Consider the following 108323-nt stretch of genomic DNA (forward strand, 5'->3'; position numbering starts at 1 on the left):
CCCCCCCCCCCCCCCCCCCCCCCCCCCCCCCCCCCCCCCCCCCCCCCCCGCCGGCCCGCGCGGCGCGCCCCCCCCCCCCCCCCCGCGACCGTTGCGCGCGCGGCCTGCCTGACCGAAACCGTACGACCGCACACGCATGAACGACCGCAATGCCCCGGATGCCGGGGATTCCACCGACGCACGCAACGAGCCCCACGCAGCCGGCGCGCAAGCCGATACACGGGCGGACACGCAGGCCGACCTGTTCGGCTTCGTCGCACCGGAGCCACAAGCGTTGCCCGCTGCGACCAGAGCGCCGCGGGCGAGAAGCGCCAGCGCCCCGGTCGACGCCGCCGCCGAATCCGCACCCGCGACAGGCGAGCTGGCCGGCTTCGAAGCCCCTCCTACGACCGAGGCGGCTCCGGCGGGCCCTGCGCCCGCTCCGAAGCGCCGCGCGCGCGGCGTGCTGCCGATGGTGGCCGACGAAGCCACGCTCGACCTCGGCGCCCGCCTGCCGCCGCAGGTGCGGCTCGGCACGTCGTCATGGTCGTTTCCGGGCTGGCGCGGCATTGTCTACGGCGACGACTACAGCAACGCCAGGCTCGCGCGCGACGGCCTTTCGGCCTACGGGGCCCATCCGCTGCTGCGATCGGTGAGCATCGACCGCTCCTTCTATGCGCCGCTCTCCATCGCCGATTACCTGCGCTACGCGCAGCAGGTGCCCGACCACTTCCGCTTCATCGTGAAGGCCCCCGCCTCGATCACCGACGCCAGCGTGCGCGGCGATCGCGGCGAGCCGATTGCGGCCAACCCCTGCTTCCTGAACGCGCAGTTGGCGGCAAGCGATTTCGTCGAACCCTGCCTCGCGGGCCTCGGCCCGAAGGCCGGCGCGCTGGTGTTCCAGTTTCCGCCACTGCCCGATCCACTGCTCGCCGACCCGGCGGCACTCGTCGAGCGGCTGTACGCGTTCCTGATGGCGCTGCCGCCGCTGCCGGCCACGCCCGACGGCCCTTGCTACGCCGTCGAGATCCGCGACGCAATCCTGCTCACGCCGCGCTTCGTGCGCATGCTGCGCGCGGCGGGTGTGCGTTACTGCGTGGGACTGCACGCGCGCATGCCCGACCCGCTGCGCCAGGCCACGGCGCTCGCGCTGATGGACGGCGAAACGCCCGCTGGACCGTTGATCGTGCGCTGGAGCCTGCATAGCGGTTTTCGCTACGAACAGGCGAAGGCGCGCTACGAACCGTTCGACAAGCTCGTCGACGAAGACCCGCACACCCGCGAGGCGCTCGCCGAACTGGCCGCGCGCTACGCGCTGGCCGGCCAGCCCGTGCTGATCACGACGAACAACAAGGCGGAGGGATCCGCGCCGCTCTCGTGCGCGAAGCTCGCGCGGGCGATCGCGGACGCATTCCTGCGGTTGAAGGGCGAGACGGCGCCGGAAGAGGGCGTCGAAGAAGGAGAGTCCGGAGAAGCTTGAGCGGCAACGGCGCGCGCGGCCTATGCGGACTGCGTGCGCGCTAAAAGATCACTGCGAAATCACCGCGAGGTCACTCTGCCTTGAGCCGGTGCGCGAACTTCTGCCGGAACTTCGCCACCTTCGGCGCGACGACGAACGCGCAATAGCCCTGATTCGGATGCTGCGCGAAGTAGTTCTGATGGTAAGCCTCGGCGGGATAGTAGTTGCCGTCGAGCGGTAGCACCTGGGTGACGATCTGGCCGTCGTAGACACCTTCGGCCGCCAGTTCCCGGATGGCTTGCAGCGCCGTTTCGCGTTGCGCCTCGGAGTGCGTGAAGATCACCGACCGGTACTGCGTGCCGACGTCGTTGCCCTGGCGGTTGAGCTGGGTCGGGTCGTGAATCGCGAAGAAGATGTCCAGAACCTCGCGATAGCCGATCTTCGCCGGGTCGAACGTCACGTTGACGACCTCGGCGTGCCCCGTGTCGCCGTCGCAAACCTGCTCGTAGCTCGGGTTCGCGACCTGGCCACCCGCATAGCCCGACTCGACCGACACCACACCATCCACACGCAGATACACCGCTTCGAGACACCAGAAACATCCGCCGCCCAAGGTGGCGACTTCGACTGTCTGACTCATGCTGCTCACTCCTTGAACTGGACCCGCAGCCCGCAACTTGTGGCCGCCAGCAACCTTGAAAGCAATAAGTGCAACCCGGACTGCCTCCCGGCGCATCCGTTAAAATTGTGACAATACGCCGGTTTTCCAGATGACACCGATCCCGACACTCACTTTCCTCGCGCCTCGCCGGCTCTTGCCGGGCGGGGCCTCCTGCCGATGACGCGCCGCGCCACCCCACCCAATTTCGACGACGCCGCCTTCCGCCAAGCCCTCGGCCAGTTCGCGACCGGCGTCACCGTCATCACGACGCGCGCGCCGGATGGCCAGCTGATCGGCATTACCGCCAGCTCGTTCAATTCCGTGTCGCTGAATCCGCCGCTCGTGCTGTGGAGCCTGGCTACGCGTTCGGCCTCGATGCCCGTGTTCCGCACGAACAGTCATTACGTCGTGAACGTGCTCGCGGCGTCGCAGCTCGACCTGTGCAAACGCTTCGCCACGGTGAAAGGCGACCGCTTCGAAGGCGTCTCGCACGCGGCCGGGAACACGGGCATGCCCGTGCTGGACGGTGCGATCGCCTGGTTCGAGTGCCACAACCGCAGCCGCTACGACGAAGGGGACCACGTCATCTTCGTCGGCGAAGTGGAACGCTGCGGCGTGCGCGAGGATGTGACCGGCGCGGCGCCGCTCGTCTTCCATGCCGGCGCCTTCCATCAGCTGCAATCGCTCTGAGGCTCCGAGGCACTGAGCAGCGCCGCCGTCAGGCCACGACGCTTCTGGCTTCCTTCTGCTGGATCAGATCGACGGGAACGCCCGCCTCGATCTTGAGCGTCGTGAGCACGATGTTCGAGCGGATGTCCATCACGCCCGGCGCCTTGTAGAGCTTGTTGAGCACGAAGTCCGAGTAGTGCTTGAGGTTGTGCGCGAGCACGCGCAGCAGATAATGCGTCTCGCCCGTCACGACGTACGCACCCACCACCTCCGGCCAGTCGCGCAGCGCCGCCACAAAACGCTCGTGCCAGCTTTCCTGGTCATTGCGCATCGACACCTGCACGAAGGCCTCCATCTCGAACCCCAGCAGTTCGCGATTCAGGCACGCGCGATAGCGATCCACCACCCCCTGCTCTTCCAGCAGCCGCAGCCGGCGCAGACACGCCGAAGGCGAGAGCGAAATGCGCTCCGCCAGATCGAGATTACTGATCCGCCCCTCGTTTTGCAGCACGGCGAGAATACGGCAATCGGTGGCGTCCAACGAGATTGCATTCATATTTGGTCTCCATTCCCGTCCTGTCGTAAATTATGTGCCAGGAACCCCGGTCCGCGGCGTTTTTTTCGCAAGCACATTTCACTCTAGCTTGCCTATCATTCGAAGCACAAGCAGCGAATGCGGATCAAAAACATGAACGACCTCTGGGACATCTCTCCCCCCATCCATCCCGGGACGCCCGTCTGGCCAGGCGACACGCCGGTTAGCGTCGAGCGCGTCTGGCGCATGGAGGCCGGCTCGCCCGTGAACGTGGCGCGCCTGACGCTCTCGCCGCACACGGGCGCGCACACCGACGCCCCGCTCCACTACGACGAGCACGGCGCGCCGATCGGCGCGGTGCCGCTCGACGCCTATCTCGGTACGTGCCGCGTGATTCACTGCATCGGCGCGGCGCCGCTCGTGCGGCCGGCGCACGTGGAGCATGCAATCGACGGGGTGCCGCAACGCGTCCTGCTGCGCACCTATGAACAGGCCCCCGTGGAGCGTTGGGACAGCACGTTCTGTGCCGTCGCGCCGGAAACGATCGATCTGTTCGCCGCACGTGGCGTGCGCCTGATCGGCATCGACACGCCCTCGCTCGACCCGCAGGAGTCGAAAACGATGGACGCGCATCACCGCATTCGCGCGCACCGCATGGCGATCCTCGAAGGCATCGTGCTCGACGCCGTCGCGCCCGGCGACTACGAACTGATCGCGCTGCCGCTCAAGTTCGCGACGCTCGACGCAAGCCCCGTGCGGGCCGTGCTGCGCGCGCTGCCGCGCACGGCCTGAGCGCCTGACCCGCGACCCGACCTCGCACGACACCGATTCAACCCGGATACCGAAGCCCCCACTCCCATGACCTCCATGAACCACCGTAACGACGCCCAGGCAGCCGACCGCGCCGACCCGCTCGCGGCGCTGCGCGACCAGTTCGCGCTCGCCCGCGACACCATTTACCTCGACGGCAACTCGCTCGGCGTGCCGCCGCGCGCCGCCGCTGCGCGCGCGCAGGCCGTGATCGGCGGCGAATGGGGCGACGGCCTGATCCGCAGCTGGAACACCGCGGGCTGGTTCGCGCTGCCGCGCCGCCTCGGCAACAAGCTCGCCCCGCTGATCGGCGCGGCCGAGGACGAGGTAGTCGTCACCGACACGATCTCGGTGAACCTGTTCAAGGCGCTTTCGGCCGCGCTGCGCTTGCAGAACGAACGCGATCCGAAGCGCCGCGTGATCGTCTCCGAGCGCTCGAACTTCCCCACCGACCTCTACATCGCACAGGGTCTGATCGAGCAGCTCGACCGCGGCTACGAGCTGCGTCTCGTGGACGACCCGGCCGAACTCCCCGCCGCCCTCACCGACGACGTGGCCATTGCGATGATCACGCACGTGAACTACCGCACGGGCTACATGCACGACATGCGAGCGCTCACGGAACTGATCCACGCGCGCGGCGCGCTCGCGCTGTGGGACCTCGCGCACTCGGCCGGCGCCGTGCCCGTGGACCTGAACGGCGTGAACGCCGACTACGCGGTGGGCTGCACGTACAAGTACCTCAACGGCGGCCCCGGCTCGCCCGCCTTCATCTGGGTGCCGAAGCATCATCAAAATGCGTTCTCGCAGCCGCTCTCGGGCTGGTGGGGCCACAAGAAGCCGTTCGAGATGAGCCCCGACTACCGCCCGGACGACGGCATCGGCCGCTTCCTGTGCGGCACGCAGCCGATCGTTTCGATGGCGCTCGTCGAAAACGGACTCGACGTGTTCCTGCAGACCGACATGCAGGCCATCCGCCGCAAGTCGCTCGCGCTCACCGACCTCTTCATCGAGCTCGTCGAAACGCGCTGCGCGGGCCTCGATCTCACGCTCGTCACGCCGCGCGAGCATGCGCAACGCGGCTCGCATGTGAGCTTCGAGCATCCGCATGGCTACGAGGTGATGCAGGCGCTGATCGCGCGCGGCGTGATCGGCGACTACCGCGAACCGCGCGTGCTGCGCTTCGGCTTCACGCCGCTCTACGTGCGTTACGTCGATGTGTGGGACGCCGTCGAGACGCTGCGCGACGTCCTCGCCGGCGAGCACTGGCGTGCGCCCGAATTTGCCGCACGCGGCGCGGTGACCTGAGGAGACGGAAATGACCGATCACATGCAGGTTCCCGGCATGCCCGAGACGGGCGTCACCCCCAGCGCGCCGCGCGGCGGCTGTCCTTTCGGCGGCACGGCGGCCGCTTCACAGTCCGCTTCACAGCCTGCGTCTCAGCCCGCTTCGGCGCCGGCTCCCGGTGGGGCGGCAGAATCCGGCGAAGGCTGGCACGACGCCCAGCTCGACTTCTCGAAGTCGATGAGCTACGGCGACTACCTGGCGCTCGACGCCGTGCTCAACGCGCAGCATCCGCTCTCGCCGGACCACAACGAGATGCTGTTCATCGTGCAGCATCAGACGAGCGAACTCTGGATGAAGCTCGCGCTCTACGAGCTGCGCGCGGCGCTCGCGAACGTGCATCGCGATGCACTGCCGCCCGCGTTCAAGCAGCTCGCGCGCGTGTCGCGGATCCTGGAGCAGCTCGTGCAGGCGTGGAGCGTTCTCTCGACGCTCACGCCCTCCGAGTACACGGCCATGCGTCCCTACCTCGGCAGTTCGTCGGGATTCCAGTCGTACCAGTATCGGCAGATCGAGTTCCTGCTCGGCAACAAGAACGTGCAGATGCTCAAGCCGCACGAGCACCGGCCCGAAATTCTCGCGCAAGTGAAGGCGACGCTCGAAGCGCCGTCGTTCTACGACGAAGTGATTCGCCTGCTCGCCCGGCGCGGGTTCGCGATCGCGCCCGAGCGGCTCGCACGCGACTGGACGCTGCAGACGGAACATGACGCCACCGTCGAAGCCGCCTGGCTCGAGGTCTATCGCAATCCTTCGCAGTACTGGGATCTGTACGAGATGGCCGAGGAGCTCGTGGATCTCGAAGACGCCTTCCGCCAGTGGCGCTTCCGGCACGTCACGACAGTCGAGCGCATCATCGGATTCAAGCAGGGCACCGGCGGAACCAACGGGGCGCCTTACCTGCGCAAGATGCTCGACGTCGTGCTGTTCCCCGAGCTCTGGCACGTGCGGACGGTGCTGTAACGCGATCTACGCACAAAGACAGCGCAAAGGAAAACGGCCAGCATCGCGCTGGCCGTATTTTTGTGGCGTTCCGCGAACGCCGTGGCGGCTCGCGCGAACGCAAGCCGCACGCGACCGGTCAGATCACGACCGTCTGCGCTTCCCCTGCCTTGCTCTCGCGCACGATGCCGATCTTCCAGACCTGCTCGCCCGCTGCCGACAGCAGCCCGACGGCCTGGTCGGCCTGGTCGGCCGACACGATCACGGCCATGCCGATGCCGCAGTTGAACACGCGGTGCATTTCCGAATCGGCCACGCCGCCATGCTTCTGCAGCCACGTGAACAACGGCGGCAGCGGCCAGGCGCGATGGTCGAGCTCGGCCGTGAGGCCCTCGCGCAGCACGCGCGGAATGTTCTCGACGAGGCCGCCGCCCGTGATGTGCGCCATACCCTTCACCTTGACCTGCTCCATCAGCGCGAGCAGCGGCTTCACGTAGATGCGCGTAGGTGCCATGAGCGCGTCGGCCAGCGTGCGGCCGTCGAAGTCGGCATTCAGGTCCGGCTGCGCGCGCTCGATGATCTTGCGCACGAGCGAGAAGCCGTTCGAGTGGATGCCGCTCGACGCGAGGCCCAGCACCACGTCGCCCGAGGCAATCGTGCTGCCGTCGATGATCCTGCTCTTCTCGACCGCGCCCACCGCGAAACCGGCGAGGTCGTATTCGCCGTCCGGGTACATGCCCGGCATTTCCGCCGTCTCGCCGCCGATCAGCGCGCAGCCCGACAGCTCGCAGCCGTAGGCGATGCCCTTCACGACCGTCGCCGCCGTATCGACGTCGAGCTTGCCGCACGCGAAGTAGTCGAGGAAGAAGAGCGGCTCGGCGCCCTGCACGAGGATGTCGTTCACGCTCATGGCGACGAGATCCTGGCCCACCGTGTCGTGCTTGTTCAGATGAAAGGCAAGGCGCAGCTTGGTGCCCACGCCGTCGGTGCCCGAAACGAGCACCGGCTCCTTATACTTCTTCGACACTTCGAAGAGCGCACCGAATCCGCCGATCCCGCCCAGCACGCCTTCGCGCAGCGTCTTCTTCGCAAAGGGCTTGATGCGGTCGATGAGCGCGTCGCCTGCGTCGATGTCCACGCCGGCGTCGCGGTACGAGAGGCCCTGGGCGCCTGCGCCCTGGTCGGATTTCGGTTGATTCATGGGGAAGTGCCAGAAGGTCGGTAAAATGCGATTTTAACCGATTGACGGCGCCCCACCGCCGTGGCCAGGTCGAGAAATCTGCCAACCAAGGTGACAACTGCGGTGGCAACCGCGGTGCCCAATACGGCACCCGGCACGGACCGCGGGCCGCCCAACGACCGGAAACCCTCGTTTGTCGCCGAGTTTTGTCACCGCGTTTTGTCGTCGGATACACCGACTTTCACGCTGTCTCCGCGCGCGGTCCCGGGTGGGAACGCGCCTGGGCTCCCGAGCCGGGCAAGGCCGCGCCAGTGAACTGAATTACGCCTGAAACCACCGTGCAGCGACAGTTAACGCTCGATCTCGGCACCCCGCCGCCTTCGACCTTCGACAACTTCCACACCGCCGCCAACGCGGAGCTGGTCGCGCGCCTGCGCGGGCTCGATGCCGCGCTCGCCGGCGGCCCGGTCGCGGATCGCACGTTCTATATCTGGGGCGAGCCCGGCAACGGGCGCAGCCATCTGCTGCACGCGCTCGTGCACGAAGCGCCGCCCGGCCACGCGCGCTATCTCGGGCCGCAAAGCGCGCTCGCGGCGTTCGGCTTCGACCCGCGCGTCGCGATCTACGCCGTGGACGACTGCGATGCGCTCTCGGGCGCCCAGCAGATCGCGCTCTTCAACCTCTTCAACGAGGTGCGCGCGCATCCCACCAGCGCGCTCGTGGCGACCGGCAACACGGCGCCGATGGGGCTCGCGGTGCGCGAGGACCTGCGCACGCGGCTCGGCTGGGGGCTCGTGTTCCACCTCGCGCCACTCTCCGACGAGGGCAAATCCGCCGTGCTCAAGCGCGCGGCGCGCGAGCGCGGCATTGCGCTCGCCGACGACGTGCCCGCCTACCTGCTCACGCACTTTCGCCGCGACATGCCGAGCCTGATGGCACTGCTCGACGCCCTCGACCGCTTCTCGCTCGAACAGAAGCGTGCGGTGACGCTGCCGCTCCTGCGCACGATGCTGGCCGCGGGCGTGCCGTCGCAGGAGGATGCGGCGGCGACGGCGGAGCTTGCGGGCGAACCCGTCGGCGGCGCGAGCGATGCCGGCGACGCATTCGACTTCGGCGACGGCGGCGAGCCCGGTGCGCCTGATCTGCCGGATCCGGCGCCGCCGGTCTCCGCCGACGACGCCGGCGAGCCGGCGCACGATGCGCCGTCTGCCGAAAACCCGGAGCAAGCCGCGGCCCCGTACGAACCGCCGCGCCCGCCCGCGGCGCACGCGCGCGCGCCGCAACCGGTTCCCTTCGTGACGCCCACCGACAACGTCGACGGCGAGTTGGGCGCTCCGTTTCGCGACGTCGTCGACCGAGAACTGGGCGGCGCCTTGACCGGCGAGGTCGAGGCCGACGTCAGCGGCGAGCTGAACGGCGAACTCAGCGGCGACCTCGAAGCCGCCGCGCCCGGTAGCGTGCCGGACGCCGGCGCCGCCGGTGCGCAGGCCCCCGGTATGACGCCCGATGGTGCGGCCGCCTCCTCCGACGCCGCCGCCACGAACACAGCGCCGCCACGCCCCGAGGCCGGGGACACCGCGCCCCCCGAAACCGCGAGCAGCCCCGCTCCGGCTCCTGAACCGCACCACCCGCCCTCCGAAGCCGGCACCGGCAACGGGTTGACCCGCTTCAAGTAAAATGAGCGCCCATGGCTAATCTTGCACTTTTCGATCTCGATCACACGCTGATCCCCACCGACAGCGACCACGAATGGGGCCGCTTCATGGTGAAACTCGGCATTGTCGACGCCGAGAGCTTCGCGAAGCAGAACGACCGCTTCTTCGCCGACTACAAGGCCGGCGTGCTGGACATCCACGCCTATCTCGTCGCCATGCTCACGCCGCTCGCGAAGTACCCGCGCGCGCAGCTCAAGGCATGGCACGACCAGTACATGCACGAAGTCATCCGGCCGGCGATCGTGCCGGCGGCCATGGAGCTCGTGCGCAAGCACCGGGACGCGGGCGACCTCTGCTGCATGGTCACGGCGACCAACGAGTTCATCACGGGCCCGATCGCCGAGGTGTTCGGCGTGGACAAGCTGATTGCCTGCGAGGTCGAAACAGTGGACGGCCACCCCGACTCCGCCTACACGGGCCGCCCGACGGGCACGCCCAGCTACCGCGAGGGCAAGATCGTGCGCACCGAAGCCTGGCTCGCCTCGCTCGGCAAAACCTGGTCGGACTTCGAGCACAGCTACTTCTACAGCGACTCGCACAACGACATTCCGTTGCTCGAAAAGGTCACCGACCCGATCGCGACGAACCCCGACGCCACCCTGCGCGCGCACGCGCAAACGGCTGGCTGGCCCATTCTCGATTTGTTCCAGGCCTCGTGATCAAGAAATTCATCCGCAAGCTGTTCGGCCAGGACAGCGCCCCCGAAACCGCCGCCGAAACGCCGGGCGTCGATACACCGGGCGCCGTGGCCGAAAATGCCGCCCCCGCCCGCGCTTCCACCCGAACGGCCCGCAAGCCGGCCGCCGGCACCGACGACAAGACGATTCGCGGGCCAAAGTCCCGCAGCGCGAAAGGCGCCGGCAAGGGCAGTTCCGGCCAGAGCGCCGATCCGGCCACGCCGGTCATCCTCTCGGCCGACATCCACGGCATCGATCCCTCGCTCATCTCGAAGAACGCGGTGCGCGTGACCGACGGTCTGCAGCAGGCGGGCTTCCGGGCGTTCATCGTGGGCGGCGCCGTGCGCGACCTGCTGCTGGGCATCGCGCCGAAGGACTTCGACGTCGCCACCGACGCCACGCCCGACCAGGTGCAGAAGCTGTTCCGCCGCGCGCGCATCATCGGCCGGCGCTTCCAGATCGTGCACGTGCAGTTCGGCCAGGAAATCATCGAAGTCTCGACGTTCCGCGCGCTGGTGGACGCCCCGCCGGCCGCCGAGCCCGCGCCGGACGGATTGGGCGCTCCGGGCGGCAGTCCGGGTAACAGGCGCCTGCGCCGCGACGAACTCGACCGCAAGACCCACGCGGTGGACGCGAGCGGCCGCGTGCTGCGCGACAACGTCTGGGGCGAGCAGCACGAAGACGCCACGCGCCGCGACTTCACGATCAACGCGATGTACTACGACCCGGCCACGCAGACCGTGCTCGACTATCACAACGGGATGGCCGACATGCGCGCGCGCCTGTTGCGGATGATCGGCGACCCGGCCACGCGGTTCCGCGAAGATCCGGTGCGCATGATGCGCGTGGTGCGCTTCGCCGCGAAGCTCGACTTCGAGATCGAGGAGCGGACGCGCGAGCCGATCAAGGAACTCGCCGACCTCATCAACAACGTCCCGGCCGCGCGTCTCTTCGACGAGATGCTCAAGCTGCTGCTCTCGGGCCACGCGCTCGAATGCCTCAAGTGGCTGCGCAAGGAAGGCCTGCATCACGGACTGTTGCCGCTCCTCGACGTGATTCTGGAAGAGCCGCAGGGCGAGCGCTTCATCTCGCTCGCGCTCTCGAGCACCGACGCGCGCGTGCGCGCCGGCAAGCCGGTTTCGCCGGGCTTCCTGTTCGCGACGCTCTTGTGGCACGACGTCCAGCAGCGCTGGCAGCAGTACACGGCCGCGGGCGAGTACCCGGTGCCGGCCATCCACCGCGCGATGGACGACGTGATCGACGTCCAGACGGAGAAGCTCGCGATCCATCGCCGCTACTCGTCGGACATGCGCGAGATCTGGGGGCTGCAGCAGCGCCTCGAAAAGCGCGGCCGCAGCGCGATCAAGCTGCTGGAACACCCGCGTTTCAGAGCGGGGTATGATTTCCTCCTGTTGCGCTGCGAGTCGGGCGAGCTCGACGAGGAAATCGGGCAATGGTGGACCGATTTCATCGACGGCGATTTCGCCGCGCGCGAAGCGCTCCTCTCCCAGGGCGGCAAGGAACGTGCGCCGCGCAAGCGCCGCCGCCGTGGCGGAGCGAAGAACCGCAAGACGGCCGAGGGCGCAGCAGGCGGTGAAGAAAGTGGCGAAGGCGCGGAAGCGCCGGCGCGCGCGGACCACGACGGTCCCTTCGAGGACTGACTGCGGGAGCGCCGCATGCCGCCGGACCATGGTGCAATGGACGAACCGGAAACGACAGTCGCAGGAAGTGAAGCCATGACGGTTGCCTGGCTGGGAATTGGCGCGAATCTGGGGGATGCGCGCCAGACCCTCAAAGACGCGGTGGTGTGTCTTGCACAGCAGCACACCCTCGCCGTGCTCGCGAAGTCGAATCTTTACCGCACCGCGCCCGTCGACGCGGGCGGCGACGACTATTTCAACTGCGTCGTGAAGCTCGAAACGCGCCTTGGCGTGCGCGAACTGCTGGCCCTGTGCCAGCGCATCGAACACCACTTCGGCCGCGAGCGCCCGTTTCGCAACGCGCCGCGCACGCTCGACATCGACATCCTGCTTTACGGCGACGCCGTAATCGACGAACCCGACCTGACCGTGCCGCACCCGCGCATGACGGGCCGTGCGTTCGTGCTCGTGCCGGCCGTCGAGATCGACCCGAACCTCGCGATTCCCGGCCACGGCCCCGCGAGCGCATGGCTCCCGGCCGTCGCCGACCAGCGCATCGAGAAAGTCAAACCACCGTGCCAGTGCATGGGCGCCGCACCGGCCGCCGCCCCCGCCGACATCGTGGCGGATACGTCGCCGAACGCCCCCGCGCCGGGCCGCACCTGCCCATGATGAACACGCCGCCACTCGCCCCGGTCACACGCGCGGCCCGCCCAGCGCTCGCGCACATCGCCATCGAAGGACCGATCGGCGCGGGCAAGACGGCGCTGGCCACGCGCCTCGCCGACCGCTGGTCGATGCAGACGCTCTTCGAATCGAACGCGAGCAACCCGTTTCTCGAGCGCTTCTACCGCGACCCGTCGCGGCACGGACTCGCCGCGCAACTGCATTTCGCGCTGCAGCGCGAGCGGCTCGCGCGCGACGTCGCAGCCCTGCGCGCCGCGGGCAAACCCTTCGTGACGAACTTCGTCGCGGGGCGCGACGACCTGTTCGCACGCCTCACGCTCGCCGAAGACGAGTTGCCGCTCTACCGCGCGCTCGCCGCGCGGCTCGTCGCGAACGCGCCGCCGCCGGACCTCGTGGTCTATCTGCAGGCGAGCCCCGAAGTGCTCTACGCGCGCATCCAGAAGCGAGCGAACCCCGCCGAGCTGCCGATCTCGGACGCCTTCCTGCGGGCCCTCTGCGACAGCTACAACGAATTTTTCTATCATTACGACCATGCGCCGGTGCTGACCGTCGGCGCCGAACACCTGAACCCGCTCGACTCCGATGCGGACCTTGCGCTTGTCGCCGAGAGGATCGAGACGATGCGCGGGCGCAAGGAGTCCTTCGTCAAGGGCATGCCGCGCTGACGTCGACGCAAGGTCGACTCTGCCAGGTCGACGCCAAAGCAGCGGCCCCTTCCCGTTTTCCTTTCCAGACGGATTCCCTCATGACTTACCTGCAGGAAACGAGCCGCAGCGCCGTGACCGTGCCCAAACTCCAGGCCATGCGCGACGCCGGCGAAAAGATCGCCATGCTCACGTGCTACGACGCGAGCTTCTCGTCGCTATGCGACCGCGCGGGCGTCGACGTGCTGCTGATCGGCGACTCGCTCGGCAACGTGCTGCAAGGCCAGACGACGACGCTGCCCGTCTCGCTGGACGAAATCGCCTATCACACGGCTTGCGTCGCGCGCGCGCAGCCGTCCGCGCTGATCGTCGCCGACCTGCCGTTCGGCACCTTCGGCACGCCCGAAGACGCGTTCGCCAGCTCGGTCAAGCTGATGCGCGCAGGCGCGCAGATGGTGAAGATCGAAGGCGGCGAATGGCTTGCACCCACGGTGAAGATGCTGGTCGAACGCGCCGTGCCCGTGTGCGCCCATATCGGCCTCACGCCGCAGTCGGTGCATGCCTTTGGCGGTTTCAAGGTGCAGGGCAAGACCGAGAGCGGCGCGGCGCAGATGGTGCGCGACGCGCAGGCGCTGGAGGCGGCGGGCGCGCAGCTCGTGGTGATCGAGGCCGTGCCTTCGGCGCTCGGCGCGACGGTCACGAAGCAGTTGCGCATTCCGACGATCGGCATCGGCGCCGGCGTGGACTGCTCGGGCCAGGTGCTCGTGCTGCACGACATGCTCGGCATCTTCCCCGGCAAGCGGCCGAAATTCGTGAAAGATTTCATGCAGGGCCAGCCGAGCATCGAAGCCGCCGTTGGCGCGTATGTGAAAGCGGTGAAAGACGGCTCGTTCCCGGGGCCCGAGCACGCGTTTCAGTAACAGCAGGCGACCCTGAAGACGAAGGGCGCGGGCCATGCGGCGCCGCGCCCTTCTTTCATGGTGACGCCTGCATCGGCGTCAGATCAGCCGCGCGGGAAGCGCGCCACGCAGCGCGTTCGTCAGCAGCAGCGCTTCGGCCCGCAGCACGTCTTCGCGGATCAATACGCGCTCTTTCGCACCGAACGTTTCGTCGTCGAGCAAAACGCCGCGCATCACGCCCGGCAATACGCCCGCGGAAAGCGGCGGCGTCCACCACGTTCCGTCCCGCTTCACGAACACGTTCGAGCGCCCGCCTTCGGTCAGCTCGCCACGCTCGTTGAAGAACAGCATGTCGAAGCCTCCCTGCGCCTCGGCCTCGCGCCACGCACGGTCGAACCCGGCGCGGCGCGTGGTCTTGCGCAGCAGAAACGCATCGGCGGAAGCCACCGGCGCGAAGCCGCGGTCGGGCGCGAGCATCACGCCCACGGGCCCTTCCGGCAGCGGCGCAAGCGGCGCGCCGGTCAGCTGCACCGCGCCGTCCTTGCCAAGGGCGGCGCGCAGGCGGTGCGCGACGCCATCGGGGAACGCGGCGCAGGTCTCGGCCAAGCGCGCGCGCAAGTCGTCGGTATCGCACGCGAAGCCTAGCCACGCAGCGCCCGCCGCCAGCCGGGCGAGATGACGCTCCAGATGGCGCACGCCCTCCGCACGCGTCGCGTACATCGTTTCGAACAGTTCGAGGCCGGGGTCGGCGCCGGTCAGGAAGCGGGCTTTCAAACGTGTCTCCTCGTATTCGTCGGCGGCGACGCTGTCGAGCACGATGCCCGCGCCCACGCCCATCTCGCCGCGCCGCAGCCCGGCCGGCACCGCGGGCGCATCGAGCGTCAAGGTGCGGATCACGACCGAAAGGCAGAAGTCGCCGCAGGCGTCGTCGCCCTTCGCTGCGTCAAGCCAGCCGATCGTCCCGGTATAGAGGCCGCGTGGACCATGCTCGATCGCGTCGATCAGCTCCATCGTACGGTGCTTGGGCGCGCCCGTGATCGAGCCGCAGGGAAAGAGCGCGCGCATGATCCCAGCAAACGACGTGCGCTCGCGCACCTTCGCCTCGACCGTCGAAGTCATCTGCCAGACCGACGCGTAAGACTCCACGCTGAAGAGCGCGGGCACGCGCACCGAACCGGTCTGCGCGACACGCGAGAGATCGTTGCGCAGCAGATCGACGATCATCACGTTTTCGGCGCGATTCTTGGGGTCGTTGGCGAGAAACTGCGCAGCGGCCAGGTCATCGACCGGATCCGGCGAGCGCGCCGCCGTGCCCTTCATGGGGCGCGCGCGCAGCGTATCGCCCCGTTTCTCGACGAACAATTCGGGCGAGCAGGACAACACCCAGCGGTCGCCCGGCAACGCGATCAATGCGCCGAACGGAACGCGCTGCCGCTCGCGCAGGCGCCGATAGAGCGCGACCGGCGGCCCGAATGCCTCGAATTGCAGCCGGTACGTGTAGTTGATCTGATAGGAATCGCCCGCACGCAGCGCCGCGTGCACGGCCTCGATGCCGCGTTCGAACTGGTCGCGGTCGACGCCGGGCACGACGCCCGCGATGCCGGCTGGCGCCGGGGTCTCGGCACCTTCGCGCGCCGCCAGCCAGGCACCGGCTTCGTCGCGCGAAAACCGCTCGCAACGCTCGAACAATAAAAAACGCAGCGCGGCCTGGCCGTGCTGCGTTCCCAAAGTATCGTCAGAGGCGCCGCTCGCCTGCTTCGCGAACTGCAGATCGCGCCCGAAATCGTAATCGCCGAGCACGACAGCATGCAGCCCCGCGCGCAGGTCGCCTTCCACCGTGCGGCATACCGCGTCGAGATCCTGCGCCCGGCTGCACACGCGCTCGCGCGCGAACCCCGTATAGAGGCGACTCGTGCGGCGCGCGGGCGTCGAATCGCCATCGTCGAGCAGCGCGAACACCGCGCCGCCGTCATTCACTGCCATAAACGCTACCTGCTGCAAGGCCGGCGGCGCGTACGTTACTTACCCGCCACCGGCGTATCACCCGCTCAGTCGAAGAAGCTCTTCACGCGGTCGAACCAGCTCTTGCTCTGCGGGCTGTGGCGCGAACCACCCTCCACGAGCGACTTCTCGAACTGCTGGAGCAGATCGCGCTGCTGGTCGGTGAGCTTGACCGGCGTTTCGACCTGCACGTGCACGTACAGATCGCCGGCGATGCTCGAACGCAGCCCCTTGATGCCCTTGCCGCGCAGGCGGAACGTCTTGCCCGACTGCGTGCCCTCGGGCACCGGGAAGGTCGCGCGGCCCGCGAGCGTCGGCACTTCGATCTCGCCGCCCAGCGCCGCCGTGGTGAACGGAATCGGCATCTGGCAGTGCAGGTCGTCGCCGTCGCGCTCGAACACCGGGTGCGACTTGATATGGATCTCGACGTAGAGATCGCCCGCCGGTCCGCCGTTGATACCCGGCTCGCCATTGCCGGCCGAGCGGATGCGCATGCCGTCGTCGATGCCCGCCGGGATCTTCACTTCGAGCGTCTTGGTTTCCTTCACCTTGCCCGCGCCGTGGCAGTTCGTGCAGGGCTCGGGAATGTACGACCCCGTGCCGTGGCACTTCGGGCAGGTCTGCTGAATGCTGAAGAAGCCCTGCGACATGCGCACCGAACCCGAGCCGTGGCAGGTCGGGCAGCTTTCCGCTTTGGTGCCGGGCTTCGCGCCCGAGCCGTGGCAGACCTCGCAACTGCTCCAGCCCGGCACGCGAATCTGCGTCTCGTAGCCGTGCGCGGCCTGCTCCAGCGTGATTTCCATGCTGTAGCGCAGATCCGCGCCGCGATACACCTGCGGGCCGCTGCGCGCGCCGCCGCGGGCGCCTGCCGTCTGGCCGAAGATGTCGCCGAAAATATCGCCGAATGCGTCCGCGAAACCGCCGAAGCCCTGCGCACCCGCGCCGCCCATGTTCGGATCGACGCCCGCGTGCCCGTACTGGTCGTAGGCCGCACGCTTTTGCGAGTCCGACAGCATTTCATAGGCTTCCTTCACCTCTTTGAAATGCTCTTCCGCATCCTTGTTGTCCGGATTGCGGTCGGGGTGGTACTTCATCGCCAGCTTGCGATACGCCTTCTTGATTTCGTCGTCGCTCGCGTTCTTCGCGACGCCCAGAACCTCGTAGTAATCCCGTTTCGCCATATCGGTTCAACGCCGGTCCCGCACGCGCTCGTGCGGCCGGCTCCTCATGAATGCTGGATCTCGTGACCCGTTTGCCGTCCCGTTCACCACCGGAAACGCCGTTGCACCCTGCTGCGACGCGTCCAGCGGCCCCTGTCGGGAACGGCCTCCATAAAACAAATGTGCCCGGAGAGCCAAAAAGGCTCGCCAGGCGTTAAGCAATGCTGCCCGCATCGTAACCGATGCGGCCATCCTGCGCCGAACATTCCCGCCGCGGCGCGGACCTCGTGCGAGGCCCCGGTTCGCCGCCGCGACCCGCCCGGCGCGGGTACGGACCGAACAACTTAGTCCTTCTTGACTTCCTTGAACTCGGCGTCGACCACGTCGTCGGCGCTGTTCTGCGCACTGGCCTGCTCCGCGCCTGCGCCCGCGGCGCCTGCTGCCGCGCCTGCCTGCTGCGCCTGCATGTCGGCGTACATCTTTTCGCCGAGTTTCTGCGAAGCGGTGGACAGCGCCTCGACCTTCGCCTCGATCGTCGCCTTGTCGGCCGACGAGCTCTTCAGCGTTTCTTCGAGGTCCTTCAGCGCGGCTTCGATCGCTTCCTTCTCGCTGGCTTCGATCTTGTCGCCGTATTCGGCCACGGCCTTCTTCGTGCTGTGAACGAGGGCATCGCCCTGGTTGCGCGCATCGGCCAGCTCACGCAGACGGTGATCTTCTTCCGCGTTCGCTTCGGCGTCCTTCACCATCTTCTCGATTTCGGCTTCCGAAAGACCCGAGTTCGCCTTGATGGTGATCTTGTTTTCCTTGCCGGTGGCCTTGTCCTTCGCGCCCACGTGCAGGATGCCGTTCGCGTCGATGTCGAAGGTCACTTCGATCTGCGGCACGCCGCGCGGTGCGGGCGGAATGCCTTCCAGGTTGAACTCGCCCAGCAGCTTGTTGCCCGCTGCCATTTCGCGCTCGCCCTGGAACACCTTGATCGTCACGGCCGACTGGCTGTCGTCCGCCGTCGAGTACACCTGAGCGTGCTTCGTCGGGATCGTGGTGTTCTTGTTGATCATCTTCGTCATCACGCCGCCGAGCGTCTCGATACCGAGCGAGAGCGGGGTGACGTCGAGCAGCAGCACGTCCTTGCGGTCGCCCGACAGAACCTGGCCTTGAATCGCGGCGCCAACGGCCACGGCTTCGTCCGGGTTCACGTCGCGGCGCGGGTCCTTGCCGAAGAACTCCTTCACCTTCTCCTGCACCTTCGGCATACGCGTCTGGCCGCCGACGAGAATCACGTCGTCGATGTCGCTGACCTTCACGCCCGCGTCCTTGATGGCCACGCGGCACGGCTCGATGGTGCGCTCGATCAGGTCTTCCACGAGCGCTTCCAGCTTGGCGCGCGTGATCTTCAGGTTCAAGTGCTTCGGACCCGAGGCGTCCGCCGTGATGTACGGCAGGTTGATTTCGGTCTGCTGGCCCGACGACAGTTCGATCTTGGCCTTTTCAGCGGCTTCCTTCAGGCGTTGCAGCGCGAGCACGTCCTTCGAAAGGTCGACGCCCTGCTCCTTCTTGAACTCGCCAATGATGTAGTCGATGATGCGTTGGTCGAAGTCTTCGCCGCCGAGGAACGTGTCGCCGTTCGTCGAGAGCACTTCGAACTGCATTTCGCCGTCAACGTCCGCGATTTCGATGATCGAGATGTCGAACGTGCCGCCGCCCAGGTCGAACACGGCGATCTTGCGGTCGCCCTTTTCGGCCTTGTCGAGGCCGAAAGCCAGTGCGGCTGCCGTCGGTTCGTTGATGATGCGCTTGACTTCCAGACCGGCGATGCGGCCGGCGTCCTTGGTGGCCTGACGCTGGCTGTCGTTGAAGTACGCGGGAACCGTGATCACGGCTTCGGTGACCGGCTCGCCGAGGTAGTCTTCAGCGGTCTTCTTCATCTTGCGCAGCACTTCGGCCGAAACCTGCGACGGCGCGAGCTTCGTGCCGTGGGCTTCGACCCACGCGTCGCCGTTGTCGTGCTTGACGATCTTGTAGGGCATCAGGCCGATGTCCTTCTGCACTTCCTTTTCTTCGAAGCGGCGGCCGATCAGGCGCTTGACGGCGTACAGCGTGTTCTTCGGGTTGGTGACCGACTGGCGCTTGGCCGGCGCGCCGACCAGCACTTCGTTGTCGTCCATGTAGGCGATGATCGACGGCGTCGTACGGGCGCCTTCCGAGTTTTCGATCACCTTGACCTGGTTGCCTTCCATCAGCGCCACGCACGAGTTCGTGGTGCCGAGGTCGATGCCGATGATTTTGCCCATTTAGCTAATCTCCAATAATTGGTCGCTGTGCGAACGGCGCCTGCGCTTTGCGCTGCCCGTTCGCTTTAATCCGGAACTGCTGCCCAAATAAGTGCCACTGAGGCGTTTTCAAGACCCTGGGCGCTATCCGGTTATTAATTTTTTTCAATCGCCACGCCGCAACCGGGACGGTTCGGCGTGAACACTTTCATCTCGCTTACTTCGGCTGGGAGACCGTGACGAGCGCCGGACGCAGCACGCGGTCGGCAATCACGTAGCCCTTCTGCAGCACGGCGACGACAGTGTTCGCCTCCTGCTCCGACGGCACCATCGAAATGGCCTGGTGGCGATGCGGGTCGAACTTCTCGCCCACCGGGTTGATAGCCAGCACCTTGCCTTTTTCGAGGGCGCCGGCGAGTTGCCGCAGCGTCAGTTCGACGCCCTCGCGCACCTTCGCGAGGTCGTCCGAGCTATGCGTGACGGCCGCTTCGAGGCTGTCCACGACCGGCAGCAGGTGCTCGGCGAAACTCTCGATGGCAAACTTGTGTGCCTTCTGGACATCTTCCTGGCCGCGACGGCGCACGTTCTCGGTTTCCGCCTTCGCGCGGACGAACGCATCCTGCAACTCGGCGATCTTCGCCTGCGCTTCGGCCAGCGCAGCGTCCACGCCGCCCTGCGCCGACTCTGCAGCAGCCGCTTCGGGCTGCGCCGGCGCGCCGGTTTGCGACGCCTCGTCCGCGGGCGTGGGATTCTGGCTCGTCGGGTTCTCTTGCGTGTTTTCCATGTCGCTGAACGTGGTTGGATAATCAAAAAAGGAGCAAAGCCCCGGGCACCCTGCCCGGTAGTTCGCACCATGTTGCTCCGGCACGACACCCGCTTTGCATGTTGCGACTGCACTTGGGTGCCGGATTGCCGATTTCAAGGGTTTTTTGCGGCTTTTTTACAATTTTTCAGACTTGGGAAACTGGCCGTTACAACCATTACTGCGGCGCCGCAAAAATGAAATTGAGTGCGCCGCTCGCCTGACCTACACTCAGGAACAGGTACTGCTCGGACCACGTTTACCCTGACCCTGCAAGTGCGTCTGAGACCCGTACCCAACACCGAGCTGGCCGTTTTCGCCGTGCATTTCTCCCGGGGGAGTACCGTGAAACTGACCTTTGCAATATCGGTGGTCGCGCTGGTACTCATTGCCGGAACCACCACCATCTGCATGTCGGGCGCCGTAACCGACAACACGACCGAATATGGCGGCGTTCATGCCGCCATGGAAGCGCTGTTCAACCCTCACGCCCAAGTTTGTCGATAGTGCGTCGGTCGCGCTTCGTCGGCCGTCCGTGCAGCACCGCCGCGGGCTCGCGAAAGAGCCGCCTGCGCTCCTGCTCCGCTGTGCGCCGCTCGCGCCCTGCCTGCGTTTCCGCGTAGAGGGTTTGCGCGACGCTAGCCGGGCCGCGCACGTCGCACAAACCCAGCACCTCGACCTCCCAGAGCACATGGTCGATCTCGATTTCGACGAGTTCGCCCACGCGCGCCTCTTTCGACGCCTTCACCACCGCGCCGCCGATGCGCACGTGCCCCTTGCCGACGGCGTCCGCCGCGAGCGAGCGGGTCTTGAAGAACCGGGCGGCCCATAGCCACTTGTCGATGCGCAGGCGCGCGGACGGGTCGGTCGAGATCTTGTAGTTCATACGATGAAGATGAAGAGCGTCCGAGCCGGATTCAGGCGAGCGCGCCGGCCGGGGACGCGGCCCGCACCGGCCAGCCCTGCAGGTTCTGGGCGACGATTTCGCCGAGAGCGGCGATCCACGCCGGCGACGAGTTCAGACAGGGAATGCGGTGAAACGCCTTGCCGCCCCCATGCAAAAATTCGTCGCGCACTTCCATGCCGATTTCCTCGATCGTTTCGAGGCAGTCTGCCGTAAAACCGGGACAGAACACGTCGGCGCGCCGCACGCCGCCCTGCCCGAGTTCGCGCAGCGTCGGCGCCGTGTAGGGCTGCAGCCACTGCGCCCGGCCAAAGCGCGACTGGAACGTGACGCGGCATTCCACCGGCGTCAGTTCGAGCGCGTGCATGAGGAGCGATGCCGTCTGCTGGCATTGGTCGTGATACGGATCGCCAAGGTCGAGCGTGCGGCTAGGCACACCGTGAAAGCTCAGCACGAGGCGGTCGCCCGCGGCGAAGTCGGGCCGGCCGTGCGCCTGCCAGTACTGCTGGACCTGCGCCGCGAGCGCCGCGATGTAGGCCGGATGGTCGTGATACGCGCGCACCGTGCGGATTTCCGGCTGGTTGCGCATGCGGCCGAGCGCGGCGAACGCGGCGTCGAATGCCGTAGCCGTGGTCGAGGCGGAGTACTGCGGATACATCGGCACGAGCAGAATGCGCTCTGCGCCCGACAGCTTGAGCTGCCGGAGCACCGAGAGCATGTCGGGCGTGCCGTAGCGCATGGCGTAATCGACGATGACCGCATAGTCGTTCGCATGCAGCAGGTGGCGCAGGCCGTCGGTCTGCTTTTGCGTGTGCACGCGCAGCGGCGAGCCTTCGGGCGTCCAGACCGCCGCATACTTCTTCGCCGACGAGCGTCCGCGCAGCGGCAGGATCAGCGTGCGCAGGATGACCTGCCAGACGGGCGCAGGAATCTCGACCACGCGCGGGTCGGAAAGAAACTGCGCCAGATAGCGACGCACCGCGCGCGGCGTGGGCGCGTCGGGCGTGCCCAGATTGATCAGCAGCACGGCGACGCGATGCGCGCCGGCGGACTGCAGCGGCCGCTCCAGATCGAAACGCATAGGCGAAGACTTGCGCCGCGCCTCAAGTCCATCGAGCGCAGCAACGGTTGCACAAGGGAACCATTATAGCGGCCGGGTCGTGCGCGCCCAGCCGGCCATTCGGCCAATGGCGCGCCGCGCGCGTTTGCTCCATGATGAAAACGTGAGCGGCTCAGTTCTGGCTGAGCGTGAGCGAAAGGAGGCGCGCGGTAATGTCGACGATGGGAATCACGCGGTTGTACGCCATGCGCGTCGGGCCGATCACGCCGAGCGTGCCCACGATCTTGCCGTTGACCTCGTACGGCGCGGTCACGACGCTCATTTCCTCGATCGGCACCAGATTCGACTCGCCGCCAATGAAGATCTGCACGCCCTGTGCGTGGCTCGATACGTCGAGCAGTTGCAGGAGGCTCGTCTTCTGGTCGAACACGTCGAAGAGCTTGCGCAGCCGCGCCATGTCCGACGAAAGGTCGGCCACTTCGAGCAAATTGCGCTCGCCCGAAATGAGCACGGTTTCACCGACGTCGGACTCGTCGGTGCTCGCCGTCACGGCGGCGTGCATCAGCGTGGTCATGTCGCCGCGCAGCGCGTCGATTTCGTCGCGCAGCCGCTGGCGCACCTCGTCGAACGAGAGGCCTGCGAAATGCGCGTTGATGTAATTGGAGGCTTCGATGAGCTCGGAGGGCGAGAAATCGCGCTGCGTCGCCATGATGCGATTCTGCACGTCGCCTTCGGGCGTCACGATGATGAGCAGGATTCGCCTGGCGGAAAGGCGCATGAACTCGATCTGCTTGAACACGTGGCTGCGGCGCGGCGTCAGCACCACCCCCGCGAACTGCGTGAGATTGGACAGCACGCTGGCGGCCGCGGCCACCACTTTCTGCGTCTCGCCGGGGCGCAGGGTGGTCTTGACCGCCTGCGTGACCGCTTCTTCGTCGGCGGCGGACTCGACGGTAAGCATCGTGTCCACGAAGAGGCGATAGCCGCGCGGGGTGGGCACGCGTCCCGCCGAGGTGTGCGGGCTGGATACGAGTCCCAGCTCCTCCAGATCCGACATGACGTTGCGGATCGTCGCCGGGCTCAGTTCCAGACCGGAATAGCGCGACAGCGTGCGCGAGCCGACCGGCTGGCCTTCGGCGATGTAGCGCTCGATCAGCGTCTTGAGGAGGGTTTGTGCGCGGGGATCTAGCATGACTGAAAATTCTAGCCTAATGGCCGCCGGGCCGCGAGTGCGCTCCGCTCGCGCGAAACGGAGCTCCGAGGCTTTTGCGGCATCCGCGCGCGGCGCGCGGCGTTGTCATCACCGCGTCACCGATTCTATCGGGAAATGCGCAAAGCACCGCCGTCCGGCCTTCCCGGGGACCGCCAGGTTCTTTTCACGATCTGACTATGGTGTAATGCCGGCATGCGAATCCAGAAGATCCAGAGCCAGTTCAAGACCGTCGCGCTAGTCGGCCGGAGCAACACGCAAGGTATCGGCGAGCCGCTGATGTCGCTCGCGCAGACCATCTCGAAGCTGGGCTTCGACGTGGTGTTCGAGGCTCAGACGGCCCACGAGATCGGCGCCGCCGGCTACCCCGCGCTCCAGGCCGCCGAGATCGGCGCGCGCGCGGACGTCGCGGTCGTGCTCGGCGGCGACGGCACGATGCTCGGCATCGGACGCCAGCTCGCACCCTACCGCACGCCGCTGATCGGCATCAACCACGGGCGGCTCGGGTTCATCACCGACATCCCGTTCTCGGACATGCAGGAGATCGTGCCGCAACTGCTCGCCGGCTCGTTCGAGCGCGAGGAGCGCACGCTGCTGGAATCGCGCATCACCCGCGACGGCGACCCGATCTATCACGCGCTCGCCTTCAACGACGTGGTCGTGAACCGCAGCGGCTTCTCCGGCATGGCCGAGCTGCGCGTGCACGTGGACGGCCGCTTCATGTACAACCAGCGCTCCGACGGGCTGATCGTCGCAACGCCCACGGGCTCGACCGCCTACGCGCTCTCCTCGCAGGGGCCGATCCTGCATCCGCAACTGCAGGGCCTCGTGCTCGTGCCGATCGCGCCGCACGCGCTCTCGAACCGCCCGATCGTGCTGCCCGACGATTGCAAGGTCAGCATTCAGATCGTGGCGGGCCGCGACGTCAACGTGAACTTCGACATGCAGTCGTTCACCTCGCTCGAACTCGGCGACGTGATCGAAGTGCGCCGCTCGCGCCATACCGTGCCCTTCCTGCATCCGGTCGGCTACAGCTATTACGCGACGCTGCGCAAGAAGCTGCACTGGAACGAGCATCCGTCGATCCCTCAGGACGATCCCGAAGGCTGACCGCGCCGCGCGCCCGCTCATCTTTCCGACCGCACGCCAACCGCAGGCAGCCAAACTCCATGCTCCGCCATCTCTCGATTCGCGACTTCGTGATCGTCGCGGCGCTCGACCTCGAATTCGACAACGGCTTTTCCGTTTTCTCCGGCGAGACCGGTGCGGGCAAGTCGATCCTGATCGACGCGCTCGCGCTGACGCTCGGCGCCCGCGCCGACGCAGGCGTCGTGCGCACCGGCGAGACCCGTGCCGACATCACCGCCGAATTCGATGTCCCGCCGCACGTCGCCTCATGGCTCGACGACCAGGCGCTCGCGAGCCCCGACGGCGAAAACACCGTGATGCTGCGCCGCGTGGTGGATGGCGGCGGCCGCTCGCGCGCGTTCATCAACGGCACGCCGGCCACGCTCACGCAGCTGCGCGAGGTTGGCGAGATGCTCGTGGACATCCACGGCCAGCACGCGCATCAGCTACTGATGCGTCCCGACGCCCAGCGCGAGCTCTTCGACACGCATGCGGGCCTGACCGAGCTCGCCGCCGCCGTCACCCGCGCGTGGCGCACGGTGCGCGACGCCCGCCAGGCCGTGGAAACCGCCCAGTCGCGCGACCGCGAACTGCAGCTCGAACGCGAGCGCCTCGCGTGGCAGCTCGCGGAGCTCGACAAGCTCGCGCCGCAGCCGGGCGAGTGGGAAGAGATCAACACGGAACACCGGCGCCTCACGCATTCGGCGAACCTGATCGACGGCGTGCAGGGCGCGCTTACCGCACTCTCCGAATCCGACGAGGCGATGCTTTCGCATCTGAACAGCATCGTCTCGAAGCTGCGCGACCTGGCGGAAATCGACCCGGCGCTAGGCGACGCGCTCGCCGCGCTCGAACCGGCGGCGATCCAGCTTCAGGAAGCGGCGTACTCGCTGTCGCACTACGCGCAGCGGCTCGAACTCGATCCCGACCGGCTCGCCCAGGTGGAAAAGCGTCTCGACGCGCTGCATTCGACGGCCCGCAAGTTCCGCCTGCAGCCCGGGACGATGCCCGAAGAACACGCGGCGCGGCGCGCGCAACTCGCCACGCTCGACGCCGCCGCGGACCTCGACAGCCTGCGCGCCGCCGCCGACCGCGCCTACGAGGCGTATCTCGCCGAAGCGAAGCAGCTTTCCAAGGCCCGCGCAAAAGCGGCGAAGGCGCTTGGGGTGGCGGTCACGCAGGGGATGCAGGAGCTTTCGATGGCGGGCGGCAGCTTCGAAGTCGCGCTCGTGCCGCTTGCGGAAGGTGGCGCGCACGGGCTGGAGCAGATCGAATTCCGCGTCGCGGGTCATGCGGGCGTGCCGTTGCGGCCGCTCGCGAAGATCGCTTCGGGCGGCGAGCTCGCGCGCATCAGCCTCGCGCTCGCCGTGATCGCGAGCGCCGCGAGCCCAACACCCACGCTGATCTTCGACGAAGTCGACACCGGCATAGGCGGCGGCGTGGCGGAAGTGGTGGGCCGGCTGCTGCATCAGCTCGGCGGCGAGCGCCAGGTGCTGTGCGTCACGCACCTGCCGCAGGTGGCGGCACGCGGCGATCATCACTTCCAGGTTTCGAAGGCGAGCGACGGCAACGGCGGCACGCTTTCGGCCGTCACCCCGCTGGACAAGCCCGGCCGCATCGAGGAAGTGGCCCGCATGCTGGGCGGGCTCGAAATCACGGCCACCACCCGCAGGCATGCGAAGGAGATGCTGGCGGCGTGAGCATGCCGCGACGCTAAACGGGTAGCCAGCACCACCTCGCCGCCAGCCTCACCCCCGCTCAAACACCCGCCGCCACAGCGCCAGCACCGCTTCGCGCTGCGCCGCCACCCGCTCGGGCGCCACGCGCGCCGTCTCCATCCCGTCCAGCCGCAACTGGTGCTGCAGCTTGCGATAGAGCCGGTACGCCGAGCCGATCGTATCGGCCTCCTCCTCGCTCATGAGGCCGAAGCGCGACACCTCGCGCAGGAGCGCGATGTTCCCTGTGTTGCGGATCAGTTCGGGGTCCTCGGCCGCATGCAGCAGCACCCAGTACTGCACGAGAAACTCGATATCGACCATGCCGCCGCGGTCGTGCTTGAGGTCGAAGAGTTCGGTCCGGTTGGGATGGCCGTCCTCCACGCGCTGGCGCATCTCGACGATCTCCTTCGCGAGCGGCGCAGCATCGCGCGGCGTAGTGAGCACCTGCACGCGGATCGCCTCGAAGGCGTTGCCGATCGCCGCATCGCCCGCCGAAAAGCGCGCGCGCGTGAGCGCCTGGTGCTCCCAGACCCACGCCGTGTTCGCCGCGTCGCCCTCGCGCAGCTGGTAGCGGCGGAACGAGTCGAGATCGGTGACTAGCAGCCCCGACTCGCCGTTCGGCCGCAGGCGCAGATCGACGTCGAACAGCGTGCCCGCGCCCGTGGCCGTCGTGAGCCACGTGATGAGGCGCCGCGCGAACGTCGCGTAGATCTCGGCGGCGCTTTCGTCCTCGTCGTCGTACAGAAAGATCAGGTCCAGGTCCGAGGCGTAGCCGAGTTCCTTGCCGCCCAGCTTGCCGTAGGCAATCGCCGCGAAGCGCGGCACCTCGCGGTGGCGCTTCGCGAATTGCTTCCAGACCGTTTCGATGGTCACGTCGAGCACGGCGTCCGCGAGCTCGGAGAGCCGGTCGCTCACATGTTCGACCGAGAGGCGGCCCGCCAGGTCGTTGAGCAGAATGCGGAACACTTCGGCCTGATGCGCGTGGCGCAGCAGGTCCATCTGCTGCTCCATATCGGCCGCGGCCGCCAGGCGCGCGCGCAACAGGCGCGAGAACTCGGGCCAGTCGAACGGCGTGGCGATGGCCTCGTCGTCGAGCAGTTCGTCGAGCAGTTGCGGATGGCGGATCAAATAGCCCGCCGCCCAGCGCGACGTGCCCAGCACCTTCAGCACGCGATCGAGCGCGTCCGGATACTCGCAGAGCAGCGCGAGATAGGCGCCGCGCCGGATCACCGCTTCGAGCAGGTCGAACATGCGCGCGAGCGTGTCGCCGCGGTGCGCGCGCGTCTCCAGCGTGCGCGCGGCCTCCAGCGCGCGCTGCGCCACGCTGTCGAAGCGCTGGCGGCTCTTTTCGGGCAACCCCGTATAGCGCGAGGACTGCCACAGCCCGCGCAGGCGCGCGAGCAGCGGCCCCGGGTCGTCGATGCCCAGGTCGTGCAGGCGCGCGAGCAGTTCGTCGTCGGCGCCCTCCTCCGCCAGCGCGGTGCTCCACACCCACGCAGCCGCGCCGTCTTCGCGCGCCGCACAACCGCCGTCGCCGTTGACCTTGTCGGCGAAGATCTGGTCGAACTGGCGCTCCACCTTGTCGCGGTGCGCGTCGAGCGTCTTCATCAGCGCGGCATAGTCGGCGAAACCCATCGCGCCCGCCAGCGCCACGCGCTCGGCCGGATCGACCGGCATCGCGTGGGTCTGCGCGTCGTCGCGATACTGCAGGCAATGCTCGAGTTCGCGCAGGAATTGATAGGCGCGCGTCAGGTCCGTGCAGACCTCCGGCGCGATCAGCCCGCGCGCCGCCGCATAGCCGAGCACCGAGAGCGTCGGCCGCACGCGAAAGCCCGCGTCCTGGCCGCCGCGAATCAACTGGAACACCTGCGCGCTGAATTCGATCTCGCGGATGCCGCCGCGCCCGAGCTTGATGTCGTCGGCCTTGTCGGGGCGCATGTGGGCGCGGCGCTGCGCTTCCTGGCGGATCTGCACGTGCAGCGAGCGGATCGCGGCGATCACGCCGAAGTCGAGATAGCGCCGGTAGACGAACGGCTTCACGAGCGCGTCGAGCTGCGAGGCAAGCCGCCGCGCGCTCTCGCTATCGGACTCCGAAACGAGCCGCCCCTTGATCCACGCATAGCGCTCCCATTCGCGGCCCTGCACGTAGAAATATTCTTCGAGCATGCCGAGGCTGCCCACGAGCGGCCCCGAGTCGCCGTTCGGGCGCAGCCGCATGTCCACGCGGAAGACGAAACCGTCGGCGGTCACGTCGCTCAAGGCGCCGATCAGCCGCTTGCCCACGCGCGTGAAGAAGTCCTGCGTCGCGATGGGCGAGCGCTGGCCGCCCGCGGTCTCGCCGTCGTCCTCGTAGACGAAGATCAGATCGATGTCCGATGAAACGTTGAGCTCGCGCCCCCCGAGCTTGCCCATGCCCACCACGCCGAGCGTGAGGCGTTCGCCGCTCGGGCCGCGCGGCTCGCCGAAGAGTGCTTCGAGGTCGGCCGTGACCACCGCCAGCGCGCGCTGGATCGCGACTTCGGCGAGATCGGTCATCGTGCCGGTGACTTCGGCCACGTCGGCCACGCGCGCAAGATCGCGCTCCATGACCGCGCAGATCACCTCCACGCGCAGCTGGCGCAACGCCTTCTTCAACTGATCGTCGGTAAGCGCCGCACCGCCCGCCTGGGCACAGAGCGCCTCCAGCCGGGCGGCGATACGCTCGCGCGTGACCGGTCCGGCGGCGAGCGCCTCGACCTGCGCCGGGAGGTCCGGGCGGGCCGCGTAAGCGCGCGCGGCATAACGAGAGTAGCGGGAACTGAGGAGGGGAATGTCGTCGATCATGAAGGCCTGGCTCGCTGGGGTGCAGCACCGGCGGCATGCATTTTGCGGGCCATCGAGGCTTCTCCGGATGGCCGATGCCGCGCCCCCATGTGATACATTTCGTGGTCAGAACGCAACGCTACCATACCCCACCCGCAGCAGCATGTCCGAGCGAAACGATCCCGCCGGCCCGCATCAAACCGGACATGCCAGCCGGGCGACCCCGGATGCGCCCGAGCACCACCACCCGGTGCTGCGCCACACGTTGCGCGTGCTCGCGGCCTTCGCGCTCGTCCTCTACTTCATCGTCGCCGCGCTCACCTTCGGGCTGCGCTACATCGTGCTGCCCTATGTCAACGACGTCCGGCCGCGCATCGAAGCCCTCGTCTCCAGCAAGATCCACGCGGAATTCCGCATCGGCAAGCTCACGCCGCACTGGCTAGGCTTCCAGCCCGGCATCGACGTCACCGATCTCACGATCCGCGACCGCCACGGCGCGATCGCGCTGAACGTGCCGCGTGCCACGGTGACCGTCTCCTGGCGCTCGCTCGTTTCCTTCGAGCTGCTGCTTTCGAGCGTCGAGGTCGAGCGCCCCGACGTCTCGATCGCCCGCGAAGACGACGGCACGCTCACCGTGGCCGGCGTGCCGGTGCCCACAGCCCATACGGGCAACGCCACGTTCACGACCTGGCTCATGCGCCAAGAGGCCATCGTGCTGCGCGGCGGCACGCTGCGCTGGCACGACGCCACGCGCAACGTGCCCGATCTCGCGCTGCACGATATCCGCCTTGCGATCCTCAACGACGGCTACGACCATCGCGTCGCGCTGCAGGCGCCAAGCGAGGGCACCGTATTGGACGGCCCGCTCGACTTCCGCGCGCACTTCCGCCACTCGCGCTTCTCCCAAGGGGGCAAACCCGTCGACTGGACCGGCAACGCCTATCTCTCCACCGGCCCCGTCGATCTGCCCACGCTCGCCCGCTACGTCAAGATCCCGATCGCCACTTATGCAGGCCGCATCGACAACACCATCTGGGCGCACTTCGCCGCGGGCCACCTGCTCTCGGCGAACGGTGTGGTCGACGGCACCGCCGTTTCGCTGCAGGTACGTCCCACCCAGCCGCGCCTCGACCTGCCCGTCGCGCACTTCCAGTGGCGCGTGGGCGTGCAGCCCGGCGACTACACGGTGCAGTTGCGCGACTTTCGCGCCGAGCTCGGCCAGCCGCCGCTCGACGACGGCACGCCGCTCGTGCGCACGCTCGATCTCACGATGCTCGACGCGCGCCTGAGACAGCAGTCGCTGCAGCACGGCCAGCTCTTCAGCGTGGCGGGCGACCGCATCGACCTCGGCATCCTCGGCGAGTTCATGCGCGCGCTGCCGCTGCCGGGCCGCGTGGAAAACGCCCTGATCCGTTTCAATCCGCAGGGGCTCGTCGCGAACTACGACCTCGCACTGGAGCGCGCCGCGCCGGAGTCGGGCGAGGCCGCCACCGAGCAACGCGGGACGAGCGCCGAGCCGATCATCCACTACCGGCTCAAGGCCGACCTGCAGGGCATCAGCGTGGACGCGCAGGAGCCGGGGCCGGGTCTCACGCCGCGCGGCCACCCGCGCGCGGGCCTGCCCGGCTTCGAGAACCTCTGGGGCCGCATCGACTCCGACGAGACGCACGGCACCATCCGCTTCGACACCACCAAGGCCGCCGTCACGCTGCCGGGCGTGTTCGACAACCCGCGCCTCACGTTCGACCGGCTTTACGGCGCGGGCAAGTGGACCGTGGCGCCGAAGCGCGAACCGGGCGACACGCACAAGGCCTTCGAGGTGGACGTCTCGGAACTGGGTGTCGCGAACGAGGATGCGCGCGCGAAGATGACCGCGCACTACACGAACCCCGGCCACGGACGCGGCGCGCTCGACCTGAAAGCGGACTTCGAGACGGCCCAGGTCAAGGCCATCCCGCGCTACCTGCCGACGAGCCTCTCCGAAAAGGTGCGCACCTACCTCGGCCACGGCCTGCAGGCCGGCGTCTCGAAGGGCGCCACGCTGGAGATCCACGGCGACCTCACGCTGTTCCCCTACTCGCGCGCGCCCGATGCCGGCCAGTTCCGCATCGTCGCGCCGTTCGCGGGCGGCCGCTTCGACCCGTCGCCGTTCCCGCCGAAGAAGCTCAGGAACGGCGCGCCCAACGTGTGGCCCGCGTTCGACGGCATCGACGGCGTGTTCACGCTTGCCGAGAACAAGCTGCGCTTCGACGTGGCGCGCGGCCACTATCGCGGCTTCGTCCTGCACGACGTGAGCGGCCGCATCGACGACCTCGGCACGAAGGGATCCGATCTTTTCATCAGCGGCGCCGGTCGCGGCCCGCTTGCCGATCTGCTCGACTACGCGGACAACAGCTCGATCGGCTACGTGTCGAAACACGCCACCGCGAAGGTGCGCGCGCAAGGACCGGCAACGCTTGCGCTCAAGCTCACGATCCCGCGCGTGCCCAAGCCCAAGGTCAAGCTGGCGGGCACGATAGGCTTTGAAAACGACCAGCTCACGGCCGACAACGTGCCGCCGGTTTCGAATCTCACGGGCAAGGTCCGCTTCAGCAACCACAGCGCGCAGGTCGAAGCGCTGAACGCGCGTTTCCTCGGCGGCGCCCTGCATGCCAACGGCGGGCTGAGCGAAGACGGCCGCTATGCGCTCGACGTATCGGGCAACGTCGCCGTCGATGCGGCGCGCGGCCTGAACCTGCGCGGCACGGCGGCCGCCGTGCTGGGCCGCCTGAGCGGGCAGGCGCCGTATGCGCTCAGCGTGAGCGGCACGAAGGGCCATCTGCCCGACGTGAAGGCCTCGTCGGACCTGACCGATCTTGCGCTCGATCTGCCCGCGCCATTCGGCAAGACCGCCGGAACGCCGATGCCGCTGCGCTTCGAACTGCAGCCGGGCGCGGGCGACGGCAGCGACGCCGGCAATCCCGCCGCGTTCCAGCATGCGGATGTGACGCTCGGGCCGTTCGCCGCGAAGTATGTGCTGCGGCGCGTGCCTGGCCACGTGCCCGACGTGGTGCGCGGCGCGATCTCGATGAACCGGCCCGTCGATCTGCCGACGGACGGCGTGACCGCCAACGTCGACATGCCCGCCTTCGATGCCGACGCGTGGCGCGGCGTCGTGCAGCAGATTCGCGGCACGGCGGCCGCGAGTGCGGCTGCCGCGACTCCGGCGAGCAGCACGCAGACGGTTGCGGCGAATGCCCCCGGTAGCGCGGCCAGTGGCGCTTCGGCCGCCGCCAGCGGCGCCAGCCCGGCGCAGGTCGCCTCTCCGCCAGCCACCGCCCCAGCGCAGACCGCCGCCTCTCCGGCCGCCCCCCCCCCGGCACAAGCCGCCTCGTCGCCGGCCGCCGCCCCGCCCATGCCCGGCGGCGCCTTCGCCCAGTTCCTGCCGTCGCGCTTCGCGGTACACGTCGGCACGCTCACGCTGCTCAAGCGCCACTGGGAGAACGTCGTGGTCGGCGCGACGCGCACCGGCCGTGACTGGCAGGCCAACCTCGCCTCGAACCAGGTTTCCGGGCATCTCTCCTGGAAGCCCGGCGCCGTCCCTGGCTCGCCGGGCACGCTCGAGGCGCGTCTCGCGCGCCTCGTCGTGCCCGCCGCGACCGAAAACGACCTGCTCGGCCAGGCCATTTCGCAGCCCGCCCAGAACATGCCCTCCATCGACCTGGTCGTGAACCAGTTGATCGTGCGAGGCCGCGATTTCGGCCGGCTGCAGGTCAACGCGCGCAATATCGACGAGAACGGCGTGCCGGTCTGGCAGCTCGACACGCTCGATCTCAACAACCCCGACGCGCATCTCGCCGCGACGGGCAACTGGCGCTCGATCGGCGACGTCGGCCCCGACCTCGAATCGGCGACGCCGCGCCGCACCGCGCTCGAATTCCGCCTCGACATCAAGGATGCCGGCGCCCTGCTCGCACGCGCGGGCAAGCCGCGCACGCTCAAGGCCGGCGAAGGCACGTTGTCCGGCAAGCTGGACTGGCGCGGCGGCCCGACGAAGATCGATTACCCGTCGCTCGAAGGCAGTGTTGCCGTCGATCTGCGCCACGGCCAGATCCTCAAGGTCGATCCGGGCGTGGCCAGACTGCTCGGCGTGCTGAGCCTGCAAAGCCTCGCGCGCTACGCGAGCACGGACTTCCGCGACGTGATCGGCGAGGGCCTGCCCTTCACGAGCGTCACGGGCACGGGCGTGATCGAAAACGGCGTCGGCCGCACGAACGATTTCAAGCTCATCACCGCACCGGCCCGCGCCCAGATGAGCGGCAGCGTCGACCTCGCCCACGAGACCCAGGACCTGCGCGTACACGTGGAGCCGACCGTCAGCCTGGGCGCCGGCGTGATCGCCGCGGCGGTCATCAATCCGCTCATCGGCCTTGGCGCGCTCGTCGCCGACTTCGCGCTCTCGCACACCGTCGAGTCGGCGTTCGCGATCGACTACGCAATCACGGGCTCCTGGGCCAAACCGCACGTCGAGCGGCTGCACGGCGATCAGGGTAAGATGAACGCGCAGTCGCCGGCCACGGCGCATTGAACATGCGCTCCTGCGCCGTGCGCGCCGTACCGGCCAGCCGCCCTGTTTGTCGCACCAGGTCACGCCGGGCGCCGCACCGGGCGGCGACCTTCATGAGCCACTTCGCGAGCCAATTCACACGCCGCCGATGAGCGATTCCCCCCCTACCCCGTTCCGCGTCGCCGCGCTGCAGATGATCAGCACGCCCGAGCGCGAACGCAATCTGGCCGACGCCGGGCGCCTGATCGCCGAAGCGGCCGCGGCCGGCGCGCGCCTCGTGTTACTGCCCGAATATTTCTGCTTCATGGGCCACAAGGACAGCGACAAGCTCGCGGTCCGCGAGCCCTACGGCGATGGGCCAATCCAGCGGTTTCTCGCCGAGGCCGCGCTGAAAAACAAGGTGTGGATCATCGGCGGCACGCTGCCCTTGCTCGTGCCCGACCCGGCGCCGGAGGAAAACCGCGTGCTGAACACGACGCTCGTGTTCGACACGCGCGGCGAGGAAGTCGCGCGCTACGACAAGATTCACCTGTTCAACTTCGAGAAAGACGCGGAGTCGTTCGACGAGGCCCGCACGATCCGGCCCGGCGCCGAGGTGCGCACCTTCGAGGCCCCGTTTGGCCGCGTCGGCCTGTCGGTCTGCTACGATCTGCGCTTTCCCGAGCTGTACCGCCGCATGGGCGACTGCGCGCTGATGGTCGTGCCGTCCGCCTTCACGTACACCACGGGACGCGCGCACTGGCAAACGCTGCTGCGCGCCCGCGCCATCGAAAACCAGTGCTACGTGCTGGCCGCCGCGCAAGGCGGGCAGCACGAGAACGGCCGCCGCACCTGGGGCCACAGCATGCTGATCGACCCATGGGGCGAAGTGCTGGACGTGCTCGACGAGGGTCCCGGCATCGTGGCCGGCGACATCGACCTCGAGCGCATCGCCGCCGTGCGTGCGAGTTTGCCCGCATGGCGGCATCGCGTCCTCGACTGCAACTGAGCGCAACCGGGCAGCGCAACGGCTTGATAAAACCGCTCGCCGCCCGAATTTACCGAAACAGATCCTCCCTATTGCACGCATGAACATCATCGAACCCGGCATCCGCAATCTGGCGACCGCGAAGGACGTGCTCCTCACGCCCTACGGCCTCGACGAGGCAGTGCTCACGCGCACGCTCGGCGAGATCTTCACCCACCGCGTCGATTACGCCGACCTCTACTTCCAGGCCACGCGCAGCGAAGCCTGGAGCCTCGAAGAAGGCATCGTCAAATCGGGCAGCTTCAGCATCGACCAGGGTGTCGGCGTGCGCGCCGTCTCCGGCGAGCGCACGGCGTTCGCGTACTCGGACGATCTCTCGCCCGAAGCGATCCGCCAGGCGGCCCTCGCCACGCGCTCGATCGCGAAGGCAGGCGGCGGCAAGCAGAAGATCAAGGTGGCCGGCGCTTTCAAGGGCATCGCAGGCCGCGACCTGTACCTGCCGTCCGATCCGCTGGGCTCGCTCGACGCCACCGAAAAGGTCAAGCTGCTCGAGCGCATCGAGCAGATGGCCAAGGGCCGCGACCCGCGCATTACCCAGGTGATGGCGGCGCTCGCCGGTGAATACGACGTCGTGCTCGTGGCGCGCAGCGACGGCGCCCTCGCGGCGGATATCCGCCCGCTCGTGCGCGTTTCCGTCACGGTGATCGCCGAGCAGAACGGCCGCCGCGAAATCGGCAACGGCGGCGGCGGCGGACGCTACGACTACGGCTACTTCACCGACGACATCCTCTCCAAGTACGTCGACGACGCCGTGCATAGCGCGCTCGTCAATCTGGAGGCGCGCCCGGCTCCGGCCGGCGCGATGACCGTGGTGCTCGGGCCGGGCTGGCCCGGCGTGCTGCTGCACGAAGCGATCGGCCATGGGCTGGAAGGCGACTTCAACCGCAAGGGTTCGTCGGCGTTCGCGGGGCGCATTGGCGAGCAGGTGGCCGCGAAGGGTGTCACGGTCGTGGACGACGGTACGCTGCCCAATCGCCGCGGGTCGCTCAACATCGACGACGAAGGCAACGCCACGCAGTGCACGACGCTGATCGAGGACGGCATTCTCAAGGGCTACATTCAGGACTCGCTCAACGCGCGCCTCATGAAGATGCCGGTAACCGGCAATGCGCGCCGCGAGTCCTATGCCGCCCTGCCGATGCCGCGCATGACCAACACCTACATGCTGAACGGCGACAAGGATCCGCGGGAGATCATCGCTTCGGTGAAGAACGGTCTCTACGCCGTCAACTTCGGCGGCGGCCAGGTCGACATCACGAACGGCAAGTTCGTGTTCTCGGCCTCCGAGGCCTACATGATCGAGAACGGCAAGATCACGTATCCGGTCAAGGGCGCCACGCTGATCGGCAGCGGCCCAGAGTCGCTCAAGTACGTGAACATGATCGGCAACGACATGAGGCTCGACTCCGGAGTGGGCGTATGCGGGAAAGAGGGGCAGAGCGTGCCGGTGGGCGTCGGCCAGCCTACGCTGCGCATCGACCGGATGACGGTGGGCGGCACGGTCTGATTTCACGCGCGCCGATGCGGAAATCCCGCACCGGCGCGCAGGATTTCTGCGCTTGATCGAGATATTGCGCGGATGTTGCGCATTTTTGCAGCGCAGCGCTTGCCAGCGCGAGCTTGCCCGGGTTATAAAGGCAATCACCCTTTTCGACGAACTTCACGTTCCAGAACGCATTTCACTGTCGCTTTCGCCATGACCGCCACGAAGTTTTACTTTTACTTCTTTTGGTATCTCAGACCGCTGGCGGATCGAGAGGGTTGACAGTACGCGCAGAACCCCGAATACACGAGAAACCGCCAGCAAGCCTGGCGGTTTTTTTTCGTCCTTTCGCCCCACACCCACGAGCCGCAATTTTCATCTAACCGCTTTTTGAGGCACCGTCCGCGCCGCCACCGTTGATCGACGCCGACACGCTACACACAGGATCAGGAGAAAACGACCATGCCCCCGCACAACACCGACGATGTCCGCATCCGGGAACTGAAAGAACTCACGCCGCCCGCACACCTGATCCGCGAATTCCCGTGCTCCGAGGCCGCCTCGACCCTGATCTACGAAACGCGCCAGTCGCTGCACCGCATCCTGCACGGCATGGACGACCGCCTGATCGTGATCATCGGCCCGTGCTCGATCCACGACACCAAGGCAGCCGTCGAGTACGCGCAGAAGCTCCAGCCGATGCGCCAACGCTTCGCCGGCGAACTCGAAATCGTGATGCGCGTGTACTTCGAAAAACCGCGCACGACAGTGGGCTGGAAGGGCCTCATCAACGACCCGTACCTCGACAACAGCTTCATGATCAACGACGGTCTGCGCACCGCGCGAGAACTGCTCGTCGCTATCAACGAACTGGGCCTGCCCGCGGGCAGCGAATACCTCGACATGATCAGCCCGCAGTACATCGCCGACCTGATCTCGTGGGGTGCGATCGGCGCGCGCACGACCGAGTCGCAGGTGCACCGCGAGCTGGCCTCGGGCCTCTCGTGCCCGGTGGGCTTCAAGAACGGCACGGACGGCAACGTCAAGATCGCCGTCGACGCGATCAAGGCCGCATCGCAGCCGCACCATTTCCTCTCGGTGACGAAGGGCGGCCATTCGGCCATCGTCTCGACGGCCGGCAATGAGGACTGCCACGTGATCCTGCGCGGCGGCAAGGTGCCGAACTACGACGCGGACAGCGTGAATGCAGCGTGCGCCGACATCGGCAAAGCAGGCCTCGCCGCGCGCCTCATGATCGACGCGAGCCATGCGAACAGCTCGAAGAAGCACGAGAACCAGATTCCCGTGTGCGCCGATATCGGCCGCCAGATCGCCGCGGGCGACGAGCGCATCATCGGCGTGATGGTCGAGTCGCATCTCGTGGCGGGCCGCCAGGACCTCAAGGAAGGTTGCGCGCTCACCTACGGGCAGAGCATCACCGATGCCTGTATCGGTTGGGACGAAAGCGTGGGCGTGCTCGAAGGGCTGGCGGAAAGCGTCAAGCAGCGGCGCGTCGCGCGCGGCAGCGGTAACTGAGCGACAACTGGGCCGCATCGTTCGCGAATGCGGCAACCCCGGCGTCGCGCCGGGGTCTTGCTCCAGCTCGCCCGGCCATTGCGGCCGGGCGTTTCTACGTGGCGCTCAGTCGAGCATGCCCGAACCGAAGATCTCCGTGCGGATACGCTGCGGATCGACACCGCGTGCGACGAGCGCCTCGCGCTGCGCGCGCATGAATCCCACGGGGCCGCACAGGTAGTAGTCGGCGTCAGTTGGCAGCGCGGCGTCTTCGATGCGTCCAAGGTCCATGCGTCCCGCGTAGTCGTAATCGACGCCCGCACGATCGCTCGCCCCGACCTCCTCATAGAACACGGCGCTGCGCACGTTCGCGTGATCGCGGGCGACATCGCGCAGCCAGTCGCGAAACGCATGCACGCGTCCATTGCGGCACGCATGCACGAACGTCACGGGACGCGCGCTGCCCTCGGCCACGAGGGTTGCGAGCATCGACGCCATCGGCGTGATGCCGACGCCGCCGCTCATGAGCACGACAGGCGCTGCCGCCTTGCGGTCGAGCGTGAATTCGCCCATCGGCGCGCTCACGTGGACGATCGCGCCTTCCTCGACACCGTCGTGCATCAGGTTCGACACGTGGCCCGGGTCCACCTGCTCGCGGCCCGCCTCGCGCTTGACCGAGATGCGCAGCCAGCGGCCATGGGGAGCGTCCGAGAGGCTGTACTGGCGCGGCTGATCGACGCCAAGGCGATCGACGAAGCGCGTCACGCTCACGTACTGGCCCGGTTCGAAACCGCCGGCGGAAGCGCCATCGGCGGGCGCGAGATAGAACGACGTGATCTCGTCGCTCTCGATCTGCTTGCGAACCACCTTGAACGGCCGGAAGCCGCTCCAGGATGCGCCTTCGTACAGCGTCGCCTCCGCGCCGATCATGATCTGCGCGAGCTGGCCATAGGCTGCGGTCCATGCGTCGAGCGTCGGCTGATCGACAGCATCGCCGAGCACGTCGACCACGGCGCCGAGCAGATGGCGCCCCACGATCGGATAGTGCTCCGGGCGAATGTTCAGGCTCGCATGCTTGTGGGCGATGTGCGTGACTGCGCCGCCGAGCGCGCCCAGATTGTCGATATTCGCCGCGTACGCATACACCGCGCGGGCCAGCGTTTCGGGCTGGCTGCCGCTTTGCTGGTGCGTCTGGTTGAAGAGATTCTTCAGTTCGGGATGCGCATGGAACATCCGCTTGTAGAAGTGCTTCGTGATGGTGGCGCCATGTTCGGCAAAGACGGGGGCCGTGGCCTTGACGAGGGCCATCTGGTCGGCGGTAAGCACAGTCATTCGGGTTCTCCGGCTTAAAGATGCATCTACAATACATGTTTAAGTTCGAGTATACCCTGGTCATTTTGCCGCATGGGAATTCGCCGGCCATCCGGCTACTGGCGGCGACTTCCGACCGCGCGCGGCGACGCCCCTCAATCCGCCGAACTACCCCGGTCGGGACGCCAGTAAACGTCGTCGCCGCCATGCGCGCGATTGAGTACGCGCGCCAGCACGAAAAGCAGGTCAGACAACCGGTTCACATAGCGGCGCGGTGTCTGGGCCAGCGTTTCGCCCGCCGGTAACGAGGTTCCGAGGGCGACCACGGTCCGTTCCGCGCGCCTGCAAACGGTGCGGCACACATGCGCGAGCGCCGCCGCGCGCGAGCCGCCGGGCAGGATGAACTCCTTGAGCGGCGGCAGCGCGGCGTTGTAGTGAGTGAGCCAGCCGTCGAGCCGTGCCAGATGCGCATCCGTCACGACCGTGTGTCCCGGCATGCAGAGCTCGCCGCCCAGGTCGAAGAGGTCATGCTGGATCTCCGTGAGCGCGGCGCGCACATCGTCGGGCAGCGTCTCGCAAAGCAGCACGCCGATTTGCGAGTTCAGTTCGTCGACGTCGCCGATGGCCGCAATCCGCAAGTCGTCCTTGCGTACGCGGCTGCCGTCGCCTAGCCCTGTCGTGCCGTCGTCGCCAGTGCGCGTGACGATTTTGCTGAGCCGATTGCCCATGATGTGTTCTCCGAAAGCGAGTCCGCGCGCACCGCACGCGCCTTGCCGGCATTATAGATTTGACGCGGCGCAGCAAACCCGGCATGCCGGCAGGGGCACCATCGTTCAGCGTAAAATGAACCGCAGAAGCAACGTACAGGCAAGACATGCCTCGATGAAGGAGACGCCATTGAATCACCCCGCGCCGCCGGCCACCGCACGCCGCCCGTTCCCCGCCGATCTCCTCGACCAGTTGCGCAGTGCGTTCGGCGACCGTGTTTCCACGTCCGAAGCCGTGCGCGCCCATCATGGCCGCGACGAGTCGCGCTTCGACCCGCAATTGCCTGACGCCGTCGTGTTCGCGCAAAGCACCGGGGAAGTCCAGGCCATCGTGAAGCTGTGCGCGCAATACGGCGTGCCGATCATTCCGTACGGCAATGGATCGTCGCTCGAAGGCCATCTGCTGGCCGTGCAGGGCGGCGTTTCGATCGACCTCTCGCAGATGAACCGCGTGCTGTCGATCAACGCGGAAGACCTCACCGTCACCGTCGAACCCGGCATCTCGCGCAAGGCGCTGAACGAGGCGCTGCGCGACACGGGCCTCTTCTTCCCGATCGATCCGGGCGCGGACGCGAGCATCGGCGGCATGTCGGCAACGCGCGCCTCCGGCACCAACGCCGTGCGCTACGGCACGATGCGCGAGAACGTGCTCGGGCTTACCGCCGTGCTGGCCGACGGACGCGTCATCAAGACCGGTACGCGCGCACGCAAGTCGTCGGCGGGCTACGACCTCACGCGCCTCTTCGTGGGGTCCGAAGGTACGCTCGGCGTCATTACCGGAATCACCTTGCGCCTCTATCCCCAGCCGGAAGCGGTATCGGCCGCGGTCTGCGCGTTTCCTTCGATGGTCGAGGCCGTGCGCACCGTGATCGAGACGATCCAGGTAGGTGTGCCGATCGCGCGCGTGGAGTTCATCGATTCGCTCGCCGTGCGCGCCATCAACCGCCATTCGAACCTCACGCTGCGCGAGGCGCCCACGCTCTTCTTCGAATTCCATGGCACGCCCGCGAGCGTCGAGGAACAGGCGCAGCTCGTGCAGGAACTCGCCGCGCAGAACGGCGGCGAAGGCTTCGAATGGGCAACGCGCCCCGAAGACCGCAGCCGTCTGTGGAACGCGCGTCACAGCGCGTACTTCGCCATGCTGCAACTGCGGCCTGGCTGCCGCGCGGTGACGACCGACGTCTGCGTGCCCATTTCGCGGCTTGCCGAGTGCGTGGTGGAAACGGAAACCGACCTGAAGGCGTCGCCGCTGCCCTGCCCGATCGTCGGCCACGTGGGCGACGGCAACTTCCACGTCGCGATGCTGATCGACGCGGACAATCCCGAGGAAATCGAAGAAGCGGAGCGCCTGAACCGCCGCATCGTCGAGCGCGCGCTCGCGATGGACGGCACCTGTACGGGCGAACACGGCGTGGGACTGCACAAAATGGGCTTCCTCGTGGACGAGCACGGCGCCGATACCGTCGACACGATGCGCGCGATCAAGCACGCGCTCGATCCGCACAACCTGATGAATCCGGGCAAAATCTTTTCGTGGGCGGCCTGAGCGCCCCGCGAACGCCACGCAGCGACAAGGCTTGCCCCTGAGAGGCGCCCCACGGCGCCAACGGAACAGCGCGAACCAACGGGAGGACACATGAATGCACCGGCCGAGGTGTCGCCGGAAGTGCTCGCGCAACGCCAGCGAGAAGTCGTGCAGGCCTTGATGGCGGTGCTGCCCGCGCATTGCCTGCTGCATCGGGAAGAAGACACCGTCGCCTATGAGTGCGACGGGCTTGCCGCCTACCGTCGCCTGCCGCTCGCGGTCGCGCTGCCGGAAACCGAGTCGCAGGTGCAGCGCATCGTGCAGATCTGCCGCCGCCTCGACGTGCCCATCGTGCCGCGCGGCGCGGGGACGGGCCTTTCCGGCGGCGCCATGCCGATCCGGCACGGCATCGTGCTTTCGCTTGCGCGGTTTCGCCGGATACTCGAAGTCGACCCCTACGCGCGCACGGCGACCGTTCAGCCCGGCGTGCGCAATCTCGCGGTCTCCGAAGCCGCCGCACCTTACGGCCTCTACTACGCCCCCGACCCCTCCTCGCAGATCGCCTGCACGATCGGCGGCAACGTTTCCGAGAACTCGGGCGGCGTGCATTGCCTCAAGTACGGCCTCACCGTGCATAACGTCCTGCGCGTGCGCGCGGTCACGATGGACGGCGAGATCGTCGAATTCGGCTCGCTCGCGCCCGATGCGCCGGGTCTGGACCTGCTCGCCGTCATGATCGGCAGCGAGGGCATGTTCGCGATCGTGACCGAGGTCACCGTCAAGCTGATCCCGCGGCCGCAGACCGCACAGGTCATCATGGCGAGCTTCGACGACGTCGTGAAGGGCGGCGACGCCGTAGCCGGCATCGTCGCGGCGGGCATCATTCCGGCCGGCCTCGAAATGATGGACAAGCCGGCCACGCGAGCCGTGGAAGAGTTCGTGAAAGCGGGCTACGACATCGACGCCGCCGCGATCCTGCTGTGCGAATCCGACGGCACACCCGAGGAAGTGGCCGACGAAATCGCACGCACCGTACTCGTGCTGCGCGAGCATGGCGCCACACGCATCCAGATCTCGCGCAGCGAGGAAGAGCGGCTTCGCTTCTGGTCCGGGCGCAAGAACGCGTTTCCGGCAGCGGGCCGTATCTCTCCCGACTACTACTGCATGGACGGCACCGTGCCGCGCCGCAGCATTGGCCCGCTGCTGGCGCGCATCCACGACATGGAAGCGCAGTACCGCTTGCGCTGCATTAACGTGTTCCACGCCGGAGACGGCAACATGCACCCGCTCATTCTCTTCAACGGCAACGACCTCGACGAGTGGCACCGCGCCGAGGCCTTCGGCGCCGACATTCTCGAAACCTGCGTCGAGTTGGGCGGCACCGTGACCGGAGAACACGGCGTAGGCATCGAGAAGATCAACTCGATGTGCGTGCAGTTCTCGCCGCAGGAGCGCGACGCGTTCCACGCGGTCAAGCGCGCGTTCGATCCGTCCGGCCTGCTCAACCCCGACAAGGGCATCCCCACCCGGGCCCGCTGTGCGGAGTACGGCAGGATGCACGTGCGCGGGAACCTGTTGCCGCATCCCGAGCTGCCGCGCTTCTAGGCCCGCTTCGAGGTCCACGCACGATGCGGGTCCGCTCCGGGTTGCCAGCACGGGACCGGCCGGTACAATCGAACGAACGACAACGACAATCACGCCATGGAAGAGGACGACATCGTCGCCGTCTGGTCGGACCGCGTACGCGCGGCGAGTGCCGATGGCCGCCCACTGCGCATACGCGGCGGCGGCACGAAGGACTGGTACGGACAGACACTCGAGGGAGCCATTCTCGATACCCGTGTGCACCGGGGCATCGTCGCCTATGACCCGGCCGAGCTCGTGATCACGGCGCGCGCCGGTACGCCGCTCACGGAAATCGAAGCGGCCCTCGCGGCGCACGACCAGATGCTGCCTTTCGAGCCGCCCCACTTCGGTACCCAGGCCACGCTCGGCGGGTGCATCGCGGCGGGCATCGCCGGACCGCGTCGGGCGTTCGCGGGCGCGGCGCGCGACTTCGTGCTGGGCGCGGTCATCATGAACGGGCATGGCGAAGTGCTGCACTTCGGCGGCCAGGTCGTGAAGAACGTGGCTGGCTATGACGTCTCGCGCCTGCTCGCGGGTTCGCTCGGCACGCTCGGGCTGATCCTCGAACTCTCGATCAAGGTCCTGCCGGCGCCGCAGTCCGAAACAACGCTCAAGTTCGACATGAACGGCACCGACGCCGTGCGCAAGCTCAACGAATGGGGCGGCCGTCCGCTCCCCATGACGGCGAGCGCGTGGCGCAACGGCACGCTCGCCGTGCGGCTCGCGGGCGCGGAAGCCGCCGTGAAAGCCGCGCGCGCGGCACTGGGCGGCGAAGTGGTCGACGCGGTGGAGGCCGAACGCTTCTGGGCCGGCCTGCGCGAGCAGACCGATCCGTTCTTCGCGGCCATCGCACCGGATGCCGCGCTCTGGCGCCTCGCCCTGCCCTCGATCGCCGAACCGCTGCAATTGCCCGGCGTGCAGTTGATGGAATGGGGCGGCTCCCAGCGCTGGTGGATCACCGAAACCGACGCGCAAACCGTGCGCATCACGGCCAAGCAGGCGGGCGGCCACGCAACAATGTTCCGCACGGGCCACGCGTACGACCGCAGCGCTGGCGTGTTCACGCCGTTGCCGGCGCCGCTCATGAAGATCCACCGCGGCCTGAAGGCCGCGTTCGACCCGGCCCGCATCTTCAATCGCGGCCGCCTGTACTCCGATTTTTGATATCACCGGCACGCGGCAATGCAGACGAATCTCGCGGATTTCATCCGGAACACGGCGGACGGCGACGAGGCCGACGCGATCCTGCGCAAATGCGTGCACTGCGGCTTCTGCACGGCGACCTGCCCAACCTACCAGTTGCTCGGCGACGAACTGGACGGCCCGCGCGGGCGCATCTATCTGATCAAGCAGATGGTGGAAGGCGCGGCCGTGACGAAGAGCACGCTCACGCATCTGGATCGCTGCCTTACCTGCCGCAGTTGCGAAACGACCTGCCCCTCGGGCGTACAGTACGGACGGCTCGTCGAGATCGGCCGCAAGCATGCCGAAGAGACGGTGCCGCGGCCGCTGCGCCAACGGATCGTGCGGCGCCTCCTCGCCAGCTTTCTGCCGCGGCGCGCGCTGTTTTCGCCGGCCATGCGCATTGGCCAGCAGATCCGCCCGCTTCTGCCGCGCCGCCTGCGCGACAAGGTGCCGGTACGCCAGCGCGTGCTCGCCTGGCCGACCGCGAAGCATGCGCGCAAGATGCTGATGCTCGCGGGCTGCGTGCAGCCTTCGATGATGCCGAACATCAACGTGGCCACGGCGCGCGTGCTCGACGCGCTCGGCATCGAAACCGTGGTCGCGCCGCAGGCCGGCTGCTGTGGCGCGATCCGTTTGCACATGGGCTACGTGGAAGAGGCGCTCGACGACGTGCGCGCCAACGTGGACGCCTGGTGGCCCTACGTCGAAGCGGGTGTGGAAGCGATCGTGATGAACGCCTCGGGATGCGGCGCGACGGTGAAAGAGTACGCGCACCTGCTGCGCAACGATCCCGCCTACGCCGACAAGGCGCGGCGCATCGCCGAGCTGACGCGCGACCTCTCTGAGATCCTGCCCGAGTTCGAAGAGGAACTCGTGGCAGCCGCGCGCCGGCGCGGCATCCAGACCGTGGCGTGGCATCCGCCCTGCACGCTCCAGCACGGCCAGCAACTGCGCGGCGGCGTGGAAAAGGTGCTGGGCGCGCTGGGCCTCGACGTGCGCGTGCCTGCGGACAGCCATCTGTGCTGCGGCTCGGCCGGCACGTATTCGATCACGCAGCCGCGCCTTTCCTACGCGCTGCGCAACCAGAAGGTCGACCGCCTGAAGGCGCTCGAACCGCAACTCATCGTCTCGGCGAACATCGGCTGCATTGCGCACCTGCAGAGCGGCACGACGATTCCGGTCACACACTGGATCGAGCTGGTGGAGCATATGCTGGCGGCGAACTGAGCGCAGGGAATCGAACACGGTCCGAGCGTAGCGCGTCGCGCAGCACGCAAAAAGCCGGCCGTTCGGCCTATATTTCGCGTCTGGCCCAGTCCGTATAATTGCCCACATTCATTGCCTGGTTCGCTCTGGTTCGTTTCAACGGCCGCCGCGCCAACAAGGTGGCCGCCCCAATCCGATGACCGATCTCACTCACAACCTCGAAGCCGTCCGCCAGCGTATCGCCGCCGCCGCCCGCAACGCCGGGCGCGAGCCGGATTCGGTCGAGCTGCTCGCAGTCTCGAAGACATTCCCCGCGGAAGACGTGCGAGCCGCGCATACGGCCGGCCAGCGTGCATTCGGCGAAAACTACGTGCAGGAAGCGGTGGACAAGATCGCGGCGCTGGCCGACCTGCGCGCCGGGCTCGAATGGCATTTCATCGGGCCTCTGCAATCGAACAAAACGCGCCTTGTGGCGGAACGCTTCGACTGGGTGCATTCGGTGGATCGCCTGAAGATCGCGCAGCGCCTCTCGGAGCAGCGGCCCGCTGGCATGGCGCCGCTCAACGTCTGCCTGCAGGTGAACGTGAGCAGCGAAGCCACCAAGAGCGGCGTCGCGCCACAAGAGGCAGCGCAGGTCGCTCACGCGATCGCCGCGCTGCCCAATCTGCGGCTGCGGGGCTTGATGTCGATCCCGGAACCCGAACCCACGCTTGAAGCGCAGCGCGCGCCGCACCGGCAACTACGCGAACTGTTCGATGCGCTGCGCGCCGACGGGCTTGCGCTGGACACCTTGTCGATGGGCATGTCGGCCGACCTGGAAGCCGCCGTGCTCGAAGGCGCGACCATCGTGCGGATCGGTACCGCGGTCTTCGGCGCGCGCGATTACTCTCACTGATCACTTTCCATCATCATGAAAATTGCCTTTATCGGCGGCGGCAACATGGCTGCCGCACTCATCGGCGGTCTGATCCGCAAGGGCGTGCCCGCCGCCAATCTGTACGCGATCGATCCGAACGAAGACGTCCGCAAGCGCAATACCGCGCAATTCGGCGTGCTCACCGGCGCGGCAGCCGACGCGACGCTCGCGCAGTACGACGCCGTGCTGCTCGCGGTCAAGCCGCAGATCGCCAAGACCGTGGCCGAGGGGCTCGCGCCGCATCTCGCGCCGCATCAGGTGGCGATCACCATCATGGCCGGGATCCGTATCGAAGACCTCTCGCGCTGGCTGGGCGGCCATGCGCGCATCGTCCGCACGATGCCCAACACGCCGGCGCTGATCGGCATGGGCGCAACCGGTCTCGTCGCGAGCGGCGGCGTCGACGCGGCAGGCCGCCAGCTCGCCTCCGACGTGCTCGGCGCGGTAGGGCAAACGGTGTGGTTCGACGACGAGTCGAAGATCGACGCGGTCACGGGCATCTCCGGCAGCGGCCCGGCCTACGTGTTCTATTTCATCGAGGCGCTGGAAGAGGCCGCGCGGCAGCTCGGCATGGACGAAAAGCAGGGGCGCGCGCTCGCCATCGCCACGTTCACCGGCGCGGCGCAGCTCGCGCTGCAATCGGAGGAACCGCCTTCGGTGCTGCGCGAGCGCGTGACCTCGAAGGGCGGCACGACGGCCGCCGCGCTGGCCTCGTTCGATGCGTCGGGGATCAAGGACGCGATCGTGCGCGGCGCGCTGGCCGCCGACGCACGTGCGAAGGAAATGGGCGAAGAATTCGGCAAGCAGTAAACAGGCCGACCCGGGCCGGCCGCGCGCCTCAAGTTCCCGCGAATGCGTAGTGCGCGGCAATCCCCGCGAACAGCACGCCGCCCAGCCAGTTGTTATGGCGAAACGCGGCGAAGCACGGCATCCGTTCGCGGCCCTTGATGAGGGTGTAGTGATAGACGGCGCAGCCCGCCGCCGCGGCCCAGCCGATCCAGTAGAGCAGCCCGAAGCCGAGCGCGATGCCGATCCAGACGTAGATGCCGAGCGTCACGGCGTAACAGAGCATGATGGCGAGCACGTCGAAGCGGCCGAACGTCAGGGCGGAGGTGCGAATGCCGATCTTGATGTCGTCGTCGCGGTCGACCATCGCGTACTCGGTGTCGTAGGCCACCGACCAGAACACGTTCGCCAGCAGCATGATCCAGCCGAGAGTCGGTACGTGATCCTGCACGGCGGCGAAAGCCATCGGAATACCGAAGCCGAACGCGATGCCCAGGTAGGCCTGGGGAATGGCGAAAAACCGCTTCGTGAACGGATACGACGCGGCCACGAACAGCGCCACGACCGAAAGCTGCTTTGTCAGCGTATTGAGCGGCAGGATGAGCAGGAACGAGACGAACGCGAGCCCGACTGCGATCACCACCGCTTCCCATGCGTGTATGCGGCCCGAAGTGATCGGCCGCTCCGCGGTGCGCTTCACGTAGCGGTCGAAATCGCGGTCCGCGTAGTCGTTCATCGCGCAGCCCGCCGAGCGCATCAGCACGGTGCCCACCGCGAAGATCAGGATCAGCGGAAGCGGCGGACGACCGTTCGAGGCAATCCAGAGCGCGTTGAGCGTGGGCCACAGCAGCAGCAGGCTGCCGATCGGCTTGTCCATGCGGACAAGCCGCAGATAGAGCGGGAGTCGGGCGAACATGATCGTGGCGGGAAAAACGATGCCGCTATTGTAGGTCAGCGCGGCCGCCCGCCGTCGCCTCGCGCACGAACCCGCGCCCGCGCGAATGCTGCCTGAGCCCTTAAGCCAGCATCGAGCGCAGCATCCACGCCGTCTTTTCGTGTGTCTGCATGCGCTGCGTGAGCAGGTCGGCGGTCGGCTCGTCGTGGGCCGCCTCGGTCGCCGGGAAAATGGCGCGCGCAGTACGCACCACGGCTTCCTGGCCTTCCACGAGCTGGCGGATCATCTCTTCGGCCGTCGGCACGCCGTCCGCTTCCGGGATCGACGAGAGCTTCGCGAACTCCTTGTAGCTACCCGGCGCGGCCACGCCCAGCGCGCGAATGCGCTCGGCGATCGCATCGACCGCGGTGGCCAGTTCGGTGTACTGCGTCTCGAACATCAGGTGGAGCGTGTTGAACATCGGCCCCGTGACGTTCCAGTGGAAATTGTGGGTCTTCAGGTAGAGCGTGTAAGTGTCCGCGAGCAGGCGCGACAGGCCTTCCGCGATCTTCTTGCGATCCTTGTCGCTGATACCGATATTCACGTGCTGCACGATTGCTTTCCTGGCCATGACGACTCCTTGTTGGTAGTGTGACGAACCTTGGGAACCCTTCCGGTCGCGCCTGCCCGGCGGCGACCCGCGTAGGGTCGAACGGACGTCGGTTTATCGTTGAATACAGCCAGATAGAGACACCCATCTGGCCCTCTCTGTCGGACAAGGGAACCGCAGCGCGCGTTCCCGCCAGATCAGCCGCCGTGCAGGCGTACGATCGCCTCCACGATCAGCACGGCCACACCGCCCGCAAAAATCGCGAGGCCGGCGCCCCGGCGCAGCATGAAGGTCGCGCGCTCCAACATCTCGCGGGCATCGTCCGCGCGGCCAAAACCGGCCGCGTGGAGCGTCATTGTCATCACTCGGGTCATGATCGTTTCTCCTGTTTTATGCAAGGCTGTCGCTGCGGGAAAGTTCGGCTGTCGTGCAAAGGTGGACGGCGGCTCAAGCCGTCACGCGCTCAATGCACGGTCGACGAGCAACGAGAACGCGACGGTGCGCAGGCCGGTAAAGACAGGGGACGCAGGGGTCGGCTGCGCGGCGGGAACTGAAACGCTGGGGACGTTGCTTTGCATGACTTCCTCCTGGTGGACACGATTGGGTATCGGTGAAGAGGAGTTTAGCAACGGCTATCTATTAACTTAATTTGATTTATTTTATAAATCAGATAGCCGCAGACTTTCGGGGCCAATTCCCGTTTGAGTGGTCCGGGCGCCAGCCACGCAGATCACGCGTCAGGCAACCTCGGCAGGCGCCTCAATCTTCTTCACGCCGGGCAGCTCGCATGCGTGAATGGCATCGACAATCGCCTCGATGGCCGGCATCCGCGTAAAGCTCTTGCGCCAGGCCAGCACCACACGCCGGTCCGGCACCGGCTCGTCGAACGGCACGTACGAGAGCAGCCCCGAATCGACGCCGCCCGCGTGCGGCCTCACTTCCGACACCGACATGCGCGGCAGCACGGTAATGCCGACACCGCTCGCCACCATGTGCCGGATCGTTTCCAGCGAGGAGCCTTCGAAGGTCTTCTGGATGCCGTCCGCGTTCTGCGAGAAGCGCATCAGCTCCGGGCACACGCCCAGCACGTGATCGCGGAAGCAGTGGCCGCTGCCCAGCAGCAGCATGGTTTCCTGCTTGAGGTCGTCCGGGTCGATCTTCTCGCGCTGTTCCCACGCGTGGCCGGAAGGCAGCGCGACGACGAACGGCTCGTCGTAGAGCGCTCGCAAGGTGAGGCCCGTCTCGGGGAACGGCAGCGCCATGATCGCCACGTCGATCTCGCCCTGCTTGAGCAGTTCGATCAGCTTGAGCGTGTAATTTTCCTGCAGCATCAGCGGCATCTGCGGGACGCGCTTGATCATCTGCTTGACGAGCGTGGGCAGCAGGTACGGCCCGATCGTGTAGATCACGCCCAGCCGCAGCGGACCGACGAGCGGATCCTTGCCCTGCTTGGCGATTTCCTTGATGGCCAGCGTCTGTTCGAGCACGCGCTGCGCCTGGGTGACGATTTGCTCGCCGATGGGCGTCACGCTCACTTCGCTCGTGCCGCGTTCGAAAATCTGTACGTTCAGTTCGTCTTCGAGCTTCTTGATCGCCACCGACAAGGTCGGCTGGCTGACGAAACAGGCTTCGGCGGCCCGTCCGAAGTGGCGCTCGCGAGCAACCGCGACAATGTATTTCAGTTCAGTGAGCGTCATTTCTTTGGGGACCAATCAGAAAAGGTGAATCAATAGCTTGTACTTATACACCTATGGCGGCGATTCGCCAATATTCAACGCCCATAGTCGGGCGGGAACAGCGAATTAGTCGGACGATTTGGAAGGCAGCAAGTTCCCGCGCGACCGTGGACCCGCGTCACGCCTTCAGATATTGCTCGCGCGCACCGAGCCAGCGGTTCAGGTGCTGCGTCACGACGAGCGGCCAGCCGTGCAACAGACGCTCTGCCGCGCCGCGCGCGGGCTCGATCAGCCAGCCGTCGGTTTCGAGATTCGCGAAGCGCAGCATCGCGGCGCCCGACTGGCGCGCGCCGAGGAATTCGCCGGGGCCGCGAATTTCGAGGTCGCGGCGCGCAATTTCGAAGCCGTCGGTGGTCTCGCGCATGGTCTGCAAGCGCGCCCGGCCGGTAAGCGAGAGCGGCCCGCTGTAGAGCAGCACGCAGACCGACGCCGCCGTGCCCCGCCCCACGCGTCCGCGCAGTTGATGCAGTTGTGCGAGGCCGAAGCGTTCGGCGTGCTCGATCACCATCAGCGAGGCGTTGGGCACGTCCACGCCCACTTCGATCACCGTCGTCGCGACCAGCAGCTGAACCTCGTTGCGCGAGAAGGCGTCCATCACCGCGGCCTTGTCCGTGGACGAAAGCCGGCCGTGCACGAGCCCCACGCTGAGCTCGGGCAGCGCCGCGACGAGCGTTTCGTACGTCTCGACGGCCGTCTGCAGCTGCAGCGTTTCGCTTTCCTCGATCAGCGGGCACACCCAGTACACCTGGCGCCCCGTGAGCGCGGCGGCGCGCACGCGCGCAATCACCTCTTCGCGACGCGCGTCGGAGACGAGCTTCGTGAGAATCGGCGTGCGCCCCGGCGGCAGTTCGTCGATCGTGGAGACGTCGAGGTCCGCGTAGTAGGTCATTGCGAGCGTGCGCGGAATCGGCGTCGCGGACATCATCAGCTGGTGCGGCTGGAACTCGCGCGCGCCGTCCTCGGCGGACTTCGCGTTCTGCGCCTTCGCGCGCAGTGCGAGCCGCTGCTCGACGCCGAAGCGATGCTGCTCGTCCACGATCACGAGGCCAAGCCGCGCGAACTCCACGGTGTCCTGAATGATTGCGTGCGTGCCGATCACGAGCTTCGCCGTGCCGAGCGCCGCGGCTTCGAGCGCCGCGCGCTTTTCTTTCGCCTTCAGGCTGCCTGCGAGCCACGCCACCTGGATGCCGAGCGGTTCGAGCCAGCCACGCAGCTTGCGTGCATGCTGCTCGGCGAGGATTTCGGTCGGCGCCATGAGCGCGGCCTGGTAGCCCGCATCGATAGCCTGCGCGGCCGCGAGCGCCGCCACCACGGTCTTGCCGCTGCCCACGTCGCCCTGCAACAGGCGCTGCATCGGATGCGGCTGCTCGAGATCGCGCGCGATCTCCGCCACCACGCGTTCCTGCGCGTTGGTGAGCTGAAACGGCAGCGAGGCGCGCAAGCGCGCCACCAGCGGGGCGGCGCCGGCGTCCGCAGCATCCGTGCCGTCCGCCCTGAAACACGGCATGGCCGGCGCGGCACGCGTGCGGCGCTCTTCGTGCGCGCGTTTGAGCGAAAGCTGTTGCGCGAGCAGCTCTTCGAACTTGATGCGGGTCCACGCGGGATGCGTGCCGTCGATGAGCTCGGCTTCGTCGGCGTCGACGGGAGGATGGTGCAGCGTCTTCACCGCCTCCATCAGCAGCGGCAACCCGAGCGGCTCCATGAATTCGCGCGCGACGGCTTCGGGCAGCAGTTCGGGCAACGAAGCACGCGAAAGCGCGTTGTCGATGGCCTTGCGCAGATACGCCTGGCTCACGCCGGCCGTGGACGGATAGACCGGCGTGAGGGCCTGCGGCAACGGCGTGTCGCCATCGACGACGCGCACGGCCGGATGCACGATCTCCATGCCGAAGAAGCCGCCGCGCACGTCGCCGCGCACGCGCAGGCGCTTGCCCACCGCCATTTGCGTGACCTGCGAGCCGTAGAAGTTCAGGAAGCGCAGGATCAGTTCGTCTCCGTGGTCGCCGCGCAGCTTAACGAGTAGCTGGCGGCGCGGGCGGTAGGCGATTTCGTTGTCGAAGACCACGCCTTCGGTCTGCGCAATGCCGCCCGGCAGCAGTTCGCCGATCGGCGTGAGCGTGGTCTCGTCCTCGTAGCGCATCGGCAGATGCAGCACGAGGTCGATGTCGCGCGTGAGGCCGAGCTTCGCGAGGCGGTCGGCGGTTTTCGTGACGGCGGGCTTGCCCGTCTTCTTGCCCTTGGGCGCACCTGCCGCGTCATCGCTCGCGTCCGCGGAAGACGGCTCGCCCGCTGGCCTTTCCTTCGCGCCTTTCGCTCCGCCCTTCGTCCCCCCGGCGCGGCCCGCCCGCTTGCGCGCCGCACCGCCGTCTCCTGCTTCGGGCACGTCGGCGCGCTCGCGCGAATCGCCCGGAGTTTCGGTTTCGGACATCAAACGACTGACGGATGGGGGCATAAGCAGCTTCGCAAGTACAATAACGGCTTTCCGGCGTGGCGCGGCATGCCTCGAAACCCGGCATGGCCGCAAGACCTGCAGGCGGAGCGCCCAGCGCTTGCCGTTCCGGCCGGGGCGGTCCCGCAATCATAGCGGTTGTCGATCCGGAGTTAGCGCCTCAACGCTGACTCCGGTCCCATGCAACCGGGTTGCGCAAGCGCGCCACCGGGCATTCCGGCCCGGGATCGGCCGCCAGCCGGCGCTCGGGGCCGAAGGCAAACGCCTCGGGCATCGAGCGCGCCGTCCGGGGCCGCCGCCCGCCCAACGCCAGACTTCCGTTGCATATCTGTTTCATCAGGCCGCATGTTCAAGCTTTCCGATTTCGATTTCGACCTCCCCGCCGAGCTGATCGCGCAGACGGCGCTGCCCGAACGCAGCGCGAGCCGTCTGCTGGAGGTCGACAACCGCGCGCCGCTACCACCGTCACCAGGTCGGCCCCCGCGCCTCACCGACCGGCACTTCGCCGAGCTGCCCGAATGCATCGCGCCGGGCGACCTGCTCGTATTCAACGATACCAAGGTGCTCAAGGCGCGCTTCTTCGGCCAGAAGGCCAGCGGCGGCAAGATCGAAGTGCTCGTCGAGCGCCTGACCGGCGCGCGCACGGCGCTCGCGCAGATCCGCGCGAGCAAAAGCCCCGGCCCCGGCACAACGCTGCGTCTGGCCGACGCTTTCGACGTGACGGTGGGCGAGCGCGTCGAACCGTTCTACACGCTGCACTTCCCCGACGACTGCCTCACGCTGATCGAAGCGCACGGCCGCCTGCCGCTGCCGCCCTACATCACGCACGACGCCGACTCGACCGACGAAACGCGCTACCAGACCGTGTTCGCGCAGAATCCGGGAGCGGTCGCGGCGCCCACGGCCGGTCTGCATTTCGACGAGGCGTTGCTGGCGAGACTCGACGCAATGGGCGTCGAACGCGCAACCCTCACGCTGCACGTCGGCGCGGGCACATTCCAGCCGGTGCGGGTGGAGAACATCGCCGAGCACCAGATGCATAGCGAGTGGTACCAGTTGCCGCTGTCGCTCGTGGACAAGATCGCGGCCACGCGCGCGCGCGGCGGCCGCGTGATTGCCGTGGGCACGACCTCGATGCGCGCGCTCGAAGCTGCCGCGCGCGACGCGGCGCACGAAGGCCGCGCGCTGGCTGCGACCTCGGCGGAAACCGATATCTTCATCACGCCGGGCTACCGGTTTCGCGTGGTGGACCGGCTCGTGACGAATTTCCACCTGCCGAAATCGACGCTGCTGATGCTCGTTTCCGCGTTCGCGGGCGTCGAGACGATCCGCGCGGCGTACCGTCACGCGATCGAGGAGCGCTACCGCTTCTTCAGCTACGGCGACGCCATGCTGCTGACCCGAACAGACGACGCGCTCAACAAGTAACACGCACCTTTCCCATGCAGTCGCGCGAGACAACGAGCGCGCGGCGGCGTTTCACCATCTGCGCCGGACTTGCGATCCGGAGTTGGCGCTTTAGCGCATACTCCGGTCCCATGCAAAGCATTTTCCGGTGGCACAGGAGTCAACGCATGACCGACGGTCATCAAACGAACGCGCGCGCCGAACACGGCGCGTACCTGGGCGAACGCCCCCAAAATGGCCTCAAATTCGAACTGCTCGGCACCGACGGCCTCGCGCGCCGCGGCCGCGTCACGCTGAACCACGGCGTCGTGGAAACGCCGATCTTCATGCCCGTGGGCACCTACGGAACCGTCAAGGCCACGCAGCCGCGCGAGCTCGAAGAGATGCACGCGCAGATCATCCTCGGCAACACCTTCCACCTCTGGCTGCGCCCGGGCCTGGAGACGATCGAGGCACACGGCGGCCTGCACCGCTTCATGGGCTGGAACCGGCCCATCCTCACCGATTCGGGCGGCTTCCAGGTGTTCTCGCTCGGCGACCTTCGCAAGATCTCGGAAGACGGCGTGCGCTTCGCCTCGCCCGTGAACGGCGACAAGCTGTTTCTCTCGCCCGAAGTGTCGATGCAGATCCAGAAGGTGCTGAATTCGGACATCGTCATGCAGTTCGACGAATGCACGCCCTATGCGACGAACGGCGTGCCGACCACGCACCAGGAAGCCGCCGACTCCATGCGCATGTCGATGCGCTGGGCCAGGCGCTCGATCGACGAATTCAACCGTCTTGGCAATCCGAACGCGCTGTTCGGCATCGTCCAGGGCGGCATGTTCGAGGACCTGCGCGACGAATCGCTCGCGGGCCTCTCGCAGATGCCGTTCCACGGCTACGCGATCGGCGGTCTTTCGGTGGGCGAGCCGAAGGAAGACATGATGCGCGTGCTCGAACACATCGCGCCGAAGCTGCCCGTCGACAAGCCGCACTACCTGATGGGCGTGGGCACGCCGGAGGACCTGGTGGCGGGCGTGGCCTCGGGCGTGGACATGTTCGACTGCGTGATGCCCACGCGCAACGCGCGCAACGGCTGGATCTTCACGCGCTTTGGCGACGTCAAGATCCGCAATGCCGTGCACCGCAATTCGCTGCGCCCGCTCGACGAGCAGTGCGGCTGCTACACCTGCCGCAACTTCACGCGCGGCTACCTGCACCACCTGCATCGCGTTGGCGAGATTCTCGGCGCGCAGCTCAACACGATCCACAATCTGCACTACTACCTCGAACTGATGGGCGAGATTCGCAAGGCGATCGAGACGAAGTCTTTTGCCGCGTTCCGCCAGCGCTTCCACGAGAACCGCGCGCGCGGGGTGGACTGACCGCGCGGCGCCCGCCCGAGCGGGCCGCGCAAGACGCGCCGTTTGGAAGTTGTCTGATGGCGGCGGCCGTCGGCGCAGGTTAAGCTCGGCCAGACTTTACAATCCACTTTCCGAAACGGCGGCCCGGAGCGTCGAATGGGGCCACAACGGGGCCACACCGGGGACCGCAACGGCCCCGAAGAACCATTCGAAATCCAGCGCGAAATGCCCGGGAAATGCGTGCAAGTTCCTTTCAAGTCTCATTAACAGCTTGATCGGAAAGCACATTTCGCGTCGCCGTCACGACTTGCGCCGGTGGTAGAATAACCGGCTCGATTTTTGATCGTACCGATCGTATAAACGGAGAGACCAACGTGTCGTTTATTTCCAATGCCTTCGCACAAGGCTCCGCAGCAGGTGGCGCGGAATCCAGCCTGATGAGCTTCCTGCCGCTGATCCTGATGTTCGCCGTGCTGTACTTCATCATGATCCGCCCGCAGATGAAGCGCCAGAAGGAACACCGCAACATGCTCGCGGCCATGGCCAAGGGCGACGAAGTCATCATCAGCGGCGGCATCGTCGGCAAGGTGACGAAGGTCGGCGAAGCGTATGTCGGCGTCGAAGTGTCGGACGGCACCGAAGTCACCGTGCAGAAGTCGTCGGTGTCGACGATCCTGCCGAAGGGCACGATCAAGTCGCTGTAAGCCCTCGCACGCGAACATGACCGGCCGCCGCACTCTGTCAGGCGGCCCCACGCGTCCGGCACCGCGCCGCAGAAGCGGCCCCGCCGGACGCGCCCGCATCGCGAAGGCCCTTCCCCTCCCCCGTTGGGTCAACCAATGAACCGTTATCCCCTCTGGAAATATGTCGTGATGGTCGTGGCGCTTGCCATCGGCCTCGTGTACACATTGCCCAATTTCTTCGGCGAAGCGCCCGCGGTCCAGGTGTCGAGCGGCAAGGCCACGGTCAAGCTCGACAGCGACACGCTCGCGCAGATCGAAGCCGCGCTCGCCGCGAACAACATCAAGGCCGACGACGTCACGTTCGACAACTCGACGATGAACGCGAACATCCGCGTGCGCGTCGCAAACGGAGACACGCAGCTGCGCCTGAAAGACGCGCTCACGAAGGCGCTCAATCCCGACCCGACCGATCCGCTTTACGTCGTCGCCCTGAACCTGCAGAGCGCCTCGCCGCACTGGCTGACGGCGCTGCACGCGCTGCCGATGTACCTCGGCCTCGATCTGCGCGGCGGCGTGCACTTCCTGCTCCAGGTCGACATGAACGGCGCGCTGAACAAGAAGCTCGACTCCGACGCTTCCGACGCCCGCACGCTCCTGCGCGACAAGTACATTCGCGACGGCGGCGTGAACCGCGTCGACCAGTCGGTCGTGATCGACTTCGCCGATCCGTCGGTGGCCGCCGACGCGCAGAAGGCACTCGCCACCGGCGTGAGCGAACTCCAGTGGGCCACGCAAAACGCGCCGGAAGGCGGCGTGCAGCTCGTGGGCACGTTCTCGCCGGCCATGAAGAAGGCGGTTCAGGACGCGGCCCTCAAGCAGAATATCCAGACGCTGCACAACCGCGTGAACGAACTCGGCGTGTCCGAGCCCGTGATCCAGCAGCAAGGCGACGACCGCATCGTGGTCGAACTGCCGGGCGTGCAGGACACCGCGAAGGCGAAGGACATCATCGGCCGCACGGCCACGCTCGAAGCGCGCCTCGCCGACCCGCTCGGCCTGCATCCGGACCCGGGTGCGCCGGTGCCGCCGGGCGACGAGCTGTTCACGCAGGGCAACCAGGCGCCCGTGTGGCTCAAGAAGCAGGTGATCTTCACCGGCGACCGCATCATCGACGCGTCGGCCGGCTTCGACGAGCATAACCGCCCGTCGGTCAACCTCCGCCTCGACTCGGCGGGCGGCCGCGCCGTGGCCAGCGTCTCGCGCGACAACATCGGCAAGCCGATGGCGATGGTGCTGTTCGAGAAGGGCAAGGGCGAGGTGCTGACGGTCGCGACGATCCAGTCGGAACTGGGCGACCGCTTCCAGATCACCGGTCAGCCCACGCCGCAGGCCGCCGCCGACCTCGCGCTGCTGCTGCGCGCAGGCTCGCTCGCCGCGCCGATGGACATCATCGAGGAACGCTCGGTCGGCCCGAGCCTGGGCGCCGAGAACATCCAGAAGGGCTTCGACTCGGTGCTCTACGGCTTCGCCGCGATCGCCGTGTTCATGATCGCCTACTACATGCTGTTCGGCCTGATTTCCATGATCGGCCTTTCGGTGAACCTGCTGCTGCTGATCGCCGTGCTCTCGATGCTGCAGGCCACGCTCACGCTGCCCGGCATCGCGGCTATCGCGCTCGCGCTCGGTATGGCGATCGACGCCAACGTGCTGATCAACGAGCGCGTGCGCGAGGAACTGCGCAACGGCGCGCCGCCGCAGCTTGCGATCCAGAACGGCTACGCGCACGCCTGGGCCACCATTCTCGACTCGAACGTGACCACGCTCATCGCCGGTCTCGCGCTGCTCGCGTTCGGTTCGGGCCCGGTCCGCGGCTTCGCGATGGTGCACTGTATCGGCATCCTCACCTCGATGTTCTCGGCCGTGTTCTTCTCGCGCGGCCTCGTGAACCTCTGGTACGGCGGCAAGAAGAAGCTCAAGTCGCTGGCCGTGGGCCAGGTGTGGCGTCCAGCGCCGGAAATGGCGGGCGCCCCGGCGCTCAGCCAGGGCGACATGGGCACCGACACGGGCCGCGCCATCACGGCGGCCAGCGGCACGGCGAGGCCGCGTGAAATGGAAAAAAGCGCGGCGAAGGCCAGCAAGGGCGCCGCGCGCGCCAAGCCGGTCGTGCGCCGCAGAAACGGATCGAGCGGACCGGGCAACCCCGGTTCGTCCCGCTGATACGGAGGACAGGAATCATGGAATTTTTCCGCATCCGCAAAGACATCCCGTTCATGAAGCGCGCGTTGATTTTCAACGCGATCTCGTTCATCACCTTCATCGCGGCCGTGTTCTTCCTCGTGCACCGCGGTCTGCATCTGTCGATCGAGTTCACGGGCGGCACGGTCATCGAAGTGCGGTATCCGCAGGCGCTCGACCTCCAGCCGGTGCGCGACTCGCTCGGGAAGATCGGCTACGGCGACGCCCAGGTGCAGAACTTCGGCACCTCGCGCGACGTGCTGATCCGCCTGCCGCTCAAGCAGGGGCTCTCCTCGGCCCAGCAGAGCGACCAGGTGATGGCCACGCTCAAGGCCGACAGCCCGCAAGTCCAGCTGCAGCGCGTCGAGTTCGTGGGCCCGCAGGTGGGCAAGGAACTCGCCACCGACGGGCTGCTTGCGCTCGCCTGCGTGGTGGTGGGCATCGTCATCTACCTGTCGTTCCGCTTCGAGTGGAAGTACGCCGTGGCCGGCGTGATCGCGAACCTGCATGACGTCGTGATCATTCTCGGCTTCTTCGCGTTCTTCCAGTGGGAGTTCTCGCTTTCCGTGCTCGCGGCGGTGCTCGCGGTGCTCGGCTATTCGGTGAACGAATCGGTCGTGATCTTCGACCGGATTCGCGAGACCTTCCGGCGCGAGCGCAAGATGACCGTGGTGGAGGTGATCAACCACGCCATCACGAGCACGATGTCGCGAACCATCATCACCCACGGCTGTACGGAAATGATGGTGCTGTCGATGTTCTTCCTCGGTGGTCCGACGCTGCACTACTTCGCGCTCGCGCTGACAGTGGGCATCCTGTTCGGCATCTACTCGTCGGTGTTCGTCGCGGCGGCGCTCGCCATGTGGCTCGGCGTGAAGCGCGAAGACCTCTTGAAGGACAAGAAGGAAAAGTACGATCCGAACGATCCGAACGCCGGGGCGCAGGTCTGAACCTGTTCCCCGCTTCCCGCGAAGGTTCGCAAGCGCAGCATGTGAAAAGCCGGTTCTCACGCGAACCGGCTTTTTTTTCGCCCCAGCCCCGGCGTCGCCTTCCGATGAGGACAGCGCCCGTTACTGCTTGATGCCCTCGGCCTGGATGTGCAGCTTCGTCGCCATCTTGAATCCGTATTGCTTGCCGAAGTCCACGCCATAATCGTCGCGGTTGAATTCGGCCTCGGCTTCCACGCCGCACACCTCGCGCTTGAGCATGGGATGCTGCATGCACTTGAACGACTCGATCTCGAGCTTGAGCGGCCGGGTCACGCCGTGCAGCGTGAACGTGCCGATCACCTCTTTCGGCGTGTCGCCGTCGAAAACGATCTGCGTGCCCTTGTAGGTCGCCGTGGGGTATTTCGCGGCATCGAGGAATTCCGGCCCGGCGACGTGCTTGTCCAGCTCCGGATTGCCGGTCTGCACCGAGGCCGGATCGATCGTGACGTCCACGGTACCGGTCTTCGCGGCGCGGTCCAGCGTGACCGTGCCCGTGGTCTTCGTGAACTTGCCGCGCCAGACCGAGAGTCCGCCGAAATGGTCGGCCTCGAAGCTCGGGTAGGTGTGGTTCGGATCGAGCTGATAGGTGTCGGCGGCCATGGCCGGGGCGGCCAGCGACACCGCGCATACGGCAACAGCCCCTACGGTCACGCGTAGCATCGTATTCACAAATGTCTCCTTGACGGCTGGGTAAAGATCAAGCGCTCCGCCGCGCCACCAGGAGCCTGGTCAGCGAGCGGCGCAAACTGGATGCAAGAAGGTCACAAGATACCGCAGCGCCGGCCCGCGTTTGGTAACATGGCGCACAGCCGTCGTGTTTCCCCGGTCGCACGCGGCAGCGTTGCCCGTCCCCGTTCACGTCGTTTTGCGTCATCTGCCCGTATGGCCCAGGACTCACTGATCGCGTGTCACGAATGCGACGCGCTCTACCGCAAGCCCCAACTGCTCGGCCGGCAAACCGCCCGCTGCTCGCGCTGTGGCGCGCTCCTCTACAACAGCGGGGCGGCGCAGCTCGACCGCATCTGCGCGATGACGCTCGCCGCGCTCATCACGTTCGTCATCGCCCAATCGTTTCCTATCATCGAGCTCGATGCGAACGGCATTGTGTCGGAATCGAGCCTGTTCGGCGCACTGATCGTCCTGTGGGGCGAGGACATGCAGATCATCGCGGTCATGGTGTTCTGCGCCACGATCCTTTTTCCGCTCACCGAACTCGTCGCCCTGCTCTACGTGCTGCTGCCTATCCGGCGCGGTTTCATTCCACCGGGGTTCAACCGGGTCCTGCGCGCGATCGAGTTCGTGCGCCCCTGGGGCATGCTCGAAGTATTCATGCTCGGAGTCCTGATTACGATCGTGAAGATGGTGAGTCTCGCGCGCGTGATTCCCGAAACGGCGCTTTTCGCGTTCGGTGCGCTGACGCTCATGTTCACCGTCGTCGTGACCTTCGACGCCCGAACGCTCTGGGACATCGCCGACGCGCTGCGCGAGCGGAGCCGGCACGCCGGCACACGGACCGGCAGGGGGCAGAAGGCGCGCGCGCCGGCGCCCGGCGACGGTGTGGGCCATGCGGCCGCGCCGCCCGGCCCAGGCCAGCTCGCCGATCCCGACATCCACGATCCGTCCGCGCCCAAGCCGCGCGCCAATCCGAAGCCTTCGGGCTCGTCTCCACACTAAGGGGTCCGCAATGAAATATGTGACCGCTACGGAGGCCGGCTTAGTCTCTTGCCACTCCTGCGGGCACGTGCAGCCGCACGTGCGTTCGGCCGCGCACCCGCGCTGCGCGCGCTGCAACGCACGGCTGCACGAGCGCCATCCGGACAGTCTCTCGCGCACCTGGGCGCTGCTCATCGCCGCGGCGGTGCTCTACATCCCGGCCAACCTGCTGCCGGTCATGCACACGGCCTCCCTCGTCGGCGACGAGGACGACACGATCATGAGCGGCATCGTGTACTTCTGGACCTCGGGCTCGTGGCCGCTCGCGGTGATCGTGTTCATCGCCAGCATACTCGTGCCGATGCTGAAGCTCTTCGTCCTCGCCCTGCTCGCCTTCACGGCAGGGCGCCGTTCGACCTGGCGCCCCGTCGAGCGCTCGAAGCTCTACCGGATCGTCGAGTTCATCGGCCGCTGGTCGATGCTGGACATCTTCGTGGTCACGCTGACGGTTGCGCTGGTACGCTTCCAGTCGCTGGCCGTGATCACGGCGCGCCCCGGTGCGATCGCATTCGGCTCGGTCGTGATCCTGACCATGCTGGCGTCGATGCAGTTCGACCCGCGTCTGATCTGGGACCCCGTGGACGACGATAAACAGAAGCCAACGCAATACTCTCAGGATCGCCCCCATGAATAACCCGAAAGGACCGAACCCGCCTTCCGCGGGCGGCCCGCTCCCGCCCGAGCTGCCCGAGCCCGAGATCGTCAAGCCGAAGCGCTGGCTGCCCTCGCTCGTCTGGATCGTGCCGCTCGTCGCCGCGCTGATCGGCGTCGCGCTCGTGGTGAAATCCGTGGCCACGCGCGGTCCCACCATTACGGTCAGCTTCGCGAGCGCCGAAGGCCTCGAGCCCGGCAAGACCAAGGTGAAGTACAAGGACGTCGACATCGGTTCCGTGCGCGCCGTCAAGCTCGCGCCGAACCTCTCGCACGTGCTGGCCACCATCGAGCTGACCAAGGACGCCGAAGCGTTCGCCGTGAAAGACAGCCGCTTCTGGGTGGTGCGCCCGCGCATTGGCGCAAGCGGCGTGTCGGGACTCTCCACGCTGCTTTCGGGCTCCTATATCGGCGCCGACGCGGGGCGCTCGAAGGAGACGGCCAGCGACTTCGTCGGGCTCGAAGCGCCGCCTGCCGTCACGATCGACGAGAAAGGCCACCGCTACACGCTGCACAGCGACACGCTCGGCTCGCTCGACATCGGTACGCCCATCTTCTTCCGGCGCATCCAGGTGGGCCAGGTGACGGGCTACTCGCTCGATCAGGACGGCACGGGCGTCACCGTGCAGGTGTTCGTCAGCGCGCCGTACGACCAGTACGTCGGCACCAACACGCGCTGGTGGCACGCGAGCGGCGTGAACGTGCAGCTCGATTCCAGCGGCATCAAGGTGGACACGCAGTCGCTCGCGACCATCGTGGTGGGCGGGCTGGCGTTCCAGGCGCCGCCGGGTAAGGCGATGGGCCCGCAAGCCCCCGAAAACGCCACCTTCACCCTCGCCGACAACGAATCCGATGCCATGCGCGAGCCCGACGGCACGCCGGTACGCGTCGTCATGTACTTCAACCAGTCGCTGCGCGGCCTTTCGGTGGGCGCGGCAGTGGACTTCCGCGGCATCGTGCTGGGCCAGGTCACCGATATCGGCATCGAATACGACCCGAAGGAGCACAATTTCGCGATGCCGGTCACGATCGACCTGTATCCGATGCGCCTCTCGCGTCGCATACATGGCGATAGCCCGGCGCCGCATACGCCCGAGGGCCGCGAGCTGCTCACGCGTCTCGTGCAGCGCGGACTGCGCGGCCAGTTGCGCACGGGCAATCTGCTCACGGGTCAGCTTTACGTGGCGCTCGACATCTTCCCGAAGGCCCCGCCCGCCACGGCGAATGTCGACCGCGACCCGATCGAGCTGCCCACCATCCCGAACTCGCTCGAAGAACTGCAGCTGCAGGTGGCCGACATTGCGAAGAAGCTCGACAAGATTCCGTTCGACCAGATCGGCACGAATCTGAACGACTCGCTCAAGAGCGCGAACCAGCTCTTTGCCCAGGTCAACAACGAGATCCTGCCGCAGATGCGCGGCACGCTCGACGAAGCCCAGAAGACCTTCGCCGCCGCCCAGTCGACCCTGCAGCAGGATTCGCCGCTGCAATCGGACGTGCATGAGGCGATGCAGCAGTTGACACGCACGCTGCAGTCGCTCAACGCGCTGTCCGATTATCTGGAACGCCACCCCGAATCGCTCTTGCGCGGCAAATCAGGAGATAACCCATGACGGTCGACCGGCTTCTCAAGCGCGCCGCCGCGGCTGGCGACCCCGCCGGCCAACCCGCCGGCCACCCCGCGCGCGCCGTGCCTGGCGCTCGCCGGGCCGCACTGGCGCTCGCCGCTACGGCAGCCATGCTGGCCGGCTGCGCGTCGCCTCCCAGCCAGTTCTACACGCTGAGCCCGACCGGCGATGCCGCGCGCACCACGCCAGCCGCCAATCCGGCCTGGCTGATCGAGCTCCCGCCGATCGACGTGCCGCCGCAAGTGGCCAAGGCACAGCTCGTCGTGCAGACGAGCGACAGTCAGGTCAAGGTGCTCGAAGAACGGCGCTGGTCGTCGATGCCCGGCGACGAGATCCGCCGTGCGCTGTCAGGCGACCTCACGCAGCAGCTCGGCACCATCGACGTGTACGGCTCGCCGTACCCCGCCGGCGCGCCCGTGTACCGCGTGAGCGTGAGGGTACAGCGCTTCGAGTCGTGGCCCGACTCGCATGCGCTCATCGACGCCGTCTGGAGCGTGCGCTCGCTCGCCACGCAAACGGTCATGACCTGCCGCAGCGTGTTCGACGAACCGGTTGGTACCGGCTACGACGCGCTCGTTGCCGGGCACCGGCGCGCGGTCGAGGCGCTTTCGACGGCGATTTCGAGCGGCGTGCGGGCGGTCGCGGCCGCGCCGCGGCCTGTCGCGTCAGCGGGCGGCGGCAAAAAGTCCGACTATCGTCCCACGCCGGCGACCGGCATTCCGTGCCCGTCCGCAGCAACGGACGCCGGCGCCGGCTGACCCTCTGCGCCAGGCCCCGCGCGGCGCCGCCCTGCGCCCGCCGTGCGGGGCCGGCGCACCAGTTCATCCTCCATGTTCCGCACGTTCAAGACCCTCTGGAAAAAATGGCGCGCCTCGCGCAGCGCCGGCCATCAACTCGACGCGCTGCTCGCGGTCGCCGACGCCGACGCCGACGCCCCCTACGCGGAGCGCAGCGACTGGCTGATCGAGCTCGCGCACTGGATCCACCGCGGCGGCAAGCTCGACGCCATGGCGAGCGCCGCGGACGCCGCCGACGCCGCGCCCGGCACGCCGCACCGCGCTCCGCCGGAGCACGCGCGCGTGCGCTACCTGCTGCACGTGCTCGACCGCAATCCGGCGTGGAAAGCGAACGTCGGCGCGATGGTGCGCGAGCTGCTGCGCGAGACCGACAGCATTTCGCTCCTGTGCGACGCCGGCATGCCGGTACATTCGGGTCTGGTCGGTTCGCTCCTGGAGCGCATCCAGGCGCAGCTGATTCCACCCGCGCCGAATCGCCGCGACCTCGCGGCGCTCGTCGCGCTGATGTTTCCGGCCGCGCACGATCCCGAATGGATCGCCACGCTGCCGCTCGATCTGCTGAGCCGCCTGCAGACGCTGATCGCCGAGCCGCAAGAGCAGGCTGCGGAAGAATCGCTCGCCGCCGCCGGCGAGACCCGTATCGCAGCGCCTGCGGACGGCGCGCCGGACTCGACTGCCAGCGCAGGATCAGACCTGCGCCCGAGCGATTTTTCCGTGGGTCTGCTAACGGCGCTCCATAACCTCACCTGTCAGATCAGCTCGACCGGACTTTCACCGACAGTGCGCAGCCGCCTGTCGGACGACGACGCCCGCGTAGCCGTCGAACGTCTGCCGTTCTTCCGCCTTACGCGCGCGATGCTCGCCGTCGAGAACGCGCGCGACGCGGGCGAGCCCGGCCGGCTGCTGCAGGAAGTGACGTGGCTGCGCGTTCTGCTGGATGGCTGCCGCGAGGCCACCGACGACGTCTTCGCCCACCTCTACCGCAACGGCGTGCGCGTCGATACGGTGTTCCAGGTCGAGCGCATGCGCATGCGGGTGCAGCGCGCGGAGCGGCTGCTCGATGCGTGGATGGCTTCCGACGATCTGCGCGTGCAGGCACGCCTCATCGCGGACCTCGTGAAGGCGAACCAGGCAAGCCAGAGCGTGGCGCACCTGCTGCGCAGCAACTTCGCGCTGCTCTCGCGCAAGGTAGTCGAGCTCTCCGCCGACACCGGCGAGCACTACATCGCCCGCGACCGTGCCGAATACCTGACGATGCTACGCATGGCCGCCGGCGGCGGGCTCGTGACGGCGGTGACGGTGTACGTGAAGTTCGGCATCACGGGCGCGCATCTGCCTTCGATGATCGAGGGCGTGTTCGCGGGGCTCAACTACGCGGTGAGCTTCCTCGTCATGCACTTCTGCCACTTCTCGCTCGCCACCAAGCAGCCCGCCATGACGGCCCCGACGCTCGCCCGCGAACTCGACGGCGCCGACGAGCCGGCCGGGCGGACGCGCTTCGTCTCGTCGGTGGTGGCGCTGATCCGCACCCAGGCGGCGGCCGTGCTCGGCAACGTGCTGCTCGTGTTCCCCGCCTGCCTCGCGATCCAGCTCGTGTGCGGGTGGCTGTTCCACGCCAACCTGATCTCCCCGGCAAAGGCGCACGCGACGCTCCAGTCGTTCTCGCTCGTCGGCCCGACACCGTTTTACGCGGCGCTGACCGGCGTGCTGCTGTGGGCGTCGAGCGTGTTCTCCGGCTGGGCCGACAACTGGTTCGTCCTGCATCGCGTGGAAGACGCGCTCGCCTGGAACCGGCGCCTGCGCATGACGCTCGGCACCACGGGTGCCGCGCGTTTCGCGCATTTTTGCCGCGTCAACGTGGCGGGCGTGTGGGGCAATGTCGTCCTCGGGCTCATGCTCGGGATTGTGCCGGCGGTCGTCTCGGCGATGGCGTTCCATTTCGAGGTGCGGCACGTGACGCTTTCGGCGGGGTCGATCGGCGTCGCGATGGGCGTGCTCGGCACCGCCACGCTCAAGTCCGGCGAGCTCTGGTGGGCCGTCGCGGGCGTGGCCAGCATGGCGGTGCTGAACGTGACAGTCAGCTTCGCATTTGCGCTGCAGATGGCGCTGCGTTCGCGCGACCTCGGACGCAAGGACGTGCGCCCGATCATGCGCGCGATCTGGCGGCGTATCACGCGACATCCGGCCGATCTGGTGTGGCCGATGCGCGCGTCGCAGAACACGGACGAAGCCGGGGGGCATTCAAGCAGGTAGTGAAGCGGCCACCGGGACGGGCCACCCTCGCAACCCGCGTACAATAGCGCCTTCCCCGCAGCGTCCCTTCCCCTCATGTCTTTCGAATTCTTTGCTCCCTGCCCGCGCGGCCTCGAAGCCGCGCTCGCCGCCGAACTGGCCGAAACCGCCACGCGGCGCCTGCCGCCCGGCGCGCTCACGGTGGGCGCCGAGGTGCCCGGCGGCGTGCATTTCCGCGGCAACTGGGCCGGCGGCATGGCCGCGAACCTGCACTCGCGCATCGCAAGCCGCGTGCTCCTGAAGATCGACCAGGGCCCGTACCGCAGCGAGCAGGATATCTACACGCTCGCCGCCGGACAGCGCTGGGAGCAGTGGTTCACGGCGAACGACACGCTGCGCGTCGACATCACGGCGATCAAGTCGCCGCTGCGCAGCCTCGAATTCGCGACGCTGCGCGTGAAGGACGCGATTTGCGACCGCATGCGCGCGAAGGCCGGCGCGCGTCCGAGCATCGACACCGCGTATCCCGACGTGCGCGTCTTCGCGTTCCTCACGGCCGGCGAGTGCACGCTCTATCTGGACACCTCGGGCGAGCCGCTCTTCAAGCGCGGCTGGCGCCTCGACAAGGGTGCGGCGCCGCTGCGCGAGAATCTCGCCGCCGGCATCCTGCGCCTGACCGGCTGGACGCCCGGCACGCCGCTCTATGACCCGATGTGCGGCAGCGGCACCTTCCTCGCCGAAGCGGCGCAGGTGGCGCTCGACATCGCGCCCGGACTCGAACGCAGCTTCGGCTTCGAGCGTCTCAAGCAGTTCGATTCGGCCGCCTGGCGCCACCTGAAGAGCGAGGCGAACACCGCACGCAACACGGCGCAAAGCCGCCCGCGCGAGCTGGAAATTTACGGCAGCGACATTTCGGACGTGATGCTGGAGAAAGCGCGCGCCAACTTCGCGCGCGCCGGGCTCGGCAGCGTGCCGCTCAAGCAGATCGACGCGCGCAACATGACGCCGCCCGCCGACGCGCCCGGCATTCTCGTGGCGAACCCGCCATACGGCGAGCGGATCGAAGTGCGCGGCCGCAACGCGCGGGGCGAGGCGCGGCCGACCGCGCGCTCGATGCGCGACGACCGGGACGACGACGGTGGCGAAGGTTTCCGCCGTGCCGAGACCGATGCGCCCGACAGCGAGTTCTTCCAGGCGCTGGGCGACGCGCTCAAGCAGCGCTTCACGGGCTGGCGCGCCTTCGTGCTGACTTCGGACCGCAAGCTGCCGGGGCAACTGCGACTGCGCGAATCCGCGAAGACGCCACTCTTCAACGGCGCGCTCGAATGCCGGCTGTTCCGCTTCGACCTGATCGCGGGCAGCGTGCGCCAGCGGCCCGCGAACGGCGGTGCGCAGACGAACGACAACGCCTGAGCGAACGGTAGCGCCCGCGTGCTATGAACGGGCCCCACGGGGTGCCCGGCGCAGCATGCGGAAAATTTTCGCACTCCAGAAATAACCCCTGCCTCCCGGATCGTCGCCGATCGCTGCTGACAGTACGTTGTCAGCAGCAGCCAGGCACACTTCCCTTACGCCATCCGGCGATTCCGCACTGCCCACCGTCAGTAGTCCGCATCCGAGGAGCGCATCATGTCGACCGAAGCATCCCGTGTCATCTCGTGGTTTGAAATTCCCGCGCACGATCTGGAGCGCGCCGCCCGCTTCTATGAAACGGCGCTCGATACGTCGCTGCAGCGCGAAGTGTTCGGCGGCGTGCCGGTGGCGCTGTTCGCGCACAACGAGGCCGAAACCGGCGGCTGCATCGTCTTCAATCCGCAGGACTTGAAGCCGGATTCGAAAGGCGTGCTCGTGTACCTGAACGCACAGCCTTCCGTGACGGCCGTGCTCGACCGCGTCGAGAAGGCCGGCGGCAAGAAGCAGGGCCCGGCGCTCGAGTTGCCGAACAACTATGGGTACATCGGCTTCTTCCTCGATACCGAAGGCAACCGCGTAGGGCTGCACGCGGCAAAGCTCGCCTGAGGCACGAGTCACGCGGGAGGCGCAGCCGGCTTGCGAACGAACGGCCTCGCTCCCGCCCGCCTTTGCGGGCATTGCCCACGGCCGCCGGCCCTCACGCGAGCAGCGCTATCATCGCGGCAGCGGCCGCTCCCAGCCAGACGGCCGCCCTCTCGCCGATACTTCGTTGCCCCCCAACGCGCTTTTGCCTATGTCACGTCGCGCAGACCGCCTCTTTCGCATTGCCGAGCTGTTGCGCGGCCGGCGCCTCACCACGGCACAGCAGCTTGCCGAATGGCTGGAGGTGTCGCCGCGCACGGTCTATCGGGATGTGCGCGACCTGCAACTGTCTGGCGTGCCGATCGAGGGTGAGGCGGGTATCGGCTACCGGCTCGCGCGCAGTGCGAGCCTGCCCCCGCTCTCCTTCACCGCCGACGAGCTCACGGCGCTCGCGGTGGGCGCCCGTATGGCCGAATCGTGGGGCGGTGCCGCGCTCGCGGGCGGGGCGCGCAGTTCGCTCGCCAAGATCGCGGCCGCCATGCCCGCGGACAAGCGGGTGGTTCTGGAGCGCCTCGCCGTGTTCGTGCCGTCGTTTCACGTCGACCGGGCGTTCTCCGAGAAAGTGGACGCGCTGCATCGCGCCGTCGATACGCGGCTCGTCGTGCGCTTCGCCTACTGCGACCGGCTCGGCGCCCATACGGAGCGGCGCGTGTGGCCGCTCGGGCTCGTCTATTGGGGCGCGCGCTGGACGGTGGGTGCGTGGTGTGAACTGCGCGAAGACTTCCGCAACTTCGACATCGCGCGCATGGACAAGGTCGAGGTGCTCGAATCGTTCCCCGATGTCAGCGGCCGCCGGCTCGCCGACTATATGCGCCGTGTGAAGGCGCCCTCACGCTAGTCGCGGCACACGGCGGCTCGCTCATCGATACGCCTCGCTCAGCGCAAAAAAAGCGCGCATCGCTGCGCGCCTTGCATGGCTTGTCCAGATGGACACGCGGCCGTCACTCCACCGCTTTCACCATATCCTCGATCACCTTCTTCGCGTCGCCGAACACCATCATCGTCTTGTCCATGTAGAAGAGTTCGTTGTCGAGCCCCGCGTACCCCGCCGCCATCGACCGCTTGTTCACGATGACTGTGCGCGCCTTGTACGCCTCGATGATCGGCATGCCCGCAATCGGCGACTTCGGATCGTTCTTCGCCGCCGGATTCACCACGTCGTTCGCGCCCAGCACCAGCACCACGTCGGTCTGGCCGAACTCGTTGTTGATGTCCTCCATCTCGAACACCATGTCGTAGGGCACCTCGGCTTCCGCCAGCAACACGTTCATGTGGCCCGGCATGCGGCCCGCCACCGGGTGGATCGCGTAACGCACGTCCACGCCTTTTTCGACGAGCTTGTCCGTGAGTTCCTTGAGCGCATGCTGCGCGCGCGCCACCGCGAGGCCATAGCCCGGCACGATCACGACGCTCTCCGCATTGCCGAGCATGAACGACGCATCCTCGGCCGAGCCCGACTTCACCGGGCGCTGCTCCTGCGCGCCGCCCGCCGCCGCCCCGCCCGCTTCGGCGCCGAAACCGCCCAGCAGCACGTTGAAGAACGAGCGGTTCATCGCGTGGCACATGATGTACGAGAGAATCGCCCCCGACGAGCCCACGAGCGACCCGGCAATGATCAGCATCGCGTTGTTCAGCGAGAAGCCGATGCCGGCCGCGGCCCACCCCGAGTACGAGTTCAGCATCGAGACCACGACGGGCATGTCCGCGCCGCCGATCGGAATGATGATGAGCACCCCGAGCGCGAACGCGATCAACGTCATGATGATGAACGGCAGCCACGATTGCGTCAGGAAGAACAGGATCCCGAAGCCGATCATGCCCAGCGCGAGCATCAGGTTGATGAGATGCTGGCCCGCGTAGACCACCGGCGCGCCCTGGAACAGGCGGAACTTGTACTTCCCCGAGAGTTTGCCGAATGCGATCACCGACCCGCTGAACGTAATCGCGCCCACGAACGTGCCGATGAAGAGCTCGATGCGGTTGCCGTACGGCAGGAAGCCCGCATAAGGCGCATCCTCGGCCACGAGCCCGAACGCGGCCGGTTCGGAGACCACCGCATAGGCGATGCACACGGCCGCGAGACCGATCAGCGAGTGCATGGCCGCGACGAGCTCTGGCATCTTCGTCATCTCGACGCGCGCGGCGACATAGGCGCCCACCCCGCCGCCGACCACGAGCGCGGCAAAGAGCAGCGCGAGACCCAGGCTCAGATTCGAGCCGAATTGCGCGGACTCCTTCACGATCATCGCGATCGTGGTGAGAATCGCGATGGCCATGCCGGTCATGCCGAACACATTGCCGGCGCGCGCGCTCTTCGGGTTCGAGAGCCCCTTGAGCGCCTGGATGAAGCAGACCGACGCCACCAGATAAAGCAGCGTAACGACGTTCATGCTCACGAAGTTCAGCCCCATCATGCGCCCTCCTTGCTGCCGGAGGCCGGGAGCTTCTTCGGCTCTTTTTTGCGGAACATCTCGAGCATGCGCCTTGTCACGAGGAAGCCCCCGAACACGTTGACGGACGCAAGCAGCACGGCAAACGTGCCGAAGAACTTGCCCGCGCCGCCCACGGTCAGGCCCGTGGCCAGCATCGCGCCGACGATCACGATCGCCGAAATCGCATTGGTCACGGCCATGAGCGGCGTATGCAGCGCGGGCGTGACGTTCCAGACCACGTGATAGCCCACGTACACGGCCAGCACGAAGATGATCAGGTTGATGACGGTATGATTGATGACTTCCATTGATTCGTTCTCCTTCTCGTCATGCCTTCTTCGTCACGGCCCCGTCGCGGGCCAGCAGCGTGGCCGCGACGATGTCGTCCGCGAGGTCGATGTTGAGCGTGCCTTCCTTCGTGAGAATCAGCTTCAGGAAGTCGAGCAGGTTGCGCGCGTAGAGCGACGAAGCGTCGGCGGCGACCATCGAAGCGAGGTTCGTGTAGCCGCAGATCTGCACGCCGTGCTGCGCGACCACCTGGTCGGCGACGGTGAGCGGGCAGTTGCCGCCGCGCCGCCCGCTCGCCGGATCGGCCACCGGGCCGCGCCCTGCCGCGAGATCGATCACCACCGAGCCCGGTTTCATCGCCTGCACGGTTTCGGCGGGCAAGAGCGTGGGCGCATCGCGGCCCGGGATCAGCGCGGTGGAGATCACGATGTCGGCCTGCTTCGCGCGTTCGTGGACCAGCGCCGACTGGCGCGCGAGCCACGACGGCGGCATGGGCCGCGCATAGCCGCCCACCCCCTGCGCCGCTTCGCGCTCCTCATCGGTTTCGTAGGGCACGTCGAGAAACTTCGCGCCCAGCGACTCGATCTGCTCCTTGACCGCGGGCCGCACGTCCGAGGCCTCGATCACGGCCCCCAGGCGCCGCGCCGTGGCAATCGCCTGCAGGCCCGCCACGCCCGCGCCGAGAATCAGCACGCGCGCGGCCTTCACGGTGCCGGCGGCGGTCATGAGCATGGGCATGAAACGCGGATAGAGGTTCGACGCCACCAGCACCGCCTTGTAGCCGGCGATGTTGGCTTGCGACGACAGCACGTCGAGACTCTGCGCGCGCGTGGTACGTGGCGCAGCTTCGAGCGCGAACGCAGTCAGTCCCGCCTCGGCAAGCTTTTGTGCGTTTTCCGCATTAAAGGGATCGAGCATGCCGACGAGCACGGCGCCGCGTTTCATGAACGGCAGCTCGCTGACGGTGGGTGATTGAACCTTGAGCACGAGGTCGGCGCCGAACGCGGCGGCGGCATCGGCGATCTGCGCGCCAACCCCGCTGTAGGCTTCGTCGGGAAAGCTTGCGCCGGCGCCCGCTCCGCTCTGCACGGTGACGGTGTGGCCCTGGGCGACGTACTTCTTGATTGTCTCCGGCGTCGCGGCCACGCGGCTTTCGTTTGCCCGCGTCTCTGCGGGTACTCCGATATGCATCGTTGAATCCTCCTCGACCTTCCAGCTATGTAAAGATTCGGGGGGCCGACGAGGTGCGCCGGCAAGTATTCTTTTTTCATGCAACGGCATAAGGACGCACCACTTTAACCGAAAGCCGGGGGCGGATCGATCCCAGAAAACCGGGGGTTGTGCGCCATCGCGAGCTGTGGCGAGCCCCCGCGGATAAACCGACCGGACGGTAATCCCGCCTGCCCGGCCACGCCCGCCGCCAGCAGCGCGAGGCGTGTCCCGGTAAAATGGCGGACCATGAACGAGGACACCTGGGCCCCGCACGTCACCGTGGCGGCCATCATCGAGCGTGACGGGCGCTTCCTGCTCGTCGAGGAGCGCACGCCGGCCGGCCTGCGCCTGAACCAGCCCGCAGGACATCTGGAGGCGGGCGAAACGCTCGCCGAAGCCGTGATGCGCGAAACGCTGGAAGAAAGCGCGTATGCGTTCACGCCCGAAGCGCTGGTCGGCGTCTACATGACGCATTTCGGCAAGCCGGGCGAAAGCGGCGCGACCTATCTGCGCTTCACGTATTGCGGCACGGTCGGCGTTGCGCCCGAAGACCGCGCGCTCGATCCCGATATCGTCCGCACGGTATGGATGAGCGCCGAGGAACTGCGCGCCGTGCCCGAGCGTCACCGCACGCCGCTCGTGATGCAGTGTGTCGACGATTACCTCGCGGGCGTGCGCGTACCGGTCGATTTCGTGCACGTGCATGCGGTGGGCCCCAAAACGGGACCCAAAACGGGACCCAAAGCAGACCCCAAGCCCGGTCCTCAAGGTTGAAGGCAGCAAGAGAGATGAGCAAACGCAAGATCGTGGTAGGCATGTCGGGCGGCGTCGATTCGTCGGTCACCGCATGGCTGCTCAAGGAGCAGGGGTTCGACGTCGTCGGTCTCTTCATGAAGAACTGGGAAGACGACGACGACGGCGAGTACTGCTCGACGCGCCAGGACTGGATCGACGTGGTGTCGGTGGCGGACCTGATCGGCATCGACGTCGAAGCCGTGAACTTCGCCGCCGAGTACAAGGATCGCGTGTTCGCCGAATTCCTGCGCGAATACTCGGCCGGCCGCACGCCGAACCCCGACGTGCTCTGCAACGCCGAGATCAAGTTCAAGGCGTTCCTTGACCACGCCATGTCGCTCGGCGCGGAAACGATCGCCACGGGCCACTATGCGCGCGTGCGCCAGAACGAAAGCAATGGGCGTTTCGAACTGCTGAAGGCCTTCGACCACACGAAAGATCAGTCGTACTTCCTGCATCGCCTGAACCAGGCCCAGCTCTCGAAGACGATGTTCCCGCTCGGCGAGATCCCGAAGACGAAGGTGCGTGAGATCGCCGAACAGATCGGACTGCCGAACGCGAAAAAGAAGGACTCCACCGGCATCTGTTTCATCGGCGAACGGCCGTTCCGCGACTTCCTGAACCGTTACCTACCCACGCAGCCGGGCCCGATGATGACGCCCGACGGCAAGGTGGCGGGCGAGCATATCGGCCTCGCGTTCTACACGTTCGGGCAGCGCAAAGGCATAGGCCTTGGCGGCAGCAAGGACGGCAGCGGCGATCCGTGGTTCGTGGCGGGCAAGGACATGGCGTCGAACACGCTGTACGTCGTGCAGGGCCACGATCATCCGTGGCTGCTCGCGCACGATCTGCGCGCCGGCAACGTGAGCTGGGTGGCGGGAGAACCGCCGGCCCCAGGCCATGCGTGCGGCGCGAAAACGCGCTACCGCCAGGCCGACGCGCGCTGCACCTTCGGTGGAGCCGGCGAAGGCCTGTTCTCGCTGCACTTCCCCGACGCGCAGTGGGCCGTGACGCCCGGCCAGTCGGCCGTGCTTTACGATGGCGACGTGTGCCTGGGCGGCGGGATCATTGAAGCGGTCGAGACGCTCGAGCCCCACGTCCCGGCCGTACCGCCGCCCGCGCCGGTGCGGGCGAAGCGAACCCGGCGCGCCCAGTCGCATACGCAAGGCACACCGGGCAAGCAACCCGCGCCGCTCGACGCCGCGGCAAGCAAGGCGTAAGCCTCTTCCCGGCACCGCACATTTTCCTGCCGGCTTCACGGCCAGTTTCACAAACTTGCGGCATCATTTGCGCCATCCGCGCCGACAGACGGCGCGGGAGCGGCGCATCGCCCGTCCACGCGGGCAAGACGCGCGCATCAGGTCAAGACACTGGAGCCCCTCATGTTTTCCCGACGTTATCTCGCGATGTGGATCGCCGTGCTCGTGGCGGTAGTCTGCGTCGCCGCTGCGGCGCTGCATCATCTGTCCTGGCTGTGCGCCATCGTACCCGTGCTGTTCGTCCTGCTCGGCCTCTACGACCTGACGCAAGAGCGCCACGCCATCCTGCGCAACTATCCGATCTGGGGCCATCTGCGCTTCTTCTTCGAGTTCGTGCGGCCCGAGATCCGCCAGTACTTCGTGGAAGACGACACCGACGAAAAGCCGTTCTCGCTCGCGCAACGCAGCCTCGTGTACCAGCGCGCCAAGAACGCCGTCGACAGCCGCCCCTACGGCACCGAACTCGACGTGAAGGCCGTTGGCCACGAGTGGATCAGCCACTCGCTCGCGCCGACGAAGATCCCGAACTGCGACTTCCGCGTGCTCGTGGGCGCGAGCCGCGCGCAGCCCTACTCGATATCGATCTTCAACGTCTCGGCGATGAGCTTCGGCTCGCTCTCCGCGAACGCGATCCGCGCGCTGAACCTCGGCGCGAAGAAAGGCGGCTTCGCGCACGACACGGGCGAAGGCTCGCTTTCGAAGTATCACCGCGAGAACGGCGGCGACATCATCTGGGAAATCGCCTCGGGCTACTTCGGCTGCCGCAACGACGACGGCACCTTCAGCGCCGAAAAATTCCAGCGCCTCGCGGGCGAACCGCAGGTGAAGATGATCGAGGTGAAGCTCTCGCAGGGCGCGAAGCCCGGTCACGGCGGCATGCTGCTGGCCGCGAAGGTCACGCCCGAGATCGCCGAAACGCGCGGCATTCCGATCGGCCAGGACTGCATCTCGCCGGCCCGCCATTCGGAGTTCTCGACGCCGCGCGGCCTGCTCGAATTCGTCGAGCGCCTGCGCACGCTCTCGGGCGGCAAGCCCACGGGCTTCAAGCTGTGCATCGGGCATCCGTGGGAATTCTTCGGCATCGCCAAGGCGATGCTCGAAACGGGCATCCTGCCGGACTTCATCGTGGTGGACGGCGCCGAGGGCGGCACGGGCGCGGCGCCCCTCGAATTCACCGACCATATCGGCACGCCGCTGCAGGAAGGGCTGCTGCTCGTGCACAACACGCTCGTCGGCATTGGCCTGCGCGACAAGATCAGGATCGGCGCGAGCGGCAAGATCATCACGGCGTTCGATATCGCGAAGACGCTCGCGATCGGCGCGGACTGGGTCAACTCGGCGCGCGGCTTCATGTTCGCGGTGGGCTGCATCCAGGCGCAGAAGTGCCACTCGGACCGCTGCCCGACCGGCGTGGCGACCCAGGACCCGGTGCGCCAGAAGGCGTTGAACGTGCCCGACAAGGGCGAGCGCGTGTTCAACTTCCACCACAACACGCTGCACGCGCTGCAGGAAATCCTTCAGGCGGCCGGTCTCGAGGGTCCGCAGGACCTGCGCGCGCACCATATCGTGCGACGCATTTCCTCATACGAGGTCAAGCTGATGTCGGACCTGCTCAAGTACCTGAAGCCGGGCGATCTGCTCGAAGGCCGCTACCGTTATCAGTTGTACGAGAAGTGGTGGCCGGTCGCGCAAAGCGACTCGTTCGCGCCGGAGGCGGAAAAGATCGTCTGACCGGCTCGCACGCGCGATGCTCGATGGGCGGCGGCAGACTGGCGCGCCGCAGCACATCGCACGGCGTCGCAGCGAAAGACAGTGCAGAACGGCGGCCCGGTGCCGCCGTTTTTGTTCCGGGCGTCAGCCCTGCGGAAAGGTATCCACGAACGACGGCCGCTGCGAGAGCTTCTCGAAATGGCGCGCGAGGTTCGGATGCGGATCGCGCCAGTTCAGATCGGGCGAGCGGAAGTCGAGATAGCCGAGCGCACAGCCCACCGCAATATCGGCCAGCGTGTAGCGGTTGCCCGCGCACCAGGTGTTGCCCGCAAGGCCCTTGGCCAGCGCGTTCAGGCCCGCGTCGACCTTGCGCCGCTGACGCTCGATCCAGGCTTCGCTGCGCTGCTCGGGCGTGCGCAGCGTGCCTTCGAGGCGGATCGCCACGAGGGCGTCGAGAACGCCGTCGGCAAGCGCCTCCCAGCAGCGCACCTCCACGCGTTCGCGCCCCGACGGCGGAATCAGCTTGCCCACCGGCGACAACGTATCGACGTATTCGCAGATCACGCGCGAGTCGAACACCGCCTCGCCGTCGTCCATCACGAGACACGGCACCTTGCCGAGCGGGGTGTAGTCGTGGATCGCGGTTTCCTCGCCCCACACGTTTTCGAGCACCAGCTTGTAGTCGATTTTCTTCTCGGCGAGCACGATCCGCGCCTTGCGGACATACGGGCTGCCAAGCGAACCGATAAGTTTCATCGCACCTGCCTTTTCTGGAATCCGGCCGAAGTATACGTTGGATTGACGCTGTTCTGACGGCGTCCCCGGCGACCGACCGGTTTTACGCGATAACGGTTGTGGGACGGATGCAACATCGGCCCTCGTTGCGCAGCGAGCGCGCATCGCCGGCACGGACGCCCAAGCGGCATTGCCTGGGGGAGCGCTACAATCGCACGATGGACACGACCCTCACGCATGCTTCGGCGACCCCGGCGGCCAGCCCGCTCCCCGACCCCTCTGCCGCCGACGCGCCGCGCGGCCCCGACGGCGGCGCCGCGCTCTACCGGGCGCGCCGCGAACGCGTGCTCGCCGCAATGCGCGCGCGCGGCGGCGGCATTGCGATCGTGCCCACGGCGCCCGAAGCGCTGCGCAACCGCGACGCCGACTACCCGTATCGCCACGACAGCTACTTTTATTACCTGACCGGCTTCACGGAGCCGGAAGCGCTGCTCGTGCTCGACGCAAGTGCGAACGACAACCAGCCTTCGTCCATCCTGTTCTGTCGCGCAAAGAATGCCGAGCGCGAGACGTGGGAAGGCTTCCGCTTCGGTCCGGAAGCGGCGCGCGAGGCCTTTGGCCTGGACGCCGCGTTCGCCTGCGACGAACTCGATACCCGCATACCGCAGCTCATCGCCAACCGGCCGGCGCTGCATTACGCGCTGGCCGCCTCGGAGCGCTTCGACGCGCAGGTGCGAGGCTGGACCGACACCGTGCGCGCGCTGGGACGCAGCGGCATCACGGCGCCGGCCGCGGCGTACGACTTGCTGCCGCTGCTCGACGATATGCGCGTGATCAAGGACGCCCACGAACTCGACACGATGCGCCGGGCGGCGAAAATCTCGGCGCTCGCGCATCGTCGCGCGATGGCCGCGTGCCGCCCCGGCATACGCGAGTACGAACTCGAAGCCGAGCTGCTCTATACGTTCCGCAAGCACGGCGCGCAAGGGCCGGCCTACGGCTCGATCGTCGCGGCCGGCGCCAACGCGTGCGTGCTGCACTACCCGGCCGGCAACGCGGTGGCGCGCGAAGGCGACCTGATCCTGATCGATGCGGCGTGCGAACTGAACGGCTATGCCTCCGACATCACGCGCACGTTCCCGGCCAGCGGCCGCTACACGAGCGCGCAGCGCGAACTGTACGACATCGTGCTCGCGGCGCAGCAGGCGGCCATCGACGCAACGCGCCCGGGCGTGCACTTCGAGGCGCCGCACGATGCGGCCGTGCGCGTGCTGGCGCAAGGGCTTCTCGACACCGGCATCGTGGACCGCCAGAAGTTCGCAAGCGTGGACGACGTGATCGCCGGGCGCGCCTATGCGCGCTTCTACATGCACCGCACGGGCCACTGGCTCGGCATGGACGTGCACGATGCGGGCGATTACCGCGAGCGCGGCCCGCAGAACGGCGCGCACATGGCGCCGGCCGGCGACGCCGCGCCGCCGTGGCGTACGCTGCACCCCGGCATGACGCTCACGGTCGAACCGGGCCTGTACGTGCGCGCGGCCGAAGACGTGCCCGAGCGCTACTGGGACATCGGCATCCGCATCGAGGACGACGCGATCGTGACCGGGACGGGCTGCGAACTGATCACGCGCGACGTGCCGGTCGAGGCCGCCGAAATCGAGGCGTTGATGCAACAAGCGCAGGAAGCGCGCGGGCACGCCTGACCTCCCGGCGCCCGACGAGCAAGAACGAACCCGAAGAATCACCATGAACGCAGCTTCCGAGACCTTCGCGGCCACGCCGGCGGACACCGCCGTCCCGCCGTTCGACTATGACGTGACCATCGTCGGCGCCGGGCCTGTAGGCATGGCGCTCGCCGGCTGGCTCGCGCGGCGCAGCGCAACCGCCGCGCTGTCGATCGCGCTGATCGACGCGCGCGAGCCCGAGGACAGCAGCGGCGACCCGCGCGCCATCGCCGTCTCGCAGGGCAGCCGCACGCTGCTCGAAGCGCTCGCCTGGCCGCACGACGCCACCGCCATCGAACGCATTCACGTCTCGCAGCGCGGCCACTTCGGCCGCACGCTGATCGACCGCCGCGACTACCACTTGCCCGCACTCGGCTATGTCGCGCGCTACGGCTCGATCGTGCAGTCGCTCGCACAAGGCGTGCGCCGCACCCCCGTGCATTGGCTGCATCGGACTCACGCGCTCGATCCCGTCGTCGAGCACGACGGCGTGACGCTGCCTGTCGTCAGCGCGGGCGCCGAGCGCCGGCTGCGCACGCGCATCCTCGTGAATGCAGAGGGAGGACTCTACCGTCCGCCTTCGGACCGGGCCGCGCACGGCGATCCCGACGCCGGCGCGAACGCCGCGAAGGAAGCCGCCGCACGCGCCAACGGCGAAACGAAGCACACGCGCGACTACGGCCAGACAGCGCTGGTCGGCGTGGTGACGGTGTCGGCACCGCAGCCGCACGTCGCCTGGGAACGCTTCACGAACGAAGGCCCGATTGCACTCCTGCCGATGGGCGGCGTGCGCGGGGCGGACTACGCGCTCGTCTGGTGCTGCTCGCCCGACGAAGGCACGCGGCGCGCGCAGCTTTCCGACGCCGACTTCCTCGCGGAACTCGACGTCGCCTTCGGCTCGCGCATGGGCCGCTTCACGCAGATCCACGGACGCGCGGCGTTCCCGCTCGGCCTTTCGGCGCTCGATGCGCTCGTGATCGGCCACGGCCGCATCGCGGCGGTGGGCAACGCCGCGCAGACGCTGCATCCGGTGGCGGGCCAGGGGCTCAACCTGGGCCTGCGCGACGCGCATGCGCTCGCCGACTCGCTCGCCCAGCACGGCGCGACGCCGCTCGCGCTCGGCGACTTCGCGGGCCGCCGGGCCTTCGACCGGCGCATGACGATAGGTGCGACGGACACGCTCGCCCGGCTCTTCACCGTAGACGTCGCGCCGCTCGCCACGCTGCGCGGGCTCGCGCTCACGGCGCTCGAATTCGTGCCGCCCGTCAAGAAGGCGCTCGCCCGGCAGATGATGTTCGGGCAGCGGACCTGAAACGCGCCTGCGCAGTCCGTGTTCACGCACAAACGCCTCGCGTTACAGGGTCGAATCGCTTTTCAATAAATTCGCGGCGATGTCGTTATAAGAGCGGTGCAACGGCGCTTCGCGGCAAGGTTTCAGCACCGCGCAGCGCGACCGCGCATCTCGCTTACGCTAAAATACGCGTTTCCCCTTTTTCCAGCCATCGCTGCGCCGGCGTTTCCGAGATTTTCGGGACGCATCGCGGCGGCGGTGTTTTCCGGGCGTCATGCTTACCATCGGCCGTCACATCCTGCGCAACAACCTGTTCGTCGCCCCCATGGCGGGCGTCACGGACCGGCCGTTCCGCCAGCTGTGCAAACGGCTCGGCGCGGGCTATGCGGTTTCGGAAATGGTGGCGTCGAACGCCCAGCTCTGGAAGAGCGAAAAGACCCAGCGCCGCGCGAATCACGCGGGCGAGGTCGAACCGATCGCCGTGCAGATCGCCGGCGCCGATCCGGCGATGATGGCCGAAGCCGCGCGCTACAACGTCGCGAACGGCGCCCAGATCATCGACATCAACATGGGCTGCCCGGCCAAGAAGGTGTGCAATGTGGCGGCGGGTTCTGCGCTGCTGCAGAACGAGCCGCTCGTCGCGCGCATCGTCAAGGCCGTGGTGGATGCCGTGGGCACGGGGCCCGACGCGGTGCCCGTCACGCTCAAGATCCGCACGGGCTGGGACCGCCAGAATCGCAACGCTCTGACGGTCGCGCGCATCGCAGAGGACTGCGGCATATCGATGCTGACCGTGCACGGCCGCACGCGCGCGGATCTCTATCACGGCGAAGCGGAGTACGAAACGATTGCCGCGGTGAAAGCCGCCGCGCGCATTCCGGTGGTCGCCAACGGCGACATCGCCACGCCGCAGAAGGCACGCGACGTGCTCGCCTGCACCGGTGCCGACGCCATCATGATCGGCCGCGCGGCGCAGGGCCGGCCGTGGCTCTTTCGGGAGATCGAACATTTCATCGCTACCGGCGAGCTGCTGCCGCCGCCGCGCGTCGATGAAATCCAGTCGATCATGAACGAGCACCTCGAAGACCACTACGCGTTTTATGGCGAATTTACGGGTGTGCGTACTGCGCGCAAGCATATCGGCTGGTACACTCGCGGCCTTTGCGGCGCCAATACGTTCCGGCACCGCATGAATACGCTGGACACCACACGCGAACAGCTCCTCGCCGTCAACCAGTTCTTCGACGAACAAAAAGCGCGCTCGGAACGCCTCCTCTACGAGGACGAAGGCAACCAGAGCGGCCAGGACGGCGCAGGCGAAACAACCGATCGACTGGCAGCATGAGCAAGCACAACATCGAACAATGCGTCCGCGAGAGTCTGGGCATCTACTTCCAGGATCTCGACGGCTCCAACCCGCACGACGTTTATGAAATGGTGATTTCGATCGTCGAAAAACCGATGCTCGAGGTGGTACTCGAGCAGGCCGGCGGCAACCAGTCGCTGGCCGCCGAGTATCTCGGCATCAACCGCAACACGCTGCGCAAGAAGCTTCAGCAGCACGGCCTGCTGTAGGGCCGGCTTTCAAGCCTCTGGCGCGGCCTCCTCGATCTCTTCGGCTCCCTTCCCCATCATGATCCAGCAAGCGCTCATCTCCGTTTCCGACAAGTCGGGCATCGTCGACTTCGCGAAATCGCTCTCCTCGCTCGGCGTCAAGCTCCTCTCGACCGGCGGCACCGCGAAACTGCTCGCGGACGCGGGCCTTCCCGTCACCGAAGTGGCCGACTACACCGGCTTTCCGGAAATGCTCGATGGGCGCGTGAAAACGCTGCATCCGAAGGTGCACGGCGGCATTCTCGCGCGCCGCGACCTGCCCGAGCACATGGCCGCGCTCGAGAAGCACGACATCCCCACCATCGACCTGCTGGTGGTGAACCTGTACCCGTTCGTGCAGACCGTCGCGAAGGACGAGTGCACGCTGGAAGACGCGATCGAGAACATCGACATCGGCGGCCCGACCATGCTGCGCTCGGCGGCGAAGAACCATCGCGACGTGACCGTGATCGTCGACCCGGCCGACTACGCGACCGTGCTCGAAGAAATGCGCGCGAACGGCAACAGCGTGAGCTACGGCACGAACTTCCGCCTCGCGACCAAGGTGTTTGCGCATACGGCGCAGTACGACGGTGCGATCACAAACTACCTCACGAGCCTCACCGGCGAGCTCGAACACAAGTCGCGCAACACCTACCCGGCCGTGCTGAACCTCGCCTTCGACAAGGTACAGGACCTGCGCTACGGCGAGAACCCGCATCAAACCGCCGCGTTCTACCGCGACCTGGCTACGCCCGCCGGCGCGCTGGCGAACTACACGCAACTGCAGGGCAAGGAACTCTCGTACAACAACATCGCCGACTCGGACGCGGCGTGGGAATGCGTGAAGACCTTCGACGCGCCCGCCTGCGTGATCATCAAGCACGCGAATCCGTGCGGCGTGGCCGTGGGCAAGGACGCGCACGAGGCCTACTCGAAGGCGTTCCAGACCGACCCGACCTCGGCGTTCGGCGGCATCATCGCGTTCAACCGCGAAGTGGACGAAGCCGCGGCGCAGGCCGTGTCGAAGCAGTTCGTCGAAGTGTTGATCGCGCCGTCGTTCTCGGCGGCCGCGAAGGGCGTGTTCTCCGCCAAGCAGAACGTGCGTCTGCTAGAGATCGCTCTGGGCGAAGGCCATAACGCCTTCGATCTGAAGCGCGTGGGCGGCGGCCTGCTCGTGCAATCGCTCGATTCGAAGAACGTGCAGCCGCACGAACTGCGCGTGGTGACGAAGCGCCACCCCACTCCGAAGGAAATGGACGACCTGCTGTTCGCCTGGCGCGTCGCGAAGTTCGTGAAGTCCAACGCCATTGTGTTCTGCGCGAACGGCATGACGATGGGCGTGGGCGCGGGCCAGATGAGCCGCGTGGACTCGGCGCGCATCGCCAGCATCAAGGCCGAAAACGCGGGCCTCAAGCTCGCCGGCACGGCCGTGGCGTCGGACGCGTTCTTCCCGTTCCGCGACGGCCTCGACGTGGTGGTGAACGCGGGCGCGACCTGCGTGATCCAGCCGGGCGGCTCGATGCGCGACGACGAAGTGATCGCCGCCGCCGACGAGCACAACATCGCCATGGTGGTGACGGGCATCCGCCACTTCCGTCACTAAACGCTCGCGCACCGCGCGCCGCCTTCCGGTGGCGTGCAGGATGCTCGCCAAGGCCCGCCGGAGTGCATCCCGCGGGCCTTTTTGCTTGCCTCGCCCGCTCGCGGGCGGCGGCCCGTTCGTTGTAACATCGCAGGCATATCTGCTTTTCCGGCCTTTCATGAGAATCATCGGCATCGACCCAGGCTTGCGCGTGACCGGCTTCGGCGTGATCGAACGGCATGGCCATCAGCTCACGTACGTCGCGAGCGGCGTGATCCGCACCGGCGACGCCGACCTGCCCACGCGCCTCGGCACGATCTACGAAGGGGTCTCCACGCTGATCCGCCAGCACGCGCCCGACCAGGCCGCAATCGAAAAGGTGTTCGTCAACGTCAATCCGCAATCGACGCTGCTGCTCGGGCAGGCGCGCGGCGCGGCTATCTGCGGGCTCGTCTCGGGCGGGGTGCCGGTGGCCGAATACACGGCGCTGCAACTGAAGCAGGCGGTGGTGGGCTATGGCCGCGCCACCAAGGAGCAGATGCAGCAGATGGTGGTGCGCCTCTTGAGCCTCACGGGCATGCCCGGCACCGATGCCGCCGACGCGCTCGGCATGGCCATCTGTCACGCCCACGGCGGCGACACCCTCGCGGCGCTCGGCGGGCTCGCGCCCACGCTCGCGAAAAAGGGCATGCGGGTGCGGCGCGGGCGGCTGATCGGGTAATGCCCCTGGCCTTACGGCCAACGTCCGCCCTCGTCCGCTTTAGCCGCGCCGGCGGGCCCCGCGCTCCGCTACACTCACGCTTTACCTCCTCACTGAATCCGCCATGATCGGTCGCATCGCCGGCGTCCTGCTGGAAAAGAATCCGCCGCACCTGCTCGTCGACTGCAACGGTGTCGGTTACGAAATCGACGTGCCCATGAGCACGTTCTACAACCTGCCTGGCACCGGCGAGAAAGTCGTGCTGCTCACGCAGACGATCGTGCGCGAGGACGCCCATCTGCTCTACGGCTTCGGCACGCAGCAGGAGCGCGCAACGTTCCGCGAACTGCTCAAGATCAGCGGCATCGGCGCGCGCATGGCGCTCGCCGTGCTGTCGGGCATGAGCGTGCACGAGCTGTCCCAGGCTGTCACGCTGCAGGACGCCGCGCGTCTTACTCGCGTACCGGGCATCGGCAAGAAAACCGCCGAGCGCTTGCTGCTCGAACTCAAGGGCAAGCTTGGCGCCGATCTGGGCGCGATGGCCGCGGCCGCCTCGCCGTCCGACCACGCCAACGACATCCTCAACGCGCTGCTCGCGCTCGGCTATTCCGAGAAGGAAGCGCTCGCCGCCATCAAGAACGTGCCGGCCGGCACCGGCGTCTCCGAGGGCATCAAACTCTCGCTGAAGGTGCTGTCGAAGGCCTGACGCAGGCGCGTTCGAAGGCAAGCTCTGGCGGTTAGTTGCACTTGCAGCGTGCGGGCTGAAGCCGCCCCGCTCGCGCAAGCCTTGCGCGGTACAATCGCTGCATGATCGAAACCGACAAACTCGCCGCTAACCGCGCCAGCGCGGAACGCGTGATCGCCGCCACGCCGGCCTCGCCCAACGAGGAGGTGTTCGAGCGCGCGCTGCGTCCGCGCCAGCTCGACGAATACGTGGGCCAGGAGAAGGTGCGCGGCCAGCTCGAGATTTTCATCGAAGCCGCGAAGCGCCGCTCGGAGCCGCTCGATCACGTGCTGTTGTTCGGGCCACCGGGCCTCGGCAAGACCACGCTCGCGCACATCATCGCGCGCGAAATGGGGGTCAATCTGCGGCAGACCTCGGGACCGGTGCTGGAGCGTGCGGGCGATCTTGCGGCGCTGCTCACGAACCTCGAACCCAACGACGTGCTGTTCATCGACGAGATTCACCGGCTTTCGCCCGTCGTCGAGGAAATCCTGTATCCGGCGCTAGAGGATTACCAGATCGACATCATGATCGGCGAAGGTCCGGCCGCGCGCAGCGTGAAGCTCGATCTGCAGCCGTTCACGCTCGTGGGCGCAACCACGCGCGCAGGCATGCTCACGAACCCGCTGCGCGACCGCTTCGGCATTGTCTCGCGGCTCGAGTTCTACAACGCACAGGAACTCTCGCGCATCGTGCAGCGCTCGGCCTCGCTGCTCGGCGCGCACATTCATCCCGACGGCGCGCTCGAAATCGCGCGGCGCTCGCGCGGCACGCCGCGTATCGCCAACCGCTTGCTGCGACGCGTGCGCGACTACGCCGAAGTGAAGGCCGACGGCGCGATCACCGCCCCCGTCGCCGACGCCGCGCTCAAGATGCTCGACGTCGATCCCGTGGGCTTCGACCTCATGGACCGCAAGCTGCTCGAAGCGATCCTGCACAAGTTCGACGGCGGTCCGGTCGGTGTCGACAACCTCGCCGCCGCGATCGGCGAGGAACGCGACACGATCGAAGACGTGCTGGAGCCGTACCTGATCCAGCAGGGCTACCTGCAGCGCACGCCGCGCGGCCGCGTGGCGACGATGCTGACCTACCGGCATTTCGGGCTTGCCGCGCCGGACTCGGCGGCTTCAGGCGGCCTCTGGGACCCAAACGCGTCCTGATATCCCGATAAGCGCCGGGCCGCTACGCGAGCACACACGATGTCCGAGCAACACGCAGGCCGCCGCCACGACGCCCCCGAGCCAACCGGGCTCGCCGCGCTACTCAAGCAACGCGTGCGCATGGCGCTGGCCGACAGCGTCACGCATCTGACCACGGGCAGCGGCCCGAAGCTCGATTACTCTTCGCCGCCCGGCGACCCCGGTCTCTTCGGCCCCGAAGCCGTTTGCTGGACCGTGCATGCCGACTTCGCCTCGATGATGGCGGGCGGCATCAGCGCGCTGCTGCTGCAGGCGCTGCACCCCCTGGCGCTGGCGGGCGTATGGGATCACTCGACGTTTCGCAGCGATATCCTCGGGCGCCTGCGCCGCACGGCGACCTTCATCGCGGGCACGACCTACGGCAGCCGCGCCGACGCGCTCGCGCTGATCGAGCGGGTGAAAACGATTCACGAGGGCGTGACCGGCACTGCGCCCGACGGGCGCCCTTATCGCGCGAGCGATCCGGCGCTGCTCACGTGGGTCCATGTCGCGGAGGTTTCGAGCTTTCTCGCGGCACATCTGCGTTATGTGAACCCCTCGCTGCCCGGCGCCGCCCAGGACCAGTACTACGCGGAGACCTCGACCATCGCGCGGCTCCTGGGCGCGACCGACGTGCCGGCTTCGCGCGCCGAGGTCGAGGCTTACCTGCAGTCCATGCAAGCGGAACTCGTTGCGAGCGAACGCACGCGCGAGGTCGTGCGCGTGCTGATGAACGTGCCCGCTCCGCGCCCAGCCATGCGCCCCGCAGGTGCGCTGATGCGTCACGCCGGCATCGACCTGCTGCCGCCGTTCGCGCTGCGGCTGCTCGGCTTCGACAGCTTCGCGCGCGTGCGCCGCGCGATCGTGCAGCCGGGCATGCGCACGGTCGCGCCCGTGCTGCGCTGGGCGCTCGTCAACGGTGTATCGAAACGCGCGCGGCGGCGCGCGGCGGCGCAGCCGCGCTGACACAGCGGATACGCAACCGGCAAAAAAAACGGCCAGCCCGCGAATGCCGGCTGGCCGCTGCTTCGTGCACGCCCCCAACGGTGAGGAGCGCGCAGCGCGCATTACGTCTTACATCTTCACCACGTCGAGCAGCGTCTTCTTGCCCGCCTTGTAGTCGTACAGCGAGATCACGCCGTGCTTGAGGTCGCCCTTCGAATCGAAGGTCGTCTCGCCGATCACGCCCTTGTAGTCGGTGGTCGGGATTTCGGCCAGGATCTTCGCCGGATCGGTCGAGTTCGCACGCTTCATCGCGTCGACGACGATATACACGGCGTCATACGTGAACGGCGCATCGAATTCGATCGGATGGCCAAAGCGCTTCTCGTACTTCGCCGCGAATGCCGCGCCGCCGTTCATGCGCTCCACCGCCATGCCGGCCTGCGAGCACACGATGTTGTCGGCGGCCGGACCCGCGAGCTGCGCGAGGCTTTCCGTGCAGACTCCGTCGCCTGCGAGAATCTTCGCGCGCAGGCCGAGCTGCTTCGCCTGCTTCGCGAACGGTCCGCCGGTGGCGTCCATGCCGCCGTACATGATCGCGTCGGGATTCTCGCCCTTGATCTTCGTGAGAATCGCGCGGAAATCGACGGCCTTGTCATTGGTAGCGTCGTGCGACAACACCTTCAGGCCGAGCGACTTCGCGGTCTTCTCGAACTCGTTCGCGAGACCCTGACCGTAAGCCGTCGAATCGTCGACGACCGCGACGCTCTTCACGTTCAGCGTCTTCGCCGCGTAGTTCGCGAGCGCCGGGCCCTGCTGGGCGTCGGTCGCGACAACGCGATAGGTCGTCTTGAAACCCTGCTGCGTGTAAGCGGGGTTCGTGGAAGACGGCGAGATCTGCACGATGCCCGCGTCGCTGTAGATCTTCGACGCCGGGATCGACGCGCCCGAGTTCAGATGGCCGATCACGGCCACGACCTTGTCGTCCACCAGCTTCTGCGCGACCTGGGTTGCCTGGCGCGGGTCGGCCGCGTCGTCCTGGCCGTCGAGCTGCAGCGTGATCTTCTGGCCGCCGATCACGAGGCCCTTCGCGTTGATTTCCTCGATGGCGAGGCGCGCGCCGTTCTCGTTGTCCTTGCCGAGGTGAGCCGAGCCACCCGTGAGCGGACCGACGTGGCCGATCTTGACGATTTCGTCGGCCGAGGCGTTGGCGGACATCGCTGCGAACGCAACGACTGCAGCGCTGACCGCCAGCATGTGAAGCTTGAACGTCATTCGAATCTCCTGCTTGTTTTCCGGGAATTACCTTTCGTCTACGGCCTTGGCCCACGCAGGCGCGACACGCGCGCGTCCTCTTCAACGCGCGGCCGGTCTCGAGCGCCGCGGAAATACCGCGCGCCGCCCCAATGGCCGGCGCGGCGCAAAGGTCAGAGGAATGGTAACAGCCAGCCCGCTATCCGGGATAGCAATGAGAAAGGGAGCGTAAGAAGCAAGTAAGAGGGGTTGACGGCGCGGCGAAAATCGGTCCCGCGCGCCGTCATCGGCAATGCGTGTCAGCGGCCGGGTTCGGCCGTGCGCTTGAAACCGTCGTCGGCGCTCACACCGCCCAGATGCGTGACGTCGCCCCACTCCACGACACGGGCCTGCGTGACGTAGCCGTCGCTCTCGAAATCGACGAGGTTCATGCTCGTATTGAGGAGCGGCCAGTTGCGCGGCTCATCGAGCGCGAGGCCCTTGGCGAAGCGGTAAACGCAGTCGAGCACGCCGCCGTGCGTGACCACGGCGATACGGCCGTCGGGATGCATCGTGATCAGCGGCTCCAGCGCATGCAGTACGCGGTGATAGAACGCGCGCTGCGATTCCCCCTCGGGCGGCGTAAAGCCGGGATCGCGTGTTTGCCAATGGGCATATTCGTCCGGAAAACGCTCGGCGATCTCGTCGCTGTCATGTCCCTGGAACGCACCGTAATGGCGCTCGCGCAGGCCCGGCGCAAGCTGCACCGGCACATGCAGGGCCTCGGCCGCCGGTCGCGCCGTCTGTTGCGCGCGCAACAGGTCGCTGGACCAGATCGCATCGAGACGCGAACCTGCCTGCGCCGCCGCGGCGAGACGGCGCCCGAGTTGTTGCGCCTGCTCCATGCCACTTTCGGCCAGCGGAATGTCGATATGGCCCTGGATGCGCTTGATGCGGTTCCAGGCGGTTTCGCCGTGGCGGATGAAGAGGATTTGCGTAGTCATGGGGCGGCGCGAAGTCTCACGAGAAATCAGTTGCGCACCTGCAGCCAGAACGTGACCGGCCCGTCATTGACGAGCGACACCTGCATGTCTGCGCCAAACTCGCCGGTCTCGACGAGAGGGTGCTTCGCGCGCGCCGCCGTGACGAAGTAATCGAAGAGCCGGCGGCCCTCGTCGGGCGGCGCAGCGGGCGTGAAACTCGGGCGCAGGCCACTGTTGGTGTCGGCGGCCAGCGTGAACTGCGAAACGAGCAGGAGGCCGCCCGCCGCGCCGCTGCCATCGATATTCTGCACGGGCAGGTTCATCTTTCCCGCCGCGTCGCTGAACACGCGATAGCCCAGCAGTTTCGCGAGCAGCTTGTCCGCGTTGGCGTCGGTATCGCCGCGCTCGGCGCAAACGAGCGCGAGCAGCCCCTGGCCAATCGCGCCGGTCACCCGATCGTCCACGCGCACTTCGGCGCGACGCACGCGCTGAATCAGGGCGATCATCGTGCGCGCTCCCTTTGCGGCGGGAGCTGCGAAAAGCAGCAGCGCGCACTGCCGACCCAACGAGCGTGCGACGCCATCACGCCGTGAGCGTCACACGCGCGAAGCGGCGCTTGCCGACCTGCACGACAAAGTCGCCGGCCTCGATTTTCAGGCCCTTGTCGGACACGGTCGCGCCGTCGATCTTCACGCCACCCTGCTCGATGTTGCGCAGCGCCTCGCTCGTGGACGGCACGAGACCGGCCTGCTTGAGCAACTGGCCGATCGCGAGCGGCGCGCCGGTGAGCGTGACCGCGGGAATGTCTTCCGGCACACCGCCTTTGGCGCGGTGATTGAAGTCTTCGAGCGCGTGCTCGGCGTCCACCTGCGAATGAAAGCGTGCGACGATTTCCTGGGCGAGCAGCACCTTGAAGTCGCGCGGATTGCGTCCTGCCTCGGCTTCCTTCCGGAAGCCCTCGATTTCGGCCATCGGACGGAACGACAGGAGCTCGAAGTAACGCCACATCAGCACGTCGGAGATGCTCATCAGCTTGCCGAACATGTCGTTGGGCTTCTCGCTGATGCCGATGTAGTTGTTCTTCGACTTCGACATCTTCTCGACGCCGTCGAGACCTTCCAGCAGTGGCATCGTGAGTATGCACTGCTGCTCCTGGCCATACTGCTTCTGCAGCTCGCGGCCGACGAGCAGGTTGAACTTCTGGTCCGTGCCGCCGAGCTCGAGGTCCGCGTTCAGCGCGACCGAGTCGTAGCCCTGCATCAGCGGGTAGAGGAATTCGTGAATCGAGATCGGCACGCCGCCCTGGAAGCGCCTGGTGAAGTCCTCGCGCTCAAGAATACGCGCGACCGTATAGCGCGACGCGAGCTTGATCATGCCGTCTGCGCCGAGCGGCATCGACCATTCGCTGTTGTAGCGGATCTCGGTCTTCTCGCGGTCGAGCACGAGCGCGGCCTGCTCGAAGTACGTCCTGGCGTTCGATTCGATCTGCTCGCGCGTGAGCGGCGGGCGCGTGGCGTTACGGCCCGACGGGTCGCCGATCAACGACGTGAAGTCGCCGATCAGGAAGATCACGGTGTGGCCGAGATCCTGAAGCTGGCGCATCTTGTTGAGCACGACCGTGTGGCCGATGTGGATGTCGGGCGCGGTGGGGTCGAGGCCGAGCTTGATACGCAGGGGCTTGCCCGTTGCGGCGCTCTTCGCGAGCTTCTGCTGGAATTCTTCTTCGATCAGCAGTTCGTCCACGCCACGCTTCGTGACGGCGAGCGCGTGACGAACTTCGTCGGTGACCGGGAAGGCGCTGGGTGCGCTGCTGGATTGGGTGGGCTCGGTGCTCATGCTTCGATCATAAAGTTCGGTTTAGTCCGCGATTTTACGTGATTCGACCCGCCGCACCGAAGTTTGCCGACCCGCGACGGCGCAAACCGGCTTGCTCACGAACGGGCCACGGCGCGTTCTACCCGCGGCGCACCGCGCGAGCGCGCCTGCCAGAGGTCGTACGCCGCCTGCTGGGCGAGCCACAAATCGGCTCGGCCGCCGTTTTCCTCGCCAAGCCACGCTTCGAGCCTCAGCGCCATTTCGGGAGAAATGCCGGCGCGGCCATTCAGCACGCGCGAGAGCGCGGCGCGCGTGACGCCAAGCTGGACGGCGGCCTCGGTCACGGTGAGACCCAGTTCGGGAAGAATGTCGTCCCGCAACGTTTCTCCGGGATGGGGCGGGTTGTGCATGCGTATCATGTCGCTCATCTTCGAGGTGCCTCAGTGATAGTCATGGTAGTCGACCAGTACGGCATCGCTCCCTTCGAAAGCGAAGATGAGCCGCCAGTTGCCGTTCACCCTGACCGCGTAATGGGTGGCAAGCACGCCGTCGAGCCGGTGGCAGCGCCAGCCCGGCACGTTCATGTCCTGCGGCGATTCGGCGGCGTCGAGCCGGGCCAGTTGGCGTGCGAGACGCGGCACGTGATCGGGCCGGATGCCTGCCTTGTTGCCGGTGAAGAAGAACGCCTTCAGCCCTTTGTGTTTCCACGACTTGATCATGTTTCCCCAAACGAAGCCAATCCAGCATGGGTTGCTCTTCGCCGAGGTCGATGTCCTTCTTCGCCTGCATGTATAGCGTATAGTATCACTATACGATCAGTGCGGGCTACAGTCAATCGGGCTTACGGCCCTGGTTTGACCTGACTCAACCCTCAGCGTCGCGCGCGGATGCGCGCTGAAAAGCAGGGTCACACAGGCTCCGAGGGGCGCCAATTAGCCGTTCGGCTTACGGATTGACGTCATTGCACCGATAATCTGCGGCAGGACAAATCGTTCGCACTCACGGGAGGGGCACGACGTGGCACCACGCGACGCACAAACGGATAGCGGCACCGCTGCCGACGGTGTGTATTTCGGCCTGATGTCGGGTACGAGCATGGACGGCGTGGATGGCATCGCCGTGCGCTTCGGGAAAGGGCAACGGCCGGTCGTGCTGGCCGAGGCGTTCGTCGGTTTCGCGCAGGGTCTGCGGGAGGCGCTCTTCGCCTTGCAGCAGCCCGGCGAAAACGAGATCGAACGCGCAGCGCTGGCGGGGAATGCGCTCGCGGCACGCTACGCGGTGTGCTGTCACGAACTGCTACGCGCGGGCAATCTTTCGCCGGAAGAGGTCCGTGCGATCGGTGCTCACGGACAAACGGTCCGGCATCGGCCCGAAATGGGCTACACGGTGCAGATCCAGAATCCGGCGCTGCTGGCCGAACTCGCGCACATCGACGTGATCGCCGACTTCCGCAGTCGCGACGTTGCCTCGGGCGGCCAGGGCGCGCCGCTCGTGCCCGCATTTCATGCAATGGTGTTCGGCTCGAAGGACGAAACGCGTGTCGTCTGCAATCTGGGGGGCATCAGCAACATCACGATCCTGTGGAACACGGGCGCCGTGCGCGGCTTCGACTGCGGGCCCGCGAACGCGCTGCTCGACCTCTGGGCCGAGCGGCATCTCGGCAAGCCCTACGATGAAAACGGCCAGTTCGCAGCGAGCGGCACGCCACATCAGCCACTCCTGAACGCCCTCCTCGACGAGCCGTTTTTCGAGCAGCCGCCGCCCAAGAGCACAGGACGCGATCTTTTCAACGCCAAATGGCTCGATGAAAAGCTCAAAGGCTTCGAATCGCTCTCCCCGGCCGACGTTCAGGCGACGCTAGTCGGCCTGACTGCCGTGAGCGTGGCCCGCGAGATCGAGCGCCACGCCTCGGACTGCCGCGCCGTCTATGTGTGCGGCGGCGGCGCGCGCAACCCCGTGTTGATGGCGGCGCTGCAAAAAGCGCTCGAAACGGGAGGCGTAAGCGGGGTGCCGGTCACCACGACCGACGCACTGGGCGTGCCGCCGCATCAGGTGGAACCGCTGGCTTTCGCGTGGCTCGCCATGCGCTGCGCGGCGCGCGAACCGGGCAATCTCCCCGCGGTGACCGGCGCCGCGGGTGACCGCGTACTGGGCGCGATCTATCCGCGCTGAGGCTACCAAATGCATTCAACGCAGATCGACACGAATGCCGGACTTGCCGAGAGCCGTGATGATTTGCTGCGCGTGAACGGTATCCTTGTACACACAGACCGTTTTCCCGGTGCGCTCGGCATTTTCCTGATCGTTGCATCGGTATAACGCCTTGAAATCCGGCATGATCTCAAGAAAGGAATACGGAGGATCCGTGGTTTCATACCTCCTGATGTACACGTCGGGTATGCCGAATGTGTTGTGGAGGTACGCGGATAACGCCGCGGGGTAGTTCGGTTTCGTCTTGTTTTGCGCGACGAATATGTCATTGAGGCCAATCGGGTCGAAAAACTTCTGCTGCGAGGCAGCAGCAAGCTTGCCTGCCTCGGGCGACGCAATGATAAGCCCATCAATGCCCCGTAGGTCATACCCGATCTTCGCGTAATCCGAATGATCGGATGCCAGAAACCGGGCTTCCTTCCTGCTGTCCGGAAAAATCGCGACATTGCCCAGCAGGATCAATATCACGACCATGCCGGTCACTATGGTGACATGCCGGTCCGACTTCGAAAACTTGCAGGCAAATTCGTAAAATTGCGGAACCGCGAACGAGAGGCCGATCAGCAGGGGCAATTGAAAGCGGTCCGCGATATCCATGATGGGCAGCACGGAGAAGAGATAAACGTAGTACGCCGCGCTCGCGATGTACATCGGGAAATATTTCCGGGAGCTGGAAATATCGAGGAACGCCGTGGCAATGAGGGCAAGAAGCACGAGCGGCAGGACATCACCCAAAAACGCGAGTTGCTGGTCCGCGATGTACTTATATTCGGATAGCGGCAAGCGAAACAGCAAAATATCCCCGATAGCGACCTTCAACGTGGCGGAGAGCGGGAGTGCTGTTCCGGTCAGTATTTTCGCGAGCGCCAGCGATGCCCCTGCGGCGGCCAGCGTTCCGAGCAGCAGACATAGCACTGCCTTGCCTTTTTGAGGCAGCGCGCCCGGAGAAAGGACGAACGCGCTGCAGAATAGTGCGACCGGGAAAAGGGGGAGATCCGGTCTGACCAGAAACGTGAATCCGGAGAACAGTCCCAGGCATAACGAACTGCCGCGCGCGCCATTGCAGAATCTCAGAAGATAAATGGAGAGCGCGGTAAAAAAGACCGTAATTGAGGTCTCAAGTCCGTTGGTGGAGCCCCGAATGAAGAGTGGGCTGGTTGCGATCGGGAGCAGTTGGAGGACGGCGACCCGCGGATTCCGTAACTTGAGATCGCCGCTTGCAGCGAGGTAAACAGCAAGGAGCGCGAGAATCGCAAAACCCAAACCGGCATAGGAGTCGATAGCGCCGACGCTGAATCGCGTCAGCCGTGCGAGTTCGCTGATAAGCGTAAGCCAGGCAATTCCGGTCGTCCCCTGCACCGTGCCGAAGTGCCGATTCCATTCGAACAGGTAGCCATCCACGCCATTCTGGACATAGCGTTGCATGATGTAGCTGTCTTCGAAGTCGGCCGGAAATGGCATAAAGAAACGGGTGATAACCACATAGGCCGCCAGAACGAGGAGAACGTACCTGTAGTGAGCTGTCTTCATGGCGCCTTCCCCCTCTGCTGTACCTGCGGAAATCCCGAGGCCACCGGGTCCCTGCTGATACCAGGACACCCGTGTGCGATGACGGCGAGTCTAGCGAGGCGTTCCTGGCAACTCTGTGCGTTGGGGCACGCGATATTGTTTTGGTGTGGCCGGATGGCACACCGGAAAGCGGAGTAGCCTGCCACTCCGTGGGTTGCGCAACGCGCGGTCACGCGGGGCGCCTGAAATCGCAGTTTGCTGCGCCCGTCAAAGCCCCTGGGCCATTCGTGGGCCAAGGAGAGCAGATCAAGAAACGGCCTTCCAACGAAAACGGCCCGAGCGCTCTTGCGCCCGGGCCGCCAAATCTAAAATCTTTTCGCTACGCCGTTCGATAGCGGGTACGGAGCCTTCACCGAACGGATCCAGGGCATCAAGCCCCGTTTCTTATGCCATGAGGCTGTCGCTCAGACCGAGAACGACGAGCCGCAACCGCAGGTCGTGGTGGCGTTCGGGTTCTTGATGACGAACTGCGCGCCGTTCAGATCGTCCTTGTAGTCGATCTCGGCGCCGACGAGGTACTGATAGCTCATCGAATCGATCAGCAACTGGACGCCGTTCTTGTTCATCACGGTGTCGTCTTCGTTGATCGTCTCGTCGAACGTGAATCCGTACTGGAAGCCCGAGCAGCCGCCGCCCTGCACGAACACGCGCAGCTTCAGCTCCGGATTGCCTTCCTCGTCGATCAGTTGCTTGACCTTGTCAGCCGCTGCTTCGGTGAAAACGAAGGGACCGGGCATTTCAGTCACGGGGGTCTCGGTGACAGCGTTCATGCGAACTCTCCAAATAAGCTTCTAGCCGCTATTGTAGGGCCGTTCCGAAGATCGTGCTTAAGCCCACAAAATCAAGGGTTTCTCGCCGATGTTCTGATCCAGATACAGCTAAAACGAAAAAACCGCCCGACGCATTCCTGCGCGAGGCGGTTTTTTGCAGCAGCCATGCACTTCCGCGAGGAGCGCACGGCCACGAAGCGCAAATACGCGATTAACGCTTCGAGAACTGCTTGCGGCGACGTGCCTTGTGGAAACCGACCTTCTTACGTTCCACTTCACGTGCGTCACGCGTAACGAAGCCAGCGTGCGACAGTGCCGGCTTGAGCGTTGCGTCGTAGTCCATCAGCGCGCGCGTGATGCCGTGGCGAACTGCGCCGGCCTGGCCGGTTTCGCCGCCGCCCGTCACGTTCACCTTGATGTCGAACGTCGTGCCGTGGTTCGTGAGTTCCAGCGGTTGACGCACGATCATCAGCGACGTTTCGCGCGAGAAGTAGTCGGCGATGGGCTTGCCGTTGACGATGATCTCGCCCTTGCCCGACTTGATGAAGACACGAGCGACGGCGCTCTTGCGGCGGCCCGTACCGTAATTCCAGTTACCGATCATGTGGGCTCCCCTTAGATCTCGAGCGCCTTCGGCTGTTGCGCCGAGTGCGGGTGCGTTGCGTCTGCGTAGACCTTCAGCTTCTTGATCATCGCGTAGCCGAGCGGGCCCTTCGGCAGCATGCCCTTCACGGCCTTCTCGAGCGCGCGGCCCGGGAAGCGTTCCTGCATCTTGCCGAACGTCGTTTCGTAGATACCGCCCGGGTAGCCCGAGTGACGGTAGTACTTCTTGTCGGTCGTCTTGTTGCCCGTGACCTTCAGCTTGCCGGCGTTGATGATGATGATGAAATCACCCGTGTCGACGTGCGGGGTGAACTCAGGCTTGTGCTTGCCGCGAAGACGGCGTGCCACTTCGCTGGCGACACGGCCGAGAACCTTATCCGTCGCGTCAATCACGTACCATTCGCGCTGCACTTCATGTGCCTTGGCGGAAAAAGTCTTCATGATCGATCCAAAAAATATGCTGTGCCCAGTTTCGGTCCTGCTTGTATGGTGACGCTCGTTGGCGCCGGCGCAGGCTCTCCCTGTTTCGGGTTTCCCCTTTCGGGTCTTCCCGTTTCCCTGCGGGCATGAATGCAGGAAACCTAGGATTATAAAGGGAAAATTGCAGCCGCGTCAAAATTTGATACGCGGCGCGCGGAAGACGAGGCTAAGGGAAGGGCGAAAAAAAGCCCGAACGCGTGGGTTCGGGCTTAATCCACCTTTTGGAGGAGGGTGGAGGAGACATGCTGAGGTGTCGTCGAGGACGACCACCAACGAGACAAATTATACGGATCGAGCTTGTGCGACGCAAGGAAAACTGCATTGCGAAATACAACACCATAATATGAAATCATGATGCACCTCAGCCCGGCCTTGCATTTCCTTTAAAATCAAAGAACTACAGAACGTCCAGCAGCCAGCCGAGCGGCATTGCTAGAGCAAAACCCCTATTTTGGTCAGGGATAACGACCTTGCCGTTCCGATGGCGCATCGCAACATTCAAGCAAGGCGCATAAGTTCGACCCGGTACGTCGCCCCCGGACATACCAGTAGAGGCGGGCTACAATGCGGGCTGAATCGAAGAACCCGTGGCAAAGGCACAGACATGGAATGCAAAGTTAGCTGGATGGGACAGGACGGCATGGCGTTCGCGGCCGAAACGGGCAGCGGTCACCTCGTCAACATGGACGGCGCGCCGGAAGGTGGCGGGCGCAATCTCGCGCCGCGTCCGATGGAAATGGTGCTGCTCGGCACGGGCGGCTGCACCGCCTACGATGTGGTCCTGATCCTGAAGAAAAGCCGTCAGGAAATCAGCGGCTGCAACGTGACGCTGAAGGCCGAGCGCGCCAGCGAAGACCCGAAGGTTTTCACGAAGATCCACTTCCATTTCACGGTGACGGGCAAGAACCTGAACCCGGCTACCGTCGAGCGCGCAATCAACCTGTCGCACGACAAGTACTGCTCGGCGTCGATCATGATCGGCAAGACGGCCGAGATCACGCACTCGTTCGAGATCGTCGCGGCCTGAGTTCGCCGGCGATCCGGCGCCCGCGCTTGCGGCGTTCGCGAGGAAAAAAACGAAAAAAGCCGGCGCGGTCACAAGGCCCACGCCGGCTTTTTTGCATCATGAGGTTGGCAAAGCAGGCCGATAAGCCGGATTCTGTGCACGCGGGACGCCTTGCGGCGCCCTGCGCGTGGCAGCCATTCCTCTAGGCGCGCCATTGCTGACGCGCTCAAGCTTCCTACCCGCTGACGTGACGGGGGCCCCGTCCTGCATCTCGAAGATGCTAGCCAGCCTACTTGGAATTGCTCCGGGTGGAGGTTGCCGTGCCGTCTACGTCACCGCAGACGCGGTGCGCTCTTACCGCACCGTTTCACCCTTACCTGATCCCGACCGAAATCGGGCCATCGGCGGTCTGTTCTCTGTTGCCCTGTTCCGCGTGTCGCCACGGATGGCCGTTAGCCATCACCCTGCCCTGTGGAGTCCGGACTTTCCTCGCCCCCGACGGCCGAAACCGCCGAAGCCGCGACTGCCTGGCCTGCTTTGCTGACCGCGATTTTACCATCCGCCGCGGGACGCGCCCGCCGCCCGGCGCGAAACACCGACGAATCGTCGTAAAACGAGGGGGTTCCGTTTTCGGGCCACCAGCCGGGTATTCCGAGCACGGGCAGCGGCGCGAACATCCGGCCGTTGAATTCGCTGTCTTCGAGGAGCGCACGGCTCACCGTTGCGTCGAGAAACGCGTCGCGGGCGGCGCGCGTGCACGAGAAGTAGTCGGCGGGCACGTCGACGATCCACGCATGCGCGGTGCACGCCTTGTACGGCGTGACGAGCTTTTCCAGCAGCGCGTGCCCGAAGCAGCGGACCTCGCAGCATTCGCCCCATGCGGCCCGGCTGTCGATAAAGAGCGCCTTCCAGTCGAACGATCGCAGTGCGGCGCCGAGCGCGGCATCGGCGCAGGCGAACAGCACGGCATTCTCGTCGAACACGGTCAGCGCGTCACGCGTGCCGCCGCGCGTGGGCCCAACGCCCAGCGCATCGACCAGCGCCGAGCCGCGTGCGCTCAACGCGGCCTTGATGCGCGGAAACTGAAACCAGCTGAGCGCATTGAAGAAGTCATGCAGATTGTGGCGCGTCGGCACCCGGCCGGTGGCCGCGATATGGGCCTCGTAAGCCGTATCGGGCGGAAGTTCGTCCTGCGGGATAAAGGCGAGGCGCTGCCCGCGCCCTGTCGTGACTTCGGCGGATGCGGCGGCGGCGTCCAACTCGCCCACCGGGCCGCCCGCGCGGCGCCGCGCGGCCTGCTGCCAGCGCACGCCGCGTTCTGCGACCTGCGCGAACCAGGGCCTCGTCCAGTCGATATCGGCAAAACCCGGCGCGGCGCGCTTCACCGCGCCGCCCGGCAAGTCCACTTCACATAACAAAGGCAACGAGCGCGACATCCCAACCGCGCATACTCAGACGAAGCGCCAGCCGATCGTTTCGCCGCCGCGCAGCGGCACGACCGGCACGTCGCCCGCCGCCACCTCGGCCGGCAGCGTCCACTCTTCGCGACGCAGCGTCACTTTTTCGGCACTGCGCGGCAGGCCGTAGAAGTCGGCACCGTGGAAACTCGCGAAACCTTCGAGCTTGTCGAGCGCGCCCGCGTTGTCGAACGCCTCGGCGTAGAGTTCGAGCGCATGCAGCGCCGTGTAGCAGCCCGCGCAACCGCACGCATGCTCCTTCAGCCCCTTCGGATGCGGCGCGCTGTCCGTGCCGAGGAAAAAGCGCGCGTCGCCCGAGGTCGCCGCCTCGACGAGCGCCACGCGATGCGTCTCGCGCTTGAGCACCGGCAGGCAGTAGTAGTGCGGACGAATGCCGCCCTGGAAGATCGCGTTGCGGTTGTAGAGCAGGTGATGCGGCGTGATCGTCGCACCCAGCAGGCCCGGGGCGGCACGATCGGCGCGGATGTAGTCGACCGCGTCCTTCGTCGTGATGTGCTCGAACACCACCTTCAGCGCCGGAAAGTCGCGGCGCAGCGGCGTCATCACGCGGTCGATGAACACCTTCTCGCGGTCGAACAAATCGATGTCGGCATTCGTCACCTCGCCGTGCACGAGAAGCGGCATACCCACTTCCTGCATGGCCTCCAGCGTCTTCGCGCACTTGCGGATATCGGTCACGCCGGCGTCCGAGTTGGTCGTCGCGCCTGCCGGATACAGCTTCACGCCATGCACGAAGCCGCTTTCGCGCGCGCGGCGAATCTCGTCGGGCGGCGTGTTGTCGGTCAGATAAAGCGTCATCAGCGGCTCGAAGCGCGCGCCCTCAGGCAGCGCCGCCAGAATGCGGTCGCGGTACGCGGCGGCCTGTTCGGTCGTCGTGACCGGCGGCTTCAGGTTCGGCATGATGATCGCGCGGCCGAACTGGCGCGCGGTATGCGGCAGCACCGCCGCGAGCATGGCGCCGTCGCGCACGTGCAGGTGCCAGTCGTCGGGGCGGGTGAGCGTGAGAATGGTCTGGGAAGAGGCGTTCATGGGTTTCGATGCACGGAGATCGTCGCGCGGGCGCGACAACCAGGCTCTTTCACGCTCGGCGTGGAAAGCATCCGACAAAATTCGTATTGGCGGCGCGCAGCCCGGTGATATGCTTGGAAAATCATCATTGTACCGGTTCACCGGATCGCTCCGCCCGCCGCATCACGCTTTAGCCATGTGCCAACTTCTTGGAATGAACTGCGCCGCGCCGACGGACGTCACGTTCTCCTTCACCGGATTCGCGGCGCGCGGCGGCGTCACCGATCACCACGCCGACGGCTGGGGCATCGCGTTCTTCGAAGACAAGGCCTGCCGGCTCTTCATCGACCATCAGGCCTCCGCGCACTCGCCGATTGCCGAGATGGTCAAGCGCTACCCGATCAAGTCGCGCAACACCATCGCGCATATCCGCAAGGCTACGCAGGGCCACATCCAGCTCGAAAACTGCCACCCGTTCATGCGCGAGCTGTGGGGCCGCCACTGGATCTTCGCGCACAACGGCGACCTGCACGACTTCAATCCGGCCATGTCGGGCGTGTATCAGCCGGTCGGTACGACCGATAGCGAGCTGGCGTTCTGCTCGCTGCTGCAGGGTTTGCGCAAGGCGTTCCCGGGCTCCCAGCCGCCGCTTCCCGAGCTCTTTGCGGAACTGGCGTCGCTCACGCGCGAGATCACGCAGTCCGGCGTGTTCAATTTCCTGATGTCGAACGGCCAGGCGCTCTTCGCGCACTGCTCGACACATCTCTACTATCTCGTGCGCCGCTGGCCGTTCTCGACGGCGCATCTGGTCGATGCCGACGTTTCGATCGACTTCGCGAAATACACGACGCCCGAAGATCGCGTGGCGGTGATCGCCACTGCGCCGCTCACCGACAACGAAATCTGGACGCGCTTTGCGCCCGGCGATCTGCTGATGTTCCAGAACGGCGACGTGATCGCGCAGGCGAGCGTGCCGGTGCCGCAGAAGGTGCTCGACAAGCTGAAGAACCCGGCAACCGATGCCTCGGCGAGCGCGCCCTGCCCGCCGCGGGTCGTCACACCCGCGGTCGAGACCGTGGACGCCGAAGCCGCCTTCGCGCTGCAGACCTGGGGCGAGTAGCGCGCGGCGCCTGTCTGTGCCCGCCCGCCTAGTGCAGGATCTTCGCGAGAAACTCCTTCGCGCGATCCGACTTCGGGTTCGCGAAGAAGTCTTCCTTGCGATCGTCCTCGACGATGAGGCCGCGGTCCATGAAGATCACGCGGTGCGCGACCTTCTTTGCGAAGCCCATCTCGTGCGTCACGCACATCATCGTCATGCCCTCCTGCGCGAGTTCGACCATGACGTCGAGCACTTCGTTGATCATTTCGGGGTCGAGCGCCGAGGTCGGCTCGTCGAACAGCATGGCGATCGGGTCCATCGAAAGCGCGCGCGCAATCGCCACGCGCTGCTGCTGCCCGCCCGAGAGCTGACCCGGAAACTTGTCCGCCTGCGAGCGCAGGCCCACGCGGTCGAGGAGCTTGAGACCCTTGTCGGTCGCCTCGTCCTTGCTGCGGCCCAGTACCTTGATCTGCGCGAGCGTGAGGTTCTCGGTAATCGAAAGATGCGGGAATAGTTCGAAGTGCTGGAACACCATGCCGACTTTCGAGCGCAGCTTCGACAGATTGGTCTTCTTGTCGCCCACCGACTGTCCGTTCACGAGAATCTCACCCTGCTGGAACGGTTCGAGCCCATTGACGGTCTTGATGAGCGTGGACTTGCCCGAGCCCGATGGCCCGCAGACCACCACCACCTCGCCCTTCTTCACTTCTGTCGTGCAGTCGGCCAGCACCTGGAACTGGCCGTACCACTTCGACACGTTCTTGATTGAAATCATCTTGCGACCTTTTCTGAAGACCTCTCACGAGGCTCGACGCGCCCCTGCAAACGACGAAACAGCCGGCGCGGATAGTTTCCGAATCATACCCGGCCTCGAAGGGCGCGAACGCAACCCTCGCCGAGGCAAAGCGGAGTCGATACCCGGCCTCAGTTGATCGCCTTGTCGTTCGGATTCTTGAACAACGTCTTCATGTCGTCGCTTTCCGGGAAGTTCAGATTCAGGCCCTTCGGCGGAATCGGCGACTCGAACCACTTCGTGTAGATCGCCTCTCCCTCGCCGGAGGTCTCGACCTTCGCGATGGCCTCGTCCACGACCTTCTTGAACCCGGGATCGTCCTTGCGCATCATGCAGCCGTACACCTCATGCGACTGCGGCCTGCCTGCGATCACGAAGTCTCCCGGACTGTTCGACTTCGCGCGCTCGCCCGCGAGCAGCGCGTCGTCCATCACGAACGCCGCCGCACGACCCGTCGAAAGCGTCAGGAACGACTCGCCGTGGTCCTTCGCGCTGATGATGTTCATGCCCATGTTCTTGTCCTGGTTCATCTTGCGCAGAAGGCGCTCGGACGTCGTGCCCGCCGTCGTCACGACGGTCCTGCCCTTGAGGTCGGCGAAGTCCTTGATTCCCGAGTCCTTCCTCGTCATGAGTCGCGTGCCGATCACGAAGATCGTGTTCGAGAAGGCCACCTGCTGCTGACGCTCGACGTTGTTCGTGGTCGAACCGCACTCGAAGTCCACCGTGCCGTTCTGCACGAGCGGGATGCGGTTCTGCGAGGTGACCGGCACGAGTTTGACCTTCAGGTTCGGCATGTTCAGCGTCGTTTTCACGGCAGCCACGATCTTCAGCGCAAAATCCTGCGAGTAGCCAATCACATTCTGCTTGTCGTCGTAATAGGAAAACGGGATCGACGATTCGCGATGGCCGAGCGAGATGACGCCGGTGTCCTTGATCTTCCTGAGCGTGCCGGAATCCTGCGCGTGCGCGCTTGCAGCGAAGAAACCGAGGGTAGCGAGAACAAGCACGGCCTTTTTGATTTTCATCGGTGCGGTCTCCCGGGCCAAAACCGGCGCCAGTGTAGCAAAGTAATAAATCTGAAAGGCTGTTGAAGTCCCCGGAATACAAAAAGCGCAAAAAAGCGGACGGCCCCGCCAAGGTCCCGTCCGCTTCCCGATACTGCGCTGTAGCGAGCGCTATCACGCCCGCGTTGTCACGATCGTCGTGTCGATCAGAGGCGCATCAAGGGTACAGGCCGCGCATTTCGCGCGCCATCAGAATGCGCTTGCACGCCACGATGAACGCCGCCGTACGCACCGACACCTTGTTTTCGCTCGCCACCTGCCAGACCGCCGCGAACGCTTCGCGCATCACGCGCTCCAGGCGCTCGTTGATTTCGCCTTCCGTCCAGAAGAAGCTCGAGAAGTCCTGCACCCACTCGAAGTACGAAACGGTCACACCGCCCGCGTTCGCCACCACGTCGGGAATCACGAGGACGCCCTTGTCGTGGAGAATGTCGTCGGCCGCCGTCGTGGTCGGGCCGTTCGCGCCTTCCACGATGATCTTCGTGCGGATCTTCGGTGCGTTCTTCTCGGTGATCTGGTTTTCCAGCGCGGCCGGGATCAGGATGTCGGTCTCGACGGTCCAGAATTCGTCGTTCGCGAGCACGTCGGCGCCGGCGAAACCTGCCACGCCGCCCGTCTTCGCGACGTGCTCCAGCAGCGCCGCCGCATCCATGCCGTTCGCGTTATGGAGCGAGCCGGTGTGATCCTGCACGGCGACGACCTTCGCGCCCGCTTCCTGGAACAGGCGCGCGGCGATCCCGCCCACGTTGCCGAAGCCCTGCACGGCAATGCGTGCGCCTTCGACCGAGAGACCCGTGCGGCGCGCGGCTTCGCAACCGACCACGAACACGCCGCGGCCCGTTGCCTCGCGGCGGCCGAGCGAGCCGCCGAGCGTGATGGGCTTGCCCGTCACGACGCCCGTGGCCGTCTGGCCCTGGTTCATCGAGTAGGTGTCCATCATCCACGCCATGATCTGCTCGTTCGTATTGACGTCCGGAGCGGGAATGTCGGTGTTCGGCCCGATGATGATGCCGATTTCGCTGGTGTAGCGGCGCGTCACGCGTTCGAGTTCGCCGCGCGAGAGCGTGCGCGGATCGACGCGGATACCGCCCTTGGCACCGCCGTACGGCACGTTCACGGCCGCGTTCTTCACCGACATCCACGCGGACAGCGCCATCACTTCGGAGAGCGTAACGTCCTGGTGGTAACGCACGCCGCCCTTGCCGGGACCGCGCGAAACGTTGTGCTGTACGCGATAGCCTTCGAAATGCGCGACGGTGCCGTTATCGAGCTCGATGGGCACGTCCACGATCAGGATGCGCTTCGGACGCTTGAGCGTTTCGAGCCAGCGCGAGAGCGAGCCGAGATACGGCGCCACGCGGTCGACCTGACGAAGATAGTTGCCCCAGGGGCCGAGGTTGTCGGCGTGGAGATACGAAGGAACCGACTGCATTTGGGAAGACATGAACGCTCCGGCGATCGAATGAATGGTGCAATTGTGAGAAAACGCCCACGTGAAATCCAATGCCGTTTGATCATCCCGTTATGCTTTTCATGCATAACGTTCCCGAAGTCGAAAAAACGTGTCGCGGGCCCGGGCCCAGGTTACCGCTTCGTCAGTTTGCCCGTCGGTCAGGCGCCGCCAGTTCGGCGAGTTCCGCACTCACGGCGTCCCATAGCTCGCGCACGAGCGCCTGGCGCGCATCGTCGCCCTGCGCGGCGAGCTTGTCGCGATAGAGGCGGATCTCCATGTCGAGCGTGAACTGCCCCTCCGGCGCGCCGCGCGTGCCGCGGTCGAGCCGGATCAGCCGGCCCTGCGCCACGGCATCCTCCACCGCGCTATGCGGCAGAAACGCGATGCCATGTCCCGCCAGCGCCATCGCCTTGAGCCCTTCGGCCATATCGGTTTCGTAGACGCGGTCGAGGTACAGCCGTGCCGGTGCGTTGGCAATGATCACCTCGGTCATGCGGCCTAGATAGGCGTTCGGCGTATAGGAGAGGTAAGGCGCGGGCGCGTCCGCCGTGCCGGGCAGCGTGTAACGGGGGCGCCCGGCGCGCTGCACGGCGGAATACGGACTGATGGGTTCGATGCCGAGCGTGAGCGTGTCGTAGCGCGCGGGATCGAGGGTCACCGGATGGCTGGGATGGTGATAACCCATCACGAGATCGCAGCCGCCCTCGACGAGCGAGAGCACCGCGTCGTGCACGTTGAGCGCACGCAGACGCGTATGAATGCGGCCCAGCTTCGCCTCGATGCGCTGCAGCCAGCGCGGGAAATAGGTCAGCGAAATCGTATGCGGCACGGCGAACTCGATGGTCGCCGCTGGTGTTGCCGTGTGGCCGCGCAGCAGCGTGCGCGCCTCGTGGAACTGCGAAAGCATGGCGAGCGCCTGCTCGTAGAACACCTGCCCCGCGGCAGTCAGGCGTGTCGGATAAACCGAACGATCGATCAGTTCCGTGCCGAGCCAGGATTCGAGTGCCTGGATGCGACGCGAGAACGCCGGCTGCGTAACGTGGCGCAGCTCGGCGGAACGGCTGAAACTATGCGTTTCCGCGAGCGAAACGAAGTCTTCGAGCCATTTGAGTTCCATGCGGGTCGGCGGTCAGTGACGTGAAGTCGGCATTTTAGCCAGAGCGCCACGCGCCGGCGCGGCGGCGCGCCAAAAGAGCCGTCCGCGCGGCACCGCGAGCCCGCATGACACGGCCTGTTGCGCCGGCGGCCGCCTGTCAGCAAGGTGATAAAATGTGCGGTTCCCGCCGTCTCCAGGCCGACTGCTTTCGAGTCTAACCCCAGCGAGCGTAACTTCCCGCGTTACGTCCCTAATCATGTCCGATACCCGTCCCGATACCCTCTTCGCGCTCAACGCGCTCTCCCCGCTCGACGGCCGCTACGCCTCGAAGACCGAAGCCCTGCGCGACTGGCTCTCGGAAGCCGCGTTCATGCGCAACCGCGTGACCGTGGAAATCCACTGGCTGATCGCGCTGTCGCAGGCCGGCTTCGCGGAAGTGCCGCGTTTCTCGGAAGCGTCGGAGCAGTTCCTGCTCAAGCTCGCCGAAAACTTCACGGCGCACGACGCCGCGCGCATCAAGGACATCGAGCGCGTGACGAACCACGACGTCAAGGCGGTCGAGTACTGGCTCAAGGAATCGGTGAAGGGCCAGCCGGAACTGGAGCGCGCAAGCGAATTCATCCACTTCGCCTGCACTTCGGAAGACATCAACAATACCTCGCACGGCCTCATGCTCGCGGGCGCGCGCGAACACGTGATCCTGCCGGCGCTGCGCTCGGTGTATGAGCGCCTCGTGAAGCTCGCCCACGCCCACGCCGACCAGCCGATGCTCTCGCGCACGCACGGCCAGCCCGCCAGCCCGACCACGCTCGGCAAGGAAATCGCCAACGTCGCGGCGCGTCTCGCGCGCGCAATCTCGCGCATCGAGAAGGTCGAACTGCTCGGCAAGATGAACGGCGCGGTGGGCAACTTCAATGCGCACCTCTCGGCCTACCCGGAATTCGACTGGGAAGCGTTCTCGAAGGAAGTCGTCGAGCAGCGCCTGAAGCTCACCTTCAACCCGTACACGATCCAGATCGAGCCGCACGACTACATGGCGGAACTCTTCGACGCGATCGCGCGCGCGAACACGATCCTGCTCGACCTCGATCGCGACGTGTGGGGCTACATCTCGCTCGGCTACTTCAAGCAGAGGACCAAGGCCGGCGAAATCGGCTCGTCGACGATGCCGCACAAGGTCAATCCGATCGACTTCGAGAACTCGGAAGGCAACCTCGGCCTCGCCAACGCCACGCTGCGCCACCTCGCCGACAAGCTGCCGGTTTCGCGCTGGCAGCGCGACCTCACGGACTCGACGGTGCTGCGCAATATCGGCGTGGCCTTCGGCTACTCGCTGCTCGCGTACGACGCGCTGATCCGCGGTCTCGACAAGCTCGAAGTGAACCCGCAGCGTCTGAACGACGACCTCGACGCCACCTGGGAAGTGCTGGCCGAGCCCGTGCAGACCGTGATGCGCCGCTATGGCATCGAGAATCCCTATGAGCAGCTGAAGGAGCTCACGCGCGGCAAGGGCATCACGCGCGAAGCGCTGCAGACCTTCGTGTCGGGTCTCGCGATTCCTGAAGATGCCAGGCGGCGTCTGCTCGACATGACGCCGGCGTCGTACGTCGGCAAGGCCGCGGAGCTGGCGAAGCGCATCTCGTAAGCGCGGCGCACGACGCGCGACGATAGAAAAGGCGCTCGACCTCGCGGTCGAGCGCCTTTTTCACTTATTGCGGAACCGCTCGCGTCGCCTCAGTCCAGCGTCGACTTTGCCGTTTCGCCCACGGCAACATCGCCGGCAGGCTCATCGCCGATTTCGATACGCTTCACTTCGCCCAGCAGGAACGTATAAGCCAGCGCGCCCATCACGGCGAACACGCTGATGAGCCCGAGCGCCCAGCCGAACGAACCGGTCTCGCGCAGGATGAAGCCGATCGCAATCGGCGTAACGATACCGGAGAGGTTGCCCGCGAAGTTCACGGCGCCGCCGGTGATGCCGATCATGCTCTTCGGCGCAATGTCGCCGATCAGCGACCAGGAAGCGGACGCCACCCCCTGCGCGAAGAACGCGAACGACATGATCGCAATGACGACCGCGTTGCTGTCGGTAAGAAGCGACAGCGTCATGGTGGGCACGAGCAGGAGGCCCGTGATGATCGGGGTCTTGCGCGCGGCCCCCACACTCGCGCCACGCCGCAGCAGGAAATCGGACAGCGCACCGCCCGCCACCACGCCTATCGACGCCGCAATGAACGGCACGGCGGCCGCTCCACCGGCTTTCAGCACGGCCATGTGGCGCTCGCTGATCAGATAGCTCGGAAACCACGTCAAAAAGAAGTACAGCGACGAGAGGGATGCGAACTTGCCCATGCAGATCGCAACGATCTGGCGATTGCGGAACACGATGGCCAGCTTGCGCCACGGGAACTTCGAACTCTTTGCCCCTCCGGCCGCGACCCCTTTGCCGCTGGTGTGGTTCGAACCGACCAGCGCCCCGCCGCTGCGGATGTGCTGCAGTTCGGCCTCTCCAACCCACGAGCAATCTTCGGGATCGCGATAAAGCAGATACCAGACGCCCGCCCAGACGACGCCGACCGCGCCCGTCGCGTAGAAGATCGTGCGCCAGCCAAAGGCGTGCGCGATCCAGAACAGCGCCGGCGTAAGCGCCGCCATGCCGATGTACTGGCCCACGAGATAGACGCTCGTCGCGGTGCCGCGCTCGCGTTGCGTAAACCAGATCGACACCACGCGGTTGTTGACCGGAAACGTCGGCGCTTCTGCCACGCCGACGCCCAGCCGCAGTCCGAAGATCGTCGCGTAACGCCCGGCGCAGCCCTGGGCGACCGTGAACGCGGACCAGACCAGCACCGCGAGCGCATACATGACGCGCGAGCCGAAGCGGTCGACGACCCAGCCGCCGGGAATATTGGCGATCACGTACGTCCACGCATAAGCGGAAAACAGCAGGCCGATCTCGACCGGACCGAGGCCGAATTCGTGCTTGAGCAGCGGCGCGGCCACGGAAAGGTTGGCGCGGTCCACATAATTAATGACGGTTCCCGCGAACACGAGGAACAGCATCAGGAAACGGACGTGGCCGATTCGGGTGGTAGGCAAGGCGTCTCCTCCGCATCGGGGAAGGTGTCTGGATAGTCGCGCAATCCGCTGATCCCGGGCAGCACGGTTCCATATATTAACAAATTGTCCACCTATGGATAAACCAGACCAACCTGTGCCGCCGCAACAGATCCTGGCGCATACCTAAAAGGCCAGTTCAAAATGGCCGCTCAGCTCGGCTGAAGATGTTCCAGCAGACG

Annotated in this window: 91 protein-coding genes, 1 other RNA gene and 3 pseudogenes; 53 read left to right on the forward strand and 42 right to left on the reverse strand. The window is 66.4% G+C overall.

Annotation, left to right across the window (positions count from 1 at the left end):
• Positions 1-1459, forward strand: a pseudogene (locus tag V8683_RS16120) (DUF72 domain-containing protein); the annotation flags it as partial.
• 70 nt (positions 1460-1529) lie between these two features.
• On the opposite strand, the gene msrA reads toward V8683_RS16120, so the two are convergent.
• The gene (msrA, locus tag V8683_RS16125; protein WP_411186932.1) at positions 1530-2078 is read right to left on the reverse strand and encodes a peptide-methionine (S)-S-oxide reductase MsrA; all 549 of its coding nucleotides are present in this window, start codon (positions 2076-2078) and stop codon (positions 1530-1532) included.
• 198 nt (positions 2079-2276) lie between these two features.
• Here msrA and V8683_RS16130 point away from each other — a divergent pair, with 198 nt between their 5' ends.
• Positions 2277-2789 (forward strand): flavin reductase family protein, encoded by a 513-nt coding sequence (locus V8683_RS16130; protein ID WP_411186934.1) that lies wholly within the window; start codon positions 2277-2279, stop codon positions 2787-2789.
• Between the two features lie 28 nt (positions 2790-2817).
• Here the strand turns inward: V8683_RS16130 and V8683_RS16135 are convergent, their stop codons facing one another.
• Positions 2818-3324: an Lrp/AsnC family transcriptional regulator gene (locus V8683_RS16135; RefSeq protein ID WP_411186936.1), complete on the reverse strand. Its 507-nt coding sequence runs from the start codon at positions 3322-3324 to the stop codon at positions 2818-2820.
• 132 nt (positions 3325-3456) lie between these two features.
• Between V8683_RS16135 and kynB the strand changes: the two genes are divergently transcribed.
• From kynB to kynA, 3 genes are all read left to right on the forward strand, one after another.
• Positions 3457-4095, forward strand: coding sequence for an arylformamidase (gene kynB, locus V8683_RS16140; protein WP_411186938.1), 639 nt, complete (start codon positions 3457-3459; stop codon positions 4093-4095).
• 75 nt (positions 4096-4170) lie between these two features.
• The gene (gene kynU, locus V8683_RS16145) at positions 4171-5421 is read left to right on the forward strand and encodes a kynureninase (protein ID WP_411190437.1); all 1251 of its coding nucleotides are present in this window, start codon (positions 4171-4173) and stop codon (positions 5419-5421) included.
• A 10-nt stretch (positions 5422-5431) separates the two neighbouring features.
• Positions 5432-6418, forward strand: coding sequence for a tryptophan 2,3-dioxygenase (gene kynA, locus V8683_RS16150; RefSeq protein WP_411186940.1), 987 nt, complete (start codon positions 5432-5434; stop codon positions 6416-6418).
• 118 nt (positions 6419-6536) lie between these two features.
• On the opposite strand, the gene purM is transcribed toward kynA, so the two are convergent.
• A complete protein-coding gene (gene purM / locus V8683_RS16155) occupies positions 6537-7598 on the reverse strand; it encodes a phosphoribosylformylglycinamidine cyclo-ligase (protein ID WP_411186942.1) in 1062 nt (353 codons plus the stop codon).
• A 317-nt stretch (positions 7599-7915) separates the two neighbouring features.
• Here purM and hda point away from each other — a divergent pair.
• The 6 genes and pseudogenes from hda to panB form a co-directional block, all read left to right on the forward strand.
• Positions 7916-8623, forward strand: a pseudogene (hda, locus tag V8683_RS16160) (DnaA regulatory inactivator Hda); the annotation flags it as partial.
• 641 nt (positions 8624-9264) lie between these two features.
• Positions 9265-9951: a histidinol-phosphatase gene (locus V8683_RS16165; RefSeq protein WP_411186944.1), complete on the forward strand. Its 687-nt coding sequence runs from the start codon at positions 9265-9267 to the stop codon at positions 9949-9951.
• On the forward strand, positions 9948-11630 hold the full coding sequence (gene pcnB, locus V8683_RS16170) for a polynucleotide adenylyltransferase PcnB (protein WP_411186946.1): 1683 nt from the start codon (positions 9948-9950) through the stop codon (positions 11628-11630). Before V8683_RS16165 ends, pcnB begins: the two co-directional genes overlap by 4 nt.
• 75 nt (positions 11631-11705) lie before the next feature.
• A complete protein-coding gene (folK, locus tag V8683_RS16175) occupies positions 11706-12281 on the forward strand; it encodes a 2-amino-4-hydroxy-6-hydroxymethyldihydropteridine diphosphokinase (RefSeq protein WP_411190438.1) in 576 nt (191 codons plus the stop codon).
• The gene (locus tag V8683_RS16180) at positions 12281-12961 is read left to right on the forward strand and encodes a deoxynucleoside kinase (protein ID WP_411190439.1); all 681 of its coding nucleotides are present in this window, start codon (positions 12281-12283) and stop codon (positions 12959-12961) included. The genes folK and V8683_RS16180 overlap by 1 nt, the downstream gene beginning before the upstream one ends.
• Before the next feature lie 80 nt (positions 12962-13041).
• Positions 13042-13860 (forward strand): 3-methyl-2-oxobutanoate hydroxymethyltransferase, encoded by an 819-nt coding sequence (gene panB, locus V8683_RS16185; protein WP_411186948.1) that lies wholly within the window; start codon positions 13042-13044, stop codon positions 13858-13860.
• Positions 13861-13938: 78 nt separating this feature from the next.
• Here the strand turns inward: panB and pabB are convergent, their stop codons facing one another.
• The 4 genes from pabB to grpE form a co-directional block, all read right to left on the reverse strand.
• On the reverse strand, positions 13939-15822 hold the full coding sequence (pabB, locus tag V8683_RS16190) for an aminodeoxychorismate synthase component I (RefSeq protein ID WP_411186950.1): 1884 nt from the start codon (positions 15820-15822) through the stop codon (positions 13939-13941).
• A gap of 65 nt (positions 15823-15887) precedes the next feature.
• Complete coding sequence (gene dnaJ, locus V8683_RS16195; RefSeq protein ID WP_411186952.1) at positions 15888-17021, reverse strand: molecular chaperone DnaJ; 1134 nt, start codon at positions 17019-17021, stop codon at positions 15888-15890.
• Between the two features lie 323 nt (positions 17022-17344).
• Positions 17345-19291: a molecular chaperone DnaK gene (dnaK, locus tag V8683_RS16200; protein ID WP_411186954.1), complete on the reverse strand. Its 1947-nt coding sequence runs from the start codon at positions 19289-19291 to the stop codon at positions 17345-17347.
• A gap of 196 nt (positions 19292-19487) precedes the next feature.
• Positions 19488-20054 (reverse strand): nucleotide exchange factor GrpE, encoded by a 567-nt coding sequence (gene grpE, locus V8683_RS16205; RefSeq protein WP_411186956.1) that lies wholly within the window; start codon positions 20052-20054, stop codon positions 19488-19490.
• A 363-nt stretch (positions 20055-20417) separates the two neighbouring features.
• Between grpE and V8683_RS16210 the strand changes: the two genes are divergently transcribed.
• Positions 20418-20579, forward strand: coding sequence for a hypothetical protein (locus V8683_RS16210; RefSeq protein WP_169740126.1), 162 nt, complete (start codon positions 20418-20420; stop codon positions 20577-20579).
• Here V8683_RS16210 and V8683_RS16215 read toward each other — a convergent pair.
• From V8683_RS16215 to hrcA, 3 genes are all read right to left on the reverse strand, one after another.
• Complete coding sequence (locus V8683_RS16215) at positions 20551-20958, reverse strand: RNA-binding S4 domain-containing protein (protein WP_411186958.1); 408 nt, start codon at positions 20956-20958, stop codon at positions 20551-20553. The genes V8683_RS16210 and V8683_RS16215 overlap by 29 nt on opposite strands.
• Positions 20959-20989: 31 nt before the next feature.
• On the reverse strand, positions 20990-22057 hold the full coding sequence (hemH, locus tag V8683_RS16220; RefSeq protein WP_411186960.1) for a ferrochelatase: 1068 nt from the start codon (positions 22055-22057) through the stop codon (positions 20990-20992).
• 151 nt (positions 22058-22208) lie between these two features.
• Positions 22209-23228: a heat-inducible transcriptional repressor HrcA gene (hrcA, locus tag V8683_RS16225; RefSeq protein WP_411186962.1), complete on the reverse strand. Its 1020-nt coding sequence runs from the start codon at positions 23226-23228 to the stop codon at positions 22209-22211.
• Between the two features lie 213 nt (positions 23229-23441).
• Between hrcA and V8683_RS16230 the strand changes: the two genes are divergently transcribed.
• Entirely contained in the window at positions 23442-24356 is a 915-nt protein-coding gene (locus V8683_RS16230) for an NAD kinase (RefSeq protein ID WP_411186964.1), read from the forward strand.
• A gap of 59 nt (positions 24357-24415) precedes the next feature.
• A complete protein-coding gene (recN, locus tag V8683_RS16235) occupies positions 24416-26074 on the forward strand; it encodes a DNA repair protein RecN (protein ID WP_411186966.1) in 1659 nt (552 codons plus the stop codon).
• Between the two features lie 48 nt (positions 26075-26122).
• Here recN and glnE read toward each other — a convergent pair whose 3' ends face one another.
• On the reverse strand, positions 26123-28915 hold the full coding sequence (gene glnE, locus V8683_RS16240; protein WP_411186968.1) for a bifunctional [glutamate--ammonia ligase]-adenylyl-L-tyrosine phosphorylase/[glutamate--ammonia-ligase] adenylyltransferase: 2793 nt from the start codon (positions 28913-28915) through the stop codon (positions 26123-26125).
• A gap of 142 nt (positions 28916-29057) precedes the next feature.
• Here glnE and V8683_RS16245 point away from each other — a divergent pair, with 142 nt between their 5' ends.
• From V8683_RS16245 to aroG, 4 genes are all read left to right on the forward strand, one after another.
• The gene (locus V8683_RS16245; RefSeq protein ID WP_411186970.1) at positions 29058-33461 is read left to right on the forward strand and encodes a YhdP family phospholipid transporter; all 4404 of its coding nucleotides are present in this window, start codon (positions 29058-29060) and stop codon (positions 33459-33461) included.
• Positions 33462-33588: 127 nt separating this feature from the next.
• On the forward strand, positions 33589-34428 hold the full coding sequence (locus V8683_RS16250; RefSeq protein WP_411186972.1) for a carbon-nitrogen hydrolase family protein: 840 nt from the start codon (positions 33589-33591) through the stop codon (positions 34426-34428).
• Positions 34429-34507: 79 nt separating this feature from the next.
• Entirely contained in the window at positions 34508-35974 is a 1467-nt protein-coding gene (tldD, locus tag V8683_RS16255) for a metalloprotease TldD (protein ID WP_411186974.1), read from the forward strand.
• A 438-nt stretch (positions 35975-36412) separates the two neighbouring features.
• Entirely contained in the window at positions 36413-37486 is a 1074-nt protein-coding gene (aroG, locus tag V8683_RS16260; RefSeq protein ID WP_411186976.1) for a 3-deoxy-7-phosphoheptulonate synthase AroG, read from the forward strand.
• Positions 37487-37591: 105 nt separating this feature from the next.
• On the opposite strand, the gene hmpA is transcribed toward aroG, so the two are convergent.
• Positions 37592-38830, reverse strand: a complete 1239-nt coding sequence (gene hmpA, locus V8683_RS16265; RefSeq protein ID WP_411190440.1) for an NO-inducible flavohemoprotein — start codon at positions 38828-38830, stop codon at positions 37592-37594.
• 101 nt (positions 38831-38931) lie between these two features.
• Positions 38932-39504 carry a cob(I)yrinic acid a,c-diamide adenosyltransferase gene (locus V8683_RS16270; RefSeq protein WP_411186978.1) on the reverse strand — a complete coding sequence of 191 codons (573 nt, stop codon included), beginning with the start codon at positions 39502-39504 and terminating at the stop codon, positions 38932-38934.
• A 169-nt stretch (positions 39505-39673) separates the two neighbouring features.
• On the opposite strand from V8683_RS16270, the gene V8683_RS16275 reads away from it, so the two are divergent.
• The 6 genes from V8683_RS16275 to proC all read left to right on the forward strand — a co-directional run bounded on the left by V8683_RS16275 (position 39674) and on the right by proC (position 46811).
• The gene (locus V8683_RS16275; RefSeq protein WP_411186980.1) at positions 39674-41089 is read left to right on the forward strand and encodes an FAD-binding oxidoreductase; all 1416 of its coding nucleotides are present in this window, start codon (positions 39674-39676) and stop codon (positions 41087-41089) included.
• Between the two features lie 90 nt (positions 41090-41179).
• Positions 41180-42673 (forward strand): FAD-linked oxidase C-terminal domain-containing protein, encoded by a 1494-nt coding sequence (locus tag V8683_RS16280; RefSeq protein WP_411186982.1) that lies wholly within the window; start codon positions 41180-41182, stop codon positions 42671-42673.
• A gap of 96 nt (positions 42674-42769) precedes the next feature.
• Positions 42770-43858, forward strand: a complete 1089-nt coding sequence (gene glcE / locus V8683_RS16285; protein ID WP_411186984.1) for a glycolate oxidase subunit GlcE — start codon at positions 42770-42772, stop codon at positions 43856-43858.
• Positions 43859-43876: 18 nt separating this feature from the next.
• On the forward strand, positions 43877-45106 hold the full coding sequence (glcF, locus tag V8683_RS16290; protein ID WP_411186986.1) for a glycolate oxidase subunit GlcF: 1230 nt from the start codon (positions 43877-43879) through the stop codon (positions 45104-45106).
• A 175-nt stretch (positions 45107-45281) separates the two neighbouring features.
• Positions 45282-45980: a YggS family pyridoxal phosphate-dependent enzyme gene (locus V8683_RS16295; RefSeq protein WP_411186988.1), complete on the forward strand. Its 699-nt coding sequence runs from the start codon at positions 45282-45284 to the stop codon at positions 45978-45980.
• Between the two features lie 15 nt (positions 45981-45995).
• The gene (proC, locus tag V8683_RS16300) at positions 45996-46811 is read left to right on the forward strand and encodes a pyrroline-5-carboxylate reductase (protein ID WP_411186990.1); all 816 of its coding nucleotides are present in this window, start codon (positions 45996-45998) and stop codon (positions 46809-46811) included.
• A 28-nt stretch (positions 46812-46839) separates the two neighbouring features.
• Here the strand turns inward: proC and ubiA are convergent, their stop codons facing one another.
• The 6 genes from ubiA to recG all read right to left on the reverse strand — a co-directional run bounded on the left by ubiA (position 46840) and on the right by recG (position 52459).
• A complete protein-coding gene (ubiA, locus tag V8683_RS16305) occupies positions 46840-47703 on the reverse strand; it encodes a 4-hydroxybenzoate octaprenyltransferase (RefSeq protein WP_411186992.1) in 864 nt (287 codons plus the stop codon).
• A 100-nt stretch (positions 47704-47803) separates the two neighbouring features.
• The gene (locus V8683_RS16310; protein ID WP_411186994.1) at positions 47804-48292 is read right to left on the reverse strand and encodes a Dps family protein; all 489 of its coding nucleotides are present in this window, start codon (positions 48290-48292) and stop codon (positions 47804-47806) included.
• Positions 48293-48468: 176 nt separating this feature from the next.
• Complete coding sequence (locus V8683_RS16315; RefSeq protein WP_411186996.1) at positions 48469-48645, reverse strand: hypothetical protein; 177 nt, start codon at positions 48643-48645, stop codon at positions 48469-48471.
• 81 nt (positions 48646-48726) lie between these two features.
• Positions 48727-48849: a hypothetical protein gene (locus tag V8683_RS16320; RefSeq protein WP_411186998.1), complete on the reverse strand. Its 123-nt coding sequence runs from the start codon at positions 48847-48849 to the stop codon at positions 48727-48729.
• Positions 48850-49008: 159 nt separating this feature from the next.
• The gene (locus V8683_RS16325) at positions 49009-49968 is read right to left on the reverse strand and encodes a hydrogen peroxide-inducible genes activator (protein ID WP_411187000.1); all 960 of its coding nucleotides are present in this window, start codon (positions 49966-49968) and stop codon (positions 49009-49011) included.
• 157 nt (positions 49969-50125) lie between these two features.
• Positions 50126-52459 carry an ATP-dependent DNA helicase RecG gene (gene recG / locus V8683_RS16330; protein WP_411187002.1) on the reverse strand — a complete coding sequence of 778 codons (2334 nt, stop codon included), beginning with the start codon at positions 52457-52459 and terminating at the stop codon, positions 50126-50128.
• 342 nt (positions 52460-52801) lie between these two features.
• On the opposite strand from recG, the gene queA reads away from it, so the two are divergent.
• The 5 genes from queA to secF all read left to right on the forward strand — a co-directional run bounded on the left by queA (position 52802) and on the right by secF (position 59077).
• Entirely contained in the window at positions 52802-53884 is a 1083-nt protein-coding gene (queA, locus tag V8683_RS16335) for a tRNA preQ1(34) S-adenosylmethionine ribosyltransferase-isomerase QueA (RefSeq protein ID WP_411187004.1), read from the forward strand.
• Positions 53885-54030: 146 nt separating this feature from the next.
• Entirely contained in the window at positions 54031-55230 is a 1200-nt protein-coding gene (gene tgt / locus V8683_RS16340; RefSeq protein WP_411187006.1) for a tRNA guanosine(34) transglycosylase Tgt, read from the forward strand.
• A gap of 353 nt (positions 55231-55583) precedes the next feature.
• Positions 55584-55913, forward strand: a complete 330-nt coding sequence (gene yajC, locus V8683_RS16345; protein ID WP_027795805.1) for a preprotein translocase subunit YajC — start codon at positions 55584-55586, stop codon at positions 55911-55913.
• Positions 55914-56048: 135 nt separating this feature from the next.
• Positions 56049-58109, forward strand: coding sequence for a protein translocase subunit SecD (secD, locus tag V8683_RS16350; protein WP_411187008.1), 2061 nt, complete (start codon positions 56049-56051; stop codon positions 58107-58109).
• 17 nt (positions 58110-58126) lie between these two features.
• Positions 58127-59077, forward strand: coding sequence for a protein translocase subunit SecF (gene secF, locus V8683_RS16355; protein ID WP_411187010.1), 951 nt, complete (start codon positions 58127-58129; stop codon positions 59075-59077).
• 120 nt (positions 59078-59197) lie between these two features.
• On the opposite strand, the gene V8683_RS16360 is transcribed toward secF, so the two are convergent.
• On the reverse strand, positions 59198-59776 hold the full coding sequence (locus V8683_RS16360; RefSeq protein ID WP_411190441.1) for a YceI family protein: 579 nt from the start codon (positions 59774-59776) through the stop codon (positions 59198-59200).
• A 222-nt stretch (positions 59777-59998) separates the two neighbouring features.
• Between V8683_RS16360 and V8683_RS16365 the strand changes: the two genes are divergently transcribed.
• The 8 genes from V8683_RS16365 to V8683_RS16400 all read left to right on the forward strand — a co-directional run bounded on the left by V8683_RS16365 (position 59999) and on the right by V8683_RS16400 (position 69030).
• Positions 59999-60790, forward strand: a complete 792-nt coding sequence (locus V8683_RS16365) for a paraquat-inducible protein A (RefSeq protein ID WP_411187011.1) — start codon at positions 59999-60001, stop codon at positions 60788-60790.
• A 10-nt stretch (positions 60791-60800) separates the two neighbouring features.
• Positions 60801-61463: a paraquat-inducible protein A gene (locus tag V8683_RS16370; protein ID WP_411187012.1), complete on the forward strand. Its 663-nt coding sequence runs from the start codon at positions 60801-60803 to the stop codon at positions 61461-61463.
• Positions 61456-63093, forward strand: a complete 1638-nt coding sequence (locus V8683_RS16375; protein WP_411187014.1) for a PqiB family protein — start codon at positions 61456-61458, stop codon at positions 63091-63093. Before V8683_RS16370 ends, V8683_RS16375 begins: the two co-directional genes overlap by 8 nt.
• A gap of 125 nt (positions 63094-63218) precedes the next feature.
• Positions 63219-63866, forward strand: a complete 648-nt coding sequence (locus V8683_RS16380) for a PqiC family protein (RefSeq protein ID WP_411190442.1) — start codon at positions 63219-63221, stop codon at positions 63864-63866.
• A 72-nt stretch (positions 63867-63938) separates the two neighbouring features.
• Positions 63939-66158: a site-specific recombinase gene (locus tag V8683_RS16385; protein WP_411187016.1), complete on the forward strand. Its 2220-nt coding sequence runs from the start codon at positions 63939-63941 to the stop codon at positions 66156-66158.
• A gap of 75 nt (positions 66159-66233) precedes the next feature.
• Complete coding sequence (locus V8683_RS16390) at positions 66234-67550, forward strand: THUMP domain-containing class I SAM-dependent RNA methyltransferase (RefSeq protein WP_411187017.1); 1317 nt, start codon at positions 66234-66236, stop codon at positions 67548-67550.
• A 216-nt stretch (positions 67551-67766) separates the two neighbouring features.
• Positions 67767-68156, forward strand: coding sequence for a VOC family protein (locus V8683_RS16395; protein ID WP_411187018.1), 390 nt, complete (start codon positions 67767-67769; stop codon positions 68154-68156).
• Between the two features lie 187 nt (positions 68157-68343).
• Positions 68344-69030, forward strand: coding sequence for a helix-turn-helix transcriptional regulator (locus tag V8683_RS16400; RefSeq protein WP_411187019.1), 687 nt, complete (start codon positions 68344-68346; stop codon positions 69028-69030).
• Positions 69031-69133: 103 nt separating this feature from the next.
• Here V8683_RS16400 and V8683_RS16405 read toward each other — a convergent pair whose 3' ends face one another.
• Genes V8683_RS16405 through V8683_RS16415 form a run of 3 tightly spaced genes read right to left on the reverse strand, consistent with a single transcriptional unit; the run spans position 69134 to position 72103 of the window.
• Positions 69134-70588 (reverse strand): NAD(P)(+) transhydrogenase (Re/Si-specific) subunit beta, encoded by a 1455-nt coding sequence (locus V8683_RS16405; protein ID WP_411190443.1) that lies wholly within the window; start codon positions 70586-70588, stop codon positions 69134-69136.
• Positions 70589-70602: 14 nt separating this feature from the next.
• Positions 70603-70932 (reverse strand): NAD(P) transhydrogenase subunit alpha part 2, encoded by a 330-nt coding sequence (locus V8683_RS16410; RefSeq protein WP_411187020.1) that lies wholly within the window; start codon positions 70930-70932, stop codon positions 70603-70605.
• 19 nt (positions 70933-70951) lie between these two features.
• Entirely contained in the window at positions 70952-72103 is a 1152-nt protein-coding gene (locus V8683_RS16415; protein ID WP_411187022.1) for a Re/Si-specific NAD(P)(+) transhydrogenase subunit alpha, read from the reverse strand.
• Positions 72104-72370: 267 nt separating this feature from the next.
• Here V8683_RS16415 and V8683_RS16420 point away from each other — a divergent pair, with 267 nt between their 5' ends.
• The 3 genes from V8683_RS16420 to V8683_RS16430 all read left to right on the forward strand — a co-directional run bounded on the left by V8683_RS16420 (position 72371) and on the right by V8683_RS16430 (position 75909).
• Positions 72371-72898, forward strand: coding sequence for an NUDIX hydrolase (locus V8683_RS16420; protein WP_411187024.1), 528 nt, complete (start codon positions 72371-72373; stop codon positions 72896-72898).
• Between the two features lie 14 nt (positions 72899-72912).
• Complete coding sequence (mnmA, locus tag V8683_RS16425; RefSeq protein WP_411187026.1) at positions 72913-74139, forward strand: tRNA 2-thiouridine(34) synthase MnmA; 1227 nt, start codon at positions 72913-72915, stop codon at positions 74137-74139.
• A 162-nt stretch (positions 74140-74301) separates the two neighbouring features.
• Positions 74302-75909: an FMN-binding glutamate synthase family protein gene (locus V8683_RS16430; protein ID WP_411187028.1), complete on the forward strand. Its 1608-nt coding sequence runs from the start codon at positions 74302-74304 to the stop codon at positions 75907-75909.
• Between the two features lie 123 nt (positions 75910-76032).
• Here V8683_RS16430 and V8683_RS16435 read toward each other — a convergent pair whose 3' ends face one another.
• Entirely contained in the window at positions 76033-76644 is a 612-nt protein-coding gene (locus tag V8683_RS16435) for a glutathione S-transferase C-terminal domain-containing protein (RefSeq protein WP_411187029.1), read from the reverse strand.
• 197 nt (positions 76645-76841) lie between these two features.
• On the opposite strand from V8683_RS16435, the gene V8683_RS16440 reads away from it, so the two are divergent.
• The 9 genes from V8683_RS16440 to V8683_RS16480 all read left to right on the forward strand — a co-directional run bounded on the left by V8683_RS16440 (position 76842) and on the right by V8683_RS16480 (position 86387).
• Complete coding sequence (locus V8683_RS16440; protein ID WP_411187031.1) at positions 76842-78329, forward strand: aminopeptidase P N-terminal domain-containing protein; 1488 nt, start codon at positions 76842-76844, stop codon at positions 78327-78329.
• A gap of 43 nt (positions 78330-78372) precedes the next feature.
• A complete protein-coding gene (locus V8683_RS16445) occupies positions 78373-79662 on the forward strand; it encodes a UbiH/UbiF/VisC/COQ6 family ubiquinone biosynthesis hydroxylase (RefSeq protein WP_411187033.1) in 1290 nt (429 codons plus the stop codon).
• 253 nt (positions 79663-79915) lie between these two features.
• Positions 79916-80986, forward strand: a complete 1071-nt coding sequence (dusB, locus tag V8683_RS16450; RefSeq protein ID WP_411187034.1) for a tRNA dihydrouridine synthase DusB — start codon at positions 79916-79918, stop codon at positions 80984-80986.
• On the forward strand, positions 80983-81216 hold the full coding sequence (locus tag V8683_RS16455; RefSeq protein ID WP_027795824.1) for a Fis family transcriptional regulator: 234 nt from the start codon (positions 80983-80985) through the stop codon (positions 81214-81216). Before dusB ends, V8683_RS16455 begins: the two co-directional genes overlap by 4 nt.
• Positions 81217-81274: 58 nt before the next feature.
• Positions 81275-82840: a bifunctional phosphoribosylaminoimidazolecarboxamide formyltransferase/IMP cyclohydrolase gene (gene purH, locus V8683_RS16460; protein WP_411187036.1), complete on the forward strand. Its 1566-nt coding sequence runs from the start codon at positions 81275-81277 to the stop codon at positions 82838-82840.
• Between the two features lie 157 nt (positions 82841-82997).
• The gene (gene ruvC / locus V8683_RS16465; RefSeq protein WP_411187038.1) at positions 82998-83540 is read left to right on the forward strand and encodes a crossover junction endodeoxyribonuclease RuvC; all 543 of its coding nucleotides are present in this window, start codon (positions 82998-83000) and stop codon (positions 83538-83540) included.
• Positions 83541-83643: 103 nt separating this feature from the next.
• Positions 83644-84225, forward strand: a complete 582-nt coding sequence (gene ruvA, locus V8683_RS16470; RefSeq protein ID WP_027795827.1) for a Holliday junction branch migration protein RuvA — start codon at positions 83644-83646, stop codon at positions 84223-84225.
• A gap of 101 nt (positions 84226-84326) precedes the next feature.
• The gene (gene ruvB, locus V8683_RS16475) at positions 84327-85403 is read left to right on the forward strand and encodes a Holliday junction branch migration DNA helicase RuvB (RefSeq protein WP_411187040.1); all 1077 of its coding nucleotides are present in this window, start codon (positions 84327-84329) and stop codon (positions 85401-85403) included.
• 39 nt (positions 85404-85442) lie between these two features.
• On the forward strand, positions 85443-86387 hold the full coding sequence (locus tag V8683_RS16480; RefSeq protein WP_411187042.1) for an oxygenase MpaB family protein: 945 nt from the start codon (positions 85443-85445) through the stop codon (positions 86385-86387).
• Positions 86388-86495: 108 nt separating this feature from the next.
• Here the strand turns inward: V8683_RS16480 and V8683_RS16485 are convergent, their stop codons facing one another.
• From V8683_RS16485 to V8683_RS16510, 6 genes are all read right to left on the reverse strand, one after another.
• Complete coding sequence (locus V8683_RS16485; RefSeq protein ID WP_411187043.1) at positions 86496-87638, reverse strand: branched-chain amino acid ABC transporter substrate-binding protein; 1143 nt, start codon at positions 87636-87638, stop codon at positions 86496-86498.
• Between the two features lie 278 nt (positions 87639-87916).
• Complete coding sequence (locus tag V8683_RS16490) at positions 87917-88600, reverse strand: histidine phosphatase family protein (RefSeq protein ID WP_411187045.1); 684 nt, start codon at positions 88598-88600, stop codon at positions 87917-87919.
• A 26-nt stretch (positions 88601-88626) separates the two neighbouring features.
• Positions 88627-89085 carry a D-aminoacyl-tRNA deacylase gene (gene dtd / locus V8683_RS16495; protein ID WP_411187047.1) on the reverse strand — a complete coding sequence of 153 codons (459 nt, stop codon included), beginning with the start codon at positions 89083-89085 and terminating at the stop codon, positions 88627-88629.
• A gap of 76 nt (positions 89086-89161) precedes the next feature.
• On the reverse strand, positions 89162-90415 hold the full coding sequence (gene tyrS / locus V8683_RS16500) for a tyrosine--tRNA ligase (RefSeq protein WP_411187048.1): 1254 nt from the start codon (positions 90413-90415) through the stop codon (positions 89162-89164).
• 95 nt (positions 90416-90510) lie between these two features.
• Complete coding sequence (locus tag V8683_RS16505; protein ID WP_411190444.1) at positions 90511-90813, reverse strand: HigA family addiction module antitoxin; 303 nt, start codon at positions 90811-90813, stop codon at positions 90511-90513.
• Positions 90814-90834: 21 nt separating this feature from the next.
• Positions 90835-91113, reverse strand: a complete 279-nt coding sequence (locus tag V8683_RS16510; RefSeq protein WP_411187050.1) for a type II toxin-antitoxin system RelE/ParE family toxin — start codon at positions 91111-91113, stop codon at positions 90835-90837.
• Positions 91114-91411: 298 nt separating this feature from the next.
• Here V8683_RS16510 and V8683_RS16515 point away from each other — a divergent pair, with 298 nt between their 5' ends.
• Positions 91412-92566: an anhydro-N-acetylmuramic acid kinase gene (locus tag V8683_RS16515; RefSeq protein ID WP_411187052.1), complete on the forward strand. Its 1155-nt coding sequence runs from the start codon at positions 91412-91414 to the stop codon at positions 92564-92566.
• A gap of 15 nt (positions 92567-92581) precedes the next feature.
• Here the strand turns inward: V8683_RS16515 and V8683_RS16520 are convergent, their stop codons facing one another.
• The 4 genes from V8683_RS16520 to rplM all read right to left on the reverse strand — a co-directional run bounded on the left by V8683_RS16520 (position 92582) and on the right by rplM (position 95988).
• Positions 92582-94135: a hypothetical protein gene (locus tag V8683_RS16520; protein ID WP_411187054.1), complete on the reverse strand. Its 1554-nt coding sequence runs from the start codon at positions 94133-94135 to the stop codon at positions 92582-92584.
• A gap of 443 nt (positions 94136-94578) precedes the next feature.
• Entirely contained in the window at positions 94579-94944 is a 366-nt protein-coding gene (erpA, locus tag V8683_RS16525; RefSeq protein WP_411187056.1) for an iron-sulfur cluster insertion protein ErpA, read from the reverse strand.
• A 211-nt stretch (positions 94945-95155) separates the two neighbouring features.
• Complete coding sequence (rpsI, locus tag V8683_RS16530) at positions 95156-95548, reverse strand: 30S ribosomal protein S9 (protein WP_411187057.1); 393 nt, start codon at positions 95546-95548, stop codon at positions 95156-95158.
• An 11-nt stretch (positions 95549-95559) separates the two neighbouring features.
• A complete protein-coding gene (gene rplM / locus V8683_RS16535) occupies positions 95560-95988 on the reverse strand; it encodes a 50S ribosomal protein L13 (protein WP_027795838.1) in 429 nt (142 codons plus the stop codon).
• Positions 95989-96631: 643 nt separating this feature from the next.
• On the opposite strand from rplM, the gene V8683_RS16540 reads away from it, so the two are divergent.
• A complete protein-coding gene (locus V8683_RS16540; RefSeq protein ID WP_411187059.1) occupies positions 96632-97054 on the forward strand; it encodes an OsmC family protein in 423 nt (140 codons plus the stop codon).
• A gap of 105 nt (positions 97055-97159) precedes the next feature.
• Here V8683_RS16540 and rnpB read toward each other — a convergent pair.
• The 3 genes and pseudogenes from rnpB to pyrC form a co-directional block, all read right to left on the reverse strand.
• An RNA gene (rnpB, locus tag V8683_RS16545) (RNase P RNA component class A) lies at positions 97160-97572 on the reverse strand.
• A gap of 99 nt (positions 97573-97671) precedes the next feature.
• A pseudogene (locus tag V8683_RS16550) lies at positions 97672-98469 on the reverse strand (DUF3025 domain-containing protein); the annotation flags it as partial.
• A gap of 15 nt (positions 98470-98484) precedes the next feature.
• Positions 98485-99540, reverse strand: a complete 1056-nt coding sequence (pyrC, locus tag V8683_RS16555; protein ID WP_411187061.1) for a dihydroorotase — start codon at positions 99538-99540, stop codon at positions 98485-98487.
• Between the two features lie 175 nt (positions 99541-99715).
• Between pyrC and V8683_RS16560 the strand changes: the two genes are divergently transcribed.
• Positions 99716-100639 carry a class II glutamine amidotransferase gene (locus V8683_RS16560; protein ID WP_411187063.1) on the forward strand — a complete coding sequence of 308 codons (924 nt, stop codon included), beginning with the start codon at positions 99716-99718 and terminating at the stop codon, positions 100637-100639.
• Between the two features lie 28 nt (positions 100640-100667).
• Here the strand turns inward: V8683_RS16560 and V8683_RS16565 are convergent, their stop codons facing one another.
• The 4 genes from V8683_RS16565 to V8683_RS16580 form a co-directional block, all read right to left on the reverse strand.
• The gene (locus V8683_RS16565; protein WP_411187065.1) at positions 100668-101393 is read right to left on the reverse strand and encodes an amino acid ABC transporter ATP-binding protein; all 726 of its coding nucleotides are present in this window, start codon (positions 101391-101393) and stop codon (positions 100668-100670) included.
• A 149-nt stretch (positions 101394-101542) separates the two neighbouring features.
• Positions 101543-102436, reverse strand: coding sequence for a glutamate/aspartate ABC transporter substrate-binding protein (locus V8683_RS16570; protein WP_411187067.1), 894 nt, complete (start codon positions 102434-102436; stop codon positions 101543-101545).
• A gap of 196 nt (positions 102437-102632) precedes the next feature.
• A complete protein-coding gene (locus tag V8683_RS16575) occupies positions 102633-103919 on the reverse strand; it encodes a Glu/Leu/Phe/Val family dehydrogenase (protein WP_411187069.1) in 1287 nt (428 codons plus the stop codon).
• A 151-nt stretch (positions 103920-104070) separates the two neighbouring features.
• On the reverse strand, positions 104071-105045 hold the full coding sequence (locus V8683_RS16580) for a LysR family transcriptional regulator (protein WP_411187071.1): 975 nt from the start codon (positions 105043-105045) through the stop codon (positions 104071-104073).
• A 235-nt stretch (positions 105046-105280) separates the two neighbouring features.
• Here V8683_RS16580 and purB point away from each other — a divergent pair, with 235 nt between their 5' ends.
• The gene (purB, locus tag V8683_RS16585) at positions 105281-106669 is read left to right on the forward strand and encodes an adenylosuccinate lyase (RefSeq protein WP_411187073.1); all 1389 of its coding nucleotides are present in this window, start codon (positions 105281-105283) and stop codon (positions 106667-106669) included.
• A gap of 89 nt (positions 106670-106758) precedes the next feature.
• Here the strand turns inward: purB and V8683_RS16590 are convergent, their stop codons facing one another.
• Positions 106759-108087: an MFS transporter gene (locus tag V8683_RS16590; protein ID WP_411190445.1), complete on the reverse strand. Its 1329-nt coding sequence runs from the start codon at positions 108085-108087 to the stop codon at positions 106759-106761.
• Between the last annotated feature and the right edge of the window lie 236 nt (positions 108088-108323).

The organism is Paraburkholderia sp. AV2 (assembly GCF_054968425.1).

Excerpts from the sequence above, each read along its gene's own strand:
- msrA (WP_411186932.1), bottom strand. The coding sequence starts at position 2,078 with ATGAGTCAGACAGTCGAAGTCGCCACCTTGGGCGGCGGATGTTTCTGG.
- V8683_RS16130 (WP_411186934.1), top strand. The coding sequence starts at position 2,277 with ATGACGCGCCGCGCCACCCCACCCAATTTCGACGACGCCGCCTTCCGC.
- V8683_RS16135 (WP_411186936.1), bottom strand. The coding sequence starts at position 3,324 with ATGAATGCAATCTCGTTGGACGCCACCGATTGCCGTATTCTCGCCGTG.
- kynB (WP_411186938.1), top strand. The coding sequence starts at position 3,457 with ATGAACGACCTCTGGGACATCTCTCCCCCCATCCATCCCGGGACGCCC.
- kynU (WP_411190437.1), top strand. The coding sequence starts at position 4,171 with ATGAACCACCGTAACGACGCCCAGGCAGCCGACCGCGCCGACCCGCTC.
- kynA (WP_411186940.1), top strand. The coding sequence starts at position 5,432 with ATGACCGATCACATGCAGGTTCCCGGCATGCCCGAGACGGGCGTCACC.
- purM (WP_411186942.1), bottom strand. The coding sequence starts at position 7,598 with ATGAATCAACCGAAATCCGACCAGGGCGCAGGCGCCCAGGGCCTCTCG.
- V8683_RS16165 (WP_411186944.1), top strand. The coding sequence starts at position 9,265 with ATGGCTAATCTTGCACTTTTCGATCTCGATCACACGCTGATCCCCACC.
- folK (WP_411190438.1), top strand. The coding sequence starts at position 11,706 with ATGACGGTTGCCTGGCTGGGAATTGGCGCGAATCTGGGGGATGCGCGC.
- V8683_RS16180 (WP_411190439.1), top strand. The coding sequence starts at position 12,281 with ATGAACACGCCGCCACTCGCCCCGGTCACACGCGCGGCCCGCCCAGCG.
- panB (WP_411186948.1), top strand. The coding sequence starts at position 13,042 with ATGACTTACCTGCAGGAAACGAGCCGCAGCGCCGTGACCGTGCCCAAA.
- pabB (WP_411186950.1), bottom strand. The coding sequence starts at position 15,822 with ATGGCAGTGAATGACGGCGGCGCGGTGTTCGCGCTGCTCGACGATGGC.
- dnaJ (WP_411186952.1), bottom strand. The coding sequence starts at position 17,021 with ATGGCGAAACGGGATTACTACGAGGTTCTGGGCGTCGCGAAGAACGCG.
- dnaK (WP_411186954.1), bottom strand. The coding sequence starts at position 19,291 with ATGGGCAAAATCATCGGCATCGACCTCGGCACCACGAACTCGTGCGTG.
- grpE (WP_411186956.1), bottom strand. The coding sequence starts at position 20,054 with ATGGAAAACACGCAAGAGAACCCGACGAGCCAGAATCCCACGCCCGCG.
- V8683_RS16215 (WP_411186958.1), bottom strand. The coding sequence starts at position 20,958 with ATGAACTACAAGATCTCGACCGACCCGTCCGCGCGCCTGCGCATCGAC.
- hemH (WP_411186960.1), bottom strand. The coding sequence starts at position 22,057 with ATGCGTTTCGATCTGGAGCGGCCGCTGCAGTCCGCCGGCGCGCATCGC.
- hrcA (WP_411186962.1), bottom strand. The coding sequence starts at position 23,228 with ATGCTAGATCCCCGCGCACAAACCCTCCTCAAGACGCTGATCGAGCGC.
- V8683_RS16230 (WP_411186964.1), top strand. The coding sequence starts at position 23,442 with ATGCGAATCCAGAAGATCCAGAGCCAGTTCAAGACCGTCGCGCTAGTC.
- recN (WP_411186966.1), top strand. The coding sequence starts at position 24,416 with ATGCTCCGCCATCTCTCGATTCGCGACTTCGTGATCGTCGCGGCGCTC.
- glnE (WP_411186968.1), bottom strand. The coding sequence starts at position 28,915 with ATGATCGACGACATTCCCCTCCTCAGTTCCCGCTACTCTCGTTATGCC.
- V8683_RS16245 (WP_411186970.1), top strand. The coding sequence starts at position 29,058 with ATGTCCGAGCGAAACGATCCCGCCGGCCCGCATCAAACCGGACATGCC.
- V8683_RS16250 (WP_411186972.1), top strand. The coding sequence starts at position 33,589 with ATGAGCGATTCCCCCCCTACCCCGTTCCGCGTCGCCGCGCTGCAGATG.
- tldD (WP_411186974.1), top strand. The coding sequence starts at position 34,508 with ATGAACATCATCGAACCCGGCATCCGCAATCTGGCGACCGCGAAGGAC.
- aroG (WP_411186976.1), top strand. The coding sequence starts at position 36,413 with ATGCCCCCGCACAACACCGACGATGTCCGCATCCGGGAACTGAAAGAA.
- V8683_RS16270 (WP_411186978.1), bottom strand. The coding sequence starts at position 39,504 with ATGGGCAATCGGCTCAGCAAAATCGTCACGCGCACTGGCGACGACGGC.
- V8683_RS16280 (WP_411186982.1), top strand. The coding sequence starts at position 41,180 with ATGAATGCACCGGCCGAGGTGTCGCCGGAAGTGCTCGCGCAACGCCAG.
- glcE (WP_411186984.1), top strand. The coding sequence starts at position 42,770 with ATGGAAGAGGACGACATCGTCGCCGTCTGGTCGGACCGCGTACGCGCG.
- glcF (WP_411186986.1), top strand. The coding sequence starts at position 43,877 with ATGCAGACGAATCTCGCGGATTTCATCCGGAACACGGCGGACGGCGAC.
- V8683_RS16295 (WP_411186988.1), top strand. The coding sequence starts at position 45,282 with ATGACCGATCTCACTCACAACCTCGAAGCCGTCCGCCAGCGTATCGCC.
- proC (WP_411186990.1), top strand. The coding sequence starts at position 45,996 with ATGAAAATTGCCTTTATCGGCGGCGGCAACATGGCTGCCGCACTCATC.
- ubiA (WP_411186992.1), bottom strand. The coding sequence starts at position 47,703 with ATGTTCGCCCGACTCCCGCTCTATCTGCGGCTTGTCCGCATGGACAAG.
- V8683_RS16310 (WP_411186994.1), bottom strand. The coding sequence starts at position 48,292 with ATGGCCAGGAAAGCAATCGTGCAGCACGTGAATATCGGTATCAGCGAC.
- V8683_RS16315 (WP_411186996.1), bottom strand. The coding sequence starts at position 48,645 with ATGACCCGAGTGATGACAATGACGCTCCACGCGGCCGGTTTTGGCCGC.
- V8683_RS16320 (WP_411186998.1), bottom strand. The coding sequence starts at position 48,849 with ATGCAAAGCAACGTCCCCAGCGTTTCAGTTCCCGCCGCGCAGCCGACC.
- V8683_RS16325 (WP_411187000.1), bottom strand. The coding sequence starts at position 49,968 with ATGACGCTCACTGAACTGAAATACATTGTCGCGGTTGCTCGCGAGCGC.
- recG (WP_411187002.1), bottom strand. The coding sequence starts at position 52,459 with ATGCCCCCATCCGTCAGTCGTTTGATGTCCGAAACCGAAACTCCGGGC.
- queA (WP_411187004.1), top strand. The coding sequence starts at position 52,802 with ATGTTCAAGCTTTCCGATTTCGATTTCGACCTCCCCGCCGAGCTGATC.
- tgt (WP_411187006.1), top strand. The coding sequence starts at position 54,031 with ATGACCGACGGTCATCAAACGAACGCGCGCGCCGAACACGGCGCGTAC.
- secD (WP_411187008.1), top strand. The coding sequence starts at position 56,049 with ATGAACCGTTATCCCCTCTGGAAATATGTCGTGATGGTCGTGGCGCTT.
- secF (WP_411187010.1), top strand. The coding sequence starts at position 58,127 with ATGGAATTTTTCCGCATCCGCAAAGACATCCCGTTCATGAAGCGCGCG.
- V8683_RS16360 (WP_411190441.1), bottom strand. The coding sequence starts at position 59,776 with ATGCTACGCGTGACCGTAGGGGCTGTTGCCGTATGCGCGGTGTCGCTG.
- V8683_RS16365 (WP_411187011.1), top strand. The coding sequence starts at position 59,999 with ATGGCCCAGGACTCACTGATCGCGTGTCACGAATGCGACGCGCTCTAC.
- V8683_RS16370 (WP_411187012.1), top strand. The coding sequence starts at position 60,801 with ATGAAATATGTGACCGCTACGGAGGCCGGCTTAGTCTCTTGCCACTCC.
- V8683_RS16375 (WP_411187014.1), top strand. The coding sequence starts at position 61,456 with ATGAATAACCCGAAAGGACCGAACCCGCCTTCCGCGGGCGGCCCGCTC.
- V8683_RS16380 (WP_411190442.1), top strand. The coding sequence starts at position 63,219 with ATGCTGGCCGGCTGCGCGTCGCCTCCCAGCCAGTTCTACACGCTGAGC.
- V8683_RS16385 (WP_411187016.1), top strand. The coding sequence starts at position 63,939 with ATGTTCCGCACGTTCAAGACCCTCTGGAAAAAATGGCGCGCCTCGCGC.
- V8683_RS16390 (WP_411187017.1), top strand. The coding sequence starts at position 66,234 with ATGTCTTTCGAATTCTTTGCTCCCTGCCCGCGCGGCCTCGAAGCCGCG.
- V8683_RS16395 (WP_411187018.1), top strand. The coding sequence starts at position 67,767 with ATGTCGACCGAAGCATCCCGTGTCATCTCGTGGTTTGAAATTCCCGCG.
- V8683_RS16400 (WP_411187019.1), top strand. The coding sequence starts at position 68,344 with ATGTCACGTCGCGCAGACCGCCTCTTTCGCATTGCCGAGCTGTTGCGC.
- V8683_RS16410 (WP_411187020.1), bottom strand. The coding sequence starts at position 70,932 with ATGGAAGTCATCAATCATACCGTCATCAACCTGATCATCTTCGTGCTG.
- V8683_RS16415 (WP_411187022.1), bottom strand. The coding sequence starts at position 72,103 with ATGCATATCGGAGTACCCGCAGAGACGCGGGCAAACGAAAGCCGCGTG.
- V8683_RS16420 (WP_411187024.1), top strand. The coding sequence starts at position 72,371 with ATGAACGAGGACACCTGGGCCCCGCACGTCACCGTGGCGGCCATCATC.
- mnmA (WP_411187026.1), top strand. The coding sequence starts at position 72,913 with ATGAGCAAACGCAAGATCGTGGTAGGCATGTCGGGCGGCGTCGATTCG.
- V8683_RS16430 (WP_411187028.1), top strand. The coding sequence starts at position 74,302 with ATGTTTTCCCGACGTTATCTCGCGATGTGGATCGCCGTGCTCGTGGCG.
- V8683_RS16435 (WP_411187029.1), bottom strand. The coding sequence starts at position 76,644 with ATGAAACTTATCGGTTCGCTTGGCAGCCCGTATGTCCGCAAGGCGCGG.
- V8683_RS16440 (WP_411187031.1), top strand. The coding sequence starts at position 76,842 with ATGGACACGACCCTCACGCATGCTTCGGCGACCCCGGCGGCCAGCCCG.
- V8683_RS16445 (WP_411187033.1), top strand. The coding sequence starts at position 78,373 with ATGAACGCAGCTTCCGAGACCTTCGCGGCCACGCCGGCGGACACCGCC.
- dusB (WP_411187034.1), top strand. The coding sequence starts at position 79,916 with ATGCTTACCATCGGCCGTCACATCCTGCGCAACAACCTGTTCGTCGCC.
- V8683_RS16455 (WP_027795824.1), top strand. The coding sequence starts at position 80,983 with ATGAGCAAGCACAACATCGAACAATGCGTCCGCGAGAGTCTGGGCATC.
- purH (WP_411187036.1), top strand. The coding sequence starts at position 81,275 with ATGATCCAGCAAGCGCTCATCTCCGTTTCCGACAAGTCGGGCATCGTC.
- ruvC (WP_411187038.1), top strand. The coding sequence starts at position 82,998 with ATGAGAATCATCGGCATCGACCCAGGCTTGCGCGTGACCGGCTTCGGC.
- ruvA (WP_027795827.1), top strand. The coding sequence starts at position 83,644 with ATGATCGGTCGCATCGCCGGCGTCCTGCTGGAAAAGAATCCGCCGCAC.
- ruvB (WP_411187040.1), top strand. The coding sequence starts at position 84,327 with ATGATCGAAACCGACAAACTCGCCGCTAACCGCGCCAGCGCGGAACGC.
- V8683_RS16480 (WP_411187042.1), top strand. The coding sequence starts at position 85,443 with ATGTCCGAGCAACACGCAGGCCGCCGCCACGACGCCCCCGAGCCAACC.
- V8683_RS16485 (WP_411187043.1), bottom strand. The coding sequence starts at position 87,638 with ATGACGTTCAAGCTTCACATGCTGGCGGTCAGCGCTGCAGTCGTTGCG.
- V8683_RS16490 (WP_411187045.1), bottom strand. The coding sequence starts at position 88,600 with ATGACTACGCAAATCCTCTTCATCCGCCACGGCGAAACCGCCTGGAAC.
- dtd (WP_411187047.1), bottom strand. The coding sequence starts at position 89,085 with ATGATCGCCCTGATTCAGCGCGTGCGTCGCGCCGAAGTGCGCGTGGAC.
- tyrS (WP_411187048.1), bottom strand. The coding sequence starts at position 90,415 with ATGAGCACCGAGCCCACCCAATCCAGCAGCGCACCCAGCGCCTTCCCG.
- V8683_RS16505 (WP_411190444.1), bottom strand. The coding sequence starts at position 90,813 with ATGATACGCATGCACAACCCGCCCCATCCCGGAGAAACGTTGCGGGAC.
- V8683_RS16510 (WP_411187050.1), bottom strand. The coding sequence starts at position 91,113 with ATGATCAAGTCGTGGAAACACAAAGGGCTGAAGGCGTTCTTCTTCACC.
- V8683_RS16520 (WP_411187054.1), bottom strand. The coding sequence starts at position 94,135 with ATGAAGACAGCTCACTACAGGTACGTTCTCCTCGTTCTGGCGGCCTAT.
- erpA (WP_411187056.1), bottom strand. The coding sequence starts at position 94,944 with ATGAACGCTGTCACCGAGACCCCCGTGACTGAAATGCCCGGTCCCTTC.
- rpsI (WP_411187057.1), bottom strand. The coding sequence starts at position 95,548 with ATGATCGGTAACTGGAATTACGGTACGGGCCGCCGCAAGAGCGCCGTC.
- rplM (WP_027795838.1), bottom strand. The coding sequence starts at position 95,988 with ATGAAGACTTTTTCCGCCAAGGCACATGAAGTGCAGCGCGAATGGTAC.
- V8683_RS16540 (WP_411187059.1), top strand. The coding sequence starts at position 96,632 with ATGGAATGCAAAGTTAGCTGGATGGGACAGGACGGCATGGCGTTCGCG.
- pyrC (WP_411187061.1), bottom strand. The coding sequence starts at position 99,540 with ATGAACGCCTCTTCCCAGACCATTCTCACGCTCACCCGCCCCGACGAC.
- V8683_RS16560 (WP_411187063.1), top strand. The coding sequence starts at position 99,716 with ATGTGCCAACTTCTTGGAATGAACTGCGCCGCGCCGACGGACGTCACG.
- V8683_RS16565 (WP_411187065.1), bottom strand. The coding sequence starts at position 101,393 with ATGATTTCAATCAAGAACGTGTCGAAGTGGTACGGCCAGTTCCAGGTG.
- V8683_RS16570 (WP_411187067.1), bottom strand. The coding sequence starts at position 102,436 with ATGAAAATCAAAAAGGCCGTGCTTGTTCTCGCTACCCTCGGTTTCTTC.
- V8683_RS16575 (WP_411187069.1), bottom strand. The coding sequence starts at position 103,919 with ATGTCTTCCCAAATGCAGTCGGTTCCTTCGTATCTCCACGCCGACAAC.
- V8683_RS16580 (WP_411187071.1), bottom strand. The coding sequence starts at position 105,045 with ATGGAACTCAAATGGCTCGAAGACTTCGTTTCGCTCGCGGAAACGCAT.
- purB (WP_411187073.1), top strand. The coding sequence starts at position 105,281 with ATGTCCGATACCCGTCCCGATACCCTCTTCGCGCTCAACGCGCTCTCC.
- V8683_RS16590 (WP_411190445.1), bottom strand. The coding sequence starts at position 108,087 with ATGCTGTTCCTCGTGTTCGCGGGAACCGTCATTAATTATGTGGACCGC.